The sequence below is a fragment of the Helicobacter cetorum MIT 99-5656 genome, assembly GCF_000259275.1.
GTDB classification, from domain to species: domain Bacteria; phylum Campylobacterota; class Campylobacteria; order Campylobacterales; family Helicobacteraceae; genus Helicobacter; species Helicobacter cetorum.
Genome location: NC_017735.1, coordinates 288,356 through 403,698 on the forward strand (window position 1 = coordinate 288,356; position 115,343 = coordinate 403,698).

Below are 115,343 nucleotides of genomic sequence, written 5' to 3' on the forward strand. Positions count from 1 at the left end.
TTTTAGCTAACATCAAGGAATGCGAAGTGATTTTGCAAGTGGTGCGTTGTTTTGAAGATGGCAACATCACACATGTGAATGACAAAATTGACCCCCTGAATGATATAGAGACCATTGAATTGGAATTGATTTTAGCAGATATTGCCACTTTAGACAAAAGAATCGAACGCCTACAAAAAGCCCTAAAAAGTTCTAAAGATGCTAAGAGCCTTTTAGAATGTGCCTTGAGTTTAAAAACGCACTTAGAAGAATTAAAACCCGCTAAAACTTTCGCCCTAAATACAAGCGATGCTTTTTTAGAACTAGATAAAGAATTGCGTTTTTTGTCGCACAAAAAAATGATTTATGTGGCTAATGTGGGCGAAGAAGATTTAAGCACTCTCAATGAGCATGCAAAAAAAGTAGAAAATCATGCAAAGGCTCAAAATTGTGAGTTTGTTGCATTATGTGCCAAGCTAGAAGAGGAAATGGTTTCTATGGATGAAAATGAAGTCAAAGAATTTTTGCAAAGCTTAGGCGTAGAAGAAAGCGGACTAGAAAAGACCATTCGTTTGAGCTTTAAAGAATTAGGTCTGATTAGTTATTTTACCGCTGGTGTTAAAGAAGTGCGTTCATGGACTATTAAAAAAGGTTCTAGTGCCCCTGTGGCTGCTGGGGTTATTCATAAAGATTTTGAAAAGGGCTTTATTAGAGCTGAAACAATCAGTTATGATGATTTTATAACCTATAAGGGCGAGATGGGAGCAAAAGAAAAAGGGGCGTTGCGTATTGAAGGCAAGGACTATATTGTTCAAGATGGCGATATCTTACACTTCCGCTTTAATGTTTAATGCTAATTTATTTTAAAGCATAGGTTAGGCACTATTTCACAAGGAGTTACGAAGTGTTCCTTATGAAATCGCTAGCTTTTCTCTCTAAGATAATTGATGAGCGATAAGAAACTTTTTAAAAAAATCTATGTTGAGCTGAGCGATATTTGTGGGTTGAAGTGTAGCTTCTGCCCTAACCCCAAGAATGAAAGGGGAGTAATGGATTTAAGGCTTTTTGAAAAAGTTTGTAAAGAAGTTGCCCCCCTAACTCACATCATCACCTTGCATGTCCTAGGCGACCCCTGTAAGCTCAAAGACTTAAATCTCTATCTAAACACTGCTCAACGCTTTAATTTAAAAGTGGATTTGGTTACAAGCGGGGTGTATTTGCATGACTTTTCTTTGTTGCTACAAGATGTGCTTTGGCAAGTCTCACTCTCTTTAGATGCAGGACTAAATACAAATAACAAACTAGATAAAAACCGCTACATCAAACAAATCTTAGATTTTTGCCATTACAAATTTGAAAAAAATAGTGAAGTGTTTCTCAATTTACGCATTCAAGACAGCACCTTAAAAGAACACCAAAATTTCATCAAACCTTTTTTAGAAGCGTTTGAGCCTACTTCTTTAGAAACTTTAAAAACACAAAGCCGTGTGCGTCTGTTTAAAAAAAGTTTTCTAAACATTCAAAAAACTTTCAAATGGCCTAGTTTGAACACAAAAAACCCTGTTTATAAGCAACCAAAAATCCCTTACTGCTACGGATTACTCAAACAAATTGCTATTCTTTCTAATGGCGTTGTAGTGCCGTGTTGTATGGATACACAAGCTAGTATCAATCTTGGTAATTTAAACGATATGTCTTTAAAAGATGTTTTAAATAGCCAAAAAGCTGTAGCAATCAAAACCCACTTTTTAAGGGGTGAAGCATTAGAATTATTGTGTAAAAATTGCACCTACCCTATAACTCGCCATAAAAATCATTCCTAACACTCAGACTCTGTTTTTAGAAAAATAATTTTCATATAGGCGTAGTAAGGCAATGAAAAACGCTGTAATCGTAGGACCTACTGCAATCCCCCAAAAACCAAATTGCGAAATGCCTGCAATCATAGAAAAGAATATTAACATTTCATTGATTTTAAGGGTTGTTTTAAACATTCTTTGTTTGATAAAAACAATCAAAATCGGTTTGATAACGCTATCAATCAGCACACCAATCAGTAAAATAGAGTATAGAGCGATAAAAATAGCCCCATTCACATGGCCATAATGGAGTTCATAAACCACTACAGGAACCCAAATCAAAGCCCCCCCTACAATAGGCACCAAACTAGCCAACCCATATAAAATTCCTAAAAACAATCCATCATGCCCAAACCATACAATCATCACGCCAAATGCCAAACCTTCTAAAATAATTGTAATCATAGAAGTGAGTAACACAATGCGTAAAATCCCCGCTACTTCTTCAAAAATCCCCTTACTTTGCTTGATTTCAAAAGGCAAAACTCCCAACAGATAATGATAGAACCGCTCGCTATAATAAAAAAAGAAAAATAATAATCCTAATACAAACACCGTATCTGTAATTAATTTCAAGCTGTATTTGCCAATGTAGCTGCTTATTTTTAGTAAATAACCGGTAATAGAAGTTGCACTAAAATTTTCTAAAAGCTTGCTAACCCCATCGCTTATGGTAGGAAAATGAGATAAATTTTCTGTTATTGTCTTTTTAAGCCACCCTATTAAAGCGGAAAGTTTTTCAAAGTTGATTTCAAAGATAATGTTAGACCCCTTGTAAGCGATAAAGTATAATGGCACAATCAGAACGCTCGCTAAAGCCAAAACACATAAAAACGAACTCAAAACATTAGAAAACCGCTCATTGAGAAAAAGTTTTACTTGAAAAAGCCCCACACATAAAAGCCCAGCAATCAGTGCATCCATCAAAAAATCTTGATACAGATAGAGCATCCAATAAAAACCAATTCCAAAAAGAAGCCAAAAAAAATACTGAGCTTTCATTCAAACCTACCCTTATTGACACTAAACTAAAACCATAAAATGTTAGCTAAAAAACACTATTTTTAAGGATAAAAAATTTCTTTTAGCCTATAATTAATAAAAAAGGTTGGTATTTATGGTATTTTACAAATACTCTGGGAGTGGGAATGATTTTTTAATCACACAAAGTTTAAAAAAGCAAGATTTTTCACATTTAGCCAAGCTGGTGTGTCATAGACATGAAGGCTTTGGAGCTGATGGGCTTGTGGTTATATTGCCCCATAATCATTATGAATACGCTTGGGATTTTTATAATTCAGATGGCTCTAAAGCTCTTATGTGTGGGAATGCGAGCCGTTGTGTCGGATTGCATGCCTACAAGCACAAAATAGCCCCCAAACACCACACTTTTTTAGCTAACAAGAGAGAAATTTCTATCCACATAGAAGAGCCAAATATTGTAGAGAGCAATTTAGGCAACTATCAAATTTTAGAAAAAATATCCGCCCTAAAATGTGAAAAATCTTTTTCAAACTCCGCTATTTTAGAAGATATTCTTACTTTCTATCTCATAGATACCGGTGTGCCACATTTAGTAGGGTTTGTCAAAAGCAAACAACTCCTATCTTCTTTAAATCCGTTAGAGCTAAGAGCTTTGCGTTTTAAATTTAACGCTAATGTCAATATCGCTTACATACAAGATGAAAAAAATATTTTTTTACAAACTTATGAAAGGGGGGTTGAAGATTTTACTCTAGCTTGTGGAACAGGTATGGCGGCGACTTTTATTGCAGCGCACACATTTTATAACACACTCACAAAAGCCACCCTCATTCCTAAAAGCAACGAATATTTAGAGCTTTCTCTCAAAAATAATGAAATCTTTTATAAGGGGGGGGTGCACTACATTGGAATGGGTATTTTTGAGCCTAATTTCTCATAATTCTATCAAAATGATTTTATTTTAATTTGACATGGGATATGCTATCATTTAAAAAGCTATTTTTTAGCAACACAAAAAATATCCTAAAGGAATAAAATCATGCAAGCATTAAAATCATTACTTGAAGTCATTGTGAAACTTCAGAATGTGGGTAGCTATCTGATGCATATAGCTATCTTTATTATTTTCGTTTGGATTGGGGGACTTAAATTCGTAGCGTATGAAGCCGAAGGAATCGCCCCTTTTGTAGCGAACTCGCCTTTCTTTTCTTTCATGTATAAATTTGAAAAACCTGAATACAAACAACATAAAATGTCTGAAGCACAATCTATGAACGAAGAAATGCAAGATGACCCCAAGATTATTGAAAACAAAGAATGGCATAAAGAAAATCGCACTTACTTAGTGTCTGAAGCGTTAGGAATTACGATTATGACCTTAGGTATTTTAGTGCTATTAGGACTTTGGATGCCACTACTTGGAGTGGTTGGGGGCTTACTTGTAGCGGGAATGACTATCACCACCCTATCCTTTTTATTCACAACGCCAGAAGTGTTTGTCAATCAACATTTTCCATGGTTATCTGGGGCTGGAAGGTTAGTCATTAAAGATTTGGCTTTGTTTGCAGGTGGGCTTCTTATTGCTGGTTCTGATGCTAAACGCTACTTAGAAGGAAAAGGATTTTGTTTAATGAATCGCTCATCTGTAGGGATTAAAGCTAAAAATTGCTCTAGCGGGTGCTGCTCCTAACAAAAGCCTTAATAGGCTTAGAGCCTACCAAAAAGAATTGAAAAAATTAATTGCCTTTCTTATAAATGATAGTCTTTAGAATATGACGCTTCACAAATGAATTAACACTTTCCACTTCTTCAGCAGCCAAGTTCTTTAAAATATCATGCTCTTCTTTAGACAAGTAAAAAGTAACTGAAAAGTTTCTTTTCAATTCATCTACGGAAACACGCTTACGACCCGGTTTTACATTCCTGTTTGTCAAATCCATTAAAATCTCCTTTTATTTAAAAAATTAATATTGTAGCAACTATTCTAACATGAAATAAACACTATTTTACATTAAACATCAAGTAAAATATTTTTTTATGACACAGCAACCTAAGATGTGGTAAAATACTCTCACTCACTACAAAATAAACTTTTTATTTTAGTAACTTATAGTATGGTGGTAACACAAGTGGCAATAAACACCTTTTTCAAACATTCTTCTTTGGCTTGTCTCTTAGCAATCAATATGTATGCTTTTGATTGGAATATTTTCAAATACAATTTGGGTTTTAACATGTTTATTATGGACCATGAAGGCATGACGCCTTATTGGGTTAATACTAATACAAATCTTAAAAGCCGTTTGACTCCAGAGTTTGGAATACAATTCAATGCAAAACATGTAGAGCAAAGCCTTATTGTAGGGGCATATTTTTTTCAAAATTTCCATAACTACAGCACAAAATTTCCTTATGCTTGGGGACCTACAATGTATTACAAGGCTAAGGGAGAGCATTTTACTTTTTATGGGGGGATTTTTCCTAGAAAAAATCTTTTAGGGAAATATGGTTTAAATATCTTTTCACCCTATTATTGGTTTAGGGACCCAAATGCTAGAGGGTTTTTATTTCAATACCAAAACAGATATTCACCCTTAAAAACCTATTATGGGCATGCAGAATTTATGCTAGATTGGTTTGGGGGCAATTGTTATAACACTTGCAAATTTGGCAAAAACCCCTATGGAAACGCTATGGACAGATTTCAAATGAGTGGCTCTACTTCCTATCATTTTTTTAAGGGTTTATTAGGCGTAGGAGGGAATTTTGTCCTGTTTCATAACGAAGACAAATACCTTTTAAATGGTGCTGATGGCATGCATTTTAATGAGAAAAGAGCTATTGATAATAGTGCTATTTATCTCCTAGACCGCCTTTATTATAACACCTATATAGGAACAAGTCTCTTAGACCTTGCCCCCTTTATGGAAAAGCTTAACGCTAAATTCGGTATGGTCTCTGAAGCAAGTAGATTAAGAAATAGAGAAAAAGATGTGCCATTCATTAACAGCATAGGAGGGCAACTTGACATAGAACTCCAATATAAAGGCTTTGGTATACACAATTTATTTTATTTTGCAAAAACTGGAGAAATGCCCTTTTATAATCGCTATCAATACATTGGAATGTATTGCACAGCTTCTTATTGCCCTACACCTATTTATCGTGGCGTGCCATTCTTTCAAGCCAACATGTATAATCGTTTTGACTTGTATTACAACTGGAAAAACGACTTCGCATCAGTTAGGATTAATTTTGTGCTTAACTCTATGCATGAGAGCTTTAAAAATAATTCACCTTGGATGCAATCTTATCAAGTGTATATGACGGTTTCTTTTGACCCTTATAACCTTATCAATAAAATCGCTAGAAAAAAATAAAAATTCTTGACAACAAGTTAATTCGTCTTATATAATATTGCTTCATTTGTAGCCATTGTAAAACGATGATTTTAAGCTACAGAAAAGAGGTGATGATAGGTATGCCAGGGATTAAGGTTAGAGAGAGCGATGCGTTTGATGAGGCTTATAGAAGATTCAAAAAACAAACCGACCGTAATTTAGTAGTAACAGAGTGTCGTGCAAGAAGGTTCTTTGAATCTAAGACCGAAAAACGCAAAAAGCAAAAAATCAGTGCGAAAAAGAAAATCTTAAAGCGTCTTTACATGCTAAGGCGCTATGAGTCAAGACTATAATAACTTTTGCTTCAAACCAAAGGTTAGGGATTTAAAAATTAAGGATTATTAGATAATGCAATTCACAGGGAAAAATGTTCTAATTACTGGAGCTTCTAAAGGCATTGGGGCAGAAATTGCAAAAACTCTTGCTTCTATGGGGTTGAAAGTATGGATAAATTATCGTAGCAATGTTGAGGTTGCTGATGCTTTGAAAAACGAGCTTGAAACCCAAGGTTACAAAGCAGCTATAATCAAATTTGATGCGACTTCTGAAACCGATTTCACTGAAGCAATACAAACCATTGTTGAAAGCGATGGGGCTTTGTCCTACTTGGTGAACAATGCGGGTATTGTGCGTGATAAGTTAGCTATTAAGATGAAGACAGAAGATTTTCATCATGTAATAGATAATAATCTTACTTCGGCTTTTATAGGTTGTAGAGAAGCCCTAAAAGTTATGAGCAAAAATCGTTTTGGAAGCGTAGTAAATATTGCTTCTATTATCGGTGAGCGAGGCAACATGGGGCAAACAAACTATTCAGCAAGTAAGGGTGGGATGATTGCGATGAGTAAATCTTTTGCTTATGAGGGAGCTTTAAGGAATATCCGTTTTAACTGTGTAACGCCCGGCTTTATAGAAACCGACATGAACGCCACTTTAAAAGATGAGCTTAAAGCGGACTATATCAAAAATATTCCCTTAAATAGACTAGGGTCTGCTAAAGAAGTGGCAGAAGCGGTAGCGTTTCTTTTGAGCAATCATTCTAGTTATATCACTGGGGAGACTCTCAAAGTCAATGGCGGACTTTACATGTAGTCCTAAATAAAGGGTTTTTTAGCGATAAAAGTTTGTAGGTAGCAAAAATCATGCTACCATTACGAAGTTATTCTAAAACAAAGAGGTTATTATCAAATGGGGATTATTTATACAATATTGCTTCTCATCGTAATTTATTTGTTGTATAGGATTTTAGATGTTTTGGAACACAAATAAGTGTTTCATATAATTACAGGGCATGCTAAGGGTTAGTCCGAGCAAGACCATGTTTAGTATTTTATTTTTAGATTAAGGAGTTTTAAATGGCTTTATTTGAAGATATTCAAGCAGTAATCACTGAGCAGTTGAATGTGGATGTAGCACAAGTTACCGAAGAGGCAGAGTTTGTGAAGGATTTGGGTGCAGATTCTTTAGATGTTGTAGAATTAATTATGGCATTAGAAGAGAAGTTTGGCATTGAGATTCCTGATGAGCAAGCAGAAAAGATTGTCAATGTAGGCGATGTAGTGAAGTATATTGAGGACCATAAACTAGCATAGTGTTTTTAGCTTTGGAGATTTATCTCCAAAGCTCAGCTAATAGAGTCTAGTTTTATATCATAAAGTTTTAAAGTGAGGAGCTATTTGTGCGTCGGATTGTAGTAACTGGAATGGGAATGATCAATTCGCTAGGTTTAAATAAAGAGGATTCGTTTTTGGCGATAGCCAAGGGAGAATGTGGCATTAAAACGATAGAGAGCTTTGATGCTAGTGCTTTTCCTGTGCGTATTGCTGGAGAAATCACTGATTTTGACCCTACAGAGGTGATGAACCCTAAAGATGTTAAGAAAGCAGGTCGTTTTATTCAATTGGCCTTAAAAGCTACAAGAGAAGCCATGAAAGATAGCGGGATTTTAGACGCTCAAAACAAATGTCCTGAAGAACTAGCTAATCACATGGGTGTAAGCTCTGGTTCTGGAATCGGAGGATTAGGAAATATTGAAGCTAACTCTATTTATTGCTTTGAAAAGGGTCCTAGAAAGGTGAACCCATTTTTCATTACTTCCGCTCTCGTTAATATGATTGGGGGCTTTACTTCTATTGAGTTTGGTATTAAAGGACCTAATCTATCTAGTGTAACTGCTTGTGCGGCTGGCACTCATGCCATTATTGAAGCAGTCAAAACCATTCTGCTTGGTGGGGCTGATAGAATGCTGGTTGTAGGTGCAGAATCTACTATTTGTCCCGTAGGAATTGGTGGTTTTGCAAGTATTAAAGCTCTTTCTACAAGAAATGATGAGCCTACAAAGGCTTCAAGACCTTTTGATAAAGACCGCAATGGCTTTGTTATGGGAGAGGGTTCAGGGGCTTTAGTGCTTGAAGAATATGAGAGTGCTAAAAAAAGAGGGGCTAAAATCTATGCCGAGTTTGCCGGATATGGCGAAAGTGGTGATGCTAATCATATCACAGCCCCAGCACCTGAAGGTGAAGGGGCTTTTAGAGCTATGAAAATGGCTTTAGAAATGGCTAAAGTAGAAGTGGGTTATGTTAATGCTCATGGGACTAGCACCCATTACAATGACTTATATGAAACTATCGCCCTACGCAATGTGTTTGGCTCTAAAGAAAAAGTTCCACCCGTTAGCTCTACCAAAGGGCAAATCGGACATTGCTTGGGGGCAGCGGGTGCTTTAGAAGCGGTTATTTCCATTATGGCTATGAATAAAGGAATCTTACCCCCAACCATCAATCAAGAAACAGCTGACCCCGAGTGCGACTTAGATTATATTCCTAATGTAGCTAGAGAAAAACAAGTGAATGCTGTTATGAGTAATTCATTTGGTTTTGGTGGCACTAATGGTGTCGTGATTTTTAAGAAAGCCTAGTATTATAAATACTATAAATTAGGATTTTAAATGGCGATATACTTAGATTTTGAAAATCATATTAAGGAAATTCAAAATGAAATTGAATTAGCTCTCATTAGGGGTGATGAGGATGCTAAAGAAATTTTAGAAAAAAGATTAGATAAAGAAGTTAAATCCATTTATTCTAATCTAAGCGATTTTCAAAAACTCCAACTAGCAAGACACCCTGACAGACCTTACGCTATGGATTACATTGATTTAATCCTAAAAGATAAGTATGAAGTCTTTGGTGATAGGCATTTTACTGATGATAAGTCTATTGTATGTTTCATAGGTAAGATTGGTAATATTCCAGCTGTAGTTATTGGCGAAGAAAAGGGGCGAGGAACTAAAAATAAGCTTTTAAGAAATTTTGGCATGCCAAATCCCGAAGGTTATCGTAAGGCTTTGAAAATGGCAAAATTTGCTGAAAAGTTTAACTTACCTATCCTAATGCTTGTAGATACCGCTGGAGCATACCCCGGAATCGGTGCAGAAGAGAGGGGACAAAGCGAAGCAATTGCTAAAAACTTACAAGAATTTGCTTCTTTAAAAGTCCCTACTATTTCTGTCATTATTGGCGAGGGGGGTAGCGGGGGAGCATTAGCGATTGCGGTAGCTGATAGATTAGCCATGATGCAGTATTCAATTTTTAGCGTTATATCGCCAGAAGGCTGTGCGGCAATTCTTTGGAACGACCCTAGCAAAACTGAAGTGGCTATAAAAGCCATGAAAATCACACCAACAGACCTGAAAGAAGCAGGACTTATTGATGATATTATCCTAGAACCTAGCAAGGGAGCCCATAGAGACAAGCTTTTAGCCGCTAATACCATTAAGGAGTATTTTTTGGATAGCTTACAAACCATTCAGCAAGACTCTCAATTCCTTGAAAAACGCTATCAAAAGCTAATGTCTTTTGGTTCGTTTACAGAATAAAAATACATTAGAAAAGCGTAGATGTTTAGAAACGCTTCATATTGATTCTATCTCTTGTTTTCAAAAGTTAAAGACTTGTGAAACCATTCGGTTGGATAAAATTTCGTTTCTTAGGTTTTTTTAATATTCTGTATAAGATTTAGATGGTATTTTGATACTACGATAAGGACTAACCAATTCTAAGACCTAACTCAAAACCAAAATAAAATTAAGATGTTTTGAAATCTTAGAAGCAATATTTACTCAGAGATTTCATGGAAACTACGCCAAGTTCTTTCATAGACACTCCGCTCAAATATAAATAAGCCGTTACCCCATTGACCTATTGATTTTACCTACAAAGACAAAGTTATTTCTAGAGTTCTAAGATTAAGCTATGCTTAAAAGAGAATGATTCAAAAATGATGAGACTATTTTAGAAATTGACACTAAAACAAGCCTTTCTTTAGGAAAAAATTCTTGAAAAAAATGCCTGATTTTTAGCTCCCCTAAATTTTGAAAACCACGAAAATAAATGGGCGTAAAAAAGCTTTGAAAGAAAAATGGGAGTTGATTATGAGCTGCCAATGAGTTTATCTCAGTTTAAGCATAAAAATAATATTCCCCCCCCATATCCAACAAAATAAAATCCTTTAAAAATTATAATTCACATACGCTGTAATACTTCTAGGAGGAGCAGCTTCTTTACCATTAGGACTAGTGCCTACCCCACCAAACCAATATTTCATGTTAAAAATATTATTGATTTGCAAGCTTGCACTAATGCTTTGGCGTTTGTGTTCCCACAGAGTGCTAGAAATTTGTAAATTCCACACCCAATACCATGGCATCATACCAGCTGTCCTAGTCGTAATAGCTCCATTTTTAATGGTGGGTGCATATTCAGTAAAATGGACGGTATTTAACACATCAGTATAAGCTCGGCTGTAAAAGAAAGAACTTAACCCAATGGTTGTTTTAGCATAAGTATAGCTGGCGTCTAAGACAAATTGGTGTGGACTTACAAAAGGAAGTTTTTTACCAAAAATATCCTTTTTAGCCCCCTTAGGTTGAGCAGGATTAGTTACCATAGTATGGCTTGTGATATTAGCATCTATAAAAGTGTAAGCCGCATGAAGGTTTAGTCCCCTAATGGGTGTGTAATATAGCTCCAACTCCACACCTTGTGAGCGAGCATTAACTGGCTCTCTATTATCTCCATAGCGTCCGGTAAAGTAGTGGTTAGCAAAAATGACAAAGTAATTCCCATTAAAACTCACTTTGTCATTAAAATAGTAGCGTCCGCCACCCTCCATGACATTAAAGATTTGAAAATAATCTGTGCTTGTGCCGACAAAATTACCCACATTGCTATATTGTGGCGGAATATAACTTCTTTGATAGTTGAAATAGAGCAACAGCTCCTTAATGGGTTTATAGCCGACATTCACAGCAGGATTCCATTGATTGTAACGCTCTTTAATCGTTTTTGGAACTTGACCTGCTTTAAAAGGCGGAACATCTTTTTTTTCATAATTTAAGAAAGTGTATCTCAATCCCGGCGTAATCGTAAACATGCCATTGTTAATATTAATTTCATCGCTAACATAGACTGAAGTATAATTATTGAAATTATTCAGCGAATTTCCTTTATCAAATCCATTGCTAGGCTCATTAGGTTTTTTTCTTGTAGTGGAGCGGCGGTATAAATCCTCAGTGAGAAATCGCATACCCATATTGAAAGTTTGTCTCACCTTTCCTGTATTAACCACCAAATTAAGCTTTGGTTCAAAAGCATTCACCACAAAGCGGCGGATATTGTCATAATATTCCCAACAAGGACTGCTTGTGTCGCTATAAGAATACAAGCCGCAATTGGGGTTAGTTGCACTGATTTTCCCCTTGCCCTTGAAGGGTAGAAGCTTGTTTTGGCTGCTCATATACACACTTTTATATTGATTGGAGAAACCAAAATCCCTACTCATATCATGCGTAAAATAAGTGAATTTAAAATCGCCCCCCACCCCATTATCTGGGTCTCCAAAGTAGTTTTGATACACAGCTCCAAAGCGTTTGGCTCGTCCCCCATCTTGATTATAGGGGCGATTATTCGTGAAGCGGTTATAGTCATAATCTTGTGCACTCAAGGTTCCTGGATGATAAGAATAGTATTTATAATATTGATAATACGCCTTAAGAGTGTTTGTGGCATTAATCTTATACACAGCATCAAACATGTAGTTTTGCACCCCCGTAGGACTATTTTGTCTGAATCCTTGCCCATTAATCCAGTTAGCTTGTGCACTAATTCCTACATGCTTACCCAACATACCAGCGGTTCGCACATAAGTGTTATAGAGCATTTGATTACCTAGAGTTTGAGCTAGTGGCTTACCCTTTTCTTTGGGGTCAATAAAGTTCCCATTAGATGAACGCCCCCAAAAAGTAATGCGTTCAGCCGCCTGATTCTCCCACTCTTTAGGAATTTCTTTAGTGATGATATTCACCACACCCCCAAAAGTGTTAGGCCCATATTGAACGCTTGTGCCACCCTTAATCACATCAATCCTATCCACTGATTGAAAGGTTACAGGAAAAATAGCCAATTCAATATTAGAATACGGAGCTCCATAAATAGGAATACCATTAACCAAAATCATGCCCGTATTACTATGCCCATTACCGCCCCCACCAAAACCACGCACGGAGATTTTAGGTAACACCCCAGTGCCTGTTGCATCTCTAATTTGAAGTCCCGGAACATTCTGTAAAGCACTCTCAATATTCAAATTACCGGTTTTTTTAAGTTGTTTGTTTGAAATCACGGTGCGAGAGTTTGTGGAATCACGCACTTCTTCACTTTGCCAAGAAAGTGGAGCGGTTGAGCTAAATTTTTGCTCAGTTGTCGTAACTTTTTGTAAAGTGTGATGCTTATATTTTGCATCAACAAAAGAGCCAAAAGAAAAAAAGGTAAGCGCACCCAATGCCAAAAAGGAAGGGGCTTTTACCTTCAGATAATTATTCATTGTGATAACCTTTCGTCAACTGAGTTTAAGTTGTTACATATTATAAAAACAATTATTACAATTAGCTTAAATTTGAAAACTTAATTTTGCATATACCCAAATTAAGCGATATAATAAGCGACATAATTCATTGATAATTTGTTATATAACCAAGACCAAGACAAAGACCAAGTAGAATATTTTTTAAAACAATAATAAAATTTATTTTAATATATTTTAAGGAACTAAAATGTTAAAATTGCATAAATATCTTCTATTCTTATCAACACCCTTATTGTGCCAAGCTATCACAAGCGAATTTTTTATCGGTGTCGGCTATCAATTTTCACATTCTAAAGTAAGTGTCATTAGAGATATTCACCCTTCTAAAGAACTCTCCATTTTGAATATCCCTCCCTTTGACCCTAACTTACCTGATGCTCAAAAACACATTTTGCGTCAATCTATAGGCGGACTTAAGGCTACTAGTATTGCTTCAATGTGTCAACAACGCCAAGCTATATGCAACAGAGTTAATGGCCAGCTTTTACCCATGAGTGTCCAACCAGCTTATCTTAATGCTATGTTAAAACCTGATTACGCTAAGATGAGTCAGCTTTTACATAATTCTCGATCCTCATGCGGTGGTAAAAACAAAAGACAACCTAACAACTATGCAAGTGCAGAAGAGAGTGTTTGTAATCCCCCTAAACTCTTTCTAGAAGCCTTACAAACAGTCAATAGCAATCTTTTTGGAGCGATTTTTTTAGCTAAGAAAAACAGCTCCCTTTTGAGTAAAAGCCATACAGATTTAAATCTAGTTAATAACAATCTTAACACAATTATAAATAAACTAAATGCCCTTTCTAATGGCTTGCATAACCTTATAAGTCATAGTTCGTTTTTAGGCACCGCCACTCCACCTCAAACAAAAAACTATTCTTCAGAGCAAATTAACTTGCTTTCTCAAAATTTAATCAAGCAAAGCGAAGTTGCTAAACAAGTAACCCAAGTTTTATTAACAGAAACCAACGCTCTAAAAGAAGCTCAAAAAGACCCTAATGGCGTAAAGCCTTTGAGTTTTTCCCCCATCATGTTTGAAAAACCCATACAAAAAACCCAAAATCTCTCTGTTATAGGTAATGGTGCAAGCTTTAAATTAGGTATTATGCATCCTTTTTGGCTTTTTAATATTGCCTTTAAAAACAAGCGGATTTTTTCATGGGATTATTATATATTTTTAGACTTTAATTATTCACTCATTCCTTTCAATAAAGAACAAAACCGCATGGTTTTTTTAGGCTACGGAATAGGCAGTGAGTTAGTATGGCATATGTTTAGCACAAAGAAAAAATTTAAGAAAAAGTCTACTTTTGGTATGGATATTTATGGGGGGGGTGGAGTAGCAGGAAATTCGTATCTGCTCAATTTTGCATCATATAACGCATTATTAAGAACTTTTATGAATGCCGATACTTCCGCAACCTATTTCAATGCCTTTGCTAATACAGGATTAAGATTTGCTTTCAATCAAAACGCTATTGAACTTGATGTGAAATTTCCTTTTTTGAAGCATTCAAAACGCCTTTATACAACCGCTTTAGAAAATGCTACACTAAAATACCAACGCCATATCGTTTTTAGCGTGCGCTTTATCCATAAATTCTAATCATACAAAGCAATAACAACCGCTATCGCAAAGCCATTGTCATGGCTTATGCTTGCACTTAAACTTTGGATTTTAAAATAGTCCATTTTTTCTTTAGAGAGAGTTACTAGAGGGGCGTTTTTAGGGCTTTTAGAGATATAAATATCTAAGAAGTTCAATTCCTTACCAATGCCTACTTTAAGGGATTTAGAACAAGCTTCTTTGAGAGCAAAAAATCCAGCAATAGTGCTAGGCTTATTAATACATAGGGCAATCTCATTTTCTGATAAAAAACGCTCCAAAAACTTCGTATTAAAGCGTTTTAAACTCTTCTCTATCCGAGCGATAGAAACAATATCCACACCAATCATTATAAGAGTAAAAATTATTGAATGATAAAATCAGTGAAAAAGACATTCTTAATAAAGCCATCAATCAAAAACGAATTCAAATGGCTTTTAATCTCATCTTTAAGTTTGTTCTTACCTTTATTCGTTACGACTTCTTCCACGCTTTTAGAAGACAAAATTTCTATAATCGTGTCTTTAATTGCTGTGTCTTTTACCTTGACTTCATTCAAAAGTTTTTCATTATTCATTTCTAGCGAAATAGAAGTTTTAAGATAGCGTCTGCCATTTTGAGAGACTAAATTCACCGCAAAAGGTGTGTCAATGGCATATAATGGTCCAAGCACCAAATATTGCTGGATATTAGAGCCTTCTTTGGCTTCTTGACTCTTATTTGCCATAGGATTAGCTTGAACTTCTTGGGTAGCTTTAGGGGTATTTTCCTTAGCTTCTTCCTTATTCCCCATAAGCAACATGATAATCACCCCCACCAATAAAAGCATGACCACCACACTTCCAATCACTACAAATAAAAGTGCCTTGCTTTTTTTTGGGGGTTGCTGTGCTGTATTTTCTTGTTCCTCTGTCATACCTATCCTTTTTGAAAGTAAGTTAAAGTAGTTTTTCCAAACTTTTTTTGCTTGATTATAGCTAAAGTTACAAGATTTTTAGGCATTTTATACACACTCTCATGCTCAAAGACAACTAAAAGATTTTTGTTATTGTTGTGTTTAAGCAAACATTCTAAAGCTTGAAAACATTTTTCATAAATCCCCAAAAATCCGCTTGTTTCAAAAGGTGGGTCTAAATAAATAATGTTTAAAACATCATCTTTTAAGGGCAGTAAGGGTAAATGCTTGAAAGCATCATCACAAAATGTTTGAATGCGAATTGTATCTTTTAGGCGGTTTTTAACCAAAGAAATATTTTCTAAAAGCGTAGTGTAGGCGCTCTTATGTTGCTCAAAAAATACAGCACTTTTTGCCCCCCTACTCAGAGCTTCTAAGCCCATAGAAGCACTACCTGAAAACACTTCTACAAAATGAGTCCCACGAATTTCTGTTTGCAAAGTATTAAAAAACGATTCTCTTACAATTGCTTTAGTCGGGCGTGTGCTAGAAATTTTTGGCAAATTCAAGCTTAAGCCCTTACAAACTCCCCCGATAATCTTAAAACTTTTCGCTAGTTGATAATTTGACATAATTTCTTAGTGTATTCTTCTAGCAATTGATAAATTTCTTGCTCTTTGGTAAGTTGATTTTCTTTGTAAGATTTATGCATCTCTTCTAAGGCTTCATAAAAGCTTTTCACATCTTCTCTAACACCTTGCTTATTAAAAGGTTTTCTTAAACACTCTTCTATGGAGCATACAGGCTTGTTTGTTTCTAGGGCTTCATCATCAGTTAAGACAAAGTCGCAAGTCTCCATAGAAGAAAGACAATCGCTTAAGTAAAATTCTAAACTCTTTTGACGCAACAAAGATTTACAAGCAAGAAAAATTTTCAACCAAAAACCTTTTACTAAGCAAATAACTATATTTTGTTTCAAATTATTTTTAGAATTATAGCAAGTCTTAATTTTAAATATCAAGCCCTAATCAAAACATGCCAAAAAGAGTGTAATTTTGTAATATTTATCATTATTGTTAACATAAAAAACGAAATAGAATGTTAAAAAGAGAGTATAAAATAACATTTTTTTTTTTGTGGTATACTCTCGCCCTAGGTAAGAGTAATAGACAAACTATATTCCTTCCTTCTTTACTATAACTTAGCATTTTAATAAACTTTTTCTTTTACATTAAAATGTCCTATTGCTCTTACCTTAGTTTAGAAAGCAACTTAGCTTCTCTCAAGTTCTCAAAATAAACTAATATTTAGAAATATAGTGCCTAATAGTAAATGCTTAGTATTCAATTCCCAAAAAAAATACAAGCCTCTCCTAAAAAATTTGATACACTACCGATTTGTTAATATTTAACAACGGAATCTATCTTATATTTATAAATGTTTTTAAGGATAAAAATATGAAAAAATTTCTCAAAATCTCATGCCAATTAGCCCTAGTTCTAAGCTTTGTTTATGCCGAGCAAAGCGGATTTTTTGTCAGTGGTTCTTATGAAGTCGGTCAAGCCTACTACAATGACAAGCTAGTGATAGACAAGCAACCCGACTTTAACCGCCACCAAAAGCAGGCTACTCAAGGCTTTGGGGTGGGCATAGGCTACAAACAGCTTTTTGGTCAAAAAGGTTGGGCGGGCTTACGCTACTATGGGTTTTATGATTGGGCAGAAGTGAATTTTGGCATACAACATTTTGCACCAGGTAGCCACCTACAAGCTAATGGTGGACTTAATTCTAATATGAATATCAACACTTATGGTGCAGGAATTGATTTATTAGTGAATTTTGTCAATTTAGAGCATTTTAGCATGGGGCTTTATGGTGGAATGGGTGTGGGTGGAACCACTTGGAAACCGCAAGCAAAAAATAGGGATTTAGTGTGGACAACCACCTTGAATGAAGAGCAAGGAAAACGCCTATTTAATGGAGACCACAACGCCAATGTTGAGCTGAGAAACACTGTGTTTCAGTGGTTCTTTAACTTTGGCGTGCGTTCAGTAATTTATAAACATACCGGTTTAGAACTGGGCTTCAAAATTCCTATGGCTAAAACTCCCTATCTTAACATGGTTGATGGTGATAGTAGTTATAAAGAAACCTTTAAACGCCTTTACTCATTCAATGTGTCGTATTATTTGACCTTTTAAATGGTCTTATAAAAATATACTAAGCCCTATAAGAAAGGCTTGGTTTCCACCCACTAATCTTATGTCCCTTTAATCAGTTCGTATAAATAGCTAATTTTCAAGTATTTTTTCCAAAATATGCAACACATCTTGATGATGAGCTTGGCTTAATAGTCCAAAAATTTTAAGCATTTCTAGGAATATTGAGATATTATTGATAGTCAAAAGGGCATGTTCTTTTTCATCTGCTTGTCTGTCTAAGAGATAATGTTTTGAAATACCATTTTCTATAATATATTGTGGCGAATAATATTCAGGCATTAGGTCTGTAATAGGAAAGCAATAATAAAGCATGGGTTGAATTTTAGAACCGTATTGTTGGGGTTTCATGGTTACTTCAATGCAATGGTTATCACTAAATGGGTAAATTAAAGTTGGGTAAGTATCAGCATAAATATCATAATAAAGTCTTGAATCATTAAATGGGAGTTGGTTGTGTAAATCCATATGGGGGACACTATTTTGAACTCTATTATTAAAATCTATATAGTAAAAGGGTCTATGATTATAATCATTGTAGGGTGATTGTTGGATACGAATATGTGGCTTTCTACTCGGAAAATATTGTTTTTCAAGAAAAGGTGCTTTATAGTTTTGTAAGAAGTCATAAATAAGCCGAAGCTCTCCATACATAATTAAACCCATTTGTTTGGCATAGTAAATAATCTCACTCAACTCATAAAGAGTTTTCATTTTACCATTAGCCCCTAAAAAATGAAATTTTTCAGCTTTTAAAGTGGTGAGTTCAAATTTCTCTTTATCCTTAATAGGAACATCATAACCGATTTGCCATTCTATATAATGCTTTAAGCTAAAAGGGATTTTTCTAGTCGCTGTAGAAATACCATAATCACTAAAAGCATCCCTAATTTTCACACGCACTTTGCCTGAAATGGAAGTTAAAGGAAGGGGTATTTCAATCACTTTTTAGTAGTATCAACTTTAATCAAACTCACAAGTATGTCCTTGAAACAATTTTTTAAAATATTCCAAACGCACTCCTTTATCTTTTAAGAAAGTGTCTTTAATCTTTAAAAAAGCAAAATTATCAATCACAATATCTAAATTACCAAAATAATAGGGGATTTTAGGGGCGATTTCTTTAAAATGATGGATATATTGATAATAAATCAATTTATCTTGACTGATACATACCGCATTACTACTTGGTGCTTTTAAAAAAGTTTTGTTGCGCTTAAGTGCGTTAATATCTCGCATAGGAAAAAAATAGCCTACACATTCACTAACTTTTTTAGCGTTAGGGTATTTATCCACATAATTCGCTATATAATCAAAATCGTTTAAACATAGCGTGGTATTATGGTCGGTTTTAAACATAAAACGCCTAATATCTGCATAATCCATTTGCCCTTGTTGATACAAGGCTATCACAATAGGAAACTCATTACTTTTAGTGAAGTGCTTAGAAGAAATAACAAAAGCATCTAAAAGCGTGTAATTATCCTTAAATTGCTTTAATGCCTTAAAATTAGTCTCTTTAATGAGATAGGATAAAGGGTGTAGCACACAAATAAAAGCTGGCCTTAAAGCCACAAAAGATTTTAAAAAACTTACCCCTAAATCCCTTGCTTTTAAATCGTTGTCTATTTCAAAATTAAAATTCTTGCTTTTTAGTCTATGTTTGATGAAAGAAGTTTTATCATTATAGGGAGGATTACCCACAATAATTAAAGGCTCGTTTTCACTAATGCCATAATTTTCTCTCTTAGGATTAGCTAGGGCATTGAGAGTCAGAGCGTTGCAATTAGGGTCAATATCCGCCCCTATCTTTTTAGAATGATTAAGGCATAAAAACTCCATACCACCACATGCGGTGTCTAGCAGTGTATATTTTTCAATATCTGCGTATTTTTTTAAAAGTTTGTAAGCACAATCTACTAGATAAGGGGGTGTGTAGTAAGCCCCAAAATTCACGCTTTCTTGTTTAGTTAAATGTTTAGGGGTTGTGATACAAAACTCCTTAGTAATAATAAAAAATAGCTCACTCTAGGGCTTAATACTTTCCATTACATGTTCAACTCTCTAATCTCTTTTTTTAAGTTAGCACAGCAGTTTTGTAATTCTATTAATCTATCATTGATAGCTCTAGTCTCCAAAACAAGAATATAGATAGCCATACCGAACTAAAATTGCCGGTACAAAACATTATTCACACATCTAGTTGTTTCACATCTTTAGCATGAGCTTGGATAAAGGCTCTTCTAGGCTCTACTTCATCGCCCATGCACAGCGAGAACATCGCATCAGTTTTTTCTAAATCTTGTATTTTTAGTTTTACCAAACTACGATTTTCTTTATGCATAGTCGTTTCCCATAAATCATTAGGATTCATCTCGCCTAATCCCTTATAGCGTTGGATACTCGCTCCCTTTTTAGCGTGATTTTCCACTTCCTCTAAAAACGCCAAAATATCCTTATCTTCTAAGAAATCCAAATTATATGCCATAAGTTTTTGATAAGTATAACTTGCCTCTTCAAATAGCACTTCTTTAAAGAGATTGTCATCCATGTTAAATTCCACTAAGCCCTTAGGGGTTTGCACATGCAAATGCAAACTCTCTTCTGTAGCAAAAGAGCGTAAAACCTGATAATTCAAACTCTCTAATTTTTCTAAAATACTTTTTTCTAAAACTTTAGTATCAAGAGCTAGAGCGTCCTTAGTTTCAATCAAAAAGCGTAAAAGTTCTAGCAAATTGTAGCGTTTCTCTAATTCTAAAAGCACATAGCGATAATGACGCACGACTTTTAATAAGCTCATCAAATCATTCTTGCCAATCCCTTCAACACTCACGGAATTGATGCCATGCTCAATTAAAAAATAATCTAAAGCTACGCTGTCTTTAAGATAAATTTCTGTCTTGCCTTTCTTGTATTTATAAAGGGGGGCTTGAGCGATATAAACATGCCCATTTTCAATCAGTGGGCGTAAATAACGATAGAAAAAGGTCATAAGCAAAGTTTGGATATGGCTTCCATCTACATCAGCATCAGTCATAATAATGATTTTATGATAACGCAATTTCTCTAAATCAAAACTCTCTTGAATGCCACACCCAAAAGCCGTAATCATGTTTTTGATTTCTTCGGACTTTAGAATCTTTGACAAATGGCTTTTTTCCACATTTAAAATCTTACCTTTTAAGGGTAAAATCGCTTGAAAAACCCTATCTCGCCCTTGTTTTGCACTTCCGCCCGCACTATCACCCTCTACCAAAAAGATTTCACTCTCCATGGGGTCTTTGCTTTGGCAATCGGCTAATTTTCCGGGCAAGGTGCCCACACTTAGATTATCTTTTTTCCTTGTAAGCTCTCTTGCTTTCTTGCTTGCCTCTCTAGCTTTAGCAGCTAATAAGGCTTTATTAGCGATAATTTTAGCCTCGTTAGGATTTTCTTCTAAAAATTGATGGATTTTATCATAGACTAGTTTTGAAACTAGCGGACGCACATACGAGCTACCAAGCTTTGATTTAGTCTGTCCCTCAAATAAAGGCTCGCTCATTTTCAAGCTTACAATAGCCACTAAGCCTTCTTTAATGTCTTCAGAAACAGGGCGAGATTCCTTAGTTTTAATATTATTGTCAATATATTGTAAAATCGCCTTAGACAAGCCCATTTTAAAGCCCGCCTCATGTGTTCCACCTTCAGAAGTTTTAATATTATTCACAAAGCTCAAGGTGTTTTCATTGTAATCATCAGCATACGCTAGGGCAACTTCTATAGAAGTGTGTGTTTCTTCGTCCATGCTTTTAAACGAAATAATAGGGGTAAGCAACTCTTTTTTAGCGCTATCTTTGACAAATTGTTTCAAGCCATCTTCGTAGAAATAAGTCTCTTGAAGTTGGGTCTTTTCTTCTTTAAAAGAAATTTTTAGACCATCATTAAGATACGCCATTTCTTTAAAGCGTTTTTGTAAAATGCTCGCTTGAAATTCAATCACTTCCATAACACTTTCATCGGGGAAAAACTCAATGGTAGTGCCACTTTCTTTAGCACTTCTAGTCTTGCCAATGATTTCAAGCTCACTAATAGGGATTCCCTTTTCAAACTCTTGGCGATAGATTTGACCCTCTTTTTTAATCGTCATTATTAAGCGTTTGCTTAGAGCATTTACGACAGAAACACCCACGCCATGCAAACCACCTGAGACTTTATAAGTATCATTATCAAATTTACCCCCAGCATGCAAAACCGTTAAAACCACGGTGCAAGCAGGGATTTTTTCAGTAGGGTGTATATCAACTGGGATTCCTCGCCCATTATCTTCTACAATGCATGAGCCTTCATCAGTCAAAGTAATATTGATAGTGTTACAAAAGCCCGCCATGCTTTCATCTACAGCGTTATCCACGACTTCATACACCATGTGGTGTAATCCGCCTACATTGGTATCACCAATATACATTCCAGGGCGTTTTCTAACCCCTTCTAAGCCTTTTAAAACCTTAATACTATGGCTTTGGTAATCTTGCATTAAAAACCCTTAAAAAGTGATTGGCATCATTAAAGTAGAAATTTTAGCACTCAAATGATTTGATTTTTCTTCCAAAGATTCTTGTAATAAAAACGGAGCTAAAGACTCATTGCATTGCAAACAAAATTGTGCTGTTCCTAGCGTATTTAACGCTTCAAGGAAGAATTTCGCATTCACGCCCAAGCTGAACGAATCCTGTAAATCTAGGTCTTTCTCAAGCTCAATAGAAGTCTTAGCTGTCTCACTATGCTCCGCATCAAGAGATTCAAAGAGAACATTATTTTTTTCTAAAGTAAATTTGATATTCGTGCTTAAAGAACTTGATAATTTAATGCTCTCTTTAAACTCTTCCTTTTCTAAAGTGAAACAAGATGCATATTCTTTAGGCAAAATCTTTTGATAATCGGGGTAATTTCCATCAATAAGCTTAGTGAAAAAAGTGTGCGTTTCATTTTCAATGACAGCTAATATACCATCGCTTTTAAAAGTAAAATTTTCATAAAAGAGCTTAAGGCTTTCCAATAAGGCACGCTTAGGTAAAATGCAAGAAATAGTTTCTTCTGTTGAGTCTATAGAAATATTTTCTAATTGCGTATAAGATAAGCGTCTTGTATCCGTTCCAACTAAAGCAAGGGTTTGATGAGCCTTGTCAAACTGCATTAAAATGCCCGTTAGCTCTCTTTTATGGCTATTTTGTTCAATAACAGGAGTAATCTTTTTAAAAGCATCCATTAAAAAAGGGGTGTTGATTTCCAAGCTGACTTTTGATTCTATAGTAGGAAACTCGGGAAACTCGTTTGCATCAAACATAGGGAGCTTAAAAGAACTTTTATTTTGCTTGATAATTAAAACATCTTCTTTGGTTTCTAAAATGAGACTCGCATCTTTTAGGCGTGAGATAATGTCTAAAAACTTTTTTCCATTGATGGTTCCTATACCTTCTTCTTCTGTAGACTGCGTGAGAATATGGCTTTTTAACCCAATATCTGAATCGCTCGCTTTTAAAAAGAGTTTATCTCCTATGACTTCTAAATAGACATGTGAGGCAATGGAAGAGGCATCTTTTTTATCGCAAAAAGCTTGCAAATAGCGCAAAGCGTTTTCTAAATCATTTTTACTGACACTAATTTTCATAATAAGCAGTTCCCTTGAGTTTTTGTGTTTTATTATAGCATAAAAGGATTTCTTTAGGGGTTTAAGCGGATACCTACGCCTATACGATTAGAAAAAACATTGTATTCATATAAGCCATCGCCATAGCCATTAAACCATTGCATATAAATCCCCACAAAAGGATTAACACGATAGGTGTAACCCAAACGAATCGCTCCATTCCATCGCTTGAAACGCCAATAAGGTGTAAAAATATCATAGAGTTGTAATTCAAAATGATGACGCCCCCTTCTATAATCTATCTTGGCATTACCATAGCCCATATAATCAACTAACTTAGGGTTAGATTGGTCGTATGGAACATAAGGCCAATACGCAACCATGACTTTCAAGCCCCATTTTTGCCACACCAAGCGAAATACCGGGCGTTGCCCAGCACTCACAGAGCGGCATCCTCCCCAACGCACATTTCTTTGCCCATTATAATTTTTTACCACTACAGGCTGGCTGGGAAATTGATTTTCTGGGTTTCCCTGTTTGTTGAAAGGTTGGTAACATTCTGCACCCCCCACTCCATTAGAAATATGTTGCCAACCTATCCAAACTTCAGAAAAATTTCCTATCTTACCCCCAAAGGGTTCAAAATTGATAGGATAAACATAAATGAGTTCTGGCATATAATTGACCATACGCATGGGTGCAGATTGGGGGTTATTATAAATTTGAAACCAATTTGTCTGAGTATAGGCAAGATAGAGCGTGCCTTTAGTCCAGAGAAAGTGGCTAAAAACAGGCATTTTAAAACTAATTTGGAATTTAAATTCATTGCGTTGGTATTCATTCAAGTTAGGGTAATACCATTCATAAATGGGAGTAAAACTATGATAAAAAGGTAAGAAATAAGTGCCTTGATAATCAACAATATCTAAATATTTTTTTGCAAATTTTGCCCAAGAATGCTCTTTGGGAGCTTTTTTAGGGGCGATGTGCCAAGCGTTGGATAAATTGTTTTGGGTTTGAACGACATGCAAATCTTGCTTACGCAAATAATAATTATAATTTAGACTTTTATCTTGTGGGGAGTTTTTGCTTTCTAACTGACAAGCTACAAGAATGAAAGACAAGAACTTGCTACGCATCACATTCTCACTTAAATTGTAAAATAAAGATAGCTAGAATCACTACAGGTGCAATAAAGCGAACGCTAAAGTGCCACATTTTAAAAGTATTTTCATTAAAGAAATGTTTAGTGGCTAGAAAAATACGCTGTTTGGATAAAACCCACCCAAAAAACAATACTGAAAATAAACCCCCTAAGGGCATTAATAATGAAGAAGTGATAAAGTCTATCCATGCAAAAAAATTCTTATTAGCCAATGAAAGAATCTGAGTGTAGCGTTCATCTATAGATAGAATAACCAAAATCCCTAAGATATACACGATTATTCCTATCAATAGCGATGCTTTAATGCGCGAAAAACCAAAGCGATTGATTAGATAAAGCACCAAAGGCTCTAGAAGAGAAACCGTAGAGGTAATCCCAGCAAAAGCGAGAGCTAGAAAGAAAAAGAGCGAAATAATCTGTCCGCTCATTCCCATTTCAGCAAAAATCAAAGGTAAGGATACAAAAACTAGCCCAGGTCCTTGAGCCACATCTACATGGTATTCAAACACAAAGGTAAAAATCATCACCCCAGCAATGAGCGAGATTAAAATACCGGGTAAGACAATATACAAAGAGCTTTTAAGTAAATTTTCTTTTTCAGGCGTGAAAGCTGAATAAGTAATAATAGTGCCAACGCCCAAGCTCAAAGAAAAGAACATCTGCCCTAAAGCGTCCATAAAAACCTTAAAATCAATTTTTTGAATTTCAAAACTAAATAAATAGCGTAGGGCTTTAGGCAGACTCTCTAAAGTCATAGCATAGATTAAAAGTCCTATAAAAATAACAAATAATAAAGGCATAAGCACTACGCTTAATTTTTCAATCCCTTCTTTAATGCCCTTAGAAACAAACCATATTGTAGGAAACAAGCATGCACTAAAGCCCACAACTTGCCAAGTTAAACTACCATTTTGAAGCAAGCTAAATTGCATTTTAGCTTGCTCTAAGTCCTTAGGCAAATCAAAGGTGATGACAAAAAGATAGTAAAGCACCCAGCCTAAAACCACTGCATAAAAAGACAAAATAAGCGGACCACCTAAGAGAAAGATAGAAGTGAATTTATAATACTTTTTATGCTTTAAATCTAAATTTTCATAATTAGAAACCACATCTTTTTTACCCAAACTTCCAATAACCATATCTACTAAAAGCATAGCGATACCTAAGGTTAGAGTTAAAGCTAAGTATAAAAGCACGAACGCACTCCCCCCATTAGTGCCTACCATGTAAGGAAAACGCCAAATATGTCCCAAACCTATGGAGCTACCCAAAGTGGCTAAAATAAAACCTAATTTAGAAAACTTTCCCATACTATTTTTCATATTTTTAAGAAATTTTGCTAACCCAAATAGAAAACACGATTAAGGGCGTAACATATTTGAGTAAAAAATACCATACCCTAAAGAGACTAGGGCTTAGAAAATGTGAGCTAGAGAGACGCACCTTTTCTTTATCTAAAACCCATCCCATAAAAATAAAGGTTGCCATGCCCCCTAAAGGCATGATAATAGTGCTTGATGCAAAATCTAACCAATCAAAAAGACTCTTTCCAAAAAAACTGAGCGTGTCTTTATAATCATTATGAAGTGAAAAAATAAGCACCACACCCACGATAAAAATCAATGCCACAAGACCCCAAGTAACCTTAAAGCGAGAGTATTGATACTTTTCCGTAAAATACATCACGCTGGGTTCTAATAAAGCCACCGTAGAAGTAATCCCAGCAAAAGCGAGTGCGAGCAAGAAAAGCACTGAGATAACCATGCCTATAGTTCCCATGTTAGAAAAAACAACCGGTAAAGAAGTAAAGATTAAACCTGTGCCTTGTGAGACATTAGCCCCATGCTCAAACACAAAGGTAAAAATCATAAGTCCTGCCACAAGAGAAATCAAAATTCCTGATAAAACCACCCAAAGAGTGCTTTTTAATAAATTTTGAGTTTTATCTGTAGCGCGGCTGCATAGGTAATATTTATCCCTAATCCTATGCTTAAAGAAAAGAAAACCTGCCCCAAAGAAGAAGTGAATACCTGAGAAGTCAAATCTTGTGGCTTAAAATCAAACATAAAATGAAAAGCCTTAGAAAAAGAATCTAAAGTCATCGCATAAAAGAGCAGACCAAAAAAAGTGGCAAAGAGTAAGGGCATTAAAAATAAATTAAGTTTTTCAATGCCTTCTTTAATCCCCCTAGAAACAATGAATCCGGTTAAAAACAAAACGCTAAAAAGCCCTATAGTTTGTAACCCTATGGATTGTAAGGTATGGCTAAAAATCTGTTCAGATTCTTGAACGCTAGTGGGTAAATTGAAGCTAATATCTACTAGGTAATAAAAAACCCATCCCAAAATCGTGCTGTAAAAGGTTAAAATTAAAGGTCCAGAGATGAGCATAAAGCCTGCATATCTCCAGCGTTTTTTAGAACTAATATCAAGCTCGTTAAAAGCCTGTGCAACATTTTTTTGAGTGCTTTGCCCTAACAACATTTCGGCAATAAACATGACCGCACCGATACTTAAAGACAAGAATAAAAACAATAATACAAAAGCACCCCCACCACTCACACCTGTCATATAAGGAAAACGCCAAATGTGTCCCAAACCTATCGCACTCCCTAAAGCTGCTAAAACAAACCCTATTTTTGAAAAATGATTATGCATATTCTTAAGTAGCTAACTCCCTAAATCAAATATACTTTTATTTTAAGTTTAAAAACAAGAATTGTATTTATTTTAGTTTATGATTTAGCCTTTAAAATCTTGCAACGATTAAAAATCCATATGACATCAACTAAAGCATAAACAAAAATTTTAATAAAGACAGCTCATATTATACTATGTTAAGGTGTTATGTTGTATAATTTCAGCTTAAAATTTGACTATCTTAAGAGGATTTATGCGTTTTAGAGTGTATTATGAGGACACTGATGCTGAGGGCGTGGTATATCATGCAAATTATTTGAAGTATTGTGAACGGGCAAGAAGCGAGATTTTTTTTAAAGAAACGATGTTGCCAGAGAACCAAGATGGGGTCTTTATCATTCGTTCTTTGAAAGCAGATTTCTTTACCCCAGCCAGTTTGGGACAAGTTTTAGAGGTAAAAACTCAAATCAGAGAGCTTAAAAAAGTCTCTTTGGTGGCATTTCAAGAGATTTATTGCGTTCAAAACACTTCTTTAGAGCCTATAGAACCTTGTAAAATCTTTACCTTAGAGATTAAATTTGGCTTTGTGCATCGTATTAAACATAGTCCTATCGCTATTCCTGTAGTGTTTAAAGAGTTATTAGGTGCTATCTAAAAAACCCACTATTATCTATCCATGCACATGGGATTATAGAGTGATTGCAACCACTAATGATGAGAGCTTGTTAAGAAAGCTTATAGAAACTTATAAACGCCCTTTCAAATTAGAGCTAAAAAACACTTCTAAAACAGGTAAATTCTATAGCTTTAATGTGTCTATTGAAGTTTCAAGCGAACTAGAGCGTAACGAAATTTTTCAAAAAATTTCTCATGAAAGGTATGTTATTCAAGTGCTTTAGTCTTCTAAGACATACTTTTTAAATTTTTCGCCCCTTTCTTTATAGGATGAAAACTGGTCTAAGCTTGCACTACTAGGTGAGAGCAAGCCAACTTCGCCCATTTTTAAAACGCTTTTAATCTCTTCTACTGCTTTTTCTAGCTCAAAACAAGTTTTGCAAATAATATTAAAATCTAAGGCTAAGGATTGCATGTTGATTGTGCTTGAGCCTATGGCATAAAGGCTTACTTCATAATTTTGAAGTTCTTTAAAAAGGGGTATTAAATCAACGCCTTTAGTATCGCCTCCTACAATCAAATGAATTTTTTGGTTTTTAAAAGTTTTTAGAGCTTGCAAAGTTGCATCAATATTAGTAGCCTTGCTATCATCTACCCACAAACGCCCTTCTTTATCTCTAAATTCTTCCATTTTATGCAAGCCGATTTTAAAAGTGCTTAATCTTTTAAGGGCGTTGTCTTTATAATCTTGCCATTTTAGATTTTTCATTTTTAAAAATTGCTCATAGGCTAAAAGGGCTAAAGAAGCGTCTAATAAAAATGCCCCCTTAAAAGGCAAAGCATTAAAAGGAATTTCTAAATTTTCTAAAATATCTTTGCTCGTATTAAAAAAGATTTTTTGAACTTGGGATTTTTGAACGATTGTTTGCTCTTTAAATTTTGAAGGCAGTATGGCGAGTGAAGTTTTAGGCATAAAAGTTAGAGGCTTGAGTTTAGCGTTCAAGTAATTTTCAAAATTTTGATGCCAAGTTAAATGGTCTGATTCTACATTGATAAGCAAATAAATTAAGGGGTAAGCCTTGTTAGTGTAGTGCAAAGAAAAAGAGCTTGTTTCTAAAACCCATAAAGGCACTTGTTGTTTAAAAAGCTCCATTAAAGGCACTCCGATATTTCCCCCACTCATTGCCTTAAAATCTTCTAAAAGCATGGTAAGCATTTCAGTGGTGGTGGTCTTACCATTCGTGCCACTGATACTTATAGTAGTAGGGGTGAAATGATGATTAAATAAGCTATAGACAAAATCATATTCACTCACTAAATGCTTAGCTTTTTTAACTAAAGCATGCATAAAGCTAATTCCCGGGCTTACTATTTCTAGCTCTGAAGCATTAGGATTAAATTCACTGCTAGGATAACAAAGAAAATTTTCATTATCCTTGCAAGATGCAGTGAATTTGTCATCAAAAAATTGCACTTCATGATGTTGTTCTTTAAAAAATCTTGCCAAGGCTAAAGTGGTTTTTGCATGCCCAAAAAGTGAAATTTTCATTTTCAACGCACCTTCAAGCTTAAAAGAGCGATTAAATTACTTAACATAGAAATTATCCAAAAACGCACAATCACTTTATTTTCTGCCCAACCCTTTTGCTCAAAATGATGATGAATGGGTGCCATTAAAAAAAGGCGTTTTTTACGGGTTTTATAACTTCCTACTTGTAAAATCACTGACAAAGTTTCTACAACAAAAATAGACCCCATTAAAACAAGCAAGATTTCATTATGCGAAACAATGGCATTATAAGCGATAAACCCCCCTAAGGCTAAGCTCCCACTATCTCCCATAAACACGCTTGCAGGATTGCAGTTATACCATAAAAAGCCAAAGAGTGAGCCTATGAGAGCCAAAGAGACCACAAACAATTCCCCTGCATCAACCACTTTTGGATAAAGCAAGTATTTGGAAAATTCCGCATTTCCAGCCACATACACAAAGACTGAAAGACTGAGTAAGGTAAAAATGCTAGGCACAGTGGCTAGACCATCTAATCCATCGGTTAAATTCACGGCATTACTTGTGGATAAAAAGATTAATACCCAAAAGCTAATCGCTAAGATTATAGGCATTTCAAACAAAGGGTTTTTCAAAAAAGGCAAATACAAGAAAGTATCTAGTCCCTTAAAACTCAATAGGATAGATACAATAACCGAAATCACAAAAAGCATGCCAAATTTTGTTTTCGCACTTATTCCGGCATTACTTTTTTGACTAATTTTGGTGTAGTCATCTCTAAAACCTACAAAACTAAAGCCCACTAACACAATGATTCCTAGCAACACATAAAGATTACCTAAAGACGCACACAATAAACTTGCAATAATAGTGGAAAAGACAAAAACAATGCCCCCCATAGTAGGGGTGTCCTTTTTATTCTTATGGTTTAAAATATAGCTAGAAATAGGCTGATTAGCCTTTTTCTTTTTTGCCCATAAAATGAATTTGGGCATTAAAAAAAGTGTTAAAAAAAATCCGATAAAAAACCCTAGCCCCGCTCTAAAGGTTAGGTATTGAAAAAGATTAATATTAAAATAGCTATATAAATAATAGAGCATAAAACCCCTTGTAATGAAATGGTTAATGGCTATAAGGCATGCAAACAAACTATAGACTATGGCATTTGAAACTCCTATTGTAACACAAATTAATTTACTTAAAAATTGCGCAAGTGGAGTATAATCAAAATCGTATTTATCTTATCCTTTGGAGTATCTGTTTATGAAAAATTCGTTTCTTTCTAAAAATATTAAGGTTTGTTTTAAGGCATTAGTCGCCTTGGGGCTTTCAAGCGTGCTATTTGGGTGTGCAATGAAATCAGTTAGCAACACCCAAACACCATTATCTCAAGAGAGCCACAAGCAGGTTCAAACCCATGAACAATTACAAACAAGTTCAGAGCATGTTACACCACTCAACTTTAATTATCCAGTGCATATCGCCCAAGCTCCATCAAACAACCACTTTGTAGGCATTTTAGTGCCACACATTCAAGTGAGTGATAATTTAAAACCCTATATCAATCAATTTCAAGACGCTTTAGTGAATCAAATTCAGAGTATTTTTGAAAAAAGGGGTTATCAAGTGTTGCGTTTTCAAGATAAAAACGCCTTAAGTTTGCAAGATAAAAAGAAGATTTTTTCCGTTTTGGATTTGAAAGGGTGGGTCGGAATTTTAGAAGATTTAAAAATGAATTTAAAAGACCCTAATAAGCCTAATTTAGACACACTAGTAGACCAAAGCTCAGGCTCTGTGTGGTTTAACTTTTATGAGCCAGAAAGCAACCGAGTCATCCATGATTTTGGAGTAGAAGTAGGGACTTTTCAGGCAATTACACACACCATTACCTATAAGGATAATAACTCAGGCGGTTTCAATTCGGTAGATAGTGTGGAGCAAACAAGCTTAGAGAAAAATAAAAAAGACGCTATCCATAAAATCCTAAATAGAATGTATGCTGTGGTTATGAAGCGAGTGATTGCAGAACTTACAGAAGACAATATTTCTAAATACAGAAACGCTATTGACAAAATGAAAGGCTTTAAAAAACCTATACCAAAGAGATAGCCCTTAATTAAAGGGGTGCGAAATGCGTTTTAAAATCTTTTTAAGGCTGATTTAAGTATAATATCAAATTCATTTCAAAGATAAAGGATATACAATGGCAAGAAGATGTGCTTTAACCTTTAAAGGACCCATGGTAGGCAATCATGTAAGTCATGCAAATAATAAAAATAAGCGTCGTTTACTCCCTAACTTGCGTTCTATTAAAATTCAATTAGATGATGGCACCACCAGACGCATTAAAGTAGCGGCTTCCACTTTAAGAACCATGCGTAAAGGGGCTTAGTCAATCTAGGCTTTAGATTTGTTGCTTAATGATAAGGGCATGTTTAATGCTCTTGTTATTTTTTTAAAAGTTGCCCATGTCCATACGAAGCTTCTTTAATTAAGAATAAGACAATTAGCTTGCATGAGCTAGACTTCATTATATTTAGGGTTTAGCCAAGATGAAAGATATTTTTCAAGAATTTATTTTGGTCTAGGAATTTGTTTTGTTTAAGAAATTAAAGTTTTTAAAAGTCAGGAAACGCAAGAAAAATCAGCCAGAAATCAATTTAAATTCAGAAATTTATAAACAATTTAAAGTTTTTAGGCTTCCGCTAGTTCTCATTCAAATACTCGTGCTTATAGGCACTTTGGGATACTACGCCTTAGAGGACTACACGCTCATGCAAGCGTTTTTTCAAACCACTTACACCATGACTGCTACAGGCTTTGGAGCGTTAGATGAAAATAAGTTTGGAACCATAAGCATTTTCTTCACTTCTATTTTGATGTTTTGTGGGGCGGGGATTATTGCTTTTAGTGTGGCTATTTTAATTAGCGTTGTGAATAAGGGCACGCTTACAAGATTGATTAAGGAGAAAGGTATGGTTTATAAAATCGCACGCCTTAAAGACCACTATGTGATTTGCTACCACAATGAATACACGATTGAGTTAAGCAAGCAGTTCCGCTCGGCTCAAATTCCTTTTGTAGTAGTGGATAATGACCCTAATTTTGAAGAAGAAGCTATCAAACACAAATACCCCTACTATATCATAGGCGACCCGCACACCAACATAACCATGCTCAAAACCCATTTAAGCAGCGCTAGGGGGGTAGTAGCCCTGTCTAAAACTTTACTTGTGAATGTGGCATTAATGGTGAGTGTGCGTTTATTTGAAAAAGAATTGAAACGCAAGCCTTACTACATTATTGCGAGTGCCCATAGTGATGAAGGCTTAGAAAAATTAAAAAAATTAGGGGCTGATATGGTGGTTTCACCCACAAAACTTATGGCACAAAGAGTGAGTGCGATGGCGGTGCGTCCAGATATGGAGAATATTTTAGAGCGTTTTATCAACAAAAAAGACACACTCTTAGATTTAGAAGAAGTGATTGTCCCAAAATACAGCTGGCTAGTGCTAAGGAAATTGAGAGAAGCCCATTTTAGGGATATTGCAAAAGCATTTGTGATTGGCATTATCCAAAAGGATGGCAAATACATCCCTATGCCAGATGGAGACACCATCATCGCAAGCGAATCAAAATTACTGATGATTGGCACTTCAGAAGGGGTCAAAGCCTGCAAGCAACTCATTGCTAGTAGACAAAAGCCCAAAGAAGTGGATTATGTCTCATTGTGACTTTTACATAAACCCTTTTTGATGCAAGCAAGAACTTTTATCCTAAGGCTTGTGTGATAATATAAAAATCACTAGAGAATATAAGACAAACAAAAAACTCTCACTCAAACAAGGTGCAATGAGAGACAAAAAACAACCAAAAGTGTGTTGGGAAATTCCCAATACAACAAAAACTAAGATTTCTTAGGATTAGCTTCGGTTACCCTAATGATTCTACCCATAAAGTCAGTATTATCTAACTTGGCAATGGCTTCATTCGCATTCTCTTTTTGCATTTCCACAAAACCAAAACCCTTAGGTCTTTTGGTTTCTCTATCAGAAATGAGCTTGACGCTAAAAACCTCGCCAAACTGACTAAAAAGTTCCTTAACTTCCTCATTGGTCGCACTATAAACTAAATTCCCCACATAAATATTTTTCAAAATGAAATTCTCCGCTAGACTAAAAATAACAACTACTCACAAGAACATGATAAAGTTATAAAAAAGTAACACTCTTAAAAACCCAACACATCTAGAACTAGAAGTATGTCAAATTCTATCTACCGCTTGCTTAAAAAATCATAAAATTTTACCTGGGAATTTTAAATATTTTTAATCATTTTATTTTTTTCAAAAGCTACCACTAACCAATTGGAATAACACGCTATTGAAAACCCCCACCACCAGAAATAAAAGTTCAAGCTTAAAATTGCACAAAGACCCTTCATGGACATGACTTAACTCATCTTGAGATTACAATCTATACTAAATTTTAAAAAAAGCTAAAATAACTTTTGAATGACAAAGACTTCCGAGACTAACAGCTCCGATTTATTGAAGAGACAAACAGGGCTATAATTTAATGCCCCTCATCTACTAAAACAGCCCCTGCCAAATACACATAAGTGAGAATCATAAAAACGAAAGCTTGTAAAATACCCATGAAAAAAAGAACCATAAAAGGTGCTACAGGAACTGCCCAAGGCACAAGCAAGAGCATGATAAGTAAAAACATGTCATCGCCCTTGATATTTCCAAACAAACGGAAGGATAAGGACACAATCCTAGAGAGATGCGAGATAATCTCAATAGGAAACATAAAAGGAGCGAGCCACTTCACGGGTCCTGCAAAATGAGCGAAATACCTAAAAAATCCATGCACCCTAATGCCTTCAAAATGATAATAAAAAAACACAATAAGTGCCAAAACCAGCGTGAAGCTCCAACTAGCTGTAGGCGATTCAAAACCAGGAATGATGCCTATCATATTAGAAAAGAAGACATACAAAGCAATCGTGCCAGCTAGGGGAAAATATTTGCGAGCCAATTCTTCGCCTATAATATCCTTAGCTACACCCAAAATGGCACTAATAATCGTTTCATATACATTCTGTAAGCCCATAGGCACCATTTGCATCTTGCGTGATGCACCAAGAGAGATAAAAAGCGTTAAAACCGCTGTCAAAACAACATAAAATCCGGTAATAAAATCATGATTAGAGCTAAAGAAGTTAGCAAAAGTAAATAATCTATGTTCCATGAAAAAGTTTCTTAAGCCTTATTGAAAATGAAATTTCTTAATTGTAGCAACTAAGTTTTAAAAACTCATTAAACTAGGCTTTTTAACGAGTTTTTTAATGATCTGTCTTGTTTTTTCTCAAAATTCACCCATAATAATTAGGGGCTTCTTTGGTAATATCCACATCATGCACATGGCTTTCTTTCAAACCAGCACTTGTGATTTCCACAAATTCAGCGTTTTGATACAACTCCAAAATATTTTTCGCACCCTGATACCCCATAGAAGAACGCACACCTCCAACCAATTGAAAAATCATATCAGAAACTTTGCCACGATAAGGCACACGCCCTTCAATGCCTTCTGGCACTAATTTTTCGCTCGCAACGCCCTCTTGAAAATACCTATCACTGCTCCCCTTAGTCATAGCCCCAATACTACCCATACCCCTATAGCTTTTATATTGTCGGCCTTGATAAATCATAAAATCGCCTGGAGATTCTTCTGTGCCAGCTAGTAAAGAGCCTATCATCACACTTGAAGCCCCTAAAGCTAGAGCCTTAGCCACATCACCTGAATAGCGAATCCCCCCATCTGCAATGATAGGAACATCAAATTTAGACGCTACCTCAACACAATTATCAATCGCACTCACTTGTGGCATTCCCACTCCCGCCACAATCCTAGTAGTGCAAATGCTTCCTGGTCCTATACCCACTTTCACTGCATCTGCCCCTGCACTGATTAAATCACTTGTTGCATCTTTGGTTACCACATTACCTACAATAACATCTACAACCAAACTTTTTTTAATCTCTTCTAAGGTGTGTAAAATATTCATTGAATGTCCATGTGCACTATCTAAAACAAGCACATCAACCCCAGCTTTAACAAGCATTTCAGCTCTATCTAATTGCCCCGCACCAATAGCAGCCCCTACTCTTAATCTTCCAAAATCATCTTTATTGGCATCAGGGTATTCAATGCGTTTATGAATGTCTTTAATCGTGATTAAGCCTTTTAAAACATCATTTTTATCCACGATAGGCAATTTTTCAATCTTGTGTTGGTGCATTAAAATTCTTGCCTCTTCTAAACTAATGCCTACATGAGCGGTAACTAAAGGCATTTTTGTCATCACATCGCCTACTTTTTTACTCAAATCGTTTTCAAAGCGCACATCTCTATTGGTTAAGATTCCAATTAGCAAACCATTTTCATCTACTACAGGCACACCTGAAATCTTGTAATTATCCGTTATGGCTTTAGCGTCCGCTAGAGTTCTGTGTGCTTGGATAAAAATAGGGTCATTAATCACCCCACTCTCACTTTTTTTAACCTTAGCAATTTCTTTTGTTTGTGTTTCAATATCCATGTTCTTATGCACAATACCAATACCCCCAAGCCTTGCCATAGCAATGGCTGTTTTATGCTCAGTAACCGTATCCATAGCTGCACTAATAAAGGGAATATTCAAACTAATATTTTTAGTTAAGCGAGATTTTAAACTCACATCTTTAGGTAATATACTAGATTTTCTAGGCACCATTAACACATCTTCAAAAGTCAAAGCCTTTTGTAAAATTCTCATTTTTTATCCTTATTCAATCAAATTTTAGATTTAATTCTTGCTCTAGGGCATAGGAAACATCTAAGAGACTTTGCTCATCAAAAGCCTTAGAAATAAATTGCATTCCTATGGGTAAGCCTAAAGAGTCTTTAGCTACAGGTAAAGAAAGAGCGGGTAAGCCACTAAGATTTGCCCCTATAGTATAAATGTCGCTTAAATACATGTCTAATGGGCTTGCATGATGGTTAAATAAGGGAGCAGTCGTTGGGGCAACGGGTGTAAAAATCAAATCCACTTCTTCAAAAATCTTATTGTATTGCTCTTTTATCATCAAACGCACCTGTTGAGCCTTCAAGTAATAGGCATCATAATAGCCACTACTTAATACAAAATTTCCTAGCATGATACGGCGTTTCACTTCATCGCCAAAACCCTCGCTACGACTCTTAAGATAAAGCTCTTTTAAATCTTTCACATTTTCAGCCCTTCTCCCATAACGCACCCCATCAAATCTGGCTAAATTTGAACTCGCTTCAGCTGTGCTAATGATGTAATAAATAGAGATTTGATAATGAGAATCTAGCATGTCTTTTTCTATAATCTCATGCCCCATTTCTTTTAGAGCTTTAATCGTGTTTTCATAAGCAAGTTGCACTTCCTTACTTGCATCTCTAATATGGTCTTTTAACACAGCGATTTTAAAACGCTTCTCTCTACTGAGATTTTTAAAGGTTTGAGTGGGTTCTAAAGAAGCACTCGTAGAATCCTTATGGTCATGCCCACTAATAGCGTCAAATAAAATAGAAGCATCTTCTACGGTTTGTGTGATAGGCCCGATTTGGTCAAAACTAGAGCAATACGCCACAAGTCCATAACGGCTCACTCTTCCATAAGTAGGTTTTAATCCCACACACCCACAATAGCTTGCTGGCTGTCTAATAGATCCCCCCGTATCGCTCCCTAAGGCTGCAATAGCTAAGCCACCTGCAACTGCAGCAGCACTCCCCCCACTACTACCGCCTGGCACTCTATTTTTATCTCGTGGGTTTTTGGTAATCCCATAGCAACTAGATTCAGTGGTGCTTCCCATAGCAAATTCGTCCATATTAGAAAGCCCAAATCCTGCCATATTATTTTGGTGCAATCTCTCAATTACACTAGCGTTATAAGGGGCGATATAACCTTGTAAAATCCTGCTTGAGCAAGTTATCTCCCACCCCTTAACATTAATATTGTCTTTAATAAGAATAGGCACACCACTAGCACTAGCACCATTAATGCTAGGAGCTTTAATATAAGCGTTCAAGTCTGAAGCCTTAACCTTGGTATCAATCTCATTTTTAAGCGTTTCTAATTCTTGTTGTGATAAAGAAAGGGCTTGTTTTAAAGTAATCATATTGCTTAGCCTTACAAAAAATTTAATGCGTAGTGTAACATGCTTAAAGTCAAAACGAGCTTATAGAAGCGTTTTTAAAAAACATTCCAAGTGGTGTTGTAAATCTTTTAAACTAGAGCTATTATCTATGACATAATCACTCATCAAGCGTTTTTGCTCTATATCCATTTGGCATTCAAGGCGTTGTAATATTTTAACTTCTTTGAGTTTGTCTCGCTCTAAAATGCGTTTAATTTGCAAAGCTCTAGGCGTATAGATTAAGACTACCTTACTGACAGGATAGTGTTCTTTGCCCCCCACTTCAAAAAATAAGGGAATATCCAAAAAATATGGTTTATTAAGCGTATCTAACAAAAGCGCCTCTTTTAACATCATCTCACGAATTAAAGGGTGCAAGAATTTCTCTAACCACTCTAATTTTGTCTTATCGCTAAAAACAATAGCCCCAAGCTTTTTTCTATCAAGAATATCATTTTCTAAAATATCTAATCCAAAATGTTTAGCAATTACTAGGCGCTGCTCTTGCAACAATTGATGAGCGATTTTATCTGCATCTAGGACTTTATAACCTTGCGATTCTAGCAAACTAGCCGTTGTGCTTTTACCTGTGCCAATACCCCCTGTTAGGGCGATAGCGTTTTTTAAAATCATTTTAAGATTTGATAATACCTTTAAAAACTTCTTGTAAATTCTTAGGTAGAGCAAACGAAGCCCTATGAATATCTTCGTTGTAGTATCTTACATTTTCTAAAGTCTCTATTTTCTGCGTGCTTAAATCTTTCAAAGGGTGGATTTCTTTAGAAGCATAAATATAACCCTTATTACTCAATATCCTTAAAGGAGCTACAAAAGGCATAACAATAGGAAAAAACTCGCCCATGTTTTTGAGAGCATTTTGCATGCTAACATGCTCTAATAGGGGGTGTTTAGCTACAGAAATCAACACGCCATCTTTTTGAAGCATTCTTTTAAGGGCATCTATTTGGTGTGTGTTGGGTTCTTCTAAACAAAAAATCAAATCATACTTTTTAATCTCTAAGTCTAGGAGCTGTTTAGCATGCGTAAAATTCTTATCGTTTTTGACTTCATGAAAATGGGGGAAAAAACTAATAAAACTATCTAAAATTTTTTCATCAGCTTGCACAAAATCTATATGTGTTTCGTATTTAAAAAGCTGGTGGGCTAATTCTAAATCAAAGCCCCCTATGATTAAAACTTGGTGGAGTTCTCTCTTGGTGCAACCCCCCATATGAGCGAGTAATTCACTTTCAATGTGTAAGAAATTTTTAAATAACAACTGATGGTTTAACATAGCGATTTCGCCAAAATCCTTAGACTTAAAAATCTCCAAAATGTTTTGTTCGCTTCTTACATCTAATAATTTAGCTTCTATAGTGTATTCTTTACGCAAATACGGCGTGATTTCTTGGGTTATCCACATGAATATTCCTTTAATAATATTAGATTATTTGATTTGTGATGTATTTTTACAAATAATAACATACTACCCAAAATATCTAAACCATTACCATACAGACCCCATTTTCACTTAAGACATTCTAAAAACAATTCCGTATAGCTCTTAAAACGCCCTTTTTTAAAATCTAAATTAATGCTAATAGCTCTGTGTTGACTATCTAGTTTATCCACAGAACGCTTTTTTAACACCATTTGACACTTTTGAATGTTTATCGCACTCACATCTCTATCCCCTAGTATCAAATAAACATTATCGCTCTTTTTTTCTAACTGAAACGCTTCATAAAAGGGTCTTAAGCTAAGATTACTTTTATTCTTGGTGTAAACATACGAAAAGATTTTGCCCTTAAGTTGCATGATTTGAGTTTTAGTGTTATCAAAGGCAAAAGTTTGGATTTGTCGCTCTTTATTGTGTTTGTTTTGTTGATTCAAAAAACGCTTCAAAGCCTTAGATTTCACTTCTATAAAAAACTTACTGCCATTTTTACTAACCATAACATCTCTGTCCTTTAAAGGGTAAAAGCTCTGTTGTGAGTATTCAATCCATTTTATCCCCTTTCTAGGTTGGTATAAAAACGGACTTTTTTCCTTATCTCTAGTGTTTTGTTCATTCAATAAATACAAGGAAGTTTCTTCGTTTAAAAAGTCTTCTTGGTTATAGACTGATTGAGCATTAGTCTCATCTGTAGTTCTATAGCTCTCATCTTTCAAAAGTGATTCGCTGATGACTTTATAATCAGAGTCCACATAACTAGGGCGTCTAGAACCATCATTTTCATGCTGATGAACTCGTTTTTGCATCTTTATAAAACTCTCTTGTGAGCAAGCTAGAAAACACCCTACAACAATCATGACTACGCCCATTTTTTTCACCAAAAACAATGCTAGACCCTTATTTAAGCTTTAATCACTATAATTTTAATCTAATTTTGATTAAAGTGAAACTACAAAACAGATGAAAACAAATCATAAAACTTTAAAAACCATTGCCATTTTAGGGCAACCTAATGTAGGCAAAAGCTCTTTATTTAACCGCCTAGCTAAAGAAAGAATCGCTATCACTTCTGATTTTGCCGGCACCACACGAGATATTAATAGGCGAAAGATTTTCCTAAATGAAAGCGAAGTGGAGTTGCTAGACACAGGCGGAATGGATAAAAATGTTGTTCTATCTAAAGAAATCAAAACCTTTAATTTAAAAGCCGCTCAAATGAGCGATTTGATTTTGTATGTCGTAGATGGTAAATCTATCCCAGATGATGATGATATTAAGCTTTTTAGAGAAATTTTTAAAATCAATCCTAATTGCTTTTTAGTTATCAACAAAATTGATAATGACAGAGAAAAAGAGCGTGCATATGCGTTTGCTTCTTTTGGTGTTTCAAGCCACAGAAGCTTCAATATCTCAGTCTCACACAACAGGGGCATAAACACATTGATTAATGCCATATTGAATGAATTAAATCTCTTGCCAAATTTAAAAGAAGATGATGATTTAGATATTTTAGAAAGCTTAGAAGCCCCTATCATTGAAAACAAAGAATTAGAAAGCGAAAATGAAGAAGAAATCATTCAGGTAGGTATTATCGGACGGGTGAATGTAGGCAAAAGCTCGCTACTAAACGCGCTCACACAAAAAGAAAGAAGCATTGTCTCTAATCTCGCTGGCACAACCATTGACCCTATAGATGAAACCATTCTAGTAGAAAATCAAAAAATTTGCTTTGTAGATACTGCTGGTATTAGACATAGGGGCAAAATTTTAGGCATTGAAAAATACGCCCTAGAACGCACCAAAAAAGCCTTAGAAAAATCTCATATCGTGCTGTTAGTTTTAGATGTGAGTGCTCCTTTTGTAGAATTAGATGAAAAGATTAGCTCTTTAGCTGATAAACACTCCTTAGGTATCATTCTTATTTTAAATAAATGGGATATTCGCTACGCCCCTTATGAAGAGATTATGGCTACTTTGAAGCGAAAATTCCGCTTTTTAGAATACGCCCCCATTATCACAACAAGTTGCTTAAAAACACGCCACATTGATGAAATCAAGCATAAAATTATAGAAGTCTATCAATATTTTTCTAAACGTATTCCTACAAGCTTGCTTAATAGTGTGATTACTCAAGCCACTCAAAAGCACCCCCTACCAAGTGATGGTGGCAAACTCGTTAAAATTTATTATGCCACGCAATTTGACACTAAACCCCCACAATTCTCACTAGTGATGAATCGCCCCAAAGCCTTGCACTTCAGCTACAAACGCTATTTAATTAACACCCTAAGAAAAGAATTTAATTTTCTAGGCACACCCTTAATCATCAATGCCAAGGATAAAAAGAGCGAGAAGACTAATTCTTGATATTAAGACCAGCCCCCCATTAAATAGCGTTACCTTGCTTGATTTATCTTTAGGATTTGATTATAATTGCGACTCATAGTAAGTCAAGCAAAGTGGTAAATCGCTTGTGTTTTGAACATTTATTAAAAAGGGGTTATTCAAAATGAATAAATCAGAGTTTATTGATTTAGTTAAGGAATCAGGTGAGTTTGGCAGTAAAAAAGAAGCAGAAAATGCAATAAACGCCTTTACATTAGCGGTAGAGACAGCCTTAAGCAAGGGTGAGAGCGTAGAATTAATCGGTTTTGGAAAGTTTGAGACCGCAGAACAAAAAGGTAAAGAAGGTAAAGTTCCTGGAACTGGTAAAACTTATAAGACAGAAGATAAGCGGGTGCCTAAATTCAAGCCTGGCAAGATTCTTAAACAAAAGGTTGAAGAGGGCAAGTAAGCCTTTTTTAGCCCGCTTATTTTTTTCTGTAATACTGAATGTCCTTGTAGCTCAGCTGGATAGAGCGTACGATTCCTAATCGTAAGGTCGTGGGTTCGAATCCCGCCAAGGACACCACCTTGAAGAGTTCAGTTCTTTTCTCAATAAATTTTTTACCCTAGATAGACCATTTGATTAGGCGGATTTATATTTCCCCAATCCTATTTTTCCCCCATTCCTTTGAAACACAAATCAAACTTGTCATTTTCTAACTTTTACAACTTAATTAAACATGACAAATCAATCCAAAAATGATATAATATCCCCAATGAACTCACATTAAGGACAACATTCATGCGTTTACATTCTGCCTTTCTCGGTATTAATTCATTGCTTGTGGTAACTCTTTTGATGAGTGGTTGCAGTCTTTTTAAAAAACGCAACTCTGGCAACGCTCAACTTATTCCCCCTTCAGCTAATGGATTGCAAGCCCCCATTTATCCTCCGACTAATTTTACCCCTAGAAAGAGCGTTCAGCCCTTTCCAAGCTCTCGTCTTGAAAACAATAACCAGCCAATCATTAGTTCTAATCCTACTAATGCCATTCCTAACACCCCTATTCTTACGCCTAATAATGTTATTGAGTTGAGTGCTGTGGGTATGGGTGTCGCTCCAGAGTCTACTATTTCGCCTTCACAAGCTCTGGCTCTAGCCAAGCGAGCGGCTATCGTGGATGGCTATCGTCAGTTAGGTGAAAAAATGTATGGCATTAGAGTGAACGCTCAAGACACCGTGAAGGATATGATTTTACAAAATTCTGTGATTAAAACTAAGGTGAACGCCCTTATTCGTAACGCTGAAATCACTGAGACCATCTATAAAGACGGCTTGTGTCAAGTGAGCATGGAGCTTAAATTAGATGGTAGGATTTGGTATCGTATTTTAAGCGGAGCTAGAGGATAGACTTCAATACGCTTCATAAAATATCGCATGCAATATTTAAAAAGTGCTTTTTTATTGTTTTTCCTAGCACTCTTTTTTGTCTCTTGCTCCAAACACCCCTTTTCTAAGCAAACCCCAAAAACAAGAGCACAAATCAAAGCTAATGAAGAACACAAAAAAAGGCAAGAGACCTTAAACGCCCTACGGCAATTCAAACTTATTTATATTAACACGCCTGTTTTTCGCTTCTATGACTACGGCACAATTAAAACCGATAAAAGCCATAATATTGAAATAACGCTTTACAAACTCAGTCAAAAGGTGGGTGATATTTTTATGACCAAACGCACGATTTGTTTCACTCGCAAATGCTCCGCTAAGTGGCTCGTTGCAAGAGATTTGTTTGGCAAGGTGAGTTATGCTGACTTATTTGATGATATTGTTTTAGGAAGAGATATTTTTAAGGGTTTAGGCAAACGCCATTTAACCCCTGAATATGTGATTCAAAGGTTTCAAAAAAGTGGGGATATTATTTTATACGAACGCAAAAAAGGACTGATTTCGTTTCAAAATTTAACCCAGCGTATCGCCATTAGAATTGAGCAATACGAGCCTTCTTTACAAGATTTAGAAGACAATGAAAATGCCGACAAAGAACTTCCATGAAAAAGCTTTTGACTTCTTTTTTTCCACTCTGCTGTATTAAAAAACTTAAAAAACGCCATTTAATCGCCTTAGGCTTACCCTTACTTTCTTATGCAAATGGCTTTAAGGTTCAAGAGCAAAGTTTAAATGGCACCGCTTTAGGTTCTGCGTATGTAGCTGGTGCTAGGGGTGCTGATGCAACCTTTTATAATCCGGCTAATATGGGTTTTATGAACGACTGGGGCGAGAATAAGAGCGAATTTGAAATGACAACCACTGTGATTAACATTCCAGCCTTTTCATTCAAGGTTCCTACGACTAATCAGGGTTTGTATTCGGTTACTAGCCTAGAAATAGATAAAAAGCAACAAAATATCATGGGTATTATAAACACTATCGGATTAGGCAATATTATTAAAGCACTCGGTAGTGCCGCAGGTAAGGACGGCTTATCAGCAGCCATAAACCGCATTCAAGGACTAATGAACTTAACGAATCAAAAAGTGGTAACGCTCTCTTCTGTGCCGGACACTCAAATTGTCAATGGCTGGACAAACACGACTAATTTTGTCCTACCCAAATTCTTTTACAAGACCCGCACGCATAATGGCTTTACTTTTGGGGGGAGTTTCACTGCTCCTAGTGGCTTAGGCATGAAATGGAATGGCAAGGGGGGAGAATTTTTGCGTGATGTCTTCATTATGATGGTAGAGCTTGCCCCTAGCATGAGCTATACGATTAACAATCGTTTTTCTGTAGGCTTAGGTCTAAGGGGACTTTATGCGACTGGGAGCTTTAATAACACCGTTTATGTGCCTTTAGAAGGCGATTCCGTTCTTACGGCCGAGCAAATCCTAAGCCTACCGAATGATGTTTTTGCAAATCAAGTGCCAAAAAACATGATGTCATTACTAGGGGGCATCGGTTACCAACCTGCCCTTAATTGCCAAAAAGCTGGCGGAGATATAAACACTCAAAGCTGTCAAGAGTTTTATAGTGGTTTGAAACAAATCATGAGTTATAGCGGATTAGTGAAAGCGAGTGCGAGTCTTTATGGCACCACCAAAGTCGTGCAACAATCTAATGGAAAAGGCATGTCGGGGGGGTATAGACTAGCTGGAAGTTTGCGGGTGTTTGAAAATGGCATGTTTTCTGTAGTGTATAATTCTTCTGTAACTTTTAATATGAAAGGCGGTTTGGTCGCTATCACACAGCTTGGTCCTTCTCTAGGGAATGTGCTAACTAAAGGGAATTTAAATATTAATGTCTCATTACCACAAACTTTGAGTTTAGCATACGCTCATCAATTTTTCAAAGACCATTTAAGGGTAGAAGGGGTGTTTGAACGCACCTTTTGGAGTCAAGGAAATAAATTTTTAGTAACCCCTGACTTTGCTAATGCTACTTACAGGGGCTTGAGCGGGACGGTCGCTTCTTTAAACGCTGAGACACTTAAAAAAATGGTCGCTCTAGCGAATTTTAAATCCGTGATGAATATGGGGGCTGGCTGGAGAGACACCAATACCTTTAGATTAGGCGTAACTTATATGGGTAGAAGCTTGCGTTTAATGGGGGCTATCAATTACGACCAAGCCCCAAGCCCCCAAGATGCGATAGGTATTCCAGATTCTAATGGCTACACCATAGCTTTTGGAACCAAATACAACTTTAGGGGCTTTGATTTGGGCTTAGGGGGAAGTTTCACTTTTAAGAGCAATCGCTCTAGCTTGTATCAATCCCCTACCATCGGACAATTAAGAATTTTTAGCGCTTCATTAGGTTATCGCTGGTAAGGAAAAACCATGTTGGATAATAAAACCATATTAATCACAGGTGGCACAGGAAGTTTTGGCAAATGCTTTGTGCGTAAAGTTTTAGATACAACCAAAGCTAAGAAAATCATTGTTTATAGCCGAGATGAGCTAAAGCAAAGCGAAATGGCAATGGAATTTAATGACAATAGAATGCGCTTTTTTATCGGCGATGTGAGAGATTTAGAGCGCTTAGAATGTGCTTTAGAAGGCGTGGATATTTGTATCCATGCCGCTGCTTTAAAACATGTGCCTATCGCTGAATACAATCCTTTGGAGTGTATCAAAACTAACATCATAGGGGCAAGCAATGTGATTAATGCATGCTTAAAAAATGAAGTTAGCCAAGTCATTGCCCTAAGCACCGATAAGGCCGCTAACCCTATTAATCTCTACGGGGCGACTAAATTGTGTAGCGATAAGCTCTTTGTGAGTGCGAATAATTTTAAAGGCACTTCAAAAACGCAATTTAGCGTGGTGCGTTATGGTAATGTGGTAGGAAGTCGGGGGAGCGTGGTGCCGTTTTTTAAAAAATTAGTTCAAAATAAAGCGAGTGAAATTCCTATTACTGATATTCGCATGACAAGATTTTGGATAACCTTAGATGAAGGGGTTAATTTTGTGCTAAAAAATTTAGAGCGCATGCATGGGGGTGAAATTTTTGTGCCAAAAATTCCTAGCATGAAAATGACCGATTTAGCCAAAGCCCTAGCCCCAAACATTCCCACTAAAATCATAGGCATTCGCCCAGGCGAAAAACTCCACGAAGTGATGATTCCTAAAGATGAAAGCCATTTAGCCCTAGAGTTTGAAAGCTTTTTTATCATTCAACCAACCATTAGCTTTCAAACGCCCAAAAATTACGCCCTTACCAAACTTAATGAGAAAGCCCAAATAGTCGCCACTGACTTTGAATATAGTAGTAATAACAATAACATATGGCTAGAGCCTAAGGATTTATTAAGATTATTATGAATTTTTTAGATGATTTATTTTACCCCTTAAGATTATTAGAAAACAAACGCATTTTATTGTTAGTAAGTGGCTCTATTGCGGTGTATAAGTCCCTAGAATTAGTGCGATTATTGTTTAAAAGTGGGGCAAATATTCAAGTAGCAATGAGCGAAGATGCCAAAAAGTTTGTAACCCCCTTAAGCTTTGAAGCCCTAAGTCATCACGAAGTCTTGCACGCAAATAATGAAAAATGGTATTACAATCATAACCATGCTTTATATCATAACCATATCGCTTGTGCTACAAACTCTGATTTACTCATCTTTGCTCCCTTAAGCGCTAATAGCTTGGCAAAAATTGCTTATGGAATAGCTGATAATGTAGTGAGCGCAACCTTTTTAGCTTGTAATACCCCCAAGATTCTAGCTCCTAGTATGAATACCAACATGCTTAATGCCCCTAGCACGCAAAGCAACTTAAAACGCTTAAAAGAGTTTGGTTACACCCTTTTAGAAACCCAAAACGCCCTTTTAGCCTGCGATACTAAAGGCAATGGGGCAATGGCTGAAGTTTTAGAAATCCTTTTTAAAGCCACCCAAACACTCTTAAAAGACACTTATTTTGAAAATAGAGAAGTTATAGTCATAGGCGGAGCGAGTGTAGAAAAGATTGATAGCGTTCGCACTATCAGTAACCTTTCTAGTGGCATTCAAGCAAGCGCTCTTGCTTTGGCTTTGTATTTTAAGGGGGCAAAAGTAACTTTTATTTCATCAAGTTTTCCTACCCCCCTACCCAAAGAAATCACAAGCATTCAAGTTAGTAATACCAAATCCTATGAAAACGCTTTGAATAATGTTAGCTTACACCCTTATTGTCAAAAGCCCCTACTTTTTAATCTAGCTGCCATTAGCGATTATGTGCCAAAAACAACCTTTAATCATAAGCTTAAAAAAAGCGAGCTAGGCAAAACCCTAAACATTGAATGCGTTCAAAATACTGATTTACTCGCCTCTATAGATTCTAAAAAATTTGTCAAAATTGGCTTTAAAGCTGAAGATAACAAAGAAAGGGCTATAGAAAACGCTAAAAATCTTTTAAAACCATCTCAAAATCATGGTAAAGATTGCTCAATGGTCGCTTTAAATCTCATTAAAGATAAGCGCCCCTTTGGTTCATTAGAAAATGAGCTAATACTCTTTACCCACCATAAAACTCAAAACATTTCTTCTACAAACAAGCTAGAAGCCAGCTTTAAAATCCTTGACTTTATCAAGGACAATGCCCTTTAAATGTTAGAAGCCCTAAACGCCCTTAATCAGCTTAATGCCCTTAGTGCTAAAAACGCTACGCATAATTTCAACGCCACTTTACCCATTCTTTTAAAAGTGCTAGAAAAACAAGATAAAAATCTTTTTCTTTTACAAGTGGGTAATAGAATCATACCTACTAAGAGCGAGCAAGAATTACAAATCAATCAGCCTTATTTTGCGACCATGCAAAGAAATCAGCTTGGCGATATTGTGCTTAAAAACCTAGTCATAGCCCCCAAAATTTTAAACGAACTAGATGACTTGCCAGCCCTTGAAATTAAGCATTTAAAAGAAATATTGACTAAAGATTCAAGCACCCCTTTGAAAGAATACAAAGAGCTTTTGAGCGAAAAACTAATCCATGCTAAAAGCTCTCAAGAATTTTTGAACCTAGCTAACATGCTTTTAAGCTTGCAATCACAAGTCTTAAGTTTTGTCATTCAAAATGAACATAAAAAAGCCTTTTTACAAATGAAAGCTAAAAAACAGAGCGTTGATTTTTACGCCCTTTACCCCAACTTAGGCGAAATAAATGGCAATATTTATCTCAAAGAAAAAGAAAAGCAACTTTTTTTAAAAGCCACACATCAAAGAACCAAAGAAGTTTTAGAAGAACAAATCCATTCGCTTTTTGGCTTTGCTAGTGTTGAAATTGTGTGCGAAAAAGTGAGTATGCTTTTTAAATTTGAAGAGAGACTATTAGACACGCTGGGTTAGAAATCTCTCTAACGGAGACCATTCCAAATTCTGTGTCAAGTAACATATTTATAACCTTTTGAATCTCTAAATACTTCTCTTTAATCTATTCTCAAAGAAAATAGCTAATTGAGATAAGGTTAGACTAGAATTATGAAATAGGCATACCCTATTTAGAAGTAGCGTTTAAAATACCCATATAGAGTAATTTTAATAAAGAATTTTCATTAGAAAAACCCCCTTATAGTTTTAGTTAATTTTTTCAAATTGTCTATGGACTAGCTCAATAATGTTAGTCGTATAGATAATCTTTCTAAGCAGGGGGATACTTAAAAAATAAAGAGAGATTATCCCATTTATTTTGCCAAGATTTAAGCACTAAGAGATACTTACTACCCCATTTTTCATTAAGTCTAATAAGCTCACTTTCAGCTATCTCTTTAGTAGAGGCTTGATAGACTAGCTTTAAATCTTTTAAAAACTCTTTTTGATTTTTGCTAGCAACATACTTAATAGAATTTCTAATCTGATGGACTATACAAAGTTGCACCTCAGTCTTAGGAAAAATGCTATTGATAGCTTCAAGAAATCCTTTTAATCCATCAACTAAGGCTATAAGAATATCCTCTAAGCTATTTTTTTAAATCAGTAAGAACACTAAGCCAAAAATTAGCTCCCTTTACTTTCACTTTAAATATAATCCTAAAACTTCTTTCTTACCCTCTAAATCTAGTGCTAGAATGGTATAAACCGCCTTAGTAACATACCTACCATCTTCTTTAATCTTATAGTGGATTGCATCTAAATCACACAAAAGGATAGATAGCTTTAAGGAGTCTAATTTGGACATTCTCTTAGCTTGTCTATGATTTTATCTGTAATGGCACTCATAGTGGCTATACTTAACTCTATCCTATAAATTTCTTCAAATATGTTTTACAATATCCTTATAGTTCAATCCTAAGCCATACATAGAGAGTATCCAATCTTTCTATTTCATTAGAGATACTAGTTTGATTTTTCTTTACAATTTGGGGTTCAAAAGTTCCTGCTCTATCTCTTCTTAGTATTCAGTATAAAAGCTCCATCGGTGCTTTTAATAGTCTTAGAAGATTTACCATTCTTACGATTTTTATTGCCCCCTAAAAACCTTAGTGCAATATGGGTTTTTATTGCAACTTTTAGTGCTGCTTCTATAAGTTGTTTAACTAATGGAGCTAAAACACCATCTTTACCACTAATTTTTTTACCTGCTAAAATTTGTTGCACTGCGTTATTAAAATCAAAATTTTGTTCTTGTTCTGTCATAATCAATCCTTTTTGTTATTTTAGTGGATTGACACAGAATTTTTAATGGACCCCTCTAACGCTTAAAAATTATCTCTATCACTGATTTAACCGCTTTCGCATCGCACAAAAGAGCGATACTCCCCTTAAACAGACAATAACAATCTTTCAAACCTACAAGAATAATATTATTCCCCACAATCCCCTTACTAGCTAAAACGGTTTTTAATCTTACTTTTAAACTTTGTCTTTCTAATTCTTTTTGTCTTTCTAATTCTTTTTGTCTTTCTAATTCTTTTTGTCTTTCTAATTCTTTTTGTCTTTCTAATTCTTTTTGTCTTTCTAATTCTTTTTGTCTTTCTAATTCTTTTTGTCTTTCTAATTCTTTTTGTCTTTCTAATTCTTTTTGTCCGAAATTTTCACTTTTAAGCACTCCTAATTTAATACACTCTTTAACTTCGCTAGAAACACCCTTTTGCAAAGACAAGGGCAAAATTTGTGCTAAAGCACTACTTGGCACTAAAGCATAGATTTGTGCGTAGTTTTTGGCTAATTCAAGGGCTTGTATATCAATATTTTTATTATGGGCAGAGTCAAAACGCTCTTCAAAATAATCCCCTTTATTTTCATAAAAATGCCCAAAACCATTTTCATAAAAATCTATCCCACACAAATAGATTTCTTTATAGCCTAGAGCAATCGCAACAAGTAACATCATAATCCCACTGGTGAAATGTTGACCATAAAAATTGCGGTATTTTGCATGCAAGGCAAAAAATGGCTCTAAATCCTTTAAATACGAATAAGTAGAACGAACCCCCACATAATGCCTATCCAAGTATTCTTGTGCTAATTGTTGGCAACCACCAAAATAACTATATAATCCCACATGTACACAATAAATTTGTTCTAAATCATATTCAGAACTATTAACCATAGCTTGAGCCACTTTCATTTGCAAATCAAACACACATGCATTAAAAAACACCCCCTTAACTTCTCTACCCAAATAATACTTGTCTTCAAAATAAAATTGATTGCATCTAAAGACATCAAAATCTTTAGGAAAAAGCGAATAATCTAAATCTTTGATACTAGGGCCATTGCCAGCGATGATAAGGGGTTTCTTTTGATTTTTTTCACACATCAAAATCCTTTAAATTATCTATATCTAAGGCATGCGAAATTTCTATTTCATAACCTATCAAGCTATCATTTAAGCTCGTTTTTTTGTCTAACTCACTTGTTTGAGAAAGATAAATCGCCCCATTGACTTGATAAAAGTTAGGAATATCTTGACGCCTAATGGTGCTATTAGTCCCTAGCAACGAAGAAAGTTGGTCATCTTTAAGAGTGCGTAACAAAAAGGGGTTAACCTCTACTTTATGCACGCTTGCTAGACTTTGAAAATGATTTTTAGTATAGCATTCCCACGCACCTAGAATATCCTTAGTATCTCTTAAGGGCGAAGTGGGTTGTAAAATCATCACATGATTAAAGTGCATGTTTATTTTAGAATAATTTTCTAAAGTTTCTAACAAACCTAAAATCGTAGGGGCGGTGTCGCTTGAATTTTCTTGACTTCTTAAAAACGGCACACTAGCCCCATATTTTAAGGCAATTTCTTTATAAGTCTCGCTATCTGTGCTTACCATAACCTCATCAAAAAGCTTTGAATCTAACGCACTCAGTATCGTATGTGCCATTAAGGGCAAACCTCTAAATGCCTTAATATTCTTATCTTTCACGCCCTTAGAACCACTTCTAGCAGGAATATAAGCTAAAATCATTCGCTCACCTTTCTTACTACAAAGCTTTTTTGCGTAGGCGTGTCAAACAATTCCAAACTTAAACTCGCCAAAAATTGCTTAACGCTATCGCCTTTGCCAAAATGAGAGTTCTTTTCTAAGATATTTTTTAAATTTAAAGCCTTGTCTATAGCTAATAAAATCTCGTTTTTATCTTCTTTAGCGTTAATGATATGACTAGCTTTGCTTCTATTATTTTGTCTTGTGCCAAGATTGATACAAGGCACACCATAAACCCCAGCCTCTCGTATCCCGCAACTTGAATTGCCAATAATAAACTCTGCGTTTTTTAAAAGCGTTAAAAAATATTCAAAACGCATGCTAGGAAAACTAACGAAATTTTTATGCCCTTTTAAAGTCTCTAAAGCTTTTAAAATAATGTTTGAACCTAGATCATTATTAGGATAAATCGTAATAAAATTTTTCCCACTCATCTTGATAGCCTCTAACACTTCAAAAATGTGTTTAGGCAAGCTAAGCACTTCGCTCACCACAGGGTGATAAATCAAAATCGCATAATTATTTTTAAAACGCTCTATTTGATAATAATATTCTAAAACTTCTTCTAAGCTAGGTAAATCCCCTAACATCACATCAATATCGCTAGAGCCGATATTAAAAATACGCTCTTTTTTCTCCCCTAGCTGAATAAGATTTGATTTAGCATCTTCATTACAAACATAATGAATATGGGCGAGTTTTGACACACTATGGCGGATACTTTCATCTATGGTTCCTGATACTTCTCCTCCTTCAACATGCGCGCATAAAATATTATTGAAACTCGCTACAATCGCACATGCCAAGCTCTCTACTCTATCCCCATGCACCACGATTAAACTAGGCTTTTCTTGGGCTATGAATGATGAAAATTGCGTGATAGTAGTAGCTAAGGCTAAATCCATAGCAATTTCATCTTCATAAGGCTTGCTTAAAAAGACATTTTCAAAACCATCTTTTAAAATTTCTACATAAGTGTTGCCATATTTTTCTAACAAGTGCATGCCACACACAAAAATACGATAAGTAATTTGATTATTTAAGGGGTGTTTAGAGTGTTTTAAATCTCTTATAGCCTTAATTAAAGGCTTGAGCTTACCATAATCCGCTCGGCTATTAGTTACAAAAACGATTTTTTTCACGTCGTTTATGGGCTTTCTAATGCCCCCCCCCCCCAGAAAAAGGAGAAAATAGAGAGTTATTATCAAAAACCATTTTTATGTCCTATTTCTCATTTTCTAGCATATCATCACAGATATGCTCATCTATGCTGATGTCAATTTTAGCCACTCTACCTAAAGTTTTTTCATAATCTTTAGCTAGAATCCCTTTAACCCCTGGTCGTTTTACCCATGCGTTACTTGTGCTGATTTTCTCACCCTTTTTAATAGGTTTTATAGCTACCATGGTCGCAAAAGCAAAGTCTCGTGTAACTTGCTCTTCATCAATTTTAGTTTTAGCGCCACCACGCATTAAAAAAATTTCTTCAGCACTTATTACTAAATCTTTAGCCTCATTTTTGTCCATAGAACAAATAATATCAGGTCCCTCTCTGTCTTTAGTATCTGTAAAATGCCGCTCCACTATGCTTGCCCCTAAAGCTATGGCACATTTACAGGCATTATTATTTAGAGTATGATCACTCAAACCTACCGGCACATCAAAGGCATTTTTTAAATCCAGCATAGCATTTAATCGCACGAGTTCAAAAGGCGTAGGGTAGAGATTAGTGGTGTGTAAAAGTGCTAAAGGCACTTTATCTATAATAGGGCTGATACACTCTTTCACGCTCTCTAAATCATGCATTCCAGTAGAAATTATCATAGGCTTTTTAAAATGAGCGATATGTTTTAATAAAGGAATATTATTCATTTCGCCAGAGCCAATCTTATACCCAACAACACCCAAATCCTCTAAAAAATTCGCTGCAGCTCTGCTAAAAGGCGTGGAAAGAAAGATGAGTCCTTGTTTTTCTATATATTCTTTTAACTCTCTTTCATCACTCTTACTTAAAGCACATTTTTTCATAATCTCATAAATACTTCTTTTACTATTTCCTGGAATTACTTTTAAAGCACTTAAGCTCATTTCATCTTCAATAATATGTGTTTGGTGTTTAATGACTTCAATGCCAGCATTTTTAGCTGCATCTACCATAAGTTTGGCAATCTCTAAACTACCATTATGATTAATCCCAATTTCTGCAACCACTAAGGGTGGCTCGTTAGCGCCTATTTTTCTACTGCCTAAGCTAAAACTCATTTCAAGCTCTCATTTTGCTAATATTTATCTCAAATCATAGCCAAAATAATGGATTTAAAGCTTAAATACTTATTGATAATTTCAACTAAAAATATCTTTATTTCAAACACTCTCAAAAATTCAACAAAATTTCTCTAATAGCTGTGCTAATGTCTCTTGCTTGTGTAATCGCACTAATCACAGCAACCCCACTAGCCCCGCACATTCGCAGTTCTGAAACATTATCTGTGGTAATCCCCCCAATGGCTACAAGGGGCTTTTGGATTTTAAAAGCTTGCAATTGTTTCAAAAAATCTGCGCCTACAACTTGTTTGACATCTTTTTTAGATTGTGTAGGAAAAATGGAACCTATTCCTAGATATGCCACACCATCCATTTTATACACCTTTAGAGCTTGTTCTAAAGTGTTCACACTCAAGCCTATAAAAAGGCGGTTTTTACATAAAGTTATGGCTTTTTCTAAGGCCATATCTTCTTGTCCTATATGCACACCACAAGCCTTTAATTCTAACGCCAAATGCACATCATCATTGATGATGAAAGGCACGCCGTATTTTTCACACAATCTTTGACACTCTATAGCCAACTTTTTGATTTCAGTATTGTCTTGTAAATCTAAATCACCTTTCTGGCGGAATTGAAACGCTGTGATTTTAGATTGTAAAGCTAATTCCAAAGTATACAAAAGCGATTTGACTCTATCGCCTTTTATGTGGTAGAAATCTTGCGAACCAGCCACAAACATGAGCTTTAAACAATTCACATCAAACATATTCTTTAATACTCCACAAATTCAAAGGCCCATGCCCATGCCCAATATTTAAGGGGTTTTGAATGATAATATTTAAATACTCCTTAGCCTTTATAATGGCATTTTTTAAATCTAACCCTTGGGCGAGTAAACCTACAATCAAACTAGACAAAACACAACCCGTGCCATGCGTATTTGGCGTATTAAAGCGCTTGGCATTTAGGATAAATTCTTCCTTTTCTAAAAACACCCAATCGTTGCTAAATTCCCCTTGAAAATGTTTGGTATGCCCCCCTTTAATAACAGCATTTTTAACACCTAAATCTCTTAAAACACACATCGCTTTTAAAGCGCTTTTGTCATCGCACACTTTTATCCCTGTAAGGGCATAAACTTCAGGGAGATTAGGGGTTAGTAAATTTGTTTTAGGTAAAAGGTGTTTTTTTAAGCTTGAAATCGCATTTTCTTCTAAAAGCAACGCCCCATTCTTTGCCACCATAACCGGGTCTAAAACACAGACTCCAAAATTACAAGTTTCTAGGGTGCTTGCTACACACTCAATGATTTCAACATTGCATAACGCCCCGATTTTGAACGCTTTTATAGAAAAGTCATCTCTAATAGCTAAGATTTGTGCTTTCACACTCTCTATACTTAAGGGATAAACCCTATGCACACCCTGTGTGTTTTGTGCGGTTATAGCAGTAATCACACTTGTCCCAAACACGCCCAAAGTTTGGAACACCTTCAAATCCGCCTGTATCCCAGCACCCCCACCACTATCACTACCAGCAATACTTAAAACTTGTGGATAAACCTTCACAACACTTCCTTAATAACACTATTCTCTACACTTTGTAACAAGCTTAGAGCATCTAAAAAATAAAATAAGAACGAGCCATTTGAGCCCTTATTTTCAAGCGCCTTTTTTTGTGCGTTAAAAGCGGCTTGTTTGTAGAGTGCACAAAGTTGTGTCATAGAATGTAGGGGGTCTTTTTTTAAACTTAAAAAACTCGCACACACTGCTGTGTGTAAGCACCCAGCCCCTGTAATTAAGGCTAAATACTCACTCCCCCCACTGATACTAAACACTTTTTTTCCATCGCTCACATAATCCACCTTGCCAGTCATTACAGCTATCACAGAATATTTTTGAGCCACTAGCTTGACTATTTCAATAGACTTCGTGGAATAATACGCATCTAAGCCTTTGCTTTCACAAGAAATATCCACCAAAGAGCCAAGCTCTGCAACATTACCCCTAAGCACACTAATTCCCCCACTTTCTAAAAGCTCTAAGCTTGTGTTATAACGCAAAGCGCTTGCCAAACACCCCACAGGGTCTAGCACAATGGGTTTATTCAAAGCCTTGTAATGTTTAATAGCCTCCTTACTACACAAAATAGTGCGTTCATTAAGAGTGCCAATATTGATAGCGAGTGCATCAGAAATTTGGGCTAAATCTTGCATTTCAACAATAGCATCACTCATTAAAGGCGATGCCCCTAAGGCTAACAAACCATTAGCCACAAATGGTGCCGCCACATAATTAGTGATATTATGCACTAAGGGGCGTTTTTGGCGTAATTCCTTTAACATGATTTTTCCTTAATTTGAGTGCAGTCCATTTTTCTCCTTAATAGGGTCAAACTCCTGTTTAAAGCGGTGTTGATTATTTGGGTCAAAATCTACAATACTCTTTAAGAAACCACTGAAATTAGCATTTTTCTTGCTAAGTTCTAAAGCAACATTATAATCAATCTGTTCTTTATATTTAGCATTCAATAAAATACTGCTATTTTCTATGTTATCAATCCTTAAATTAATCACGCCAATCCCAAAACTTGCATGCAATCGTTTCAATAAGCTCATAAGCTCTGAATTTTGCGTATCAATTTCACAGCTAACTAAATACCCTTCATTTGCCCAAGAACTATTAGAAATCGCCTGAAAATAGCACTCCCTACAATTACTCACACTAATTTCTCTTTTTAACTCAAAACTCACTAATTTTATAGGTAAAGTATCAAATTTCTTAGAAAAAGCGATTAAATTTTCATTAGATAGTTCTGCATACAAAAATCTAACCCCTACCATATCCGGATAAAGCCACCTATCCACACCTTTAGCAGATTTTAAACTCTCTTCATGAAAGATAGTTTTAGTATAGCATTTCAAATTTTCATTATGATAAGCCATATAGGTTAAAAAGGGGTGTAAATCCCTTTCGTGTTTAATGGTTTTTGTGGGTTCATTAAAATTCTTGTTTGAAGCCTGTTCCTTAGTTTTAGTTTGTTTTAAGGCGATTAAAATTTTTGGCTTGTCTTGCACTTTAACAAAAGGCAAATCATCGCCCTTTTTTAGGGCTTCATAAATATACGCACTAATACTCGCCCATGGAGTTCTACCCCCACAATCAAACATGCTTTCAATCTTGCCTTCTTTAAAAAGTTCTTTAGCTTTAAAATAAATGTGATTAGGGCTAATTGGTTCTTTGATAATCTCTAAAACGCTTTGAATAATTTCAATATCTAGCTTTTTCATCTTTATTTTTTGCTCGCTAGATACTCTTCATAACTCCCTTTGAAATCAATGATTTTTGCTCCCTTTTCACTAGGCACTAATTCAATAATTCTATTCGCATACGCATCAATGAGTTCTCTGTCATGGCTGACACAAATCACTGCCCCATCAAATTTAAAGAGTGCTTCACCCAAGGCAATAATAGCTTCTAAATCTAAGTGATTGGTTGGCTCATCTAAGATTAAAAAATTCCCCCCTTCTAGCATGAGCTTACTTAATACCATTCTGTGCTTTTCCCCCCCACTTAAAGCATTCACGCATTTTTCTTGTTCTTCGCCATTAAAGAGCATTCTTCCTAATGCGTTTCTTACCTCAGAGCTTTCAATTTTTTTGTTGAAATTAAAGAGCCATTGATACAAGGTTTCTTCTCCGCTGATTTCTTCGCTCACATTTTGTGGGAAGTAGCCCTTTTGAACGGTTGCCCCCCATTTCACCACACCATTATCGGGCTTTAATTCTTCTACTAGAATTTTACAAAGCGTTGATTTACCCACGCCATTTGGCCCTATTAAAGCGATTTTATCTTTGGGCATGATTTTTAAACTGACTTTATCTAAAATGATTTGCCCATCATAACTTTTAGAAATATTTTCACATTCTAAAGCTTCATTACCAATGGTGCGTTTAGGCTTAAAAATAATGCTAGGGTCTCTTCTACTTGATACTGCTAAGCTTTGAATATCTAATTTATCTAATTGTTTTTGGCGGCTTGTGGCTTGCTTAGCTTTAGAAGCATTAGCGCTAAATCGAGCGATAAATTTTTCTAATTCTTCTTTTTCTTTGAGTTTTTTATTGCGTTCAGCCTCTTGCTGTTTAGCAATCAAAGTAGATGCGATATACCAATCATCATAATTCCCACTAAACTCACGCACCGTGTGGAAATCCAAGTCTAAAATATGCGTGCATACCGCATTCAAAAAATGCCTGTCATGGCTAATAACCACCATGGTGCCGTCATGACGTTTGAGATTTTCTTCTAACCAATCAATAGCGTTTAAATCTAGGTTGTTAGTAGGCTCATCTAAGAGCAAAATATCTGGTTTTGGAAATAGCACTTGAGCTAAAAGGATTTTAAATTTATCGCTACTTGGCAAAGTTCTCATTAAATCATTGTGCTTAGAGCTAGGAATGCCTAAATCTTCTAAGATTTTTTCAATCACCACTTCGCATTCATACATAGGGTCTTCTTCTACACAAATGGTCTCTAACTCCCCTAGTCTCATATTCACTTTATCATCACTCAAATCCCCCTCTGTATATAAACGCTCTTTTTCTTTGATAGCATCATACAAACGCTTATTGCCAATCATTACCGCATCTTTAAGGCTTAGTTCTTCAAAAGCGTATTGGTCTTGTCCTAAAACCCCCATTTTCATGCCACTTGTAATGATTACTTCCCCACTGCTACAATCAATGCTTTTACTTAAAATTTTTAAAAAAGTGGATTTTCCTGCCCCATTAGCCCCAATAAGTCCGTAGCGTTTATTTCTATCTAGCTTGATATTCACATTTTCAAACAATTTTTTAGTCGCATAGCGTTGCGTTAAATTTATGGTTTGTAGCATTTTGCCATTTCCTTGTCGTTTTCATTTTATTACATTTTAAATAGAAAGGTTATTGTAGCACAGCCTGTATTTTTTGATATAATCTTGCTAGTCATCTCTCATTTTTAAGGTCGTGCTTTGTTGTTTAACACTCCCCTATTTATCTTTGTCTTTTTGGTTTTTTGTCTTACAAATCTCGCAAGCTTGCATGAAAAACTTTATTTTTTCATGACCACACTACAGTTTGGATACTTTGCAAATTTCTAGCAATTTCTCTGTTAACCTATTTGCTTTATCCCAACAAAGCGAAAAACTCCGTCCTTTAGGGCGGAGATGTAAGCGTCAATAGCCGTTAGGCTATTTTTTAGTGTCATTTAACCTAAAAACAAAAGGTTAGCAAATCTAATGTGGTGTTTCTTGCTCTTGGATATATTGCTTAATGATTTCTAAAGGAGCACCCCCACAGCTTCCAGCAAAATAACTAGGCGACCATAAATGATTGCCCCACAAAGTAGCTTTAACATTTTTAAAATTTTGTTGTCTAACCAAACGACTACTAACACCCTTTAAAGAATTAACTAACCTACTAACACTAACTTTTGGTGGATAATTGATAAGTAAATGCACATGGTCGCTTTCCCCATCAAATTCTACTAACTCGCTTTCAAAGTCTTTGCATACCTTAGCAAATACAGAACCTAAAAAGTCTATAACTTCTTTGTTGAATGCTTTACGCCTATATTTAGTTACAAATACTAAATGCACATGCATTAAAAAAACACAATGTCTGCCATGTCTAATATTATCAATTTGTTTCATAGACCAAGTTTAACTAAATTATGCTAAAATCTTTCTATGAAAGTAAATAAGGGCTTTAAATTTCGTTTGTATCCTACCAAAGAGCAACAGACCAAATTACAACACTCTTTTTTTGTCTATAACCAAGCCTATAACATTTGCTTAAATCTACAACAAGAGCAATACGAAAAAAACAAAGATTTACCCACTAAACAAAGAAAATGGCAAAAATCAAGCGAATTAGATAGTGCGATTAAGCACCATTTAAAAGCTAGGAATTTAAGTTTTAGTAGTGTAGTCGCTCAACAATCACGCATGAATGCAGAAAGAGCCTTAAGAGATGCCTTTAAAGTCAAAAATAGGGGCTTTCCTAAATTTAAAAACTCTAAATTTGCTAAACAAAGTTTTACTTGGAATAATCAAGGCTTTTCTATCAAAGACTTTAACGAACGCTTTAAGATGTTTAACTTAATGAAAATGCCCTTAAAAATGCGTATGCATAGAGACTTACCCCTTAATGCTAAGATTAAACAAATCGTAGTCTCTTGCTCTCATCAAAAATATTTTGTTAGTTTTAGCATAGAATACGAAAAAGAGCTTAACACTATTAAAGAGCCTAGAAATTGTGTCGGTGTGGACTTAAATATCTATGATATAGCTTTAAGCGTTGATTTAAAAGAATATGAAAAACTAACCGACCTAGAACAATACCAAAAAGACATGAAAGAACTAGGTTTAAAAGTAGATGAAAATATCAATCTAAAACGACTTATTCCTACTTATTCTAAACTACATTCTTTTAAAAAATACTCTAAAGAATTTAAAAGACTACAAAGAAAACAAAGCCGTAGGGTTTTAAAATCTAAACAAAATAAAATCAAACTAGGAGGTAATTTTTACAAAACTCAAAAAAATTAAACAAAGCCTTTGATAAATCAAGCTATCAAAAACTAGACAGATACCATAAAATCACAAGCGAACTTTCAAAGCAATTTGAATTGATAGTAGTTGAAGACTTACAAATTAAGAACATGACCAAAAGAGCCAAACTCAAAAATGTTAAACAAAAGAGTGGGCTTAATAAGTCTATACTAAATACTTCATTCTATCAAATCATCTCTTTTTTAGACTACAAACAACAGCATAATGGCAAATTGTTAGTGAAAGCTCCCCCACAATATACGAGTAAAACTTGTCATAGTTGTGGGCAAATCAACCACGAGCTTAAATTAAATCATAGAGAATATCTGTGTCAAAATTGCGGATATATAGAGCATAGAGATATAAACGCCGCAAGTAATATTTTAAGCAAAGGGTTAAGTCTTCTTGGGTTAGGAAATAGCCTTGCAGACTTTAAAGAGCAAAGCCTTTCGTATTAGCATTCAGTAGGGTGCTTTAGTTAGGAAGCTCCTCGCTTTAGCGAGGGGTGTTTCACATATTTCTCTCCCACCATTCAAACTAGCGGCTACCCTATCCAACAAATCAATAGCTTTTTTAAAGTTCTTCAATGCCTTTTCTGGAGATACCAATGTCTCAATAATTTTATTTGAATAATCTTCAATTTTTTTATTACTTAGCATTCTTTCATTAAACTCCTTTGGCTCTGTAATCTTTCTATAAACCATAAACAAATGGTATCTAGCTATGTTATACTTTCTATCAATTTGTTTTCTATTTAGAAAATTACTAAAAACATACTGCATCAACCCACACAGAATAGTATGGATGATAATCATGCGTATCTACAAAAAGTTTGTCTTTGAAAGTCTCATATATTATTCCATAACGACCCGATGAATTATGCGGAGTTTCATAAAAGACAGCCGCAAAACTTTTAATTTGCTCTCGCAAACCAATAATATTTTTTCACATAATATTCATTGCCCCATCATACTGATTTGTCCTTCTTTCATAAAATAGTTTGAATTCTTCTGGTTTTTTGTCCGACATCACCTTATAAAATTCTTCTAGTCCCTTTTGAAACTCCGTAAGAGCATTCAATTGTTCCCCATTAATAGCTGTTTGATTATTGGTAGCAACAGTGATTTTATTTTTTAAAGCATCATCACTTGTAATAACAAGCTTAATTGGCACATAAAGTTCATCAATTCCATCTAAGTTCCTATTCTCATACAGTTTGTGAGATGTTTGACAACCATTAACAACCTGAAAATTTTCCAAAATAAACTTATCTCCAGAACCCAAGTTTTTCTCAGCAATGAGAGTTATTCCATTATTTAGCAGAGGAAAATCATCAAAATCCCTACCCGTTAGAGTTCCCTAATCTTCTTATTCACATCATTATCGCCCAAGTTATCTCGAACATTATCATCAAATAAGTTTCTGATATTATCGTTCTCATCAATTAAAATTTTTCTATACTCCTTAAAGGGCAACAACCCAAAATATGCTCCATTAATTTTTTCATTTTCAAATGATATACTTGTTTTATCCCTAAAAATAAATTCGGCTTTTGAAGGTCTGTTGATTTTATCGTATAGTTTTATCAAGCTATTTCTATCAACTAATTCAAACCTTGCAATATCATCTGGTCTTAATAGTGCTTCATCTCGTATTTGCTGTATTTTCTTGTTTCTTGTAGTTTCAATTATGCTATCGTTATGATTAATGCCGGTTGTAGCATAATATAAAAAAATATCAAATTTATTTACTTTCGTTATACTTGGATTGTAGACAACGAAAAATAGTATGGGCATTACGAACCTCATCACTTACCAACGGATACTTAGGATCTTCAGACAAGAAGTCCAATAGTGTATCTGCCAAATTAGAAACCGCATCGCTACTAAATTTCTCTGAAGTTTTTGCTTGTATTGCCATCATCAACACATCTATGTAACCCTTTTTAAAATAATCCTCCAACTCCTGTAAGTCTGTTACCATACTACCATTGATTATAAAAACTATACTATCCACACCCTTATATGTTCCAGTATTAACAGTGGCAATTCTTTCATAATCATTAATACTATCATTATTCGCAAGCCTGCTTGAGACCAAACAAAATGCACTAAAATTCTTAAACAGCTCCTCCATACTACTCACATCACATTCCAAGCCAAATGTTTTAGCGAAGCTATTAACATAATTCTTTATAATTACATGCATTCCTAAGCTTTCCTAAAAGATTACAGATATTCTACCAAAAACCCATAAACTTACTACGCCTACTCACATGTCTGAAAGATATATAAAATAGGGTTAACTCTTAACCGCAAAATGCCTTTCAATACAATCGCACAAAATGTGAATAATAAGAATATGGATTTCTTGGATTCTTGGTGTATCATTACTAGGAACAATAAGGGCTATATCACTCAAGGCTTTCATCTTCCCGCCATCACGCCCCACCAAGCTAAGAGTTTTAATCCCCAAATCTTTTGCTTTTTCATAAGCCTTTAAGATATTTTTGGAATTTCCGCTCGTAGAAATCCCTATTAAAACATCTTTTTGCGTTCCTATTGCTTCTAATTGTCTAGAAAACACTTCTTCATAGCCATAATCATTCGCAATAGCAGTGAGTGCTGAAGTATCCGTATTAAGGCTTATGGCACTCAAGCCCTTTCTCTCTAATTTGTAACGCCCTGTTAATTCTGCGGCAAAATGCTGTGCATCACTCGCACTCCCCCCATTACCACAAATAAGGATTTTCCCTTGATTTTCTAAGGTTTCTATCAAAAGATGCACACTTTGAGTTAAAGTTACTTGCAAACTTTGTAAGCTTTTTTCTAACGCTTCTTTGTGGGCTAAAAATTCTTGCTCTATTAAATTAATCATTGTATGTCCTTGTAATTTTTTCTATAATTTTGCTTGTAGAACGCCCTTCTTCAAACTCAATCAAACGCACTTCTTTGGCAAATTCACTCCCCACTACTTCTTGATTGAGATAATCCGCCCCCTTAACTAAAATATCAGGCTTTATGGCTTTTATCAAATCTTTTGGCGTATCTTCTTTAAACACCACGATATAATCCACACATGATAGGCTAGCTAAAAGAAACGCTCTATCGTCTTGGGCAATTATTGGGCGATTATCTCCTTTAAGTCTTTTAATGGAATCATCACTATTTAAACCCACAACAAGAATATCTCCTAAAGCTTTGGCTTTTTGCAAATAACTCGCATGCCCTTTATGGAGAATATCAAAACAGCCATTGGTGAAAACAATTTTTTGCTTGGTGTGTTCTAAGATTTTTAAAAGCTTTTCTAAAGAAATGATTTTAGGGTGGGTTTGATTTAAAACTAAAGCGATTTCTTCTAAGCTTGCTAACGCGCTCCCCACTTTACCTACCACTACAGCAGCAGCAGCATTGGCAAACTCACAAGCTTCTTTAATATTCTTTGTCTCTAATAAAGAGAGCATTAAAGATGCAATCACTGTATCGCCAGCGCCGGTTACATCATAAACTTCCTTAGCAATCGTAGGGCAATTAATAAGCGTATCTTTTTCTAAAAAAGCAATGCCTTGTTCGCTTAAAGTTACCAAAGGAATAGCAATGTGGTAAGTTTCTTGTAAGATTTTAAGAGCTTTTGATAAATTCGTATGGCTATCCAAATTCAAATTAAGAGCTTGCTCTAACTCAGCACGATTAGGCGTAATCAAACTTGCATAAGAATATTTACTATAATCTTTCCCCTTAGGGTCGCATAAAATAAGTTTATGGTGCTTGTTAGCTAGAGTAATAATTTCTTGAGTTAGCTCAAAATTTAGCACACCTTTATTATAATCTGAAAGGATAATGCCATCAATTTCTTTGATTTTTTCTGTGATAAAGTCTAAAAGGCGTTTTTTTAAAGTAGTATTTAAAGGGTCTTTGATTTCCTTATCCACACGCACAATTTGCTGATTTTGTGCGATAATGCGAGTTTTTAGCGTGGTGCAACGAGTGCTATCTGTTAAAACACCTGTTGTATCAATCTTTCTTACTCTTAAAGCGTTAATAAAATGCTTGCCTTCTAAATCATCTCCCACTACCCCACATAAAAAGACTTTTGCCCCCAAAGAGATAAGATTGTTAGCTACATTAGCCGCTCCGCCTAAATTCTTGCTCTCTTTTTTGACTTCTAAAACAGGCACAGGGGCTTCAGGCGAAAGGCGTTCACTCTTCCCCCACAAATAATAATCTGCGATTAAATCCCCTATGACTAAAATTTGTTTCATGTGTGTTGTTCTTTAAAAATCATATGAATATGGGGCAAATAATCTTTGATACCACTTTCTAAATCATATAAAGGCGTATAGTCTAAATCTAGTGAAGTGGATTCAATATCAGCTTGTGTATGCTCTTGGAAAAAGCTATAAGGATTTTTAATGTAAGTAACTTTGAAATCCCCTAAATGCTCTTTTAAAATTTTAACAATATCATTATAACTTCTTGATTCTGAATAGCCCACATTATAGACACCACTTTTTTGAGTTTTCATCGCTTTCACATTGGCTTGAATGACATCTTCAATATAGACAAAATCCCTTAATTGCTCGCCAAATTCAAAAAGCTTAACTTCTTTAAATTCCATAGCTTGTAAAGCTAGTTGTAAAATCATAGAAGCGGTTTTTTCTTTATAAAATTCTCTAGCCCCATAGACATTAAAATAGCGTAAGCCCACTTGAATGTTGCTATCACTATTAGAGCGAATATATTCATCCATGCAAAGTTTAGAAAACCCATAGACATTTTCTGGGTTTTCACCAAATCCTACTCTATTAGGGGCTTTAGTGTTACCATAAGTGCCTGCTGAAGAAGCATAAACTACCTTAGCCTTTTTTTTATTGGCAATTTCTAAAAGCCTTAAAAAAGCTTGATAATTAGTTCGCATCACTAATTCTTGGTCTAATACCGTAGTATCAGAAATAGCAGCTTGGTGGAATAAATAATCAAAATGCAAATTTTCTAAACGCCTTAAATCCAAAGGGTTATTAATATCTGCTGTGATAATTTCACCCTTAAAACCGATTAAATTCTTAAAATGCCCCAAAGAGCTTGGACGCTTGTTGCTTAAAAGCGTGTTGTTACGAAATTTATCTAAAACAATTACTTTAGCTTTAGGGTGGTTATTTTGAAAATAAAAGGCTAAATTACTGCCTATAAAGCCTGCTCCACCGGTAATTAAAATGGTTTTATTTTCTAGTTCATCATCAATATAACGCATTTTTTATCCTTAATTGATTAAATCAACTATCTCTTTAAAATCCTTACATTGTATCCAAGAATGAGAAGTTTTTAAAGGGTTTGTTGTGAGTAAAATATTGTTTTTGACTTTCGCATTCAAGCCTGCCATAATATCACTCTCTTTATCGCCTATCATAAAAGATTGTTCTAAATTAATGTTGTGTTCTTTAGTAGCTTGCAAGATTAAAAGTGGCTTTGGTTTTCTGCAATAACAATTTTCTTGTGGTGTATGTGGGCAAAAATAAATGCCATCTAAAGAAAAACCTAATTTTTTTAATAGGTTCTCCTGAAGATACTCTGTGAGCTTTTCAAAATCTTTGAGCGTATAATAGCCACGATTAATGCCGGATTGATTAGTGATTAAAAGAAGTTTATAACCTAAATGTTTAGCATGGCTTAATAGCTCAAAAATGCCCTTTTGAAATTCAAAATCTTCTCTTTTATACACATAGCCCTTATCAATATTAATAATGCCATCTCTATCTAAAAAAAGAGCCTTATTAGTGGTGTTCATGTTGGTGAAACTCATTAGAATGGTCGTATTGATGATTAGAATGGGGCATTTTATGATTGATAAGCATAACTCCCATATAAAGAACATAAACCCCAAAAACAAACACTAAAATTTTAGACACGATATTAAAAAACTTCCTATATGAAAGCCTACCTAAAAGCATTCCCATTAAAAATAAGGGCATGCTAGTGCCAAGCCCAAAAGCAAGGCCTAACATAGCCCCCATAAACACGCTATGACTAAGGGCTACACTCGCTAAAAACGAATATACCATCATGCAAGGTAGAAAACCATTCAACACGCCTAAGACATATAGGGCTAACACACTTTGTGAGCGTAAAGTTTTTTTAATCAAAGTAGAAATAAAAGGAACTTGAAATCCTAGTTTTTCTATCTTTGCCCCTAATAGAGCTAAAAGGATTAAAAGCACCCCCATGCTTATAAATAAAACGCCCTTAAAAAACATGCTTATGCTCAATGCATTCCCTAAACCTGCCACAATAGCCCCTAGCAACATATACGAGCTAATTCTTCCTAGATTATAAAGAGCATGACAAGTTAATTGATACGAAAAGCTTGTAGCTTTAGAAAATCTCATTTGACTAAACGCACTCACAATTCCCCCACACATGCCCACACAATGCCCTATAGACATGCTTAAAGCCCCTAAAAACATAGCCAAAAAGCTCAAATGCTCTAGCGGATTTGTCATAAAACCCCTATTTTTTTAAGAGCGATTTCCATGCCATCAAAAACCAGTCGCTCATTACAAATGGAATGCGCTAAAAAACGGCTCAAAAATTTCGCATCGCCCCCACAAAGATAGATTTTTTGATTTTGTGCTACTCTTTGAATACAGGCTATTACGCTAGAAATAATGCCATAGCTCACAGCGTCTTTGGTATCTTTAGGTAGAGTCTCTAGCGTAGCCAAAGCCTTGAAAGGTTGCTCTAAAACGCTCGCACTCGCCTTGTAGGCATGAATATATTGTGTTAAACCGGGTAGAATACACCCCCCCAAATGCTTGCCATTTTGCATAACATCAATTGTAATCGCACTTCCAGCATCTACCACAACCCCATGACTCACAGCCAAACACGCCATTTGTCTGTCTATTCCAAGCCCTACATAGTCCGTTTCTAAAAAAAAATATTGAGCGATATTTTGAGCCTTAGGATAAGCACTCAAAAGAGCTTTCTCATTCTCATTATTCACGCTAATGTAAAAAATCTCATCTTGAAGTTTTAAATGCCTTAAATCTTCTTTTGAGCTTGAAAACAGCTTATACCCTTGAGCAAAATGAATGTGCGTGTTGCCTATATCACATAAGGTCATTCTACTCTTCTTTTTTTGATTTTTTAGGAATAGGTTTTGCAACAGGAGGATAGAGCCTTGGCTTAAACTCATTATAGTCTAAATAATAGCGGTCATAATACACACGATTCTTGTTATAAAAGACCCCTTTATTCAAGCGCCTTGAAGGGACAATCTTATAAATCTTATACTCGTTATAATGACTCAAATCAACTTCTACCACATACCCACGCTTTTCTAAGGCATAGAGCTTGTTATTATTTAACACAATAGTGTTGAGTGAAGCAAAAGGTAATTTCACGCTATTTAACTCTCTCAAACTCTTATCCATTTGTAAAATTTGCCCATCTAAAGTCAACACATACAAACGACCCTTATCATAAAGTAAATCTACAATGTCTCCATCATAGTTAAACTCCTGACCGCTCACTACAGATAAAATCCGCTTACCTGTAGAAGCTATCATGTTATTGCCATCCACCATGAGATAAGTTACATTATTAAAAAACTTTTCGCTATGAATAACAATATTTCTGATAGGCGTAGGATTCCCATGCACATAATCTACCACCAACAAACGCCCATCTAGCATAGGAAACACCACCACCGTATCCATAAAAATAGGAACAGCCATTAAAGAATTAATAGCTGTGCTTGGCGTTCCTTTTTCACTAAAAAGCAATTTTTGAGAAGCTATGCTGTAGAGATTAGCCGAATTGTCCGCTAAGACCACCGCTAAGGTATCCCCCTTGATACTTGCACTTAAAGCAAAAGTCTCTAAAGGAATAACAATGGATTTTTGACTAGCATTAGGATTAGAGCTAATCAACTCCACTTGATGGCATGCCTTATCTTGAACTTTTTCTTTAACGCCTTCTACCTTTAAGTTAGTCTCTTCAGCGACCTTATTTTCTTCTATTTTTTTGCTAGTTTTATTCAGGCAATCTTGAGCAAGTATAAAGAATCCTTGACTTTCATTCAAAAAACTACTTTCATAGTTAAAATTCTTACCGATTCTTAGCTGTGTCAAGCCGTTTGCATCAATAACGGCTCCATTCTTTAAGACCGCTCCGTAGCGATTTGATGATACGATACTATCTTGTAAAGCATGAGCAAAACGCACTTCGCCCTTAATCAAGTATTTCGCCGGCTTAAAATATTTTCTAGTATTACAGCCACTAAAGATAACAAGGGCTACAAGTAAGATTAAAAATTGTTTATTCATAAAGTTAATGCGTTCCCTGAGTGGTTTCTTTCTTCAAATCAGTTGGTTTTGAAGCATTTTGTCTAACATCTTCTAACACCCCATAATGCTTTAAAACAGAAATCATGGCATATAGTGTAGAGTTTAAAGGCATAGCCATTAAGCTCTTATGAGCCTTCATAATAGCATCTTTAGAGTTCTCTTCATACAACAAGCTCACTTCCTGTAAAGCACCAATTTCTTTAAGAATGGAGCTATTTGCAAGCAAATTTTTATCTTTAGAAAGCGATGCGTAAGAATACTCTGCAAAAGTTTTGACTATTTCATTAGAAGATTGCGAAAGTTTTTTAAACATGTTCATGTCGTTTCGCTCACTCGCTCTAGCAAATTGATACAAATCATACAATTTGGGGGCTACTTCTTTTAATTTCTCTTGTAGGGCTAAATTGTCAGGACTTTGCAACACTTCATTATAAACTTGTGTGATACGCTCACTCTTTTGCTCTTGCTGATAATACCGAAATTTTTGAAATCCAACGAACGCTACAAGCACCAAAATAACAAATAGCAACACCCACTTGTAACGCTTATAGAATTTCTCAATTCTAAACGCTCCTTCTAAAAGCTTTTCATCGCTTCTAAATTCGCTCTTAACTTGCTCTAAATTTTCTTTGATATTCATGCCTTGCTCACTCCTGTGCTACCAAATCCCCCACTGCCCCTTGAAGTGGTATCTAGTTCTTCGCATTCTAAAAATTCCGCTTTATAAGTCTTTTGAACCACACCCTGAGCAATCCTATCACCCACTTGAACTTTGAAATCTTGCTCGCTAAAATTCGCTAAAATAACCTTAATCTCACCCCTATAATCATTATCCACAGTGCCAGGAGAATTTAACACCATCACTTGATTTTTTAAGGCTAAGCCACTACGAGTTCGCACCTGCAATTCATACCCAACTTCCAAAGCCAAACAAATCCCTATGCTCACTAACCCCACACTATGAGATTTAATCACCACATCTTCTACAGCATGCAAATCAAACCCTGAAGAACCTTCTGTTTGATACTTAGGAATAATGGCATTTGGATGGATTTTTTGAATTTTAATTTTCATCAAAACAAATCTCTTTATAATAAATATCTAAAATTTCAAAATCGCTTTCCCCACTGGGCAATTGAATACTCACTTCATCACCTTTGCTCTTACCTATCAAGCTCTTAGCAATAGGCGAACCAAAAGAAATTAACCCTTTAGCTGGATTACTCTCCACGCTCCCTACTATGGTATAAGAAAACTCTTTATCATTATCTAAATTAAGAATTTTAACCGTGCTTCCAAAACTCACTTTGTGGTGGGTTAAGGTGCCTGGGTCAATCACTTGAGCGTTAGCGATAATCTCACTTAAATCAACAATTCTTGCTTCAATGAAGCGTTGTTTTTCTTTAGCGGCATGGTATTCAGCATTCTCCTTCAAATCTCCATGCCCCCTAGCAATATCTATTTCTTTCACAATATTAGGGCGTTCAACTTCTTTTAATTGTTTTAATTCCGCACAAATCTTATTGTATCCATGCATACTCATAGGTTCTTTATTCATTTAATCTCCTAAGCTTACGAAGTAGAGATTATAGTAAAAATTAGGTTAATTTAGCATGAAAGCTATCTCTTTGGCGACTTTTCTAGCGCTCCCACTGACTAAATATTCTCTCAATCTCAAACTTTCTTTAAAATACCGCTCTCTATCCATATCTTTATAAGCTCTCAATAAACTCTCTACGCTCAAAAAATGCTGGATTAACTCTGGGTGCAATTGACTCTCTCCAAGCCCTGGTGTCTCATTATTTAAGGCGTTATAAAAGATATTAGCTAATCCTATGTAATGCAATTTTACAAACATTCTAGCAATCAAAAAATCAATTGTCTTAGCCCTATAGGCTAACACAAAAGGGGTGCCAATGAGAGTTGCTTCTAAAGTCGCTGTGCCACTACAAATGAATGCAAACTCCGCTTCATACAAACTCTTATGGGCATCATAAGAAATTTCAAAGCATTCAATTTCTTTTCCATAAAGAGCTTTTAAATCCAAACCTTTAAAAAAACTCGGCACAACTAGCACACGCCTTTTTAACCCTTCGTTTCGCTCTAAAATTTTAGCCACTTCCACAAACAAAGGAAACATCTTAGCGATTTCACTCTTCCTACTGCCTGGCATAAATACTACACTATTACCTTTTATATCTTTTTTATAGCATTTGATTTCATCTAATAAGGGGTGTCCTACATACTGAGCCTTTTTTTGGTAATAGCTCGTTTCAAAAGGCAAAATCGCTCCCAAAAAATCACAATTTTTTTCAATGCTCTTAGCACGCCATTTTTTCCATGCCCAAACTTGCGGTAGGATATAATACATGATTTTTTTGCTAGGGTCTCGTTTTTTTATCTTTTTTGCTAAGGGAATATTAAAAGAAGATGCATCCATTAAAAGCACCATATCCGCACTTTTGGCTAATTCTGCCATTTCTCTATGGGCTTTCAATAAAAACCCTAAACGCCCTATAACATCTCTAAAGCCCATAATAGAAAATTCTCTAGGACTATAGAGTGCACCTTTGCCTTCAAACACCCCAATAAAGCGGTAATCTTTAGGCAACATTTTACGCAACTCTTCTAAATGCACATTAGAGCTTGCTTCTAAAGCACTCACCAAAATAGTAGGCATTATTTATCCTTCAAAAGGTTATGATCTTGATAAAGTTTAGCTTCTTTATGCATGTCTCTTAACTCAATTTTTAGCACTGAAATTTCAAAATCTTTTCTAGACAAGCGACTTTTGAGAAGCTTATTCTCACGCAACAAACTGCGATATTGCAAATAAAGCTCTTCATCAAACAAACGCTTGCATGGCTTAGCCATTGCGACCTTATTATCCTTAGTGTAAATCTCTACTTCTTCAAGGGCTTTAGGAAAAATCAAGTCTTCTTCTATGCTGGGTAGTTTTTTATCCAAGCGTAAGCTCTCTTGCTGGAATCTTTCTTTATGGATTTCTTGTTTCAAGTTTTTTAGGGCGATTTTTTTCTTCCGCAACGCTTCTTGAACTTGCTTCAATTCTGAGCGAACTTCCTTTAAAGTCTCTCTCGTGTCTGTAACCTCTTCTTTATAAGCGTCTGATTCTGTGATAATTTCTTCGTTGGCAAGCATTGAGAAAATTATTCCGCCAACATTTCTAAAGATAACAAACGCATTTCATTACCTTGAATAACGCTTATATTCTTTCCTTGACATTGCTCACAAACCCCATAATCCAAAGTATTAGGTTTAAAAACATGCGAACAATCCTTACATTCTAGCTCAATCTTCTCATCTACAATATCTAAAATGGCATCTTTACACACCAAAGATTCTTCTCTAAAAGTCTCAAACGCACTCACAAACAAGCTCTTATCCATTCCGCTTCTTTCGCCAATGCCTACCACGACTCTTTCAATCCTATGGGCTTGATTTTTCTTAGCATGCTCTTCGCAGAGCGTGATTAAAGAAGAAACGACTGAGTATTCATGCATACTAAAAACCTTAACTTTTAAAATAAGCCCCTATTATATTGTATTAGAGTAATTTTTTACCCTATTGCTTAAGATTTAATAGGGTGTTAAGGATTTGATCTGATGTGGTTACCGCTTTAGAGTTAGCTTGAAAGCCCCTTTGAACCACAATCAAATTCGTTAAACTACGGCTTAAATCCACATTACTAGATTCTAGCTTAGAACCAGAAACAGAACCCCTACGCCCTGTATTTGCCGCACCTATTAAGGCCTGTCCTGAGTTACCTGTTTGAGAAAAGACATTTCCCCCTAAGGCTTGTAAGCCTGCATCATTAGCAAAATTCGCTAAAGCCACTTGAGCTAAAGCCAAAGTTCTGCCATTACTAAACGCTCCTAAAAGCACGCCATCAGAATCAAAACGCACATCCATTAAATCGCCCGCTTGATAGCCATTTTGCTCAATCGCATAAGTTTCAGAAATCTTATCCACGCTTGTTAACCCATCAAAACTTCCTGATGAACCAAAGGCTAAATTGATGCGTTGTGGGGCATCAGCACCATTTTTAGGGTCAAATTGTAAAAGGGGCGGATTCATGCCAGCTAGTGAGCCATCATTATTAAAACGCAAACGACCCCCTTCAAACACATTAGGACGAGCCGCTGACCCCCCTACTAATTCCGCAGGTTCTGGCACAATCGCTCTAAAATTCCATTCTGCCCCCCCACTTCTATAAAACTCAATACGCATGGTGTGTTTGGTGCCTAAACTATCCACAATATCAATACTTGTAGCATGGATTGCATGTGTGAATTTAGAGCTACTTGCTGGTGCTCCCCCTTCAATTAAAGAAGCGGTGTTAAGCCCTTTCATAGCGTTTTTAAACAAGACATTATTCGTTACATTATCTGAAGAATACCCACTGACAAACACATTAAGATTTTCTTTAGTGGTATTTTTATTGTCTCTATTATCAATTTCAAACATGCCATATTGATTGATAGTAACTCCCACAGAAGCCGCTGAGTCTTGGTAATTGTCTGCTAAACTAGGGTCTTTAACAATATTAGCATCATGCTGGATTAATGCACGCAATTCATCAGTAGTTCTGAATTGTCCGTTCTCTGCATTAGGACTGATAGAATTTGTATAGCTATATCTAAATGCGGTTACATCTTTATCGCCTTCCATAAAGTTAGCAAACGCTCCTGTTCCTGCCTGAGTTACCACAATATTTTTAAGTTTCTCATCACCATCTAGTTCATTTTTATTTTCCAAACGCAATTGTGTCCCATCTAAATAGGCTTCGATGCCCGTTTGGCTTTTGACCGCATTGATAGCATTTTTAGCCGCCACTAAGCTTGAAGTCCTACTCACGGCTGAATCATTAGTGAAAGAAATTTTAACCCCATTTAACTCAAGGGTATTATTCTCTGCAGAAGGAATAATATCTTTTATCATTTTTGAACTCTTATAGCTGACCCAAATCCCTTGATTTTCATTCAATAAAAAGGCGTCGCCATCTTCATTATATAAAGAACCCATATCTTCTGCCACTTGAGTTAAGTTCGTGCTAGAATCATACATGGGGTTAATACCATCTGAGGGGGTTTTAGCAGAAGAATCTAAAGCAAATATAGCTGCCGTTTGGTCTGCGTGCCTTCCAGCGTTTAAATTCGCTCGCATAGAAATACGATTGCTCGCTCTTGCTGGCATAACCATGCCAGGGTCAATTCTAATATTTTCTAAAGGACCTGTATTATCTACTTTTAAGGCGTCCGTATCACTCCCCTTATTTCCTGTATCAGTTCCATTTCTAACCCACCCTTGCACCACAAGTCCGCCGGTTGTAACCAAACTCCCTTGTGCATCAAAGAGAAACTCCCCATCTCTAGTAAAATTACGAGTAACCCCCCTATCAGGGCTAATAATAAAAAAGCCATCGCCTTGAATAGCTAAATCAGTTTTTACATCAGTGTTTTGGATATTGCCCTGTGAAAAGATTTTTGTCGTTGCATCCACACCTACCCCAAGTCCTATAGAAAAGTCATTCTGTCCTGCTAAACCATTTTTATAGGGTGCGGTAGCAATGAGTTTGACTTGAGAGAGCATATCCACAAAAGAAGCTCTAGAATATTTAAAACCGGTAGTGTTTACATTAGCGATATTATTACTCTCAATATCTAAAGCAATTTGATGGGCTTGCATTCCATTAACACCAGACCATAAAGACCTAAGCATGGCTATCCTTTAAAAAATAAATTCATTGCACAAAAATAAAGCAAAAGTTGTTCCAAAATAACCTTCAAACAAATCATTTTTCACCACTTAATTTCTTAAAAACAATTAATCAACCCATGCCAACTTTATATTTCAATAAATTCTTTAAATTTTTTGCTAAAACTAAGAGAGCTTGATAATCTGCACCAATAAGCATTTTCTAACTTTACTTTAGATAACATAGTCAAAATAAATACACGCAAGGACGATGTTATGCAAAATCTACCCCCATGCCCCAAATGCCAAGATGAATACACCTACCACGATGGCGTGCAATTAGTTTGTCCGAGTTGCTCGCATGAATGGAGTGAAAATGAAACCGATAATGAAGAATTTGTCGTTAAAGATAGCAATGATAATATCTTGCAAAACGGAGATTCGGTCATTCTCATCAAAGACTTGAAAGTTAAAGGTTCGTCTTTGGTGCTTAAAAAAGGCACAAAAATTAAAAATATTAAATTAGTTGATGATAACCATAATGTAGATTGTAAAGTTGAAGGACAAAGCCTATCTTTAAAATCCGAATTTCTTAAGAAGGCTTAGAATATTTCTAAGCCTATAAAAACACCTATTTCTTAGAAAAAATCAGTTTATCGAGCTTAAAAAAAATCAACGCTCCAATGGTTTGTCCTAAGAAAAGATTAAGCCACAGCGGAAAATTGAAATAATGAAAAACCTCCATGAAAGGCAACATCACCACTGCACTCAACATCCATCTAAGCCAATACACTAAAAAGAGCTTAGACTTGTATTCTTCGCCAAGTTTTTTGAAAAATCCCTGCATAAGACAATCCTTTAGAACGCTCTTATAAGCCCCCCTTTAAGGAAGCTCTACTTTAAGAATTTAAATATCCTTAGATAGTAGTATAAGACACTCTCTTCTCAAATAAACTACTTTCATAATTATTTAAATTCCTGCCATCTACAAGTGCAAACGCATCTCCAAAAGTAGGCAATAACGCAGAATCTAGTTGCACATCTTTATGGCGATTGAGCGGAATAAAGACCTCTTTATGACCGCCTTTGAAATCAAACGCCAAAAATGAATCTTTGAGATACACTTCTACCATAGAAGAACTTCTAGCAACCTTGTTCTTACCTAATTTTAAACCCTGCACTTCAGCACTCTCAATCCCACATGCATGGCACAAAGACACAAACATGCTTTCTTGAGAAATCTCTGCAAACCAAGGCAAACTCTCACGCCTAGATAAATTGACTTTACCCTCCAAAGTCTTTTGTCTCTTAGGCATCTCATGTTTGACAAACGCATAAAAATTATTTGCAGTTTCTTTTGAAGTCATCCCTTTGAGCTGGTTTGCGATGTTTTTTATACTCGCATCTTCTCTCTCATAACGCCCTATTGTTGCAAAACCTTTTTTATCAAACAAACGCTCATTCAATCGGTAATTAGACACTTCATAAGAGAGATGCACATGTTTTTTCTTAGCACTTTTTGCAAAACTAAGTTGCAAATAAGGCATTCCATCAACAAGCATGCTTTTGTAATCTGCATGATTGCCTTCCAAATTCACATTGCTTGCTACAACGCTTGGCATGGGAATGAATAGCGAAGTATGCTCAGCAGAGTCAAAATCAATGCTATAATTTGCATCTATTTTATACTTTGTAACACCTTGCTTGCTTCCATCAGCTTTCAGAAGCTGTGTCCCTAGCACAACGCCTGTAGTACTCAAAGCAGTTGTCTTAATAAAATCCCTTCGTCTCATAAAATACTCTTTATTGTAATTTTTAAACTTATTATTGAATTTATAAAAAAGTATGACACATTACCAATCTCAAAAGACTAGTAATCCATTCAAAAATACTTAAATTTCAAAAGACAAGGCATTCTTGAGTAAAAATCAAGAATGCCTAAAGAAAATAGTCTCATTTTCTTTATTTCTTCATGCCCTTCATTTTCATATCTTTCATCATCTTCATGTGTTTTTCAAGGGCTTTTTTAACGCCTTCAGCATATTTTGGGTCAGCCTTCTTGAAATGTTCCATCTGCTTATCAACAATTTCCTTAGGAACATGCACCATAGAACCTGCGATATTGTCATACAATCTCTCTTTTTCATCAGCTTTCATTAAGCGATACAAATCACCTGCTTGAGTATAATAATCGCTATCTTCAGCCCTATAATCCCAATTCCACACTTCATACTCTTTCTCAAGATAAGTTAAATTGAGCTTAGGCTCTCTAGCATTCTTATCTTCTTTGTAGCCTGGTAATGAACTGGGGGTATAGTTTTGTAAAGCACCATAGTGTCCATTTTGCATAAAGCCATCTCTAGTAGTGGAATGGAATGGACATCTTGGCTTGTTGACCGGCAACTGAGAGTGATTAATGCCTAAGCGATAGCGTTGTGTATCACCATAAGAGAATAGGCGACCTTGCAACATCCTATCAGGACTATAACCAATTCCAGGAACTACATTAGCAGGGTTGAACGCCGCCTGCTCTACTTCTGCAAAATAGTTCTCAGGGTTTCTATTCAACTCTACAATACCTACTTCCATTAATGGGTAATCTTTCTGACTCCAAACCTTAGTTACATCAAACGGATGGAATTTGTATTTCTTAGCATCTGCTTCTGGCATAATTTGAATACTCATACGCCACTTTGGAAAATCCTTTCTAGCAATCGCTTCAAATAGGTCTCGTTGATGTGAATCCATATCGTGTTTTCTAAGCTCTGCAGCTTCTTCACTTGTCAAATTCTTAATGCCTTGCATACACTTGAAGTGGAACTTCACCCAAAAACGCTCATTTTTGGCATTAATAAGACTAAATGTGTGGCTACCAAAACCATCCATATGACGGAAAGATTTAGGAATACCTCTATCACCCATAAGCCATGTTACTTGGTGCAAACTCTCAGGAACATTGCTCCAAAAATCCCATACCATAGTAGCATTAGGTAAGTTAGTTTGAGGATCTCTTTTTTGAGTGTGAATAAAATCAGGAAATTTAATCGCATCACGAATAAAGAAAATAGGTGTGTTATTTCCTACCAAATCCCAATTGCCCTCCTCGGTGTAATACTTCATCGCAAAGCCTCTTGGGTCTCTCACCGCATCCGCACTACCTCTCTCACCAGCCACAGTAGAAAATCTAAAAAAGCATTCTGTCTTCTTGCCTACTTTAGAGAAAATTTTTGCTTTAGTGTATTTAGTAATATCCTTAGTTACGGTGAAAGTGCCATAAGCTCCACTCCCCTTAGCATGCACCACTCTTTCAGGAATTCTTTCTCTATCAAATGCTGCTAGCTTCTCCAAAAACCAAGTGCTTTGTAAAAGAACAGGACCCCTAGGACCGGCCGTAAACACATTGTTATCATCGCCAATTGGAGCACCAAAAGGACTAGTTTGTTTTAAATCCTTATTAATCATCTTAATATCCTTGTGATTTCAAATTTTCGTAATTTGACACCAGCCAACTTACTTGCCATGATTATTACATGTTTTGTTATCTAAAGACTAACAATTATCAACTTTTTTTAAAGTAGCTCTCTTTAAAAGAAAAAACAACCTTAAATATTTCTATTTGTAACAATAAATAGGAATGGTGAAAATTATTAATGAAATTTTATTTTTAATCTAGTTTTAATAATAGTTATTATAATATTTGACTTTCAAGGTATTTGTTCGTTGATTTTTGTCTTTCACTCATGCCTTATGTTGCCTTTTATCAGCACGCATTAGAGCATTTAATTTAGATTTAAGGAGAATCGTTGATGTTTTCAAAACCATATCCAAAGCTTAAGCACGCCTTGTTGTTTCCATTATTAGTGGATAGTCTTTATAGTGCCGAACATACTTTAGGTAAAGTTACCACTCAAGCCAAAAGAATTTTTACTTACAACAATGAGTTTAAAGTAACCTCTAAAGAGCTAGAACAACGCCAAAGCAATGAAGTGAAAGACTTGTTTAGGACCAACCCCGATGTGAATGTGGGTGGGGGTTCTATTATGGGGCAGAAAATCTATGTTAGGGGCGTTGAAGATAGGCTTTTGAGAGTTACCGTAGATGGTGCCGCACAAAATGGTAATATTTATCACCATCAAGGTAATACCGTCATTGACCCTGGCATGCTAAAAAGCGTAGAAGTTACCAAAGGTTCAGCTAATGCTAGTGCAGGACCAGGGGCCATTGCTGGAGTGATTAAAATGGAAACTAAAGGCGCGGCTGATTTTATTCCTAAAGGACGCAGTTATGCAGCCAGTGGAGCCGTAAGCTTTTATACAAACTTTGGGGATAGAGAAACTTTTACAGCGGCTTATCAAGGCACGCATTTTGATATTATCGCTTATTACACCCATCAAAATCAATTCTATTATAGAAGCGGTGCTACAGCGATGAAAAATCTCTTCAAACCCACGCCAGCGGATAAAGAGCCAGAGGCACCCCAAGCGAGCAAAACAACGCCCTTATTAAAATGAATGGTTACTTGAGCGATAGAGACACGCTCACTTTTAGTTGGAACATGACACGAGATAGTGCCACACGCCCTTTAAGAAGTAACGCCATAGGACTAGCCTATCCTTGTGAAACCCCCTTTAGTCCTGATAGTGCTCAAGGATGCCCTAATGTGTTAGATAACTTCACGAAATACATGTATCATTCTGTTAATGTTGCTAATAACCTTTCGTTGCAATACAAAAGAGAAGCGGGCAATTCTTTTGGCGACCCAAGACTAGATTTCACCCTTTATTCAAGCATTAGAAACGGCAAGTTTGACCCCCTATTCAATCCTAATAGCGTGTATGCACGATTTCCTTACAGCAAAGCTACACAATGGGAAAAAGACAATTATCCATGTGTAAAAGGCGGGGATTGCACCCCAAGCTTTTCAGATATTGATGGCCCAAGCTCACAACCCAGAAATTTATTTTTAAATAACACCGGGTTAAATCTCAAAGTCGCTCATGTCATTGATGAAGCCACAGACAGCCTTTTTGAATACGGGTTTAACTATCAAAATTTAACCATTTTTGACGCACGCATTCCCAAATCAGATTTATACAGACCTAATCAAATCTATACTGATGATGCAGGGGAAAAACAAGTGGCTTGTAGTTTTGTAGAAAATATTGATGCCAAAGACCCAACGCTGTGTCAAAGGGGAAAAGCCAGCGGGAATATCTATGGGGGCTATGTGCAAGCTAATTACACACCGCACAAAATGGTTACTTTTGGAGCAGGAGTGAGATGGGATGCTTATACCCTTTATGATAAAGACTGGAACCACCGCTTCACGCAAGGCTTTAGCCCTAGTGCAGCCCTTGTGATTAACCCCATTGAGCCTTTATCTCTCAAACTCACTTACTCTCAAGTTACAAGGGGGGTTATGCCAGGGGATGGGGTGTATATGCGTCAAAGCGATTTGCGATACGCTAAAAATATTAAGCCTGAAGTGGGTTCGAACGCTGAATTTAATATTGACTGGGAAGGAAAGTATTTTAGCGGAAGGGCTGCTGCATTTTATCAAGCTTTGGATAATTTCATTTCTCAATACGCCCAACGCCTCATCGTAACTAATTTGGATTTTCCTATCCGTATTTATGGCTATGAAGTGGGTGGGACATTCAGGTATAAGGGAGTGAGCTTAAATATAGGGATTTCACGCACATGGCCTACAGCTAAAAGGCATTTAATGGCAGATAGCTATGAGTTAGCTGCAAGCACAGGCAATGTCTTTATCATCAAGCTTGATTACACCATTCCTAGAACTGGCATCAATCTTGCGTGGCTGAGCCGTTTTGTTACCGGCTTAGATTATTGTGGGATTGATATTTACCTGCCTGATTATGGAACAGTAGAAAAACCAAAAACCCCTACAGATTTAGCCAAATGCGGCCCCCAATTAGGGCTAGTGCATATGCATAAACCCGGCTATGGCGTGAGCAATTTTTATGTCAACTGGAGCCCTAAAACCAAAAGCCGTTGGAATGGCTTACTGCTTTCAGCGGTGTTTAACAATGTCTTCAACAAAATTTATGTAGACCAAACAAGCCCCTATGTGATGAGCCCAGATATGCCAGGCACTGATGCGCTCAAAAGAGCGATTGCAGAACCAGGCTTTAACGCACGCCTTGAAGTCGCTTACAAATGGTAAGCCTATTTGAGATTGAGCCTTAGTCGTTGTGCGTGCGTAATAGCAACTGCCATCGCATCGCTAATATCCAAAGGTTTAATCTCGTTAGTGATATTTAGCAGGCGTTTCACCATAAACGCCACTTGCTCCTTGCTGGCTTTTCCATTACCGGTAAGAGCTTTTTTGACTTGTAGGGGTGTGTATTCACTAAAATTACCAATTCTCTCTAGAATTTTTAAAGATAACGCCCCCCTAAATTGTGCGAGCTTAATCACGCTTTTGGGGTTATATCCAAAGAAAATGTCTTCAATAGCCACTTCATTGACTTCATAAATATCTAACAAATGATTGAGCGCTTCTATCAAATCTAAAATTTGTTCTTGTAAATGCATGCTCTTAATATTCACAAATCCAGCCGCAATTAACGAAAGCTTGTTAGAAGTGGCACTAATGATAGCATACCCACACCTTTTACTACCCGGGTCTATTCCTAAAATATACATTTTTGCCCTTCCTAGTAATCCTATGTTTGACTTATATTAAGATTATACGCAAATTTCAAATCTCTAAGGTATGTCAACTAAAAATATATGTTACAATTTTTCATGTATCACAAAAAAACAATAGCAATCAAACCTAAAAACAATGTTCATCATCAAAATATGTTAGAGTGAAATCCTAGCTAAACTTTTAATTTAAAGGGATAAGTAATGAATGGAAAGTGTTTTTTGACCAATATCAGTATTAATAAAAAGCGATTCGTAAGCGCTTTGGCAATTAGCTTAGCTAGTTTTTTACATGCTGAAGTTAAGAATATGGATAGCACCATTATCAAAGACCAATGGGAATGGCGTTATGACTCAGGCGATGTAGCATGGTATATCCAAGCTAGATGGGGCAGGGGGAATGGCATTAACTACAACAATCAAACAGACAATAACACCTATCGTCTTTCAGGTTTTAGGAATTATATCGGCGGACCCATAAAAATCGATGCACCACAAACCAAGTTTGAGTTGGGTGGCTATGATGGAAATTCTTTTACTAGCGTCAATTGGTCTACTACCAATATTAACTTTAAAGCCAAAGAAATTTCTATTAACAATTTTTTAGAAATCAATAACCGTATAGGCACAGGTTTGGCTAAAGCCCCTTATAGAACCAATGTAAATTTGGAAGCAGACTATATCACCAACAATTCCAATGGCATTATCTATCTCTATGATGGCTCAAGCTTAACCTTATCGTCTAAAGATGGTAAAGGAAAAGTAGACTTTAAAAATGGTGAAGTCTATATGGGCAAGTTGCAATATCCTACCGCTTACTCCACTCGTGCCACAATGAGTTTGGATGCAAGTAAGGTTAAAGAATTGCATATCAACACTTTGCGTGTGGGTGATCAAAATGCTACACAAGCTACCATTAAGGGTTCTCAAGCAGATTATAAGGATGCTCAAAATAGTTCAAGTTACAAATCAGCCAATTCTGTGCGCAATTTATTTTTATGGCAAGATGCAACCTTGAATTTTAGCGGTAGCACAATACATATTGCTAATCTCAATACACGTTCAGATGGTAATCTACGCTATTTCCAAGCTAATGTGATTGCTGATGCAAAGGACATTAGTTTTGATAAGGTTAATCTTAAAAATAGTATGTATGGACGTGCAATCTACATTGAAAACAGAAAAGAGAACGGTAATATCACATTAAATGGTAGTCTCGCATTAGATGGTAGAGTGGGAGGCGATGGATACTCAGATGCCAAGCCACTATTCCACTTTAGAGCTAAAGGTAAAACAACCTTTGAACAAGATATCGCTCTTGGAGCTTATGCCACTCTTAGGGTAGATGGAGGTAGTTTTGAAGCCAAAAAGAGTATTGATGCTAGCCGTGGAAGCAATGGTTCAAATGCAACTTCTTTATATTTTCGTTGGATAAATGGGGAAACAAAAATCCATAAATTAATTACCTCTGCTACGAATATTATGGGAAAGACTTTCAATATTGGAGAACTGTCCGTTAAAGTTGGTCATTCTGGAAGTGCTAATGGGTACTACACGCATTTTCATAACAATATAGGCATCTCGCACATCGGCATTGTGCGTTTAGAAAAAGGCACTAGTTCGTATTATCAAGGCGGTGTGCTTTTTAATGGTGGCACCAAACTTACCATTGATGAACTTTATCATCAACCTTGGAATTTCTTTGACGCTAGAAAAGTCAACGAAACAGAAATCACCAAACGACTGGTTTTTGCATCTCCTGGCGGGCAAGGGTTAATATTTAATAACTTAACTTTAGGTAAAAATGCAACCATGGAATATGGTAAAGATTTGTCCTTAAGCATTGCTGGTAATTTCACTAACAATCAAGGTGCAATGGTTATTAACACCCAAGACAATCATTTTGCCACACTTGCTGTAGGCGGTAATGCAACTATGAAATTTAACAACCTTGTTAACCCAGATACTGGCTTTTATAAACCCATTATTAAAATTAATAGTGCTCAAACTTTGACCAAAAATAAAGACCATGTTATTCTAACGGCAAAACACATTGATTATGTAAGTGTGAGTCAAAATGCTAATACCACTATAACTTACACCAATAACAGTCACAATCACCAAGCCTTCAAAGACCGTTTGGCACTTTATAATAGCAATGACCGCATGGATATCTGTGTGATTAGAGGGGATAATCATACGATTGATGATATTAAATCTTGTGGAAGGGCTATTGGTGATTCACAAATGCAAACTACCCCTGAAGATTATAAATATCTTGCCGGTAAAGCATGGCGGTATAATGCAGTAGTAAAAACAGCAGATTCAACACGTATAGCTGTGAACATAAAAAATAGCGGTCATCAGCCGGAGCGTTGCACTAGCACTGATGCCAATGTTAATACACCTGCTACAAGTAAGTGTAAAAATAATCTAAAAGCTGAAGAAAGCCACACTACTAACCTTCCTGTAGTTGGCAATAAGGGTGTGGTTGTAGCCCATTCTCGCTACGCCCTAACCCCAAATCTCATCGCCATCAACAAGCATAACTTCGGCACTATTGAAAGCGTGTTTGAATTAGCTAATCGTTCTGATGCTATCAATGTTATCAATGCTACTTCAGGCACACAGGGAAGAGATTTATTACAAACTTTATTGATTGATTCTCATAATGCTGGTTATGCGCGTCAAATGATTGATGCAACTAGCACAGGTGAAATCACTAAGCAGTTGAATGTTGCCACTGAGACTTTAAATAATATAGCTAGTTTAGAGCATAAGACTAATAGTTTACAAACTTTAAGCTTAAGCAATAAAATGGTAGTAAACACTCGCTTAGTCAATCTTTCTAGAAAGCACACTAACAATATTGATTCGTTTGCTAAACGCTTACAAGCTTTACAAGACAAGAGATTTGCTTCAGTGGGGACTATGGCAGAAGTGTTGTATCAATTTGCCCCTAAGTATGAAAAACCTGCTAATGTTTGGGCTAATGCCATTGGGGGAGCTAGTTTGAGTAATGGAGGTAACACTTCTTTATATGGCACAAGTGCTGGAATGGATACTTATATTGAAGGGGAAAATGTAGAAGCTATTGTTGGTGGTTTTGGAAGCTATGGCTATAGCTCATTCAATAACCAAGCAAGCAATCTTAACTCTGGAGCTAATAACACCAACTTTGGTTTGTATTCTCGTGTGTTTGCTAATAAACATGAATTTGATTTTGAAGCTCAAGGAGCTGTAGGAAGCAATAATGAAAACTTAATGTTTAAAGGGGCTTTATTACAAGGTCTTAATCAAGGCTATAGTTACTTAGCTTATAGCGCTATGGCTAATGCTAATTATGGCTATGACTTTGCTTTCTTAAACAATGCTTTAGTGTTTAAACCTAGTGTAGGTGTAAGCTATAATCATTTAGGTTCTACTAACATGAAAAGCAATAGCAATCAAGTGGCTTTGAGTAATGGTGCAAGTAGCCGTCATCTATTGAGTGCAAATGCTAATGTAGAAGCCCGCTATTATTATGGAGACACTTCATTCTTCTATATGAATGCTGGAATTTTACAAGAATTGGCTAACTTTGGATTCAATAACGCTATGGCTTTAAATAGCTTTAAAGTGAACGCTACTCACAATCCTTTAAATACCCATGCTAGAGTGATGATAGGTGGGGAATTGCAATTAGCTAAAGAAGTGTATTTGAATTTGGGTGTGATTTATGCTCATAATCTCAACACTATGATAGGTAATATCGCTTCAAATTTAGGGATGAGATATAGTTTCTAAATCTTTTACATTCCAACAATGGAGGGGGATATCATTATCAAATTTAAAAAGTATCATTTTAGATTTAGGAATGAAATAGAGTTTTTAAGTCTTTAAGTAAAGTATCACTTCAAATTTAGAAATGAGATAGGGTTTTTGAGTCGGTGAGATTAGAGTCTTGGAGTAAGGTGTTATTCCAAGACTTTTAGCAGACTTAGTTTTTAAGAGAAATTTGTGTTTTTTGCATGGGGTTTTATTCACATGCTCTGTGAATCTATAGCACACACACCACAAGCTTGTTGGCATGCCAAATGGCTTCTAAGGAGCAAAAGTTAATGTATACTCCACAAGACACTACAGCATATGAAGGACTTTTTCAAGCTTTTAATTTTTACACACTTAAGATGTATTTTTTAAAAAATATATAAGATATATTTGCTGTCTCTAAAATCTTTTGGTAGTATCAAAGACAATCATTTGTTATATTCTAATATTTTTGTTAAGTATCAACACAAATGAACATCTTTTTTAGGAGTAGCTATAAAATGCAAACAACGTCGTTATTGTCAATCGGAAAAAGGTATTCCATGGTTGCTTTAGCACTCATAGGGATACTGGATGCTAGGACTTGGAACATGGATAGCACTATGCTTCAAGGGCAATGGGAAACCAGGTATGATTGGGGGAATGCAAGCAACTATATTGTTGGTAGAAACGGAAATAAAATCACTTATCAAGGTTCATGGTGGGATACTTATAATACCTATCGTTTATCAGGTTTTAGAAATTATGTGGGCGATATGGATATCTATTCTCCCACATCAAACTTTCAGTTAGGTGGCTATAATGGAAACTCTTTTACGAATTATGGAAGAACGAGTAATGTTAAAATTGCTGGCAACCAAATCGCCATTAACAATTTCTTAGAAATTAACAATCGTATTGGTTCAGGGCTTGGCTCTAAGCCCTGGTATACGAATGTAACCCTAAAATCCGAGCGCTCACTTTTTAGCAACGAAGATGGTCGTATCTATGTCTATGATGGTGGCCATTTAAATCTTGTTGCTAGAGATGTGGACTTAAAAGGCGATGTGTATTTAGGTAAATTGCAATATAACTTTGAATTTGCTCGCCAAGCACAAGTAAAACTTGATGCTTCTAATACAGGTTCACTTCATATGAAAAAACTCATTATAGGTGATCAGAACGCAACTCAAGCTGAAATGATTGGTTCTTCTAGGGGCAATAATAAAATTGACTATTTAAATATTTGGCAAGATGCAACCTTGAATTTTAAAGCCCCAAGCCAAGAGCTTCGCGTATGGTCTTTGTCTAATCTAGGCGAAAGTTATATAGGCGGGTATAATGCTCAAGCCACCCTTAATGCAGATGTGAAAACCCTCATTTTAGATTTTGTCAATCTCAACAATTACACCGGTGGCCGTAGGATTTTTGCTCAAAATATAGGCGGTGATTTACATATTGGGCATTTAACCTTCAATGGTCAACCTGCTAATTCCAATTACAGCGGACCTAGGCTCATTGGTTCTAGCGCAAACATGCATTTTAAGGCTAAAAATGATGTTACTTTCCACCAGAATATTACCTTCCCTGCTTACACAGGGCTTAAGGTAGATACAGATGGTAAGTTAATTATGAAAAATGTAGATGCTGGCTGGGGTAATAACAGCTTAAGTGCTTCCACTTTAGATTTTAGTGGCGTAAAGGGTACGACCACAATTGAAAATTTAACCACATCTTCTACAAATTTGCTTGCACATAACTTTACCATTAAAGAATGGAGAATTAAAACCGGCGATTCCCCCGTTGTCAATGGACACTATACTAATGTGGGTGAAGATATTGGCAATTCAAAAGTTGGTGTTGTGCGCTTGGATTATGGTCGTAATGCCAATTATCAAGGTGGTGTGAGATTTGTAGGTGGGACTAAACTCACTATTGATGAATTTTACCACGCCCCTTGGAATTATTTTGACGCCAGAAAAGTCAAAGATGTAGAAATTACTAAAAAACTTCTCTTTGGAGCACCAGGTGGGATTGGAAATCTTAGTGGTTTGATGTTTAATAACCTTACTCTAGCTAAGGGTGCTACCATGATTTATGGTAAAGATTTAGATTTACACATCGATGGCACTTTTACTAATGACCAAGGCACAATGATTATCAACGCCCAAGGACAAGACCCCATTACACATGCAGCTCAAGCCAACATTCCAAGCGGTTGGAATTTTGCAACCTTGAATGCCAAAGAAGCTACCATGCGTTTCAATACTGATATTGACCCCACTACAGGTTTTTATAACCCCTTAGTTAGAATCAATAATGCTGAAAAGTTAGCAAAAAACCATGACTTTGTAGTATTAAAGGCTAATAAAATCAATTATGAATTAGTAGGTTCTAAAGCTACAAATAACGACCTTACCCCTAATAGTGCAACCATTGAACAGCAATTCAAAGATAGAATGGCCCTTTATAACGGACAAAATCGTATGGATATTTGTATGGTTAGAAAGGGCGACACTATGATTAGTGATATTAAAGCCTGCGGTCAAGCTATTGGCGATAATGATATGGTCAATAATCCTAACAATTACCAATATCTCGCAGGCAAGGCTTGGAGAAACTTAGGCGTTGGCAAAACGGCTAATAGCCAGCAAATTTCTGTGCGTTTGGGCGATAACACAAAGCCAACTGAGAACTTTAATGACGACCCTTATGGCGATAAACATGCTGCTATTACTGCTGCAAATGGGGGCAATGTATACTATGGTCCTGTATCCCCATGGGAAGGTGGTTCTAGCAAAGTTTGGAATTTAGATAAGACCATGATTGGGGGGCAATGGGAAACCAAATACGATTGGGGTAATGCAAGCAATTACATTGTTGCTAAAAATGGGAAAATCACTTATAAAAGCCCAGACTGGTATTCTTACAACACTTATCGTCTATCAGGTTTTAGAAATTATGTGAGCGATATGGACCTTGATTCTCCTACAGCAAATTTTCAATTAGGTGGCTATAATGGAAACTCTTTCACCAACTACGAGAGAACAAGCAATGTTAAGATTGCTGGCAACCAAATCGCTATTAACAATTTCTTAGAAATTAACAATCGCATTGGTTCAGGGCTTGGCTCTAAGCCTTGGTATACGAATGTAACCCTACAAGCTAAGCGCTCAATTTTTAGTAATGAAAATGGTCGTATCATTCTTTATGACAGAAGCCATTTAAAACTTATCGCTAGAGACGCTGAGTTCAAGGGCGATGTGTTTATGGGTAAATTGCAATACAACTTTGAATTTGCACACCCTGCTAAGATGACCTTAGATGCCAAAGATGTGCGTGGTGACATGACCATGAATAACCTACTCATTGGGAATGAGAATGCCACTCAAGCAACGATTGAAGGGGCTCAAGGAGCGAATCTTGTTAAACGCTTGAGTATTTGGCAAAATGCAACCTTAACTTACAACGCTCAACAAGCTCCTTATGTAAGGGTTAATCTTTTGACAAACTTGGGAGAAGGTGGTTTTGTGGCTCAAGGTTCACAAGCTAATTTTAATGTTAATACGAAATCCTTAATCCTAGATTATGTCAATCTCAATAACTATACCGGTGGACGCAGTATCTTTGCTCAAAATACAGGCGGCAATTTGCGCATCGGACATTTGACCTTCAATGGCCAGCCTGCTAATTCTAATTTTAGTGGGGCTAGGCTTATCGATTCTTATGCCACAATGAAGTTTAAGGCTAAGGATGATGTGAGCTTTGAACAAAATATCACTTTACCAGCTTATACAGGTTTTAAGGTAGATACAGATGGTAAATTAACTATGAAAGATGTAGATGCTGGCTGGGGCAATAACGGTCTTAACGCCACCACTTTAGATTTTAGTGGAGTAAAGGGCGAAATTAGCATGAATAAGGTTACCACTTCAGCCACAAACTTTAAAGGTAAGAATTTCCATGCTAAAGAATGGGTAGTCAAGGCTGGAACTGCTGGAGGCGTGAATGGACACTACACCCACTTCCATACTGATATTGGTAATTCAAGCATTGATAAAGTAGTCTTGCAATCTGGCAGTAATGGCAACTTCCAAGGTGGGATGAAATTTGAAGGCGGAAACAAGCTAACTATCGGTGAGTTTTACCATGCACCTTGGAACTTCTTTGACGCAAGAAGAGTTAAAGAAGTAGAAATTACCAAAAAGCTCACTTTTTCAGCTCCCGGTGGGGTTGCAGGCCTTAGCGGAATTATGGTTAATAATCTAACTCTAGGCAAGGGGGCCACTATGGCTTATGGTAAGGATTTAGATTTACACATCAATGGCACTTTCACTAACAATCAAGGCACAATGATTATCAATGCCCAAGGAGGTGAGTTTGCTCTAAGAGTAGCCAGACAGAATATTCCAAGTGGCTGGAGATTTGCTACCTTAAATGCTAAAGATATTGTAATGAAGTTTAACTATGATGTGGATAAAGACACAGGCTTTTACAATCCTTTGATTAAAATCAATAATGCTGAAAAGTTGATGAAAAACCACGATTTCCTCGTAGCTGAAGCTAAAGGTGGTAGCATTAAGTATGAAAGCATAGGCAAAGCTCCAGTTACTTCTGGAGGTATGACTTATACCAACAACGAACAACAATTTAAAGATAGAATGGCTCTTTATAACGGACAAAATCGCATGGATATTTGTATGGTCAGACAAGGCGACACTATGATTAATGATATTAAAGCCTGCGGTCAAGCTATCGGCAATAATGAAATGGTTAGTAACCCTGAAAAATACAAGTATCTTGCAGGCAAGGCTTGGAGAAATACAGGCATTACCAAGAAAGCTGATAGTAAAAAAATTACCGTGCGTTTAGGCGATAATGCAAAACCAAAAGATGCTAATAGCGACACTATCACTCTTGCTGACAACAAAGCAGAAAAAGCCACAAAACATGTTCGTTATGCTCGCTCTAATTACGCCATTATGCCAAGTTATATGAATAGCAATGCTAGTGCAAGCAACCTAGTTGCTATCAATAAACATGATTTTGGCACTATGGAATCTGTCTTTGAATTAGCTAATCGTGCTAGTGATATTGACACCATTAAAAATCAAGTGGGTAGTAATGGGTTTAATCTCTTACAAACTTTATTGATTGATTCTCATAATGCTGGTTATGCCCGCCAAATGATTGATGCTACAAGCACAAATGAAATCACTAAAGAACTTTCTAACGCTCAAAACACTCTTAATCAAGTGGCTAGCTTAGAGAGACAAACCAGTGGGTTACAAACCTTACAATTAGCTAACCAAATGGCACAAAATGCGCGCTTAGTGGGATTATCTAGAAGATATACAGATAATTTGAGTTTAGCTAAACGCCTTAAGCAGTTAAAAAATGAACGCTTAGCTTCTTTAGAGAGTGCAGCTCAAATTGTTTATCAGCATGCACCTAAATACACTAATGCGAGCAATATCTGGGCGAATGCTATCGGTGGGGCAAGCTTAAGTAATGGCAATAGCACTTCTTTATACGGAACCACTTCTGGTGTGGATGCACACTTAATCGGTGATAATGTAGAAGCGATTGTGGGTGGGTTTGGAAGTTATGGCTATAGCTCATTAGACAACACCACTAGCACTTTAAATGCGGGTGCTAATAACACTAACTGGGGAATTTATAGCCGTTTATTCAGTGGCAAACATGAATTTGATATTAACGCTCAAGGGGCTTTTGGAGCTAATTCAGAAAGTATCAACCTTCAAGGAAACTTGTTGCAAGGATTGAACCAACGCTATGATTACTTAGTGTATGCAGCAAATACGAATGCAAGCTATGGTTATGATTTCACTTTCTTAAAGAACGCTTTGGTGTTTAAACCCACTATTGGTGTGGCATATCAAAGCTTGGGCGCCACAAACACTCAAAGCGCACAAGAATCTAATCTTAGCTTACAAGGTAACGCTAATAACAGACACACTCTTAGTGCGAGTGCTGGAATTGAAACCCGCTATTATTATGGCGACACTTCTTACTGGTATATGAATGCTGGAATACATCATGAGCTTTTGAATGTTGCTCAAACAGGTGGCTTAAAAGTGGGTAACACTCATTTTGCTTCTAACAACCAACATCTCAACACTTATGCAAGAGTGATGATGGGTGGGGAGCTTCAAGTTTCTAAGGAGTTCTTTATTAACCTTGGCTTAATCTACTCCTCTAATCTGTTTGTCAAACGCCATGATTTAGCTTCAAATCTTGGGGTAAGATATAGTTTCTAAAGTCTCTAAAAGGGTTCTTCAAGAACTCTTTTAAGCTCTTCTTTCAAATCTTAAAAGTCCTTATTTTACAACTGGCAAAATTTACACGCAGTAAATCAAAAACAAACAACAATTAAAACCAAAATTTTATTTCATTATCAAAATGAGTTAGAATGAAATCCTTGATTCATTTTTAATTTAAACGGAGATGTAATGAGGAAAAATCATTCTTTAACAAATATTAGTATTAATAAAAAACAATTCGTAGGTGCTTTAGCAATTAGCTTGGCTGGTCTTTTACATGCTCAAGTTTGGAACATGGATAACACCATTTTAAAAGGCAAATGGGAGCAAAGCTGGGACGCTTGGAACGCTTCTAATCATATTTATGCCGTTGGCGGACAGCAAAATAGTATCTCTTATTCAAGTGATGATGATTATGCTAGTTATCGCCTTTCGGGCTTTATCAATTATACCGGTGGCGATATGAATATTTCAGCTCCCCATGCTAATTTTGAGCTTGGTGGTTGGAATGGTAATTCTTTCACAAGTTTTAACAAAAACACCACTCATATTAATTTGAAGGGCAATAGCATTCTTGTAAAGAATTTCTTAGAATTGAATAATCGTGTCGGTTCTGGAGTGGGTCGCAACCCTTATAAAACAGAAATGACTCTAGATGCAGGAACGATTTATAGCGATAATAACGGACGCATCACTCTTTATAATGGTGCAACTTTAAATTTAAAATCACCTAAAGCTGTAGAATTAAATGGCGAAGTTTTTATGGGAGCTTTACAATTTCCTTTAGCCTATGAAGTTCAAAGCGCCACAGCCTTGAATGCAAGTGGTGTAACCAATGATTTATACATCAGGCATTTACGCATAGGCCAGCAAAACCCAGCTAGAGCCACAATTACCGGTTCGCAAAAAAATAATACCATTGGCAATTTGGATATTTGGCAGGATGCGAGATTGAATTATAAAGGGGGTAATCTCACTATTAATCGTGTTAACACCAATACAGATGCTGCAATCAGAAAAATGTTTGCTTACTTGGTTACAGATACCAACCAGCTTACTTTAGGCGAAGTCAATCTTAATAACTATGCGGGTGGGCGTGGAATTGTCGTGAATAATACCGGTAACATTGTAGTGAAAAATGCCTTGAAAGTTAGTGGCGATATTGGGGGTGGATGGGTTCGTGCCGGTTCACCTGCAAACTTTCTCTTTGTTTCAAAAGGTAATGTAACTTTTGAGAGTAATATCGCTTTAGGACAGTATGTTCATTTGAGTGTTGTAGCTAACAAACTAGATGCAAAAGATATTGATATTAGTAAAGCACGCTATGGTGCTACAGCTCCAAGCTTAAATTTCTCTCAAGTCAAAACCATTAATGTTGGTAAAGTTACAGGTGGTTCTAGCAATATTATCGCTTCTAATTTCAACTTCAAAGAATTTGAGCAAGTAGTGGGCAATGGCACAACCATCAATGGCTATTACACTAATTTTGCGGGCAATATTGGCACTTCTCACATTGGAACTGTGCGTTTCCAAGAAGGCCAGGGACCTTGGCAAGCAGGCGTAAGATTTGAAAAAGGCAATAAACTTACGATTGATAATTTCTATCACACCCCTTGGAACTATTTTGACGCTAGGAATATTGATGAAGTCGTTATCACAAAGCTTTTAACCTTTGGAAGTCCTGGGGGTTCTGGCACTTTACAAGGATTGATGTTTAATAACCTAACCCTAGATAAAGACGCACACATGAACTATGGTAAAGATTTGTCCTTAAGCATTGCTGGTAATTTCACTAACAATCAAGGTCTGATGAATATCAACACCCAAGATGGGCGTTTTGCAACCTTAAATGTAGGTCAAACAGCAACTATGAAATTTGATAATATGATAGATAGTGCTACAGGATTTTATAAACCCATTGTTAGAATCAATGACGCTCAAACTTTGATTAAAAATAAAGACCATGTTATTTTAAGGGCACAAAATATTTCCTATGAATATGCCAATAAAGATAGCCATACTAACCCAGCAGACGCTACGCAAGGTTTCAAAGACCGCGTAGCACTTTATAATGGCAATGACCGCATGGATATTTGTGTGATTAGAAATAATGCTGATATTCAAGCTTGTGGACGTGCGATTAATAATAGCGATATGGTAAATCACCCTGACAAATATAAAAAATTAACCGGAAAAGCATGGCGTAACACTGAAGTGGGTAAAGGGGCTAACAACAAAGAAGTGTCTGTGCGAGTGAGCAATAATTCGCATTTATCAAGTGCTATCTCTAATGGAACTAAGATAGAACTCCCAAAAAATCATTATGCTCATAGCCATTATGCTCTCATACGCCCTAACGCTACCACTCATTCTAACACCACCCCAAATCTCGTCGCCATCAACAAGCATAACTTCGGCACTATTGAAAGCGTGTTTGAATTAGCTAATCGTTCTGATGCTATCAATGTTATCAATGCTACTTCAGGCACACAGGGAAGAGATTTATTACAAACTTTATTGATTGATTCTCATAATGCTGGTTATGCGCGTCAAATGATTGATGCAACTAGCACAGGTGAAATCACTAAGCAGTTGAATGTTGCCACTGAGACTTTAAATAATATAGCTAGTTTAGAGCATAAGACTAATAGTTTACAAACTTTAAGCTTAAGCAATAAGATGGTAGTAAACACTCGCTTAGTCAATCTTTCTAGAAAGCACACTAACAATATTGATTCGTTTGCTAAACGCTTACAAGCTTTACAAGACAAGAGATTTGCTTCAGTGGGGACTATGGCAGAAGTGTTGTATCAATTTGCCCCTAAGTATGAAAAACCTGCTAATGTTTGGGCTAATGCCATTGGGGGAGCTAGTTTGAGTAATGGAGGTAACACTTCTTTATATGGCACAAGTGCTGGAATGGATACTTATATTGAAGGGGAAAATGTAGAAGCTATTGTTGGTGGTTTTGGAAGCTATGGCTATAGCTCATTCAATAACCAAGCAAGCAATCTTAACTCTGGAGCTAATAACACCAACTTTGGTTTGTATTCTCGTGTGTTTGCTAATAAACATGAATTTGATTTTGAAGCTCAAGGAGCTGTAGGAAGCAATAATGAAAACTTAATGTTTAAAGGGGCTTTATTACAAGGTCTTAATCAAGGCTATAGTTACTTAGCTTATAGCGCTATGGCTAATGCTAATTATGGCTATGACTTTGCTTTCTTAAACAATGCTTTAGTGTTTAAACCTAGTGTAGGTGTAAGCTATAATCATTTAGGTTCTACTAACATGAAAAGCAATAGTAATCAAGTGGCTTTGAGTAATGGTGCAAGTAGCCGTCATTTATTCAGTGCGAATGCTAATGTAGAAGCCCGCTATTATTATGGGGACACTTCATTCTTCTATATGAATGCTGGGATTTTACAAGAATTGGCTAACTTTGGATTCAATAACGCTATGGCTTTAAATAGCTTTAAAGTAAATGCTACTCACAATCCCTTAAATACCCATGCTAGAGTGATGATAGGTGGGGAATTGCAATTAGCTAAAGAAGTGTATTTGAATTTGGGTGTGATTTATGCTCATAATCTCAACACTATGATAGGTAATATCGCTTCAAATTTAGGGATGAGATATAGTTTCTAAATCTTTTACATTCCAACAATGGAGGGGGATATCATTATCAAATTTAAAAAGTATCATTTTAGATTTAGGAATGAAATAGAGTTTTTAAGTCTTTAAGTAAAGTATCACTTCAAATTTAGAAATGAGATAGGGTTTTTGAGTCGGTGAGATTAGAGTCTTGGAGTAAGGTGTTATTCCAAGACTTTTAGCAGACTTAGTTTTTAAGAGAAATTTGTGTTTTAAAAAGTATCTTTGATTATGGGCGTGATTCATACCCATAATCTCCTTTCAACAATAAGGAGTGGTGTTTCAGATTTTTTAAATTCAGAAAGTCTTATTTCAATTTTTTCAAATTCAGGGGATATCATTATCGGAATGGGGGGGATAGTATTTCAGATTTTTCAGTTTTAGAGAATATTATTTTAGATTTAGGAATGAGATAGGGTTTTTGAGTCTTTATAAGTTTAAGTAGGGTGGGGTTTGGAAAAGAACCCTTTGAGAACCCTTTTGATTCTTTATAATTCTTTGAAAAACAAATCCTAAAAACACATTCATTAAAAATATCCTTAAAACAAATCCTAAAGAACTTTCTCTTGTAAAAGTCTTGGTGGTTTAAATCTCAAAAGATAAATAAGAGTTGATAAGCTAATTTCAGAAATCCCTTGAAACAAATTTAATTTTTGTGGGTTTGATTTTTACTCGTAATGATTTACATATACATTCAATAAAATAAAACCACTCCAAACTTAAGAATGCAATTGCTGCAACGCTTCTTTAATCGCCATTTCGGTGCTAAGATTTGGTTTGAGAGTTTTTAGAACTTTACTAATTTCTGTGTTTTTAAAGCCCAAACTTTCAAGGGCTAAAAAGACTTCATTTTGTGCGGGTTTCATCTCATCTTGAATGAAAAAGCCGATTAAATCTACCATAATCTTATCGGCGAGTTTTTTTCCGATTCCTGGCACTTGCTGAAGTGCCTTAACTTCTTTAGTAGCGATAATATTTTCAAACTCATTAGGCGAAAAGCTTGAAAGAATGGCTAGTGCGATTCGCCCCCCTACCCCATTGATTTTTAAAAGTCTTTCAAACAGGATTTTTTCACTCTCTTCTAAAAATCCGTATAAAAGATGGGCGTCTTCTTTAATCACTTGTAAGATTTTTAAACGCACTTCTTTACCCACTTGCAATGATGCAGAACTTCGCATAGAAACTTGAACCCTATAAACAACCCCATGCACTTCCAAATGCACTTCTAAAGCTGAAATTCTTTCTACAACCCCTATTAAGCCTACAATCATTTTATCTCTTTCTTATTTTCTAGGGCTTTTTGGCTATCGCACCCTTAAAGACCTTTTTAATCTTATTTTCTTTAGGCTCATAAATGACATTCACATTTTCATTATGGCTTAGCGTAGCGGTTAGGTTGCTTACCTTAGGATAATTGCGGTGATAAATCACAATATTTTCTTGCTTGAACGGATTTTTAGTGGTAATACTTGCCTGTTGCATGCTGTTTTCTATACTAATGAGCTTAGAGTGGCATTCATTATTGAGCCTTTGTAACTCTAGCATTTGAGCTTTTAAAATTCTCAAACGCTTCAAGGCAAACATAAATTCATTGTAGGCATCTTTCACGCTTTCTTGTTGCATCAACGAACGCCTGATTTCTTCGGTAGCGTTTTTAAGCTTTTCCATAACAGCCTGATTGTTTTGGACTAGGTGGTTTAAGGACTGGTGCTGAGCGATAATTTTCTTAGATTTCAACCCAAATTGATTGAGCTTTTTCTTGGCGATTTTCAGCTCTTCTTGGTTTTCACGCCCCCCAAAGGCATAGAAAATGAAGCGATTACCATTGCCATCCACCTCATCAATAACGCATTGCTTAGAAAAATACAGCTTGTTATCTGATTTAAGCTTTTCAAAAGTGATTTCCTTAGCATAGACCACGCTTCCTGCACTCGCTTCTACCTTAGCACTATCAGCATACACCTTGCCACGCTCTAAATACTTGCACTCAAACTCTTTGGCATAGCACACACCCTTATGATTAGTGATACGCACTTTATCGGCATACACATAACTTTCAGGATGGATTTGCCCCTCTATTGCAATCTCTTTAGCCACCAAGATGACATTTTTACCCACATTACCCTTAATATTAATCGTAGTCGCTTCTAAGATGAAATTACAATCAATCGCATCATTTAGCTCACCACTAGCTTGAATTTCAAAAACGATTCCACTCTCCAACCCCCCCAAAAGATTAGGCGTTTCAATGGATTTAATGCCACTTTCAAACGCAAAATTTTGTCTGAAGTGCAAACGCCCTTTTTCCATTTTGACCCCTTGTAGGGCTTTGGAGTAATATACTAGGGCGTTATTTTCATCTCTTTCTTCAAAAGCGTTCTTATCATGCCCTAGGGGTGTGGGCGAGCTAGGAGCTTTAGGCACTTCAACATAAAAACCTTTGAGATTACGCCCATCTTTACCCTGTTTGGGGTAGCTCACACAAGCCACGATTTGATTTTCTTTAGCGATATAATAATTCTCTTTGACAAAAGATTCTTCTTGGCTGGCTAAAGGAATTGTATGGGTGGGTGTGTATTCTTCTTCTAATAAAAAGCTAGGCTTTTCCTCTGTATTAGGCATAAAGGTTGAAGAAGTGTATAAAATGAACCGATTAGATTTAGCTTCTTTTTTGTAGGCTCTTAATTCTGTTTTCAAATTCTCATACATCTTTGAAAGATGGCGTAACACTACGCCTTCAAGGGCTAAACACTCTCTAATATACCCAAACATCTCTTGGTAATGCTCTTCAGTATCTAATACAATAAAGCAATCATCTAAGATAATTTCTACTTGGCTCGCTTCATCATTGACTTCCACCTTAAAAAAGCGTTTATAAGCGTTGAGTTTAACCTTAACATCATGGGCTTGATAGAGAACTAGCTCTTTTTTTTCATAATACCCATCTTCTTCTAGCTGTTGCAATTCCCCAGCGAGTGCTTCACTAAAATCATCTTTGGCACTGGGTTTGATAAAAATAGAAGTCTTTAAAATTTCAAACCACAGCTCTTCAACTTCTAATTTATGCTCAGCAGCAACTCTTTGCAATTCTTTTTTAATATCTTTGCATTGCTCAATCTTTATAGGGGCAAAATGCTCCACACTCATTTTTCTAAACTCCTTCTACAGCTTTTCAACTATCAAACACGCATTAAGAATTCAACTCTTAAATGGTATACTACAAAAATGCGAAAAAGTAAGGGAGTATCCTAACAAAAATTAGCTAAAAATTAGGTAATAGTTAAATCTGATATGATAAAAAGATTATTTTTAACCAACAGCTTAGGGATTTTATGCTCTAGAATTTTAGGCTTTTTACGAGATTTGATGATGGCTAGCATTCTAGGGGCTGGGGTGTATAGCGATATTTTCTTTGTGGCTTTCAAAATGCCTAATCTATTTAGGCGTATTTTTGCTGAAGGCTCATTTTCACAAAGCTTTCTACCGAGCTTTATACGAAGTTCTGTTAAAGGAAGTTTTGCCAGTTTTGTGGGGCTACTTTTTAGTGGTATCTTATTTTTATGGTGCTTATTTGTAGCCTTAAACCCCTTGTGGCTGACTAAATTGCTCGCTTATGGCTTTGATGAAGAAACTCTAAAATTATGCACCCCTATTGTAGCGATTAATTTTTGGTATCTTTTATTAGTGTTTATCACAACCTTTTTAGGCACACTTTTGCAATACAAGCACAGCTTTTTTGCAAGTGCGTATAGCACAAGCTTATTGAATTTATGCATGATTTTAGCCCTTGTTATCTCTAAAGACAAATCGCATTTAGAAGCCTTATATTATCTGAGCTATGGTGTGCTTTTAGGGGGCGTGGCTCAAATTCTCTTACACTTTTATCCTTTAGTCAAACTAGGCTTATTCACTTTATTATTGAAAGGATTTTTGAGCTTTAAAAGCACAAATGCGACAAAAAAAGAATATCGCTTAAATCATGCTAAAAAGGATTTAAAAAGTTTTTTCAAACAATTTTTTCCTAGCGTATTAGGCAACTCCACCGCACAAATCGCCTCCTTTTTAGACACTACGATAGCCTCATTTCTAGCAAGTGGGAGTGTGTCTTATTTATATTATGCTAATAGAGTGTTCCAACTACCCTTAGCCCTATTTGCCATTGCCATATCCACAGCCCTTTTTCCTAGTATTGCGATTGCGATTAAAAACAACGAGCAACATTTAATCTTGCAACGCTTGCAAAATGCGTGGTTTTTCTTAGTGAGTGTCTTACTCTTTTGTAGTATCGGAGGCATTATGCTCAGTAAGGAAATCACGCAAGCTTTATTTGAAAGGGGGCATTTTAGCCCTAAAGACACTCTTATAACTTCACAAGTCTTTTCACTCTATCTTTTGGGCTTACTCCCCTTTGGGCTATCTAAGCTCTTTTCTTTATGGCTCTATGCTAAACTAGAGCAAGCAAAAGCGGCTAAAATCTCTTTAATCACACTTCTTTTAGGCTTAGTTTGCTCTCTAAGCTTAATGCCCTTTTTAGGGGTTTTAGGACTGGCTCTTTCTAATAGTTTGAGCGGATTTATTTTATTCACTCTAACTATAAAAGCGTTTGGCTTTAGATTATTCTTAGGTATAATCAAGCGTTTGAAATTATGGCTTATGATTATTTTTCTCGCTTGTGTAGAAATATTGTTGCTTTTAGCGTTCAAATCGTTAATTACGCATTTATATTTAATTTATTATTTTCAAGGTTTTTAAATGTTTATTTATGATACCAAATTAAAGCAAAAAGTCCCTTTTGAGCCTTTAGTAAAAAACAAGGCCAGTATTTATGTGTGCGGGCCTACGGTGTATGATGACGCTCATTTAGGGCATGCTAGAAGTGCGATTGCTTTTGATTTATTAAGACGCACGCTTGAATTAAGTAATTATGAAGTTACTATGGTTAGAAACTTCACAGATATTGATGATAAGATTATCAACAAGGCCTTGAAAGAAAATAAGAGCATTAAAGAATTGAGTGCGATTTATATTGACTCTTATACGAACGATTTAAACGCTTTGAATGTCAAAAAGCCAAGCTTAGAACCAAAAGCGAGTGAATATTTAGACGCTATGACTCAAATGATTGAAACGCTTTTAGAAAAAAATATCGCTTACAAGGTATCTAATGGTGATATTTACTTAGATACTAGCAAGGACAAGCATTATGGCTCGTTGAGTTCGCATAATAGTAGCGTGGAGTTTAGTCGCATAGGTTTAAGAGAAGAAAAACGCTCTGAGCAAGATTTTGTTTTATGGAAAGCTTACAAGGGGGCTAATGATGTGGGCTTTGATAGCCCTTTAGGCAAGGGGCGACCCGGTTGGCATATAGAATGCTCTAGCATGATTTTTAAAACTCTTGCTCAAGCTAACACCCCTTATCAAATTGATATTCATGCAGGGGGTGCGGATTTGTTATTCCCCCACCATGAAAATGAAGCCTCTCAAACTCGTTGTGCATTTGAAGTGGAGCTTTCTAAATACTGGATGCATAATGGCTTTGTGAATATCAATAATGAAAAAATGTCTAAAAGCTTGGGAAACAGCTTTTTTATCAAAGATGCTTTAAAAACCTATGATGGCGAGATTTTGCGTAACTACCTACTAGGAGTGCATTATCGCTCAACTCTAAATTTTAATGAAGAAGATTTATTGATGAGTAAAAAACGCTTAGATAAAATCTATCGCCTAAAACAGCGAGTTTTTGGTTCTTTTGGCATTATTAATACTGACTTTAAAAAAGAAATTTTAGAATGCATGCAAGATGATTTAAACATCTCTAAAGCTTTAAGCGTTTTAGAAAACATGCTCTCTGTTGCTAATGAAGAGCTTAATCAAAAGCCTAAAGATAAGGCTAAAAAGGGCGAAATTTTAGCAAATTTAAATTTTGTAGAAGAATTACTAGGCATTGGTTTTAAAAACCCGCTAGATTACTTTCAATTAGGGGTAAGCGAGAATGAAAAAAGAGAAATTGAAAAAAAGATAGCAGAAAGAAACTTAGCCAAGCAACAAAAAGATTTTAGTAAAGCTGATAACATAAGAGAAGAGTTAATAAAGCAAAAAATCGCTTTATTAGATACCCCACAAGGCACTATTTGGGAAAAGCTTTTTTAAACATTTAAAAAATACACACTCCCACATTAGCTTTCAATGGTATTACATTTTTTTCTTTTTTAAGTTTATGTTTGTTTACTATATTTTGAAAAGATTAATCTCGGTTATAAATCAATGTATTTATAACATTTAATTAGAGATGCAATGAAAATTGCCGAGTTTGAAGTTGCACAATTGTGTCAGTAAAATCGTTTTACAAGAAGAAAGGAAAAAAATGAAATCACAAAAAAAGCACCGCAAGATGAATCGCCCTATTGTTTCACTTGCGTTAGTAGGAGCGTTAGTTAGTGCTAAATTAGGGGCTAACACACCAAACAATTTTCAAATATCTACAACTACACCGCCCCCATATTTACAGCATGCTCCAATACATCATAATAATTACGCCCTTTTATCAGGCATAATTATTCCAGCCATTATCAGTGGAATTGCTTCAGGAATTGCCGCAGGAACCGTTGGGGGCATTATAGGTTGGGTAACCAAGCAAGCCGAACAAGCTAATAAAAACCCTGATAAACCCCATAAAATTTGGCGCATTAAAGCAGGGAATGGCTTTGATGCTTTCCCTGACAAGCAATATGACTTGTATCAATCTCTTTTATCAACTGATATTCAATCAGGTTGGGACTGGGGAAATGCTAGCAATCATTTTTGGGTAAAAGATGGGCAATGGAATAAGCTTGAAGTGGATATGAAAAACGCAAGGGGTATCTACAATCTCTCAGGTCTTATTAATTATACTGGTGGGGATTTAGATGTTGATATGCAACGAGCTACTTTGCGCTTAGGTCAATTTAATGGTAATTCTTTTACAAGTTTTAAAGATGACAATAACCGCACCACTAGAGTGAATTTCAATGCTAAAAATATCCTAATTGATAATTTTATAGAAATTAATAATCGTGTGGGTTCAGGGGCTGGAAGAAAGGCAAGTTCCACGGTTTTAACCTTACAAAGTTCTGAGGGGATTACTAGCAGTGAAAACGCTGAAATCTCTCTTTATGATGGTGCAACACTCAATTTGATTTCAAGCTGGGATAGAGATTTAAAGGCAAATCCTTGGCAAGCAGTGCGTGGTGTTGAGCTTAAAGGCAATGTATGGATGGGTCGCTTACAATATGTAGGGGCGTATTATGCACCTTCATGGAGCATGATAGACACTTCACAAGTAAAAGGAGATGTGATTTTTCATCATCTCACCGTAGGTGATCACAACGCCGCTCAAGCTGGTATCATAGCTAGCAACAAAACCAAAATCGGCACTTTAGACTTATGGCAGAGTGCAGAGTTGCATGTCATCGCTCCACCAGAAGGTGGCTATAAGGATAAAGATAAAAAACATAAAGGTTCTAGCACGCAAAAAAATCAGCACAACACAGAAAACACAGCCAAAAATGATAAAGATAACAACACGCAAGTTATCAACCCAAGCGACTCGCAAGAAACAGAAGTTCAACCTGTGCAAGTCATAAATGGCACTTTTGCCGGCAGTAAAGACTCGCTTGTTACTATAGACCACATTAATGTAAATTCTGATACTGCAGTTAAAGTAGGTGGATACAAAGCTACCCTTATCACCAATGCAGAAAACTTAAACATAGGGAATATTAATCTGTATAACCAAGCAAGTGGGCGTACTCTTTTGGTAGAAAATCAAACCGGAAACATTACCGTTGATGGAACATTAATGGTTAATAATCAAATAGGTAGCTATGGTTTTGTGGGTTCAGGTGTAAATTTCATTTTTAAGGCAGGGACTGACACCCATAAGGGAAATGCCACTTTTAATAGCAATATTTATTTAGGAAATTCTGTGAATTTAAAGGTGGATGCCAAAACAGCCAATTTTAGAGATATTGACGCCAGCAAAGGCAATAATAGTCTCAATGCTACCACTTTGGATTTTAGTGGCGTTACGGAAAATATCCACATTAACAAACTCACTACGGCTTCTACTAATGTTGCTGCTAAAAACTTCAACATTAAGGAATTAGATGTTACTACAAGCCGTGGTTTGAGTGTGGGACAATACACTGATTTTACCCAAGATATAGGCGACAAATCACATATTGAAACCGTGCGTTTAGAAACCGGTTATAGCCCGCTCTATTCTGGGGGTATCAAATTCAAAAGCGGTAAAAAACTTGTCATAGATGAGTTTTATCATGCCCCTTGGAATTATTTTGATGCTAGAAATATTACAGATGTTGAAATCACTAAAAAACTTCTTTTTGCAGCCCCAGGAAGTATTGTAGGCATGACAGGGCTTATGTTTAATAACCTAACCCTAGCTAAGGGTGCTAACATGGATTATGGTAAAGATTTAGATTTGACTATTCAGGGAAATTTCACCAACAATCAAGGCACCATGAATATTCTAGTCCAAGATGGGCGTTTTGCAACCTTAAATGTAGGTCAAACAGCGACTATGAAATTTAATAATATGATAGATAGTGCTACAGGATTTTATAAACCACTCATCAAGATTAATGATGCTCAAAATCTCACTAAAAATGTGGAACATGTTTTAGTGAAAGCACAGAGTATTGATTATGATAATATTTCTACAAACACTGATATTAATCAACAAGAACAATTTAAAGAGCGGCTAGCTCTCTATAACAATCATAACCGCATGGATATTTGTGTGGTGCGAAAAGACTCTTTTGAAAGCGATGTTAAGGCATGTGGAATGGCTATCGGTAATACAGATATGGTTAGCCACCCAGATAACTATAAGTATCTTGAAGGTAGGGCATGGAAAAACACTGATATTGGTAAAACCGCCACGCATAAAGAAATCGCTGTGAATGTGAAAGATGGCCATGCGGCGCCTAAAGCTCATGAAAGCACTGAAGAAGCAAAAAAAGATAAAAACCTCATTAGCTTACCAACAAACCACAACAATGTAAAGCTTGCTCGTTTTGCCCATTATGCTCTCATACGCCCTAACGCTACCACTCATTCTAACACCACCCCAAATCTCGTCGCCATCAACAAGCATAACTTCGGCACTATTGAAAGCGTGTTTGAATTAGCTAATCGTTCTGATGCTATCAATGTTATCAATGCTACTTCAGGCACACAGGGAAGAGATTTATTACAAACTTTATTGATTGATTCTCATAATGCTGGTTATGCGCGTCAAATGATTGATGCAACTAGCACAGGTGAAATCACTAAGCAGTTGAATGTTGCCACTGAGACTTTAAATAATATAGCTAGTTTAGAGCATAAGACTAATAGTTTACAAACTTTAAGCTTAAGCAATAAAATGGTAGTAAACACTCGCTTAGTCAATCTTTCTAGAAAGCACACTAACAATATTGATTCGTTTGCTAAACGCTTACAAGCTTTACAAGACAAGAGATTTGCTTCAGTGGGGACTATGGCAGAAGTGTTGTATCAATTTGCCCCTAAGTATGAAAAACCTGCTAATGTTTGGGCTAATGCCATTGGGGGAGCTAGTTTGAGTAATGGAGGTAACACTTCTTTATATGGCACAAGTGCTGGAATGGATACTTATATTGAAGGGGAAAATGTAGAAGCTATTGTTGGTGGTTTTGGAAGCTATGGCTATAGCTCATTCAATAACCAAGCAAGCAATCTTAACTCTGGAGCTAATAACACCAACTTTGGTTTGTATTCTCGTGTGTTTGCTAATAAACATGAATTTGATTTTGAAGCTCAAGGAGCTGTAGGAAGCAATAATGAAAACTTAATGTTTAAAGGGGCTTTATTACAAGGTCTTAATCAAGGCTATAGTTACTTAGCTTATAGCGCTATGGCTAATGCTAATTATGGCTATGACTTTGCTTTCTTAAACAATGCTTTAGTGTTTAAACCTAGTGTAGGTGTAAGCTATAATCATTTAGGTTCTACTAACATGAAAAGCAATAGCAATCAAGTGGCTTTGAGTAATGGTGCAAGTAGCCGTCATCTATTGAGTGCAAATGCTAATGTAGAAGCCCGCTATTATTATGGAGACACTTCATTCTTCTATATGAATGCTGGAATTTTACAAGAATTGGCTAACTTTGGATTCAATAACGCTATGGCTTTAAATAGCTTTAAAGTGAACGCTACTCACAATCCTTTAAATACCCATGCTAGAGTGATGATAGGTGGGGAATTGCAATTAGCTAAAGAAGTGTATTTGAATTTGGGTGTGATTTATGCTCATAATCTCAACACTATGATAGGTAATATCGCTTCAAATTTAGGGATGAGATATAGTTTCTAAATCTTTTACATTCCAACAATGGAGGGGGATATCATTATCAAATTTAAAAAGTATCATTTTAGATTTAGGAATGAAATAGAGTTTTTAAGTCTTTAAGTAAAGTATCACTTCAAATTTAGAAATGAGATAGGGTTTTTGAGTCTTTTACATTTTAGATTTAGGAATAAAATAGAGTTTTTAAGTCTTTAAGTAAAGTATCACTTCAAATTTAGAAATGAGATAGGGTTTTTGAGTCTTTTACATTTTAGATTTAGGAATAAAATAGAGTTTTTAAGTCTTTAAGTAAAGTATCACTTCAAATTTAGAAATGAGATAGGGTTTTTGAGTCTTTTACATTTTAGATTTAGGAATAAAATAGAGTTTTTAAGTCTTTAAGTAAAGTATCACTTCAAATTTAGAAATGAGATAGGGTTTTTGAGTCTTTTACATTTTAGATTTAGGAATAAAATAGAGTTTTTAAGTCTTTAAGTAAAGTATCACTTCAAATTTAGAAATGAGATAGGGTTTTTGAGTCTTTTACATTTTAGATTTAGGAATAAAATAGAGTTTTTAAGTCTTTAAGTAAAGTATCACTTCAAATTTAGAAATGAGATAGGGTTTTTGAGTCGGTGAGATTAGAGTCTTGGAGTAAGGTGTTATTCCAAGACTTTTAGCAGACTTAGTTTTTAAGAGAAATTTGTGTTTTTTGCATGGGGTTTTATTCACATGCTCTGTAGTATCTGCAATACATATTCCTTTAGGCTTTGTTTTAATAAAACATTGATAAAATATTTTGGCTCTGTTAAAACAAAGTATTGATTTATTCTTGTTATTTTGCTATACTATTTCTATAAAACCCCTTTCAAATAAGGACTTTAAAATGCCTAATCATACAAATGAATTAGAGATTATCAAACAGCTCTTTAATAACTTAACAGAAACTGATAAAAAGGCTTTTTTAAAGACTATTAAAGATAAAGAAAAATCTATAACTAAAACACCTATTCAAAAAGAAATCAAAGAGTGTCCACATTGTAAGTCTAATCAATTTGTAAAAAATGGCAAAAAAGATAATAAACAAAGATTTATGTGTAAAGATTGCAAAAAGACTTTTACACTAACTAATAACACTATTCTTTTTAGCACCAAGACAGATATTAAGGTTTGGAAAAAATTCATTCATTGTATGATAGAAAAATATTCGCTTAGAAAGACAGCTGAAATTTGTAAGATTAGCTTACCTACCGCTTTTGCTTGGCGGCATAAAATACTAGATGCTTTACAGAATATACAAAACGAAGTAGAGCTAAATGGCGTAGTAGAGGCTGATGAGACCTACTTCCCCCTTTCTTTTAAAGGTCATCATAAAAATTTTAAGCTGCCACGCTTATCTAAACATAGAGACACACAAGCATTAAAGCGTGGATTATCTAAAGAGCAAGCTTGTGTAACAAGTGGAGTGAATTTAAATGGCAAATCTATTGCTAAAGTTTCTGATTTAGGTAAGCCTAAAATCAAAGACTTAATAAAAGTCTTAAGTAATAAAGTTTCTAGAGATAGTATTTTTGTAACCGATAGTTTTAGAGCTTATTTAAAACTAGCAAATAACATGGAGTTAAGCCATATTAGAATACCAAAGAAAAAACATAAACTAGGTTCTTTTAATATCCAAACTATCAATAGCTATCATAGTCATTTAAAGGATATGATTAAGCATAAAATTAAAGGTGTAGCGACTAAATACTTGGATAATTATCTTGTTTATCATAACTTTGTGAATTTTGCTAAAGAGAGCTATAAGGAAGTGATTTTGTTTGAGTATATACAAAATAATGAGTGTGTTAGTTTGAGTTTAGAGATTTCTAAAAGAAAATGCCTATCAATAACATAAAAAATGATTTCTTATGATAAAAGAACAAGATAAATCTTTAATTTTAGCTAATCGGCGTTATTTAGGCAATAAGCAATCTATTTGTCCTTTTATTAAAGAGATTATTAACACACTAGAACCCATTGAAATAGTGGCTGATATTTTTAGTGGCACAGGAGCGTTTAGTGCATCTTTTATAGATAAAACAATTATTACAAACGATATTTTATATAGTAATTATATTACACATTGCGCTTATTTTTTACCCTTAGAGTATGATAAAAATAAAATTTGTGAAAAGCTAGATTTTTATAATGACCCCTTATTTTTAAGCAATAAAGAAAGCTCTAATTATATGAGTGAATATTTTAGCGACACTTATTTTAGTGCTAAAAATTGTTTGTTAATCGGTGAAATTAGAAAAGATATAGAGCAACAATATTTAAAAAAAGAAATTAATTTTAAAGAATATGCCCTATTACTTAGTGCGTTATTATTTGCAAGCGATAGAATTGCTAACACCGTAGGGCATTATGATGCGTATAGGAAAAATATTAAAGATTTAGATAAAAAGATTTTAAAGCTAATCCCCCTAATACCACCTAAGATACTAAAAAACAATGTTTGTTACAACTTGGACGCTAATCTTTTAATAGAAAAAATAGAGTGTGATTTATTGTATTTAGACCCCCCTTACAATTCTAGGCAATATAGTAGCGCCTATCATCTTTTAGAAAATATCGCTTGTTTTAAGAAACAAATCCCACAAGGTGTGGCTAAAAAAATCCCCTTAGAACATTTAAAGAGCGAGTATTGCACTAAGAACGCCCCCTTAGTTTTTAAAGATTTAATTTCTAAAGCTAGGGCTAAATATATTTTACTCTCTTATAATAATATGGGCGATAAAGGTAATAGCCGTTCCAATGCTAAAATAAGCGATAGTGATATTTTAAGTATTTTAAAACAAAAAGGCAAAGTAGAAATCTTTGAAACCCCTTATAAATATTTTAGCACAGGCAAATCTAAAATAACTAATCATAAAGAAAGATTGTTTTTATGCCAAGTGTAATAATTCCTAGTTGTTTTAATTATATAGGGGGTAAGACACAATTACTCCCCCAAATTTTAAAGCATTTCCCTAAAAATTTAGAAGTCTTTGTGGATTTGTTTTGTGGGGGTTGTAGTGTGGGATTAAACGCTAAGGCTAAACAAATTACTTTTAATGATAGCAACACTAAACTCATCAAGCTTTTAGAGAGTATTAAAAACATTCCTTATGAACTTTTTATGCAAGAAGTCAAGCAACTTATTGCAACTTATAACTTTTCTAAAAGCGATATGTATGGGTATGAATTTTATCAAAGTAATAGCTCTAAGGGCTTAGCCAATATCAATAAAATGGCTTTTTTAAAATTAAGAGAAGACTACAACACGCTTTTAAAAAATAAGCAAGATAATGTTTTTATGTTCTATACTTTAATTGTTTTTGCTTTTAACAATCAAATTCGTTTTAATCAGCAAGGGCTTTTTAATCTTCCGGTAGGCAAAAGAGATTTTAATGCAAATTTACAAAATAAATTCATAGCCTTTTCTAAATCTTTAGCACAAAAAAACTCTATTTTTAGCGATAAAGATTTTAGAGAGTTTGAAACAAGTTCATTACCTAAAAATACGCTCATTTATTGCGATCCCCCTTATTTAATCACTAATGCCCCTTATAATGAATCAAATGCTTGGACTATACAAGAAGAAAGAGATTTGTTAAACTTTTTGGATAACATAGATAAAAAAGGATTAAAATTTGCCCTTTCTAATGTGTTAGCGAGTAAAAACCAAGAAAACTTTCTTTTAAAAGAGTGGGCTAAAAAATACCATTGCCACTATTTAAAAAAGAGCTATGCTAATAGCAATTATCAAAGAAAAAACAAACAAGCTCCAAGCATAGAAGTGTTAATCACAAATTATTAGGAAAAAAGCGTGGCAGAGTTATCGTATCAAAGTTTTTGTTGGGTTATAGGGACAACGAGCTTTAGGGTTAAAGAGTTGTCTTATAAAATTATTTGGCAATGTCAGTTATTGCAAGAATTTCAAAAGAAAATTTTAGCTAATTATGGTTTTTGGCAATGGGATAATGTGCAAAGTCAATGCTATGATTTTTTAAAAGAAAAAGGTTTTTTGAGTAGGGATGCAAGTAGGAAAGATAAAGACGCCAGACAAAAGACTTCAGGACTTGTAGATATTGGACTATTAACTAAAGACAGACAATTAAGTGAAGTAGGCAAAGAACTATTACAGGCTAGTTCTAATGATATAAAAACAGAACCTTTTTTAACCCATGCAACTAGCTTAGTATTTTTAAAACAGCTTTTAAAAACAAGTTTGAGTGTAGGGAGTAACAAAGTTGCTCCCTTTATGCTCGTTCTAAAGGTATTAGACGAATTGGAATATTTAAGTTTTGATGAGTTCAAGTATTTTGTGCCTTTAATGAAAGATGCAACAACTATGCAATTTCTTATTCAAAAGATTAAGGATTATAGATTTTGTGATGAGAGCATAAAAAATCAATTTGTTAATGATATGATTTATGAATGTTTGATACAAATGCAAAATTACAAAGATGCTTTAAAAATATTCTTAGAAAAAGAAATTAATATAGGCTTAATCTGTAAAGTTGGCATGAATAGAAAGAGCAAAACTTATGATGTGCGATATTATGATGTATTTATTGCACTTAGCAATGCTCTCTTCTATCAAAAAAATAAGCAAGAATTTTTTTTGCAGAAATTTTTAAAAGCTTTAAAAAAGATAACTAACAATAAAATCTATGATTTATGGCTATCTCTTATTTTTGCTAAAAATCCTACAGAAAAACTACTTAAAAACAATCAAATTTCTACTTGTTTATCTTTAACTAACCCTTTTTTAAATTGTAAAGATGAAAGAAGTTTTAAAGAAACCTTTTTTAAATATTTGCATGTATTCAAAGCAAAAGCTACCCTAGAAGACTACTTTGACTTGAATTGCAGATATTTTAATTTGAGTGATATTATCGTATTTGAAAATGGCTTAATCAAGCTAGACATACTTCCTAAACACTATTTTAAGCAAGTTATAGACTCGTTGTCTTTACAAATTTTTAAACCAAATCATCAACTAGAACAAGCTATTTCTTTAGAAGAGATTATAGGAAATGCCCCAAACCTTGATAGGCTTTATAAGGATTTAAGTCTAGTTCTTAACGCTCCCATAAAAAATCAACAAGACATTATCTATAATACTAATCATTATAAAAAACAGCAATTTATTACACTAATTGAAAATAAATTTAGTAACGAAGTCTTATTAAAACTTCTTCAATTATTTAAAGATAGGATAAATAATTCTAAGGCAGATAAAGTCATTTTTGAGTTGGTTACCGATGAGGCTAATATTCCTACTATTTTTGAATACATTGTAGGCATTATTTGGTATAAAATCTCTCAATTTGAGGGCGATTTATCTGTGTTTTTAAAACTCTCTTTACAACCTAATTTATTACCAAAGACCCATACAAAAGGGGGAGAGGCTGATATTATTTTTGAATATGCTCCTAAATTGCCTTTTTATCCCAAGCATTGTCTGTTATTAGAAGTTATACTAACAACTAAGGACAATCAAAGGCGTATGGAATTAGAACCTGTCAGTAGGCATTTAGGTAATCATCTTATTAAAACAAAGAACTTGAATGATTATGCCATTGTTATTGGCACTTATTTAGACCCTAACATAGTGAATGATTTTAGATTTAGGAAAATTATGCCTTATCAAAAGGACAAGAAAAGCATTAGTGGTATGAAAATCTTATCTTTAGATACAGATATTTTAGGTGTGATTTTAAGTAAAAATATTACTTACAAAAATCTTTTCGTAATATTAGATAATTTTTATCAATAAGATATAGAAAACCAAGATTATGACAAATTATACGATGGAATTAAATCTTATTAAATCAATAGTTTTTACAAATAAAAGCTTATCCTTTTAAAAGGATATATTTGGAGAGTTTTTTGAATAATTTAGACATTAAAACCTTAGGGCAAGTTTTCACCCCTACAAACATTGTGGATTTTATGCTTAGTTTGAGACAAAATCAAGGGAGTGTTTTAGAGCCAAGCGTGGGTGATGGGAGTTTTTTTAAGCGCCTAAAAAATGCCCTAGGCATTGAAATAGATTCTAAAGTTTGTCCTAAAAACGCCCTGTGTATGGACTTTTTTGACTATTCTTTAGACAATCAATTTGACACTATTATCGGTAATCCGCCCTATGTCAAGCATAATGATATTTTAAAAAGCACCAAAGAAAAACTAGATTACACTCTTTTTGATGAACGCAGTAATTTATACTTGTTTTTCATAGAAAAAGCGATTAAACATTTAAAGCCTAAAGGCGAACTGATTTTCATCACTCCAAGAGATTTTTTAAAATCCACCTCTAGTGTGAAATTAAACGAATTTATCTATAAAGAAGGCACGATAACGCATTTTTTTGAACTAGGCGATAAAAAGATTTTTCAAAACGCCATGCCCAATTGTGTGATTTTTCGTTTTTGTAAGAATGATTTCAGTAGAATCACAAACAATCATTTGCAATTTATGTGTGAAAAAGGCATTTTGTATTTTCTAAATCAATCCTACACACAAAAATTAAGCGAGATTTTTAAAATCAAGGTGGGAGCCGTGAGTGGGTGCGATAAAATTTTTAAAAATAAAGAACATGGCAATATGGAGTTTGTTACTTCTATCACTAAAAAAACAAATGCCTTAGAAAAAATGGTTTTTATCAATAAACCTAATGCGTATTTATTGCAACATAAAGAAAGTTTGATGAAGAGAAAAATTAGAAAATTCAATGAAAACAACTGGTTTGAATGGGGCAGAAAACACCACATCTCTAAAGAAAAACGCCTTTATGTAAACACCAAAACACGCCAAAAAAATCCCTTTTTTATCCACAAATGCCCTAATTATGATGGCTCAATTCTCGCCCTATTCCCCCATAATCAAAGCTTGGATTTAGAAATACTCTGTGATAAACTCAACGCAATCAATTGGCAGGAATTAGGCTTTGTGTGTGATGGGCGCTTTTTATTTTCGCAACGCTCTTTAGAAAACGCTCTTTTGCCTAAAGATTTTTTAAAAATAGGATAAATATTGCTAGAAACTTTGAATCTAAACCCCGAACAAAATAAAGCCGCTACGGCAACAATGGGGCATAACTTAATCATTGCAAGCGCTGGCACAGGTAAGACTTCTACGATTGTGGGGCGGATTTTACATTTATTAGATAATGGCATAAAGCCTGAAGAAATCTTGCTCTTAACTTTCACCAATAAAGCGAGTAATGAGATGGTTGAAAGGGTAGCCAAATATTCCAAACTAAGCTCTAAAATTGAAGCGGGCACTTTTCATGCAGTCGCCTATCGCTATTTAAAAGAGCATTACCCTAATTTAAGTCTCAAACAACCACGAGAATTAAGAAAACTCTTAGAAAGCATTGTGGATACTAAAAATTTTATTGATGATGAGCAAAAGCCCTATACCACGCAACATTTATATGCCCTCTATTCTCTTTATACTAACGCTTTAAAAGAAGAAGATTTTAGTGCATGGCTTACAAATAAAAACCCCGAACACGCCAAGCACAGCATTTTTTATGAAAATATTTTAGAAGAGTTTGAAAACACCAAAAAAAAGCATAATTATATAGACTATAACGACTTGTTGCTTTTATTCAAAAAGGCTATGTTAGAAAAGGGTAGTCCTTATAAAGAAGTGCTTTGCGATGAATTTCAAGACACAAATCCTTTACAAGAATCCATTTTAGACGCTATAAATGCCCCAAGTCTGTTTTGTGTGGGCGATTATGACCAAAGCATTTATGCTTTTAATGGAGCTGATATTTCTATTATTTCTAATTTCACTCAAAAATACAAGAACGCCCAAGTTTTTACCCTAACCAAAAACTACCGCTCCTCTAAAGAAATCCTAGACTTAGCTAATAAAGTGATACAACATAACGAACGCATTTATCCTAAGAATTTAGAAGTGGTAAAATCAGGGAATTTCAGTAAGCCCACGCTTTTAAACTATAACGACAATATCACGCAATGCCAAGATATAGCCAAACGCATTGTAGTGAGAAAAAATTTTAAAGAAGTGGCAGTGATTTTTAGGAATAATGCAAGTGCAGACCAAGTAGAAGCAGCCCTAAGAGCCCAGGGCGTGCCAAGCAAGAGAAAGGGTAGCACAAGCTTTTTTGAATCCAAAGAAATCGCATTAGTTTTAGATATTTGCACACTTATTTTTAACCCTAAAGATATTATGGTAGCCATTCATATTCTGAGTTATGTGAGCGATGTGGGGGCTAATACCGCTAAAGATATTTATGAAGCCTTAATACTACTAGGTAATGGGGATTTAAAACTAGGATTAATTAGCCCTAATAAAGAAGCCAAAATCTATTCCAAGAAAAAAGAAATCACTTCTATGGGGCTTTTTGAAGAAATCTTTGCCCTAGAAAATAGCTCAAGGTTTAATAGTGTTATCTCTAAGGCATTTCACTCACACCCTGTTTTTATGCACCCTAAAATCTCTATGAATGGGGCTAAAATGCTGAGCGATTTTTTCACTCTCTATGCTAACATCTCTCATCAATCCCCAACTTCTCTAATCCATAATATTACCACTAGCGAGTTTTTTAAAGTGTGTAAAGCACGCCTTTTGAAAGAACGCTCCAAAAATAAGGACGGCTCTAACAACGAGTTTAAATACACACAAAGTTTAAAACGCTTTAATGAAAAAATTGAACTATTAGGCTCTTTAGCTAAAAATTACCACGATTTAGGGCGTTTTTTAAATGGCATGTTGCTTGGCTCTAATGAAGCCACACAAGGTGCGGGCGTGAATTTATTGAGCGTGCATGCATCTAAGGGCTTAGAATTTAAAGATGTCTATATTATAGATTTAATGGAAGGGCGTTTTCCTAACCACAAGCTGATGAATACCGGAGGCGGAGTGGAAGAAGAAAGAAGGCTTTTTTATGTCGCTGTTACAAGGGCTAAGGAAAATCTATGGCTCTCTTATGCTAAAAGCGAATTGAGAGACAACGCTAAGAACAAAGAATACGAGCCGTCTATGTTCTTGTATGAAGCAGGACTTTTAAGAAAAAGTTAAACTTCAAAACTCTACTACAAACACTGCTACACTCACAGGCACTGAAAGCAATTTAATATCAAATTTTAAACTTGGTTCTACCTCAGAGCTTGCATTATGAATGCGTAAAGAAAACGACCACCCCTCATCTAAAATTAGTTCCAAAGTGTTAAAGCTCTTAGGCTTAAAATCAAAATGAATAATCCTAGTAGGTAATTTACTTAAAGGAATAATTCTTTTAGGCTTATTTTTCACACTGCGATTAAGAGTGTTATTAAAATGATATGCCTCTAATTTAGTTTTTTGCTCTCTTTCTAATAAAATAGCTTTGTAAAAATCATATTTACCCAGTAAATATTCCACTATTTTTGTGGGACTTTATTTTTCTTATTTTCATCAATTCTTAAAACTTCATCTTTAAAAGCTTGCAACAATGGGGCATAAATTTCTTGCTCTTTGTTAGAAAAATTTCTCCATAACATTCCCTCTTTTTTAGCTTTTTCTAAAGTTTCAAAAAGTGGTTTTATAGCGTTTTTATAATTTTGAGATACGCTAACGCCTAACCATTTTTGCCCGAAATCCAAGTCTTTAGAAAGCCTAGAATGTTTTACAGCCTCATGATTATGTTAATGCTTAATCCTATGCAAAATGTATCAAAATGAATTAAAATATCTCGCACATCGGCTATTTCTCCAAGCTTATCTGTTTGTAGTGATAGCTTGATTTCATTGTGCGAGCTATCTAATATTTCGCTTAATAATGGCTCACAATCTAATAAAAGCAATACCCCACTTTTAGCACTCGCTAAATAATGCTCTTGTAAGGATTTTTCTAAACTTTCATAAGCTCTGCAACTTGCATTATATCCACCTTGTTTATCTACTATGACTTTTTTAAAAACACTCAATTTTTGCTCTAACACTAAAAGCCATGCAAATTCATAGGCTCTACCTTGATTATTACTCTTAGCACTCAATGTAACACCTTATAAATACTTGTAGCAATTTCTTTAGCTAAACTCACAGGCACAGCATTACCTATCATTTTATAAGCGTCATTAAGATTTTCATAAACAAAATAAAAATCATCATCAAAGCCTTGAATTCTCGCACATTCTCGCACACTCAAACGCCGATACAAATGCCTATAATCTTCTATAAACCTGCAATCATTTTTGCCAAATTTAGCCATTTTAGGGGCTTGTGGGTGTAGTTGACATTGTCTTCCTGATGCTTGTATGGTAAAGGCTTGTTCGTCCCAGTTTTTCACACG

Annotated in this window: 93 protein-coding genes, 1 tRNA gene and 8 pseudogenes (2 of these 102 running past the window's edge); 41 read left to right on the forward strand and 61 right to left on the reverse strand. The window is 35.5% G+C overall.

The genetic code is table 11. The features are described 5' to 3' along the window. Nucleotides 1-830: the 3' portion of a redox-regulated ATPase YchF gene (gene ychF / locus HCD_RS01410; RefSeq protein WP_014658842.1), read on the forward strand. The gene continues 271 nt to the left of window position 1, outside the view; only the last 830 of its 1,101 coding nucleotides appear in the window; the start codon falls outside the window, past its left edge; its stop codon occupies nt 828-830. Nucleotides 831-923: 93 nt separating this feature from the next. Beyond that, nucleotides 924-1,802, forward strand: a complete 879-nt coding sequence (locus HCD_RS01415) for a radical SAM/SPASM domain-containing protein (RefSeq protein WP_144005833.1) — start codon at nt 924-926, stop codon at nt 1,800-1,802. A 3-nt stretch (nt 1,803-1,805) separates the two neighbouring features. Here the strand turns inward: HCD_RS01415 and HCD_RS01420 are convergent, their stop codons facing one another. Beyond that, entirely contained in the window at nt 1,806-2,840 is a 1,035-nt protein-coding gene (locus HCD_RS01420; protein WP_014658844.1) for an AI-2E family transporter, read from the reverse strand. 115 nt (nt 2,841-2,955) lie between these two features. Here HCD_RS01420 and dapF point away from each other — a divergent pair, with 115 nt between their 5' ends. After that, nucleotides 2,956-3,762 carry a diaminopimelate epimerase gene (gene dapF / locus HCD_RS01425; protein WP_014658845.1) on the forward strand — a complete coding sequence of 269 codons (807 nt, stop codon included), beginning with the start codon at nt 2,956-2,958 and terminating at the stop codon, nt 3,760-3,762. A gap of 99 nt (nt 3,763-3,861) precedes the next feature. Then, nucleotides 3,862-4,512 carry a YkgB family protein gene (locus tag HCD_RS01430; protein ID WP_014658846.1) on the forward strand — a complete coding sequence of 217 codons (651 nt, stop codon included), beginning with the start codon at nt 3,862-3,864 and terminating at the stop codon, nt 4,510-4,512. Between the two features lie 46 nt (nt 4,513-4,558). Here the strand turns inward: HCD_RS01430 and HCD_RS01435 are convergent, their stop codons facing one another. Beyond that, nucleotides 4,559-4,762 (reverse strand): ribbon-helix-helix domain-containing protein, encoded by a 204-nt coding sequence (locus tag HCD_RS01435; RefSeq protein ID WP_014658847.1) that lies wholly within the window; start codon nt 4,760-4,762, stop codon nt 4,559-4,561. 189 nt (nt 4,763-4,951) lie between these two features. On the opposite strand from HCD_RS01435, the gene HCD_RS01440 reads away from it, so the two are divergent. The 6 genes from HCD_RS01440 (at nt 4,952) to accA (ending at nt 10,100) form a co-directional block, all read left to right on the forward strand. After that, nucleotides 4,952-6,202 carry a hypothetical protein gene (locus tag HCD_RS01440; RefSeq protein WP_014658848.1) on the forward strand — a complete coding sequence of 417 codons (1,251 nt, stop codon included), beginning with the start codon at nt 4,952-4,954 and terminating at the stop codon, nt 6,200-6,202. Between the two features lie 101 nt (nt 6,203-6,303). Next, nucleotides 6,304-6,516 (forward strand): 30S ribosomal protein S21, encoded by a 213-nt coding sequence (gene rpsU, locus HCD_RS01445; protein WP_014658849.1) that lies wholly within the window; start codon nt 6,304-6,306, stop codon nt 6,514-6,516. A gap of 55 nt (nt 6,517-6,571) precedes the next feature. Beyond that, nucleotides 6,572-7,315 carry a 3-oxoacyl-ACP reductase FabG gene (gene fabG, locus HCD_RS01450; RefSeq protein WP_014658850.1) on the forward strand — a complete coding sequence of 248 codons (744 nt, stop codon included), beginning with the start codon at nt 6,572-6,574 and terminating at the stop codon, nt 7,313-7,315. A gap of 263 nt (nt 7,316-7,578) precedes the next feature. After that, entirely contained in the window at nt 7,579-7,815 is a 237-nt protein-coding gene (acpP, locus tag HCD_RS01455; protein ID WP_014658851.1) for an acyl carrier protein, read from the forward strand. A gap of 86 nt (nt 7,816-7,901) precedes the next feature. Further along, nucleotides 7,902-9,140, forward strand: coding sequence for a beta-ketoacyl-ACP synthase II (locus HCD_RS01460; protein WP_014658852.1), 1,239 nt, complete (start codon nt 7,902-7,904; stop codon nt 9,138-9,140). Between the two features lie 30 nt (nt 9,141-9,170). Continuing rightward, nucleotides 9,171-10,100, forward strand: a complete 930-nt coding sequence (gene accA, locus HCD_RS01465; RefSeq protein WP_014658853.1) for an acetyl-CoA carboxylase carboxyl transferase subunit alpha — start codon at nt 9,171-9,173, stop codon at nt 10,098-10,100. Nucleotides 10,101-10,732: 632 nt separating this feature from the next. On the opposite strand, the gene HCD_RS01475 is transcribed toward accA, so the two are convergent. Next, nucleotides 10,733-13,105: a TonB-dependent receptor family protein gene (locus HCD_RS01475; protein ID WP_014658855.1), complete on the reverse strand. Its 2,373-nt coding sequence runs from the start codon at nt 13,103-13,105 to the stop codon at nt 10,733-10,735. 229 nt (nt 13,106-13,334) lie between these two features. Between HCD_RS01475 and HCD_RS01480 the strand changes: the two genes are divergently transcribed. After that, on the forward strand, nt 13,335-14,753 hold the full coding sequence (locus HCD_RS01480; RefSeq protein ID WP_014658856.1) for an outer membrane beta-barrel protein: 1,419 nt from the start codon (nt 13,335-13,337) through the stop codon (nt 14,751-14,753). On the opposite strand, the gene acpS is transcribed toward HCD_RS01480, so the two are convergent. From acpS to HCD_RS01500, 4 genes are read right to left on the reverse strand one after another with little or no spacing between them, the layout of a single operon-like run. Next, nucleotides 14,750-15,103 carry a holo-ACP synthase gene (gene acpS / locus HCD_RS01485; RefSeq protein WP_041594810.1) on the reverse strand — a complete coding sequence of 118 codons (354 nt, stop codon included), beginning with the start codon at nt 15,101-15,103 and terminating at the stop codon, nt 14,750-14,752. The genes HCD_RS01480 and acpS overlap by 4 nt on opposite strands. 14 nt (nt 15,104-15,117) lie before the next feature. Then, a complete protein-coding gene (fliL, locus tag HCD_RS01490) occupies nt 15,118-15,669 on the reverse strand; it encodes a flagellar basal body-associated protein FliL (RefSeq protein ID WP_014658858.1) in 552 nt (183 codons plus the stop codon). A gap of 2 nt (nt 15,670-15,671) precedes the next feature. After that, on the reverse strand, nt 15,672-16,280 hold the full coding sequence (rsmD, locus tag HCD_RS01495; RefSeq protein ID WP_014658859.1) for a 16S rRNA (guanine(966)-N(2))-methyltransferase RsmD: 609 nt from the start codon (nt 16,278-16,280) through the stop codon (nt 15,672-15,674). After that, complete coding sequence (locus HCD_RS01500) at nt 16,262-16,585, reverse strand: hypothetical protein (RefSeq protein ID WP_014658860.1); 324 nt, start codon at nt 16,583-16,585, stop codon at nt 16,262-16,264. The genes rsmD and HCD_RS01500 overlap by 19 nt, the downstream gene beginning before the upstream one ends. Before the next feature lie 520 nt (nt 16,586-17,105). Here HCD_RS01500 and HCD_RS01505 point away from each other — a divergent pair. Next, a complete protein-coding gene (locus HCD_RS01505; RefSeq protein ID WP_014658861.1) occupies nt 17,106-17,849 on the forward strand; it encodes an outer membrane protein in 744 nt (247 codons plus the stop codon). A gap of 90 nt (nt 17,850-17,939) precedes the next feature. On the opposite strand, the gene HCD_RS01510 is transcribed toward HCD_RS01505, so the two are convergent. From HCD_RS01510 to HCD_RS08880, 7 genes and pseudogenes are all read right to left on the reverse strand, one after another. Then, entirely contained in the window at nt 17,940-18,812 is an 873-nt protein-coding gene (locus HCD_RS01510; RefSeq protein WP_014658862.1) for a R.Pab1 family restriction endonuclease, read from the reverse strand. 18 nt (nt 18,813-18,830) lie between these two features. Continuing rightward, nucleotides 18,831-19,823, reverse strand: a complete 993-nt coding sequence (locus HCD_RS01515; protein WP_014658863.1) for a hypothetical protein — start codon at nt 19,821-19,823, stop codon at nt 18,831-18,833. A gap of 235 nt (nt 19,824-20,058) precedes the next feature. After that, nucleotides 20,059-22,380, reverse strand: coding sequence for a DNA topoisomerase (ATP-hydrolyzing) subunit B (gene gyrB, locus HCD_RS01520; RefSeq protein ID WP_014658864.1), 2,322 nt, complete (start codon nt 22,378-22,380; stop codon nt 20,059-20,061). A gap of 9 nt (nt 22,381-22,389) precedes the next feature. Further along, nucleotides 22,390-23,514 carry a DNA polymerase III subunit beta gene (gene dnaN, locus HCD_RS01525; protein ID WP_014658865.1) on the reverse strand — a complete coding sequence of 375 codons (1,125 nt, stop codon included), beginning with the start codon at nt 23,512-23,514 and terminating at the stop codon, nt 22,390-22,392. A 53-nt stretch (nt 23,515-23,567) separates the two neighbouring features. Further along, nucleotides 23,568-24,632: a phospholipase A gene (locus tag HCD_RS01530; RefSeq protein ID WP_014658866.1), complete on the reverse strand. Its 1,065-nt coding sequence runs from the start codon at nt 24,630-24,632 to the stop codon at nt 23,568-23,570. Nucleotides 24,633-24,639: 7 nt separating this feature from the next. Beyond that, nucleotides 24,640-25,968 (reverse strand): sodium-dependent transporter, encoded by a 1,329-nt coding sequence (locus HCD_RS01535; protein ID WP_014658867.1) that lies wholly within the window; start codon nt 25,966-25,968, stop codon nt 24,640-24,642. Between the two features lie 16 nt (nt 25,969-25,984). Then, a pseudogene (locus HCD_RS08880) lies at nt 25,985-27,315 on the reverse strand (sodium-dependent transporter). Between the two features lie 235 nt (nt 27,316-27,550). On the opposite strand from HCD_RS08880, the gene ybgC reads away from it, so the two are divergent. Together ybgC and HCD_RS01555 are read left to right on the forward strand one after the other, a co-directional pair. Then, nucleotides 27,551-27,952 carry an acyl-CoA thioesterase YbgC gene (gene ybgC, locus HCD_RS01550; RefSeq protein ID WP_014658870.1) on the forward strand — a complete coding sequence of 134 codons (402 nt, stop codon included), beginning with the start codon at nt 27,551-27,553 and terminating at the stop codon, nt 27,950-27,952. Further along, the gene (locus HCD_RS01555) at nt 27,942-28,196 is read left to right on the forward strand and encodes an HP0495 family protein (RefSeq protein WP_014658871.1); all 255 of its coding nucleotides are present in this window, start codon (nt 27,942-27,944) and stop codon (nt 28,194-28,196) included. The genes ybgC and HCD_RS01555 overlap by 11 nt, the downstream gene beginning before the upstream one ends. Here HCD_RS01555 and murD read toward each other — a convergent pair. Together murD and mraY are read right to left on the reverse strand one after the other, a co-directional pair. Beyond that, nucleotides 28,193-29,461 carry a UDP-N-acetylmuramoyl-L-alanine--D-glutamate ligase gene (murD, locus tag HCD_RS01560; RefSeq protein ID WP_014658872.1) on the reverse strand — a complete coding sequence of 423 codons (1,269 nt, stop codon included), beginning with the start codon at nt 29,459-29,461 and terminating at the stop codon, nt 28,193-28,195. The genes HCD_RS01555 and murD overlap by 4 nt on opposite strands. Before the next feature lie 2 nt (nt 29,462-29,463). Beyond that, entirely contained in the window at nt 29,464-30,522 is a 1,059-nt protein-coding gene (gene mraY, locus HCD_RS01565) for a phospho-N-acetylmuramoyl-pentapeptide-transferase (protein WP_014658873.1), read from the reverse strand. A 163-nt stretch (nt 30,523-30,685) separates the two neighbouring features. Here mraY and HCD_RS01570 point away from each other — a divergent pair, with 163 nt between their 5' ends. The 3 genes from HCD_RS01570 to HCD_RS01580 all read left to right on the forward strand — a co-directional run bounded on the left by HCD_RS01570 (nt 30,686) and on the right by HCD_RS01580 (nt 33,156). Next, on the forward strand, nt 30,686-31,531 hold the full coding sequence (locus HCD_RS01570; protein ID WP_014658874.1) for an HpaA family protein: 846 nt from the start codon (nt 30,686-30,688) through the stop codon (nt 31,529-31,531). A gap of 94 nt (nt 31,532-31,625) precedes the next feature. After that, nucleotides 31,626-31,814, forward strand: coding sequence for a 50S ribosomal protein L28 (gene rpmB / locus HCD_RS01575; RefSeq protein WP_014658875.1), 189 nt, complete (start codon nt 31,626-31,628; stop codon nt 31,812-31,814). A 205-nt stretch (nt 31,815-32,019) separates the two neighbouring features. Further along, the gene (locus HCD_RS01580; protein WP_014658876.1) at nt 32,020-33,156 is read left to right on the forward strand and encodes a potassium channel family protein; all 1,137 of its coding nucleotides are present in this window, start codon (nt 32,020-32,022) and stop codon (nt 33,154-33,156) included. 173 nt (nt 33,157-33,329) lie between these two features. On the opposite strand, the gene HCD_RS01585 is transcribed toward HCD_RS01580, so the two are convergent. The 7 genes from HCD_RS01585 to HCD_RS01615 all read right to left on the reverse strand — a co-directional run bounded on the left by HCD_RS01585 (nt 33,330) and on the right by HCD_RS01615 (nt 39,983). Further along, a complete protein-coding gene (locus HCD_RS01585; protein WP_014658877.1) occupies nt 33,330-33,578 on the reverse strand; it encodes an RNA recognition motif domain-containing protein in 249 nt (82 codons plus the stop codon). 418 nt (nt 33,579-33,996) lie between these two features. After that, nucleotides 33,997-34,677 carry a F0F1 ATP synthase subunit A gene (locus HCD_RS01590; protein ID WP_014658878.1) on the reverse strand — a complete coding sequence of 227 codons (681 nt, stop codon included), beginning with the start codon at nt 34,675-34,677 and terminating at the stop codon, nt 33,997-33,999. 124 nt (nt 34,678-34,801) lie between these two features. Then, nucleotides 34,802-36,247, reverse strand: a complete 1,446-nt coding sequence (guaB, locus tag HCD_RS01595) for an IMP dehydrogenase (protein WP_014658879.1) — start codon at nt 36,245-36,247, stop codon at nt 34,802-34,804. Nucleotides 36,248-36,260: 13 nt separating this feature from the next. Further along, the gene (gene gatA, locus HCD_RS01600) at nt 36,261-37,622 is read right to left on the reverse strand and encodes an Asp-tRNA(Asn)/Glu-tRNA(Gln) amidotransferase subunit GatA (protein ID WP_014658880.1); all 1,362 of its coding nucleotides are present in this window, start codon (nt 37,620-37,622) and stop codon (nt 36,261-36,263) included. Between the two features lie 60 nt (nt 37,623-37,682). Then, the gene (gene coaE / locus HCD_RS01605; RefSeq protein ID WP_014658881.1) at nt 37,683-38,273 is read right to left on the reverse strand and encodes a dephospho-CoA kinase; all 591 of its coding nucleotides are present in this window, start codon (nt 38,271-38,273) and stop codon (nt 37,683-37,685) included. A 1-nt stretch (nt 38,274) separates the two neighbouring features. Next, on the reverse strand, nt 38,275-39,063 hold the full coding sequence (locus HCD_RS01610; protein WP_014658882.1) for a spermidine synthase: 789 nt from the start codon (nt 39,061-39,063) through the stop codon (nt 38,275-38,277). A gap of 104 nt (nt 39,064-39,167) precedes the next feature. Further along, the gene (locus HCD_RS01615; RefSeq protein ID WP_014658883.1) at nt 39,168-39,983 is read right to left on the reverse strand and encodes a hypothetical protein; all 816 of its coding nucleotides are present in this window, start codon (nt 39,981-39,983) and stop codon (nt 39,168-39,170) included. Between the two features lie 73 nt (nt 39,984-40,056). On the opposite strand from HCD_RS01615, the gene der reads away from it, so the two are divergent. The 9 genes from der (at nt 40,057) to HCD_RS01660 (ending at nt 48,248) form a co-directional block, all read left to right on the forward strand. Further along, on the forward strand, nt 40,057-41,463 hold the full coding sequence (der, locus tag HCD_RS01620; RefSeq protein WP_014658884.1) for a ribosome biogenesis GTPase Der: 1,407 nt from the start codon (nt 40,057-40,059) through the stop codon (nt 41,461-41,463). 142 nt (nt 41,464-41,605) lie between these two features. Continuing rightward, entirely contained in the window at nt 41,606-41,890 is a 285-nt protein-coding gene (locus HCD_RS01625) for an HU family DNA-binding protein (RefSeq protein WP_014658885.1), read from the forward strand. 40 nt (nt 41,891-41,930) lie between these two features. Continuing rightward, nucleotides 41,931-42,007, forward strand: a tRNA-Arg gene (locus HCD_RS01630). Between the two features lie 216 nt (nt 42,008-42,223). Continuing rightward, on the forward strand, nt 42,224-42,832 hold the full coding sequence (locus HCD_RS01635) for an LPP20 family lipoprotein (RefSeq protein ID WP_014658886.1): 609 nt from the start codon (nt 42,224-42,226) through the stop codon (nt 42,830-42,832). Nucleotides 42,833-42,859: 27 nt separating this feature from the next. Beyond that, a complete protein-coding gene (locus tag HCD_RS01640) occupies nt 42,860-43,477 on the forward strand; it encodes an HP0838 family lipoprotein (protein WP_014658887.1) in 618 nt (205 codons plus the stop codon). Between the two features lie 8 nt (nt 43,478-43,485). Beyond that, nucleotides 43,486-45,249, forward strand: a complete 1,764-nt coding sequence (locus HCD_RS01645) for an OmpP1/FadL family transporter (RefSeq protein WP_014658888.1) — start codon at nt 43,486-43,488, stop codon at nt 45,247-45,249. 9 nt (nt 45,250-45,258) lie between these two features. Then, nucleotides 45,259-46,242, forward strand: a complete 984-nt coding sequence (pseB, locus tag HCD_RS01650; RefSeq protein WP_014658889.1) for a UDP-N-acetylglucosamine 4,6-dehydratase (inverting) — start codon at nt 45,259-45,261, stop codon at nt 46,240-46,242. Next, nucleotides 46,239-47,510 (forward strand): bifunctional phosphopantothenoylcysteine decarboxylase/phosphopantothenate--cysteine ligase CoaBC, encoded by a 1,272-nt coding sequence (gene coaBC / locus HCD_RS01655; RefSeq protein ID WP_014658890.1) that lies wholly within the window; start codon nt 46,239-46,241, stop codon nt 47,508-47,510. Before pseB ends, coaBC begins: the two co-directional genes overlap by 4 nt. After that, complete coding sequence (locus HCD_RS01660; protein WP_014658891.1) at nt 47,511-48,248, forward strand: hypothetical protein; 738 nt, start codon at nt 47,511-47,513, stop codon at nt 48,246-48,248. A gap of 292 nt (nt 48,249-48,540) precedes the next feature. On the opposite strand, the pseudogene HCD_RS09665 reads toward HCD_RS01660, so the two are convergent. The 12 genes and pseudogenes from HCD_RS09665 to tnpA all read right to left on the reverse strand — a co-directional run bounded on the left by HCD_RS09665 (nt 48,541) and on the right by tnpA (nt 59,281). Next, nucleotides 48,541-49,077, reverse strand: a pseudogene (locus tag HCD_RS09665) (IS256 family transposase). A 203-nt stretch (nt 49,078-49,280) separates the two neighbouring features. Further along, nucleotides 49,281-49,535 carry a hypothetical protein gene (locus HCD_RS09670; RefSeq protein WP_014658608.1) on the reverse strand — a complete coding sequence of 85 codons (255 nt, stop codon included), beginning with the start codon at nt 49,533-49,535 and terminating at the stop codon, nt 49,281-49,283. Between the two features lie 55 nt (nt 49,536-49,590). Then, nucleotides 49,591-50,661 (reverse strand): alpha-2,3-sialyltransferase, encoded by a 1,071-nt coding sequence (locus HCD_RS01675; RefSeq protein WP_014658894.1) that lies wholly within the window; start codon nt 50,659-50,661, stop codon nt 49,591-49,593. Beyond that, the gene (locus tag HCD_RS01680) at nt 50,654-51,304 is read right to left on the reverse strand and encodes an acylneuraminate cytidylyltransferase family protein (RefSeq protein WP_014658895.1); all 651 of its coding nucleotides are present in this window, start codon (nt 51,302-51,304) and stop codon (nt 50,654-50,656) included. The genes HCD_RS01675 and HCD_RS01680 overlap by 8 nt, the downstream gene beginning before the upstream one ends. Further along, on the reverse strand, nt 51,301-52,464 hold the full coding sequence (neuC, locus tag HCD_RS01685; RefSeq protein ID WP_041594870.1) for a UDP-N-acetylglucosamine 2-epimerase: 1,164 nt from the start codon (nt 52,462-52,464) through the stop codon (nt 51,301-51,303). Before neuC ends, HCD_RS01680 begins: the two co-directional genes overlap by 4 nt. A gap of 82 nt (nt 52,465-52,546) precedes the next feature. Further along, nucleotides 52,547-53,584: an N-acetylneuraminate synthase family protein gene (locus tag HCD_RS01690; RefSeq protein ID WP_014658897.1), complete on the reverse strand. Its 1,038-nt coding sequence runs from the start codon at nt 53,582-53,584 to the stop codon at nt 52,547-52,549. Between the two features lie 112 nt (nt 53,585-53,696). Beyond that, entirely contained in the window at nt 53,697-54,356 is a 660-nt protein-coding gene (gene thiE / locus HCD_RS01695) for a thiamine phosphate synthase (protein WP_014658898.1), read from the reverse strand. Further along, a complete protein-coding gene (gene thiD / locus HCD_RS01700; RefSeq protein WP_014658899.1) occupies nt 54,349-55,158 on the reverse strand; it encodes a bifunctional hydroxymethylpyrimidine kinase/phosphomethylpyrimidine kinase in 810 nt (269 codons plus the stop codon). The genes thiE and thiD overlap by 8 nt, the downstream gene beginning before the upstream one ends. Then, nucleotides 55,155-55,934, reverse strand: a complete 780-nt coding sequence (gene thiM, locus HCD_RS01705; protein ID WP_014658900.1) for a hydroxyethylthiazole kinase — start codon at nt 55,932-55,934, stop codon at nt 55,155-55,157. The genes thiD and thiM overlap by 4 nt, the downstream gene beginning before the upstream one ends. Nucleotides 55,935-55,943: 9 nt before the next feature. Further along, the gene (locus tag HCD_RS01710) at nt 55,944-56,879 is read right to left on the reverse strand and encodes an HrgA like protein (RefSeq protein WP_014658901.1); all 936 of its coding nucleotides are present in this window, start codon (nt 56,877-56,879) and stop codon (nt 55,944-55,946) included. A gap of 2 nt (nt 56,880-56,881) precedes the next feature. Next, entirely contained in the window at nt 56,882-58,483 is a 1,602-nt protein-coding gene (locus tag HCD_RS01715) for an ABC-F family ATP-binding cassette domain-containing protein (RefSeq protein ID WP_014658902.1), read from the reverse strand. Nucleotides 58,484-58,864: 381 nt separating this feature from the next. Continuing rightward, entirely contained in the window at nt 58,865-59,281 is a 417-nt protein-coding gene (tnpA, locus tag HCD_RS01720; RefSeq protein ID WP_014658764.1) for an IS200/IS605 family transposase, read from the reverse strand. Nucleotides 59,282-59,317: 36 nt separating this feature from the next. Between tnpA and HCD_RS08885 the strand changes: the two are divergent. After that, nucleotides 59,318-60,639 (forward strand): annotated as a pseudogene (locus HCD_RS08885) (RNA-guided endonuclease InsQ/TnpB family protein). Between the two features lie 3 nt (nt 60,640-60,642). Here HCD_RS08885 and HCD_RS01735 read toward each other — a convergent pair. The 18 genes and pseudogenes from HCD_RS01735 to flgE form a co-directional block, all read right to left on the reverse strand. Beyond that, the gene (locus tag HCD_RS01735) at nt 60,643-60,996 is read right to left on the reverse strand and encodes a hypothetical protein (RefSeq protein WP_041594812.1); all 354 of its coding nucleotides are present in this window, start codon (nt 60,994-60,996) and stop codon (nt 60,643-60,645) included. A gap of 130 nt (nt 60,997-61,126) precedes the next feature. Then, nucleotides 61,127-61,507: pseudogene (locus tag HCD_RS01740) on the reverse strand (AIPR family protein); the annotation flags it as partial. 23 nt (nt 61,508-61,530) lie between these two features. Continuing rightward, on the reverse strand, nt 61,531-61,977 hold the full coding sequence (locus HCD_RS01745; protein ID WP_041594814.1) for a hypothetical protein: 447 nt from the start codon (nt 61,975-61,977) through the stop codon (nt 61,531-61,533). Beyond that, nucleotides 61,925-62,338 (reverse strand): hypothetical protein, encoded by a 414-nt coding sequence (locus tag HCD_RS01750; RefSeq protein ID WP_158308545.1) that lies wholly within the window; start codon nt 62,336-62,338, stop codon nt 61,925-61,927. Before HCD_RS01750 ends, HCD_RS01745 begins: the two co-directional genes overlap by 53 nt. A gap of 144 nt (nt 62,339-62,482) precedes the next feature. Next, complete coding sequence (gene gmhA, locus HCD_RS01755) at nt 62,483-63,058, reverse strand: D-sedoheptulose 7-phosphate isomerase (protein WP_014658906.1); 576 nt, start codon at nt 63,056-63,058, stop codon at nt 62,483-62,485. Next, entirely contained in the window at nt 63,051-64,442 is a 1,392-nt protein-coding gene (gene rfaE1 / locus HCD_RS01760) for a D-glycero-beta-D-manno-heptose-7-phosphate kinase (RefSeq protein ID WP_014658907.1), read from the reverse strand. Before rfaE1 ends, gmhA begins: the two co-directional genes overlap by 8 nt. Continuing rightward, entirely contained in the window at nt 64,439-65,431 is a 993-nt protein-coding gene (gene rfaD, locus HCD_RS01765) for an ADP-glyceromanno-heptose 6-epimerase (RefSeq protein ID WP_014658908.1), read from the reverse strand. The genes rfaE1 and rfaD overlap by 4 nt, the downstream gene beginning before the upstream one ends. Before the next feature lie 9 nt (nt 65,432-65,440). Then, nucleotides 65,441-65,965, reverse strand: coding sequence for a D-glycero-beta-D-manno-heptose 1,7-bisphosphate 7-phosphatase (gene gmhB / locus HCD_RS01770; RefSeq protein WP_014658909.1), 525 nt, complete (start codon nt 65,963-65,965; stop codon nt 65,441-65,443). Continuing rightward, entirely contained in the window at nt 65,952-66,677 is a 726-nt protein-coding gene (locus tag HCD_RS01775; protein ID WP_014658910.1) for a sulfite exporter TauE/SafE family protein, read from the reverse strand. Before HCD_RS01775 ends, gmhB begins: the two co-directional genes overlap by 14 nt. Further along, nucleotides 66,674-67,300 (reverse strand): type III pantothenate kinase, encoded by a 627-nt coding sequence (locus HCD_RS01780; protein ID WP_041594816.1) that lies wholly within the window; start codon nt 67,298-67,300, stop codon nt 66,674-66,676. The genes HCD_RS01775 and HCD_RS01780 overlap by 4 nt, the downstream gene beginning before the upstream one ends. A 4-nt stretch (nt 67,301-67,304) precedes the next feature. Next, nucleotides 67,305-68,504, reverse strand: a pseudogene (gene pgbB / locus HCD_RS01785) (plasminogen-binding protein PgbB); the annotation flags it as partial. 4 nt (nt 68,505-68,508) lie between these two features. Next, on the reverse strand, nt 68,509-69,165 hold the full coding sequence (locus tag HCD_RS01790) for a hypothetical protein (protein WP_014658913.1): 657 nt from the start codon (nt 69,163-69,165) through the stop codon (nt 68,509-68,511). Beyond that, complete coding sequence (gene dut, locus HCD_RS01795) at nt 69,162-69,599, reverse strand: dUTP diphosphatase (RefSeq protein ID WP_014658914.1); 438 nt, start codon at nt 69,597-69,599, stop codon at nt 69,162-69,164. The genes HCD_RS01790 and dut overlap by 4 nt, the downstream gene beginning before the upstream one ends. Further along, nucleotides 69,589-70,083 (reverse strand): transcription elongation factor GreA, encoded by a 495-nt coding sequence (gene greA, locus HCD_RS01800; protein ID WP_014658915.1) that lies wholly within the window; start codon nt 70,081-70,083, stop codon nt 69,589-69,591. The genes dut and greA overlap by 11 nt, the downstream gene beginning before the upstream one ends. A gap of 45 nt (nt 70,084-70,128) precedes the next feature. Continuing rightward, complete coding sequence (lpxB, locus tag HCD_RS01805; RefSeq protein ID WP_014658916.1) at nt 70,129-71,205, reverse strand: lipid-A-disaccharide synthase; 1,077 nt, start codon at nt 71,203-71,205, stop codon at nt 70,129-70,131. After that, nucleotides 71,205-71,666, reverse strand: coding sequence for a nickel-binding protein Mua (mua, locus tag HCD_RS01810; protein WP_144005875.1), 462 nt, complete (start codon nt 71,664-71,666; stop codon nt 71,205-71,207). Before mua ends, lpxB begins: the two co-directional genes overlap by 1 nt. 26 nt (nt 71,667-71,692) lie before the next feature. Further along, nucleotides 71,693-72,046, reverse strand: a complete 354-nt coding sequence (gene hypA, locus HCD_RS01815) for a hydrogenase/urease nickel incorporation protein HypA (RefSeq protein ID WP_014658918.1) — start codon at nt 72,044-72,046, stop codon at nt 71,693-71,695. A 61-nt stretch (nt 72,047-72,107) separates the two neighbouring features. Then, nucleotides 72,108-74,264 carry a flagellar hook protein FlgE gene (gene flgE / locus HCD_RS01820; RefSeq protein ID WP_014658919.1) on the reverse strand — a complete coding sequence of 719 codons (2,157 nt, stop codon included), beginning with the start codon at nt 74,262-74,264 and terminating at the stop codon, nt 72,108-72,110. A 252-nt stretch (nt 74,265-74,516) separates the two neighbouring features. Between flgE and HCD_RS01825 the strand changes: the two genes are divergently transcribed. Beyond that, nucleotides 74,517-74,846 (forward strand): zinc ribbon domain-containing protein YjdM, encoded by a 330-nt coding sequence (locus HCD_RS01825; protein WP_014658920.1) that lies wholly within the window; start codon nt 74,517-74,519, stop codon nt 74,844-74,846. Nucleotides 74,847-74,871: 25 nt separating this feature from the next. Here the strand turns inward: HCD_RS01825 and HCD_RS01830 are convergent, their stop codons facing one another. The 3 genes from HCD_RS01830 to HCD_RS01840 all read right to left on the reverse strand — a co-directional run bounded on the left by HCD_RS01830 (nt 74,872) and on the right by HCD_RS01840 (nt 77,702). Then, on the reverse strand, nt 74,872-75,087 hold the full coding sequence (locus HCD_RS01830; RefSeq protein ID WP_014658921.1) for a hypothetical protein: 216 nt from the start codon (nt 75,085-75,087) through the stop codon (nt 74,872-74,874). A 70-nt stretch (nt 75,088-75,157) separates the two neighbouring features. Beyond that, nucleotides 75,158-76,033, reverse strand: coding sequence for a hypothetical protein (locus tag HCD_RS01835; RefSeq protein ID WP_014658922.1), 876 nt, complete (start codon nt 76,031-76,033; stop codon nt 75,158-75,160). A 169-nt stretch (nt 76,034-76,202) separates the two neighbouring features. Beyond that, nucleotides 76,203-77,702, reverse strand: coding sequence for a catalase (locus HCD_RS01840; protein ID WP_014658923.1), 1,500 nt, complete (start codon nt 77,700-77,702; stop codon nt 76,203-76,205). 344 nt (nt 77,703-78,046) lie between these two features. On the opposite strand from HCD_RS01840, the pseudogene HCD_RS01845 reads away from it, so the two are divergent. Next, nucleotides 78,047-80,427: pseudogene (locus HCD_RS01845) on the forward strand (TonB-dependent receptor). Nucleotides 80,428-80,429: 2 nt separating this feature from the next. Here the strand turns inward: HCD_RS01845 and ruvC are convergent. Further along, complete coding sequence (gene ruvC / locus HCD_RS01850; RefSeq protein WP_014658924.1) at nt 80,430-80,909, reverse strand: crossover junction endodeoxyribonuclease RuvC; 480 nt, start codon at nt 80,907-80,909, stop codon at nt 80,430-80,432. A gap of 207 nt (nt 80,910-81,116) precedes the next feature. On the opposite strand from ruvC, the gene HCD_RS01855 reads away from it, so the two are divergent. From HCD_RS01855 to HCD_RS01870, 3 genes are all read left to right on the forward strand, one after another. Continuing rightward, nucleotides 81,117-84,698, forward strand: a complete 3,582-nt coding sequence (locus HCD_RS01855; protein ID WP_014658925.1) for a vacuolating cyotoxin family protein — start codon at nt 81,117-81,119, stop codon at nt 84,696-84,698. Nucleotides 84,699-85,264: 566 nt separating this feature from the next. Beyond that, on the forward strand, nt 85,265-90,982 hold the full coding sequence (locus tag HCD_RS08725; protein ID WP_050854956.1) for a vacuolating cyotoxin family protein: 5,718 nt from the start codon (nt 85,265-85,267) through the stop codon (nt 90,980-90,982). 192 nt (nt 90,983-91,174) lie between these two features. Next, a complete protein-coding gene (locus HCD_RS01870; protein ID WP_014658927.1) occupies nt 91,175-94,633 on the forward strand; it encodes a vacuolating cyotoxin family protein in 3,459 nt (1,152 codons plus the stop codon). Between the two features lie 725 nt (nt 94,634-95,358). On the opposite strand, the gene ruvA is transcribed toward HCD_RS01870, so the two are convergent. Together ruvA and HCD_RS01880 are read right to left on the reverse strand one after the other, a co-directional pair. Continuing rightward, nucleotides 95,359-95,910, reverse strand: coding sequence for a Holliday junction branch migration protein RuvA (ruvA, locus tag HCD_RS01875; RefSeq protein WP_014658928.1), 552 nt, complete (start codon nt 95,908-95,910; stop codon nt 95,359-95,361). Between the two features lie 19 nt (nt 95,911-95,929). Then, the gene (locus tag HCD_RS01880; protein ID WP_014658929.1) at nt 95,930-97,786 is read right to left on the reverse strand and encodes a FapA family protein; all 1,857 of its coding nucleotides are present in this window, start codon (nt 97,784-97,786) and stop codon (nt 95,930-95,932) included. Between the two features lie 144 nt (nt 97,787-97,930). Between HCD_RS01880 and murJ the strand changes: the two genes are divergently transcribed. From murJ to HCD_RS01925, 9 genes are all read left to right on the forward strand, one after another. Continuing rightward, the gene (gene murJ, locus HCD_RS01885) at nt 97,931-99,391 is read left to right on the forward strand and encodes a murein biosynthesis integral membrane protein MurJ (RefSeq protein ID WP_014658930.1); all 1,461 of its coding nucleotides are present in this window, start codon (nt 97,931-97,933) and stop codon (nt 99,389-99,391) included. Further along, nucleotides 99,392-100,789, forward strand: coding sequence for a cysteine--tRNA ligase (gene cysS / locus HCD_RS01890; RefSeq protein ID WP_014658931.1), 1,398 nt, complete (start codon nt 99,392-99,394; stop codon nt 100,787-100,789). 214 nt (nt 100,790-101,003) lie between these two features. After that, complete coding sequence (locus HCD_RS01895) at nt 101,004-105,032, forward strand: vacuolating cyotoxin family protein (protein ID WP_014658932.1); 4,029 nt, start codon at nt 101,004-101,006, stop codon at nt 105,030-105,032. A gap of 859 nt (nt 105,033-105,891) precedes the next feature. Further along, a complete protein-coding gene (locus tag HCD_RS01900; RefSeq protein ID WP_014658933.1) occupies nt 105,892-106,902 on the forward strand; it encodes an IS1595 family transposase in 1,011 nt (336 codons plus the stop codon). A gap of 13 nt (nt 106,903-106,915) precedes the next feature. Continuing rightward, a complete protein-coding gene (locus HCD_RS01905; RefSeq protein WP_014658934.1) occupies nt 106,916-107,950 on the forward strand; it encodes a DNA adenine methylase in 1,035 nt (344 codons plus the stop codon). Continuing rightward, nucleotides 107,938-108,849, forward strand: coding sequence for a DNA adenine methylase (locus HCD_RS01910; RefSeq protein ID WP_014658935.1), 912 nt, complete (start codon nt 107,938-107,940; stop codon nt 108,847-108,849). The genes HCD_RS01905 and HCD_RS01910 overlap by 13 nt, the downstream gene beginning before the upstream one ends. Before the next feature lie 9 nt (nt 108,850-108,858). Further along, a complete protein-coding gene (locus HCD_RS01915; RefSeq protein ID WP_014658936.1) occupies nt 108,859-110,814 on the forward strand; it encodes an AlwI family type II restriction endonuclease in 1,956 nt (651 codons plus the stop codon). Between the two features lie 101 nt (nt 110,815-110,915). Beyond that, nucleotides 110,916-112,067, forward strand: a complete 1,152-nt coding sequence (locus HCD_RS01920; RefSeq protein ID WP_014658937.1) for an Eco57I restriction-modification methylase domain-containing protein — start codon at nt 110,916-110,918, stop codon at nt 112,065-112,067. A 3-nt stretch (nt 112,068-112,070) separates the two neighbouring features. Then, nucleotides 112,071-114,092, forward strand: coding sequence for an ATP-dependent helicase (locus HCD_RS01925; protein ID WP_014658938.1), 2,022 nt, complete (start codon nt 112,071-112,073; stop codon nt 114,090-114,092). 3 nt (nt 114,093-114,095) lie between these two features. Here HCD_RS01925 and HCD_RS01930 read toward each other — a convergent pair. Further along, nucleotides 114,096-115,047, reverse strand: a pseudogene (locus HCD_RS01930) (HaeIII family restriction endonuclease). Next, nucleotides 115,044-115,343 (reverse strand): annotated as a pseudogene (locus tag HCD_RS01935) (DNA cytosine methyltransferase) (its annotated part continues 39 nt past the right edge of the window); the annotation flags it as partial. The pseudogenes HCD_RS01935 and HCD_RS01930, both read right to left, overlap by 4 nt.

Coding starts and splice junctions, on each gene's coding strand:
- HCD_RS01420 (WP_014658844.1), bottom strand. CDS start 2,840: ATGAAAGCTCAGTATTTTTTTTGGCTTCTTTTTGGAATTGGTTTTTAT.
- mraY (WP_014658873.1), bottom strand. CDS start 30,522: ATGCTCTATTATTTATATAGCTATTTTAATATTAATCTTTTTCAATAC.
- lpxB (WP_014658916.1), bottom strand. CDS start 71,205: ATGCCTACTATTTTGGTGAGTGCTTTAGAAGCAAGCTCTAATGTGCAT.
- HCD_RS01735 (WP_041594812.1), bottom strand. CDS start 60,996: ATGATTATCATCCATACTATTCTGTGTGGGTTGATGCAGTATGTTTTT.
- HCD_RS01830 (WP_014658921.1), bottom strand. CDS start 75,087: ATGCAGGGATTTTTCAAAAAACTTGGCGAAGAATACAAGTCTAAGCTC.
- HCD_RS01680 (WP_014658895.1), bottom strand. CDS start 51,304: ATGATTTTAGCTTATATTCCTGCTAGAAGTGGTTCTAAGGGCGTGAAA.
- HCD_RS01625 (WP_014658885.1), top strand. CDS start 41,606: ATGAATAAATCAGAGTTTATTGATTTAGTTAAGGAATCAGGTGAGTTT.
- ybgC (WP_014658870.1), top strand. CDS start 27,551: ATGCGTTTTAGAGTGTATTATGAGGACACTGATGCTGAGGGCGTGGTA.
- HCD_RS09670 (WP_014658608.1), bottom strand. CDS start 49,535: ATGACAGAACAAGAACAAAATTTTGATTTTAATAACGCAGTGCAACAA.
- HCD_RS01610 (WP_014658882.1), bottom strand. CDS start 39,063: ATGTGGATAACCCAAGAAATCACGCCGTATTTGCGTAAAGAATACACT.
- HCD_RS01660 (WP_014658891.1), top strand. CDS start 47,511: ATGTTAGAAGCCCTAAACGCCCTTAATCAGCTTAATGCCCTTAGTGCT.
- HCD_RS01480 (WP_014658856.1), top strand. CDS start 13,335: ATGTTAAAATTGCATAAATATCTTCTATTCTTATCAACACCCTTATTG.
- murD (WP_014658872.1), bottom strand. CDS start 29,461: ATGAAAATTTCACTTTTTGGGCATGCAAAAACCACTTTAGCCTTGGCA.
- rsmD (WP_014658859.1), bottom strand. CDS start 16,280: ATGTCAAATTATCAACTAGCGAAAAGTTTTAAGATTATCGGGGGAGTT.
- HCD_RS01675 (WP_014658894.1), bottom strand. CDS start 50,661: ATGTGTGAAAAAAATCAAAAGAAACCCCTTATCATCGCTGGCAATGGC.
- rfaE1 (WP_014658907.1), bottom strand. CDS start 64,442: ATGAAACAAATTTTAGTCATAGGGGATTTAATCGCAGATTATTATTTG.
- dapF (WP_014658845.1), top strand. CDS start 2,956: ATGGTATTTTACAAATACTCTGGGAGTGGGAATGATTTTTTAATCACA.
- HCD_RS01715 (WP_014658902.1), bottom strand. CDS start 58,483: ATGCTACAAACCATAAATTTAACGCAACGCTATGCGACTAAAAAATTG.
- coaE (WP_014658881.1), bottom strand. CDS start 38,273: ATGATTTTAAAAAACGCTATCGCCCTAACAGGGGGTATTGGCACAGGT.
- HCD_RS01825 (WP_014658920.1), top strand. CDS start 74,517: ATGCAAAATCTACCCCCATGCCCCAAATGCCAAGATGAATACACCTAC.
- HCD_RS01745 (WP_041594814.1), bottom strand. CDS start 61,977: ATGCCCATACTATTTTTCGTTGTCTACAATCCAAGTATAACGAAAGTA.
- coaBC (WP_014658890.1), top strand. CDS start 46,239: ATGAATTTTTTAGATGATTTATTTTACCCCTTAAGATTATTAGAAAAC.
- HCD_RS01475 (WP_014658855.1), bottom strand. CDS start 13,105: ATGAATAATTATCTGAAGGTAAAAGCCCCTTCCTTTTTGGCATTGGGT.
- HCD_RS01640 (WP_014658887.1), top strand. CDS start 42,860: ATGCAATATTTAAAAAGTGCTTTTTTATTGTTTTTCCTAGCACTCTTT.
- ruvC (WP_014658924.1), bottom strand. CDS start 80,909: ATGTATATTTTAGGAATAGACCCGGGTAGTAAAAGGTGTGGGTATGCT.
- dut (WP_014658914.1), bottom strand. CDS start 69,599: ATGAAAATTAAAATTCAAAAAATCCATCCAAATGCCATTATTCCTAAG.
- acpP (WP_014658851.1), top strand. CDS start 7,579: ATGGCTTTATTTGAAGATATTCAAGCAGTAATCACTGAGCAGTTGAAT.
- HCD_RS01710 (WP_014658901.1), bottom strand. CDS start 56,879: ATGAAAAAGCTAGATATTGAAATTATTCAAAGCGTTTTAGAGATTATC.
- fabG (WP_014658850.1), top strand. CDS start 6,572: ATGCAATTCACAGGGAAAAATGTTCTAATTACTGGAGCTTCTAAAGGC.
- HCD_RS01505 (WP_014658861.1), top strand. CDS start 17,106: ATGAAAAAATTTCTCAAAATCTCATGCCAATTAGCCCTAGTTCTAAGC.
- ruvA (WP_014658928.1), bottom strand. CDS start 95,910: ATGATTGTAGGCTTAATAGGGGTTGTAGAAAGAATTTCAGCTTTAGAA.
- HCD_RS01530 (WP_014658866.1), bottom strand. CDS start 24,632: ATGCGTAGCAAGTTCTTGTCTTTCATTCTTGTAGCTTGTCAGTTAGAA.
- thiE (WP_014658898.1), bottom strand. CDS start 54,356: ATGTTTGATGTGAATTGTTTAAAGCTCATGTTTGTGGCTGGTTCGCAA.
- flgE (WP_014658919.1), bottom strand. CDS start 74,264: ATGCTTAGGTCTTTATGGTCTGGTGTTAATGGAATGCAAGCCCATCAA.
- dnaN (WP_014658865.1), bottom strand. CDS start 23,514: ATGAAAATTAGTGTCAGTAAAAATGATTTAGAAAACGCTTTGCGCTAT.
- HCD_RS01635 (WP_014658886.1), top strand. CDS start 42,224: ATGCGTTTACATTCTGCCTTTCTCGGTATTAATTCATTGCTTGTGGTA.
- HCD_RS01905 (WP_014658934.1), top strand. CDS start 106,916: ATGATAAAAGAACAAGATAAATCTTTAATTTTAGCTAATCGGCGTTAT.
- cysS (WP_014658931.1), top strand. CDS start 99,392: ATGTTTATTTATGATACCAAATTAAAGCAAAAAGTCCCTTTTGAGCCT.
- tnpA (WP_014658764.1), bottom strand. CDS start 59,281: ATGAAACAAATTGATAATATTAGACATGGCAGACATTGTGTTTTTTTA.
- HCD_RS01910 (WP_014658935.1), top strand. CDS start 107,938: ATGCCAAGTGTAATAATTCCTAGTTGTTTTAATTATATAGGGGGTAAG.
- der (WP_014658884.1), top strand. CDS start 40,057: ATGAAAACAAATCATAAAACTTTAAAAACCATTGCCATTTTAGGGCAA.
- gatA (WP_014658880.1), bottom strand. CDS start 37,622: ATGATTACTTTAAAACAAGCCCTTTCTTTATCACAACAAGAATTAGAA.
- rpmB (WP_014658875.1), top strand. CDS start 31,626: ATGGCAAGAAGATGTGCTTTAACCTTTAAAGGACCCATGGTAGGCAAT.
- HCD_RS01570 (WP_014658874.1), top strand. CDS start 30,686: ATGAAAAATTCGTTTCTTTCTAAAAATATTAAGGTTTGTTTTAAGGCA.
- greA (WP_014658915.1), bottom strand. CDS start 70,083: ATGAATAAAGAACCTATGAGTATGCATGGATACAATAAGATTTGTGCG.
- HCD_RS01775 (WP_014658910.1), bottom strand. CDS start 66,677: ATGACAAATCCGCTAGAGCATTTGAGCTTTTTGGCTATGTTTTTAGGG.
- HCD_RS01870 (WP_014658927.1), top strand. CDS start 91,175: ATGAGGAAAAATCATTCTTTAACAAATATTAGTATTAATAAAAAACAA.
- gmhB (WP_014658909.1), bottom strand. CDS start 65,965: ATGAACACCACTAATAAGGCTCTTTTTTTAGATAGAGATGGCATTATT.
- HCD_RS01430 (WP_014658846.1), top strand. CDS start 3,862: ATGCAAGCATTAAAATCATTACTTGAAGTCATTGTGAAACTTCAGAAT.
- HCD_RS01690 (WP_014658897.1), bottom strand. CDS start 53,584: ATGAGTTTTAGCTTAGGCAGTAGAAAAATAGGCGCTAACGAGCCACCC.
- thiM (WP_014658900.1), bottom strand. CDS start 55,934: ATGTTAAAGGAATTACGCCAAAAACGCCCCTTAGTGCATAATATCACT.
- rfaD (WP_014658908.1), bottom strand. CDS start 65,431: ATGCGTTATATTGATGATGAACTAGAAAATAAAACCATTTTAATTACC.
- gyrB (WP_014658864.1), bottom strand. CDS start 22,380: ATGCAAGATTACCAAAGCCATAGTATTAAGGTTTTAAAAGGCTTAGAA.
- HCD_RS01880 (WP_014658929.1), bottom strand. CDS start 97,786: ATGAGTGTGGAGCATTTTGCCCCTATAAAGATTGAGCAATGCAAAGAT.
- accA (WP_014658853.1), top strand. CDS start 9,171: ATGGCGATATACTTAGATTTTGAAAATCATATTAAGGAAATTCAAAAT.
- HCD_RS01790 (WP_014658913.1), bottom strand. CDS start 69,165: ATGAATATCAAAGAAAATTTAGAGCAAGTTAAGAGCGAATTTAGAAGC.
- rpsU (WP_014658849.1), top strand. CDS start 6,304: ATGCCAGGGATTAAGGTTAGAGAGAGCGATGCGTTTGATGAGGCTTAT.
- gmhA (WP_014658906.1), bottom strand. CDS start 63,058: ATGATTAATTTAATAGAGCAAGAATTTTTAGCCCACAAAGAAGCGTTA.
- HCD_RS01855 (WP_014658925.1), top strand. CDS start 81,117: ATGAATGGAAAGTGTTTTTTGACCAATATCAGTATTAATAAAAAGCGA.
- HCD_RS01780 (WP_041594816.1), bottom strand. CDS start 67,300: ATGACCTTATGTGATATAGGCAACACGCACATTCATTTTGCTCAAGGG.
- murJ (WP_014658930.1), top strand. CDS start 97,931: ATGATAAAAAGATTATTTTTAACCAACAGCTTAGGGATTTTATGCTCT.
- fliL (WP_014658858.1), bottom strand. CDS start 15,669: ATGACAGAGGAACAAGAAAATACAGCACAGCAACCCCCAAAAAAAAGC.
- HCD_RS01840 (WP_014658923.1), bottom strand. CDS start 77,702: ATGATTAATAAGGATTTAAAACAAACTAGTCCTTTTGGTGCTCCAATT.
- guaB (WP_014658879.1), bottom strand. CDS start 36,247: ATGAGAATTTTACAAAAGGCTTTGACTTTTGAAGATGTGTTAATGGTG.
- HCD_RS01895 (WP_014658932.1), top strand. CDS start 101,004: ATGAAATCACAAAAAAAGCACCGCAAGATGAATCGCCCTATTGTTTCA.
- HCD_RS01435 (WP_014658847.1), bottom strand. CDS start 4,762: ATGGATTTGACAAACAGGAATGTAAAACCGGGTCGTAAGCGTGTTTCC.
- HCD_RS01535 (WP_014658867.1), bottom strand. CDS start 25,968: ATGGGAAAGTTTTCTAAATTAGGTTTTATTTTAGCCACTTTGGGTAGC.
- HCD_RS01835 (WP_014658922.1), bottom strand. CDS start 76,033: ATGAGACGAAGGGATTTTATTAAGACAACTGCTTTGAGTACTACAGGC.
- HCD_RS08725 (WP_050854956.1), top strand. CDS start 85,265: ATGGTTGCTTTAGCACTCATAGGGATACTGGATGCTAGGACTTGGAAC.
- acpS (WP_041594810.1), bottom strand. CDS start 15,103: ATGATTGGTGTGGATATTGTTTCTATCGCTCGGATAGAGAAGAGTTTA.
- HCD_RS01590 (WP_014658878.1), bottom strand. CDS start 34,677: ATGGAACATAGATTATTTACTTTTGCTAACTTCTTTAGCTCTAATCAT.
- HCD_RS01900 (WP_014658933.1), top strand. CDS start 105,892: ATGCCTAATCATACAAATGAATTAGAGATTATCAAACAGCTCTTTAAT.
- hypA (WP_014658918.1), bottom strand. CDS start 72,046: ATGCATGAATACTCAGTCGTTTCTTCTTTAATCACGCTCTGCGAAGAG.
- pseB (WP_014658889.1), top strand. CDS start 45,259: ATGTTGGATAATAAAACCATATTAATCACAGGTGGCACAGGAAGTTTT.